General features: G+C 43.6%; 91 protein-coding genes and 6 tRNA genes (2 of these 97 running past the window's edge). 64 read left to right on the top strand and 33 right to left on the bottom strand.

Translation table 11 applies throughout. The features are described 5' to 3' along the window. The coding region annotated (locus L3V30_RS07990) for a VCBS domain-containing protein (protein ID WP_267136920.1) crosses the window boundary (this coding region is incomplete at its 5' end): on the top strand, positions 1–4246 show 4246 of its 5167 nt. 921 nt of the annotated region lie to the left of the window's left edge. A 161-nt stretch (positions 4247–4407) separates the two neighbouring features. On the opposite strand, the gene L3V30_RS07975 is transcribed toward L3V30_RS07990, so the two are convergent. Beyond that, the gene (locus L3V30_RS07975) at positions 4408–6069 is read right to left on the bottom strand and encodes an electron transfer flavoprotein-ubiquinone oxidoreductase (RefSeq protein ID WP_237308659.1); all 1662 of its coding nucleotides are present in this window, start codon (positions 6067–6069) and stop codon (positions 4408–4410) included. Positions 6070–6207: 138 nt separating this feature from the next. On the opposite strand from L3V30_RS07975, the gene L3V30_RS07970 reads away from it, so the two are divergent. Then, positions 6208–7173 (top strand): FAD-binding protein, encoded by a 966-nt coding sequence (locus L3V30_RS07970; RefSeq protein WP_237308658.1) that lies wholly within the window; start codon positions 6208–6210, stop codon positions 7171–7173. 66 nt (positions 7174–7239) lie between these two features. Here the strand turns inward: L3V30_RS07970 and L3V30_RS07965 are convergent, their stop codons facing one another. The 3 genes from L3V30_RS07965 to pdhA are packed head-to-tail and all read right to left on the bottom strand — an operon-like array spanning position 7240 to position 10455. Next, entirely contained in the window at positions 7240–8388 is a 1149-nt protein-coding gene (locus tag L3V30_RS07965; RefSeq protein ID WP_237308657.1) for a dihydrolipoamide acetyltransferase family protein, read from the bottom strand. Beyond that, positions 8385–9368, bottom strand: a complete 984-nt coding sequence (locus L3V30_RS07960) for an alpha-ketoacid dehydrogenase subunit beta (RefSeq protein WP_005395620.1) — start codon at positions 9366–9368, stop codon at positions 8385–8387. The genes L3V30_RS07965 and L3V30_RS07960 overlap by 4 nt, the downstream gene beginning before the upstream one ends. Then, entirely contained in the window at positions 9361–10455 is a 1095-nt protein-coding gene (pdhA, locus tag L3V30_RS07955; protein WP_012842500.1) for a pyruvate dehydrogenase (acetyl-transferring) E1 component subunit alpha, read from the bottom strand. The genes L3V30_RS07960 and pdhA overlap by 8 nt, the downstream gene beginning before the upstream one ends. A 656-nt stretch (positions 10456–11111) precedes the next feature. Between pdhA and L3V30_RS07950 the strand changes: the two genes are divergently transcribed. The 3 genes from L3V30_RS07950 to yegD all read left to right on the top strand — a co-directional run bounded on the left by L3V30_RS07950 (position 11112) and on the right by yegD (position 13846). Then, entirely contained in the window at positions 11112–11432 is a 321-nt protein-coding gene (locus L3V30_RS07950) for a DOPA 4,5-dioxygenase family protein (RefSeq protein ID WP_005375836.1), read from the top strand. A gap of 325 nt (positions 11433–11757) precedes the next feature. Continuing rightward, positions 11758–12381 carry a hypothetical protein gene (locus L3V30_RS07945; protein WP_237308656.1) on the top strand — a complete coding sequence of 208 codons (624 nt, stop codon included), beginning with the start codon at positions 11758–11760 and terminating at the stop codon, positions 12379–12381. A gap of 112 nt (positions 12382–12493) precedes the next feature. Next, complete coding sequence (gene yegD, locus L3V30_RS07940; protein WP_006742470.1) at positions 12494–13846, top strand: molecular chaperone; 1353 nt, start codon at positions 12494–12496, stop codon at positions 13844–13846. Positions 13847–14019: 173 nt separating this feature from the next. On the opposite strand, the gene L3V30_RS07935 is transcribed toward yegD, so the two are convergent. Next, the gene (locus tag L3V30_RS07935; RefSeq protein ID WP_237308655.1) at positions 14020–14493 is read right to left on the bottom strand and encodes a copper chaperone PCu(A)C; all 474 of its coding nucleotides are present in this window, start codon (positions 14491–14493) and stop codon (positions 14020–14022) included. Positions 14494–14586: 93 nt separating this feature from the next. Further along, positions 14587–15048 carry a hypothetical protein gene (locus L3V30_RS07930; protein WP_012842502.1) on the bottom strand — a complete coding sequence of 154 codons (462 nt, stop codon included), beginning with the start codon at positions 15046–15048 and terminating at the stop codon, positions 14587–14589. 485 nt (positions 15049–15533) lie between these two features. On the opposite strand from L3V30_RS07930, the gene L3V30_RS07925 reads away from it, so the two are divergent. Beyond that, positions 15534–16583, top strand: a complete 1050-nt coding sequence (locus tag L3V30_RS07925) for a Preprotein translocase subunit SecY (protein ID WP_182035689.1) — start codon at positions 15534–15536, stop codon at positions 16581–16583. A gap of 158 nt (positions 16584–16741) precedes the next feature. On the opposite strand, the gene L3V30_RS07920 is transcribed toward L3V30_RS07925, so the two are convergent. Continuing rightward, on the bottom strand, positions 16742–17941 hold the full coding sequence (locus tag L3V30_RS07920) for a DUF5666 domain-containing protein (protein ID WP_237308654.1): 1200 nt from the start codon (positions 17939–17941) through the stop codon (positions 16742–16744). 90 nt (positions 17942–18031) lie between these two features. Between L3V30_RS07920 and L3V30_RS07915 the strand changes: the two genes are divergently transcribed. The 3 genes from L3V30_RS07915 to L3V30_RS07905 all read left to right on the top strand — a co-directional run bounded on the left by L3V30_RS07915 (position 18032) and on the right by L3V30_RS07905 (position 20931). Next, positions 18032–18700: a response regulator transcription factor gene (locus L3V30_RS07915; protein WP_237308653.1), complete on the top strand. Its 669-nt coding sequence runs from the start codon at positions 18032–18034 to the stop codon at positions 18698–18700. Beyond that, on the top strand, positions 18672–19913 hold the full coding sequence (locus L3V30_RS07910; protein ID WP_170902570.1) for a HAMP domain-containing sensor histidine kinase: 1242 nt from the start codon (positions 18672–18674) through the stop codon (positions 19911–19913). The genes L3V30_RS07915 and L3V30_RS07910 overlap by 29 nt, the downstream gene beginning before the upstream one ends. 88 nt (positions 19914–20001) lie before the next feature. After that, positions 20002–20931 (top strand): SRPBCC family protein, encoded by a 930-nt coding sequence (locus tag L3V30_RS07905; protein WP_237308652.1) that lies wholly within the window; start codon positions 20002–20004, stop codon positions 20929–20931. A gap of 147 nt (positions 20932–21078) precedes the next feature. Here the strand turns inward: L3V30_RS07905 and L3V30_RS07900 are convergent, their stop codons facing one another. The 5 genes from L3V30_RS07900 to L3V30_RS07880 form a co-directional block, all read right to left on the bottom strand. Further along, positions 21079–21534, bottom strand: a complete 456-nt coding sequence (locus L3V30_RS07900; protein WP_237308651.1) for a hypothetical protein — start codon at positions 21532–21534, stop codon at positions 21079–21081. 12 nt (positions 21535–21546) lie between these two features. Continuing rightward, positions 21547–23325, bottom strand: a complete 1779-nt coding sequence (locus tag L3V30_RS07895) for a S8 family peptidase (protein ID WP_046875333.1) — start codon at positions 23323–23325, stop codon at positions 21547–21549. 249 nt (positions 23326–23574) lie between these two features. Continuing rightward, a complete protein-coding gene (locus tag L3V30_RS07890; protein ID WP_237308650.1) occupies positions 23575–23916 on the bottom strand; it encodes a hypothetical protein in 342 nt (113 codons plus the stop codon). A 7-nt stretch (positions 23917–23923) separates the two neighbouring features. Then, a complete protein-coding gene (locus L3V30_RS07885; protein WP_237308649.1) occupies positions 23924–25837 on the bottom strand; it encodes a tetratricopeptide repeat-containing diguanylate cyclase in 1914 nt (637 codons plus the stop codon). A 616-nt stretch (positions 25838–26453) separates the two neighbouring features. Continuing rightward, positions 26454–27710: an aromatic amino acid transport family protein gene (locus L3V30_RS07880; protein WP_046875334.1), complete on the bottom strand. Its 1257-nt coding sequence runs from the start codon at positions 27708–27710 to the stop codon at positions 26454–26456. Between the two features lie 381 nt (positions 27711–28091). On the opposite strand from L3V30_RS07880, the gene L3V30_RS07875 reads away from it, so the two are divergent. From L3V30_RS07875 to nirD (L3V30_RS07825), 11 genes are all read left to right on the top strand, one after another. Further along, complete coding sequence (locus tag L3V30_RS07875) at positions 28092–28526, top strand: N-acetyltransferase (RefSeq protein ID WP_046875335.1); 435 nt, start codon at positions 28092–28094, stop codon at positions 28524–28526. A 292-nt stretch (positions 28527–28818) separates the two neighbouring features. Beyond that, complete coding sequence (locus L3V30_RS07870; RefSeq protein WP_237308648.1) at positions 28819–31464, top strand: nitrate reductase; 2646 nt, start codon at positions 28819–28821, stop codon at positions 31462–31464. Between the two features lie 20 nt (positions 31465–31484). After that, positions 31485–32390: a uroporphyrinogen-III C-methyltransferase gene (gene cobA / locus L3V30_RS07865; RefSeq protein ID WP_237308647.1), complete on the top strand. Its 906-nt coding sequence runs from the start codon at positions 31485–31487 to the stop codon at positions 32388–32390. Then, entirely contained in the window at positions 32387–33340 is a 954-nt protein-coding gene (locus tag L3V30_RS07860; RefSeq protein ID WP_048625126.1) for a glycosyl transferase family protein, read from the top strand. Before cobA ends, L3V30_RS07860 begins: the two co-directional genes overlap by 4 nt. A gap of 170 nt (positions 33341–33510) precedes the next feature. Next, complete coding sequence (locus L3V30_RS07855) at positions 33511–34428, top strand: dienelactone hydrolase family protein (RefSeq protein ID WP_237308646.1); 918 nt, start codon at positions 33511–33513, stop codon at positions 34426–34428. Positions 34429–34501: 73 nt separating this feature from the next. After that, a complete protein-coding gene (locus L3V30_RS07850; RefSeq protein ID WP_237308645.1) occupies positions 34502–35083 on the top strand; it encodes an ANTAR domain-containing protein in 582 nt (193 codons plus the stop codon). Positions 35084–35348: 265 nt separating this feature from the next. Continuing rightward, the gene (locus L3V30_RS07845; RefSeq protein WP_237308644.1) at positions 35349–36713 is read left to right on the top strand and encodes a CmpA/NrtA family ABC transporter substrate-binding protein; all 1365 of its coding nucleotides are present in this window, start codon (positions 35349–35351) and stop codon (positions 36711–36713) included. 72 nt (positions 36714–36785) lie between these two features. Beyond that, entirely contained in the window at positions 36786–37751 is a 966-nt protein-coding gene (locus tag L3V30_RS07840; protein WP_145535229.1) for an ABC transporter permease, read from the top strand. 11 nt (positions 37752–37762) lie between these two features. Continuing rightward, a complete protein-coding gene (locus L3V30_RS07835) occupies positions 37763–38599 on the top strand; it encodes an ABC transporter ATP-binding protein (protein WP_237308643.1) in 837 nt (278 codons plus the stop codon). 10 nt (positions 38600–38609) lie between these two features. Continuing rightward, a complete protein-coding gene (gene nirB / locus L3V30_RS07830) occupies positions 38610–41129 on the top strand; it encodes a nitrite reductase large subunit NirB (protein ID WP_237308642.1) in 2520 nt (839 codons plus the stop codon). Next, positions 41130–41465 (top strand): nitrite reductase small subunit NirD, encoded by a 336-nt coding sequence (gene nirD / locus L3V30_RS07825; protein WP_237308641.1) that lies wholly within the window; start codon positions 41130–41132, stop codon positions 41463–41465. Between the two features lie 98 nt (positions 41466–41563). Here nirD (L3V30_RS07825) and L3V30_RS07820 read toward each other — a convergent pair whose 3' ends face one another. Together L3V30_RS07820 and L3V30_RS07815 are read right to left on the bottom strand one after the other, a co-directional pair. Continuing rightward, positions 41564–41968: a PPC domain-containing DNA-binding protein gene (locus tag L3V30_RS07820; protein ID WP_145535222.1), complete on the bottom strand. Its 405-nt coding sequence runs from the start codon at positions 41966–41968 to the stop codon at positions 41564–41566. A 1-nt stretch (position 41969) separates the two neighbouring features. After that, entirely contained in the window at positions 41970–42545 is a 576-nt protein-coding gene (locus L3V30_RS07815; RefSeq protein WP_005395660.1) for a TetR/AcrR family transcriptional regulator, read from the bottom strand. Positions 42546–42690: 145 nt separating this feature from the next. Between L3V30_RS07815 and L3V30_RS07810 the strand changes: the two genes are divergently transcribed. From L3V30_RS07810 to L3V30_RS07795, 4 genes are all read left to right on the top strand, one after another. Next, entirely contained in the window at positions 42691–43305 is a 615-nt protein-coding gene (locus L3V30_RS07810; RefSeq protein WP_047009249.1) for a glutathione S-transferase, read from the top strand. Between the two features lie 213 nt (positions 43306–43518). Next, positions 43519–43779: a hypothetical protein gene (locus tag L3V30_RS07805; RefSeq protein WP_237308640.1), complete on the top strand. Its 261-nt coding sequence runs from the start codon at positions 43519–43521 to the stop codon at positions 43777–43779. An 18-nt stretch (positions 43780–43797) separates the two neighbouring features. Continuing rightward, positions 43798–44991, top strand: a complete 1194-nt coding sequence (locus L3V30_RS07800) for a SpoIIE family protein phosphatase (RefSeq protein ID WP_237308639.1) — start codon at positions 43798–43800, stop codon at positions 44989–44991. 23 nt (positions 44992–45014) lie between these two features. Further along, a complete protein-coding gene (locus tag L3V30_RS07795) occupies positions 45015–45512 on the top strand; it encodes an ATP-binding protein (RefSeq protein WP_237308638.1) in 498 nt (165 codons plus the stop codon). Between the two features lie 32 nt (positions 45513–45544). Here L3V30_RS07795 and L3V30_RS07790 read toward each other — a convergent pair whose 3' ends face one another. The 3 genes from L3V30_RS07790 to L3V30_RS07780 form a co-directional block, all read right to left on the bottom strand. Further along, positions 45545–45736, bottom strand: coding sequence for a hypothetical protein (locus tag L3V30_RS07790; protein ID WP_012842175.1), 192 nt, complete (start codon positions 45734–45736; stop codon positions 45545–45547). A gap of 34 nt (positions 45737–45770) precedes the next feature. After that, the gene (locus L3V30_RS07785; protein WP_005395669.1) at positions 45771–46106 is read right to left on the bottom strand and encodes an Hpt domain-containing protein; all 336 of its coding nucleotides are present in this window, start codon (positions 46104–46106) and stop codon (positions 45771–45773) included. A gap of 429 nt (positions 46107–46535) precedes the next feature. Further along, entirely contained in the window at positions 46536–48686 is a 2151-nt protein-coding gene (locus L3V30_RS07780) for a serine/threonine-protein kinase (protein WP_237308637.1), read from the bottom strand. 312 nt (positions 48687–48998) lie between these two features. Between L3V30_RS07780 and tagH the strand changes: the two genes are divergently transcribed. The 22 genes from tagH (at position 48999) to L3V30_RS07670 (ending at position 77915) form a co-directional block, all read left to right on the top strand. Continuing rightward, on the top strand, positions 48999–50192 hold the full coding sequence (gene tagH, locus L3V30_RS07775) for a type VI secretion system-associated FHA domain protein TagH (protein ID WP_237308636.1): 1194 nt from the start codon (positions 48999–49001) through the stop codon (positions 50190–50192). 11 nt (positions 50193–50203) lie between these two features. Next, positions 50204–50659, top strand: coding sequence for a type VI secretion system lipoprotein TssJ (tssJ, locus tag L3V30_RS07770; RefSeq protein ID WP_005395676.1), 456 nt, complete (start codon positions 50204–50206; stop codon positions 50657–50659). Between the two features lie 21 nt (positions 50660–50680). Continuing rightward, positions 50681–52006 carry a type VI secretion system baseplate subunit TssK gene (gene tssK, locus L3V30_RS07765; protein WP_081441242.1) on the top strand — a complete coding sequence of 442 codons (1326 nt, stop codon included), beginning with the start codon at positions 50681–50683 and terminating at the stop codon, positions 52004–52006. Between the two features lie 11 nt (positions 52007–52017). Then, on the top strand, positions 52018–53310 hold the full coding sequence (gene tssL, locus L3V30_RS07760) for a type VI secretion system protein TssL, long form (RefSeq protein WP_237308635.1): 1293 nt from the start codon (positions 52018–52020) through the stop codon (positions 53308–53310). 16 nt (positions 53311–53326) lie between these two features. Further along, positions 53327–56845, top strand: a complete 3519-nt coding sequence (gene tssM / locus L3V30_RS07755) for a type VI secretion system membrane subunit TssM (protein WP_237308634.1) — start codon at positions 53327–53329, stop codon at positions 56843–56845. Beyond that, positions 56827–57522 carry a type VI secretion system-associated protein TagF gene (gene tagF, locus L3V30_RS07750; protein WP_237308633.1) on the top strand — a complete coding sequence of 232 codons (696 nt, stop codon included), beginning with the start codon at positions 56827–56829 and terminating at the stop codon, positions 57520–57522. Before tssM ends, tagF begins: the two co-directional genes overlap by 19 nt. A gap of 9 nt (positions 57523–57531) precedes the next feature. Next, on the top strand, positions 57532–58326 hold the full coding sequence (locus tag L3V30_RS07745; RefSeq protein WP_237308632.1) for a protein phosphatase 2C domain-containing protein: 795 nt from the start codon (positions 57532–57534) through the stop codon (positions 58324–58326). Beyond that, positions 58319–59437, top strand: coding sequence for a type VI secretion system protein TssA (gene tssA, locus L3V30_RS07740; protein WP_237308631.1), 1119 nt, complete (start codon positions 58319–58321; stop codon positions 59435–59437). Before L3V30_RS07745 ends, tssA begins: the two co-directional genes overlap by 8 nt. Positions 59438–59452: 15 nt before the next feature. Further along, entirely contained in the window at positions 59453–59983 is a 531-nt protein-coding gene (gene tssB / locus L3V30_RS07735; RefSeq protein ID WP_053808353.1) for a type VI secretion system contractile sheath small subunit, read from the top strand. Further along, positions 59983–61476 carry a type VI secretion system contractile sheath large subunit gene (gene tssC, locus L3V30_RS07730; protein ID WP_005396386.1) on the top strand — a complete coding sequence of 498 codons (1494 nt, stop codon included), beginning with the start codon at positions 59983–59985 and terminating at the stop codon, positions 61474–61476. Before tssB ends, tssC (L3V30_RS07730) begins: the two co-directional genes overlap by 1 nt. Before the next feature lie 52 nt (positions 61477–61528). Further along, entirely contained in the window at positions 61529–63040 is a 1512-nt protein-coding gene (tssC, locus tag L3V30_RS07725; protein WP_048625110.1) for a type VI secretion system contractile sheath large subunit, read from the top strand. 10 nt (positions 63041–63050) lie between these two features. Further along, positions 63051–63845, top strand: a complete 795-nt coding sequence (locus L3V30_RS07720; RefSeq protein WP_047009239.1) for a type VI secretion system accessory protein TagJ — start codon at positions 63051–63053, stop codon at positions 63843–63845. A 7-nt stretch (positions 63846–63852) separates the two neighbouring features. Beyond that, positions 63853–64317, top strand: coding sequence for a type VI secretion system baseplate subunit TssE (gene tssE / locus L3V30_RS07715; protein ID WP_012842186.1), 465 nt, complete (start codon positions 63853–63855; stop codon positions 64315–64317). After that, a complete protein-coding gene (gene tssF / locus L3V30_RS07710; RefSeq protein WP_047009238.1) occupies positions 64314–66137 on the top strand; it encodes a type VI secretion system baseplate subunit TssF in 1824 nt (607 codons plus the stop codon). Before tssE ends, tssF begins: the two co-directional genes overlap by 4 nt. Beyond that, complete coding sequence (gene tssG, locus L3V30_RS07705; protein WP_046875360.1) at positions 66134–67099, top strand: type VI secretion system baseplate subunit TssG; 966 nt, start codon at positions 66134–66136, stop codon at positions 67097–67099. Before tssF ends, tssG begins: the two co-directional genes overlap by 4 nt. Before the next feature lie 10 nt (positions 67100–67109). Next, the gene (tssH, locus tag L3V30_RS07700) at positions 67110–69677 is read left to right on the top strand and encodes a type VI secretion system ATPase TssH (protein ID WP_237308630.1); all 2568 of its coding nucleotides are present in this window, start codon (positions 67110–67112) and stop codon (positions 69675–69677) included. Positions 69678–69885: 208 nt separating this feature from the next. After that, positions 69886–70365, top strand: coding sequence for a type VI secretion system tube protein Hcp (locus L3V30_RS07695; protein ID WP_005375967.1), 480 nt, complete (start codon positions 69886–69888; stop codon positions 70363–70365). A gap of 48 nt (positions 70366–70413) precedes the next feature. Then, positions 70414–72249, top strand: a complete 1836-nt coding sequence (gene tssI / locus L3V30_RS07690) for a type VI secretion system tip protein TssI/VgrG (RefSeq protein ID WP_237308629.1) — start codon at positions 70414–70416, stop codon at positions 72247–72249. Between the two features lie 11 nt (positions 72250–72260). Next, a complete protein-coding gene (locus L3V30_RS07685; protein WP_005375969.1) occupies positions 72261–72551 on the top strand; it encodes a PAAR domain-containing protein in 291 nt (96 codons plus the stop codon). Beyond that, positions 72552–73391, top strand: coding sequence for an NAD/NADP transhydrogenase subunit beta (locus L3V30_RS07680; protein ID WP_167427554.1), 840 nt, complete (start codon positions 72552–72554; stop codon positions 73389–73391). 324 nt (positions 73392–73715) lie between these two features. After that, the gene (locus L3V30_RS07675) at positions 73716–74849 is read left to right on the top strand and encodes an exonuclease SbcCD subunit D (RefSeq protein WP_012842192.1); all 1134 of its coding nucleotides are present in this window, start codon (positions 73716–73718) and stop codon (positions 74847–74849) included. 9 nt (positions 74850–74858) lie between these two features. After that, the gene (locus L3V30_RS07670) at positions 74859–77915 is read left to right on the top strand and encodes an SMC family ATPase (protein ID WP_237308628.1); all 3057 of its coding nucleotides are present in this window, start codon (positions 74859–74861) and stop codon (positions 77913–77915) included. A gap of 56 nt (positions 77916–77971) precedes the next feature. Here the strand turns inward: L3V30_RS07670 and L3V30_RS07665 are convergent, their stop codons facing one another. Further along, positions 77972–78352 (bottom strand): cystatin domain-containing protein, encoded by a 381-nt coding sequence (locus L3V30_RS07665; RefSeq protein WP_005396397.1) that lies wholly within the window; start codon positions 78350–78352, stop codon positions 77972–77974. Positions 78353–78666: 314 nt separating this feature from the next. Between L3V30_RS07665 and L3V30_RS07660 the strand changes: the two genes are divergently transcribed. Continuing rightward, the gene (locus tag L3V30_RS07660; RefSeq protein ID WP_104970757.1) at positions 78667–79200 is read left to right on the top strand and encodes a lipocalin family protein; all 534 of its coding nucleotides are present in this window, start codon (positions 78667–78669) and stop codon (positions 79198–79200) included. A gap of 198 nt (positions 79201–79398) precedes the next feature. On the opposite strand, the gene L3V30_RS07655 is transcribed toward L3V30_RS07660, so the two are convergent. From L3V30_RS07655 to L3V30_RS07635, 5 genes are all read right to left on the bottom strand, one after another. After that, the gene (locus L3V30_RS07655; RefSeq protein ID WP_124007977.1) at positions 79399–80394 is read right to left on the bottom strand and encodes a succinylglutamate desuccinylase/aspartoacylase family protein; all 996 of its coding nucleotides are present in this window, start codon (positions 80392–80394) and stop codon (positions 79399–79401) included. Between the two features lie 109 nt (positions 80395–80503). Next, positions 80504–82036 (bottom strand): putative basic amino acid antiporter YfcC, encoded by a 1533-nt coding sequence (yfcC, locus tag L3V30_RS07650; protein ID WP_237308627.1) that lies wholly within the window; start codon positions 82034–82036, stop codon positions 80504–80506. Between the two features lie 203 nt (positions 82037–82239). Further along, positions 82240–82560, bottom strand: a complete 321-nt coding sequence (locus tag L3V30_RS07645; protein WP_005396401.1) for a cytochrome c — start codon at positions 82558–82560, stop codon at positions 82240–82242. Between the two features lie 79 nt (positions 82561–82639). Then, a complete protein-coding gene (ltaE, locus tag L3V30_RS07640) occupies positions 82640–83644 on the bottom strand; it encodes a low-specificity L-threonine aldolase (protein WP_237308626.1) in 1005 nt (334 codons plus the stop codon). Positions 83645–83666: 22 nt separating this feature from the next. Continuing rightward, a complete protein-coding gene (locus tag L3V30_RS07635; RefSeq protein WP_047009230.1) occupies positions 83667–84182 on the bottom strand; it encodes an NUDIX hydrolase in 516 nt (171 codons plus the stop codon). 268 nt (positions 84183–84450) lie between these two features. Here L3V30_RS07635 and L3V30_RS07630 point away from each other — a divergent pair, with 268 nt between their 5' ends. The 6 genes from L3V30_RS07630 to dld all read left to right on the top strand — a co-directional run bounded on the left by L3V30_RS07630 (position 84451) and on the right by dld (position 91199). Next, positions 84451–86112 carry an ATPase RavA domain-containing protein gene (locus tag L3V30_RS07630; RefSeq protein ID WP_237308625.1) on the top strand — a complete coding sequence of 554 codons (1662 nt, stop codon included), beginning with the start codon at positions 84451–84453 and terminating at the stop codon, positions 86110–86112. A 9-nt stretch (positions 86113–86121) separates the two neighbouring features. Next, positions 86122–87576, top strand: coding sequence for an ATPase RavA stimulator ViaA (gene viaA, locus L3V30_RS07625; RefSeq protein ID WP_012842207.1), 1455 nt, complete (start codon positions 86122–86124; stop codon positions 87574–87576). A gap of 206 nt (positions 87577–87782) precedes the next feature. Then, positions 87783–87856 (top strand) — tRNA-Cys (locus L3V30_RS07620). A gap of 37 nt (positions 87857–87893) precedes the next feature. Next, positions 87894–87969: transfer RNA gene (locus L3V30_RS07615), tRNA-Gly, on the top strand. A gap of 236 nt (positions 87970–88205) precedes the next feature. Then, on the top strand, positions 88206–89108 hold the full coding sequence (locus L3V30_RS07610) for a LysR family transcriptional regulator (RefSeq protein WP_237308624.1): 903 nt from the start codon (positions 88206–88208) through the stop codon (positions 89106–89108). Positions 89109–89492: 384 nt separating this feature from the next. Continuing rightward, on the top strand, positions 89493–91199 hold the full coding sequence (gene dld / locus L3V30_RS07605; RefSeq protein ID WP_046875379.1) for a D-lactate dehydrogenase: 1707 nt from the start codon (positions 89493–89495) through the stop codon (positions 91197–91199). 140 nt (positions 91200–91339) lie between these two features. On the opposite strand, the gene L3V30_RS07600 is transcribed toward dld, so the two are convergent. The 4 genes from L3V30_RS07600 to L3V30_RS07585 all read right to left on the bottom strand — a co-directional run bounded on the left by L3V30_RS07600 (position 91340) and on the right by L3V30_RS07585 (position 95753). Next, complete coding sequence (locus L3V30_RS07600; RefSeq protein ID WP_074189653.1) at positions 91340–91648, bottom strand: AzlD domain-containing protein; 309 nt, start codon at positions 91646–91648, stop codon at positions 91340–91342. Further along, on the bottom strand, positions 91645–92376 hold the full coding sequence (locus L3V30_RS07595; RefSeq protein ID WP_031780544.1) for an AzlC family ABC transporter permease: 732 nt from the start codon (positions 92374–92376) through the stop codon (positions 91645–91647). Before L3V30_RS07595 ends, L3V30_RS07600 begins: the two co-directional genes overlap by 4 nt. A gap of 316 nt (positions 92377–92692) precedes the next feature. Then, positions 92693–93922 carry an alanine racemase gene (gene alr / locus L3V30_RS07590; RefSeq protein WP_134645707.1) on the bottom strand — a complete coding sequence of 410 codons (1230 nt, stop codon included), beginning with the start codon at positions 93920–93922 and terminating at the stop codon, positions 92693–92695. Between the two features lie 199 nt (positions 93923–94121). After that, positions 94122–95753: a methyl-accepting chemotaxis protein gene (locus L3V30_RS07585; RefSeq protein ID WP_012842212.1), complete on the bottom strand. Its 1632-nt coding sequence runs from the start codon at positions 95751–95753 to the stop codon at positions 94122–94124. A gap of 552 nt (positions 95754–96305) precedes the next feature. On the opposite strand from L3V30_RS07585, the gene L3V30_RS07580 reads away from it, so the two are divergent. From L3V30_RS07580 to L3V30_RS07565, 4 genes are all read left to right on the top strand, one after another. After that, positions 96306–96392 (top strand) — tRNA-Leu (locus tag L3V30_RS07580). Between the two features lie 37 nt (positions 96393–96429). Beyond that, positions 96430–96503 (top strand) — tRNA-Cys (locus L3V30_RS07575). Between the two features lie 308 nt (positions 96504–96811). Then, positions 96812–98335 (top strand): alpha-amylase, encoded by a 1524-nt coding sequence (gene amyS, locus L3V30_RS07570; RefSeq protein ID WP_225461126.1) that lies wholly within the window; start codon positions 96812–96814, stop codon positions 98333–98335. Positions 98336–98465: 130 nt separating this feature from the next. Next, on the top strand, positions 98466–98720 hold the full coding sequence (locus tag L3V30_RS07565; RefSeq protein WP_012842214.1) for a hypothetical protein: 255 nt from the start codon (positions 98466–98468) through the stop codon (positions 98718–98720). A gap of 74 nt (positions 98721–98794) precedes the next feature. Here L3V30_RS07565 and L3V30_RS07560 read toward each other — a convergent pair whose 3' ends face one another. Both L3V30_RS07560 and L3V30_RS07555 read right to left on the bottom strand, forming a co-directional pair. Next, positions 98795–99583 (bottom strand): lipase, encoded by a 789-nt coding sequence (locus tag L3V30_RS07560; protein WP_237308623.1) that lies wholly within the window; start codon positions 99581–99583, stop codon positions 98795–98797. Between the two features lie 68 nt (positions 99584–99651). Continuing rightward, complete coding sequence (locus L3V30_RS07555; RefSeq protein ID WP_237308622.1) at positions 99652–100581, bottom strand: CHAD domain-containing protein; 930 nt, start codon at positions 100579–100581, stop codon at positions 99652–99654. 300 nt (positions 100582–100881) lie between these two features. Between L3V30_RS07555 and L3V30_RS07550 the strand changes: the two genes are divergently transcribed. From L3V30_RS07550 to L3V30_RS07540, 3 genes are all read left to right on the top strand, one after another. Then, positions 100882–100968 (top strand) — tRNA-Leu (locus L3V30_RS07550). Positions 100969–101005: 37 nt separating this feature from the next. Next, a tRNA-Cys gene (locus tag L3V30_RS07545) sits at positions 101006–101079 on the top strand. 983 nt (positions 101080–102062) lie between these two features. Continuing rightward, the gene (locus L3V30_RS07540; protein WP_237308697.1) at positions 102063–103745 is read left to right on the top strand and encodes an Ig-like domain-containing protein; all 1683 of its coding nucleotides are present in this window, start codon (positions 102063–102065) and stop codon (positions 103743–103745) included. A gap of 77 nt (positions 103746–103822) precedes the next feature. On the opposite strand, the gene L3V30_RS07535 is transcribed toward L3V30_RS07540, so the two are convergent. Continuing rightward, complete coding sequence (locus L3V30_RS07535; protein ID WP_041853064.1) at positions 103823–105109, bottom strand: hypothetical protein; 1287 nt, start codon at positions 105107–105109, stop codon at positions 103823–103825. Positions 105110–105789: 680 nt separating this feature from the next. Here L3V30_RS07535 and L3V30_RS07530 point away from each other — a divergent pair. Then, the gene (locus tag L3V30_RS07530; RefSeq protein ID WP_012842220.1) at positions 105790–107385 is read left to right on the top strand and encodes a hypothetical protein; all 1596 of its coding nucleotides are present in this window, start codon (positions 105790–105792) and stop codon (positions 107383–107385) included. 63 nt (positions 107386–107448) lie between these two features. Here the strand turns inward: L3V30_RS07530 and L3V30_RS07525 are convergent, their stop codons facing one another. The 3 genes from L3V30_RS07525 to rnk form a co-directional block, all read right to left on the bottom strand. Then, the gene (locus L3V30_RS07525; protein WP_237308621.1) at positions 107449–109233 is read right to left on the bottom strand and encodes an Ig-like domain-containing protein; all 1785 of its coding nucleotides are present in this window, start codon (positions 109231–109233) and stop codon (positions 107449–107451) included. A gap of 481 nt (positions 109234–109714) precedes the next feature. Then, a complete protein-coding gene (locus L3V30_RS07520; RefSeq protein ID WP_237308696.1) occupies positions 109715–110668 on the bottom strand; it encodes a sensor domain-containing diguanylate cyclase in 954 nt (317 codons plus the stop codon). A gap of 239 nt (positions 110669–110907) precedes the next feature. Then, entirely contained in the window at positions 110908–111315 is a 408-nt protein-coding gene (rnk, locus tag L3V30_RS07515) for a nucleoside diphosphate kinase regulator (RefSeq protein WP_005394604.1), read from the bottom strand. Between the two features lie 529 nt (positions 111316–111844). On the opposite strand from rnk, the gene nirB (L3V30_RS07510) reads away from it, so the two are divergent. From nirB (L3V30_RS07510) to L3V30_RS07500, 3 genes are all read left to right on the top strand, one after another. Next, positions 111845–114409: a nitrite reductase large subunit NirB gene (gene nirB / locus L3V30_RS07510; RefSeq protein WP_237308620.1), complete on the top strand. Its 2565-nt coding sequence runs from the start codon at positions 111845–111847 to the stop codon at positions 114407–114409. 13 nt (positions 114410–114422) lie between these two features. Then, positions 114423–114746: a nitrite reductase small subunit NirD gene (nirD, locus tag L3V30_RS07505; protein WP_046875391.1), complete on the top strand. Its 324-nt coding sequence runs from the start codon at positions 114423–114425 to the stop codon at positions 114744–114746. A gap of 196 nt (positions 114747–114942) precedes the next feature. Then, a protein-coding gene (locus tag L3V30_RS07500) for a formate/nitrite transporter family protein (protein ID WP_046875392.1) crosses the window boundary here: on the top strand, positions 114943–115343 show its 5' portion. The gene runs 448 nt beyond the window's last position; 401 of the gene's 849 nt are visible here — the first part of the coding sequence; it begins with the start codon at positions 114943–114945; its stop codon lies beyond the right edge, outside the window.

Here is a 115343-nt window from a genome sequence, read left to right as displayed (position 1 = left end):
AGCTGATTATGTTGGTGACGGCGACCACAAATATGGCGTTAGTTCTGCGCTAGACAGCGGCTCTGACCGGGTTCAAGATGGTCAGATTCGATATGATGATGCAACTGGACAAAGTGAAGCAATGCGCTTCTCCTTCGCTAATGGTCAGGTTGCCGATCATGCTGAAGTTGAAGTGAAAAACCTATGGACAGACACTTCGAACGGTAGCTGGGAGCCTGGTATTGAGCGCGGTGTTTGGAAGGCTTACTACAAAGGTGACTTGGTTGCGACAGGTGTGTTTGAAGGTACTCGTGGTGGTAATCAAGTAGTCAACATCAATGCAGATGGGCGTTTCTTCGATAGTATTGAAATGTCTACTACCAGCTATAAAGACGGTGTCATTGATCCTAAAGGCTCAGAGTACTTTATTACTCAGGTATCAGCGGACCTCACGACCTTTGATGAAGCTTACCAGACCAACGGCTCAGGCACTTTAGAGCTGGATGTTCTAGCGAATGACAGCGACCCGGATGGTGACGCTCTGACTATTATCGACTATCCATCAGAAAGCTTCCTTAGTCTGCAAGATGGTAAATTGGTCTTTGATGCGGCCAAGTACCTAGAGTCACTGCCCGCTGATCAACAAACCCTGAAAACGGGTGAAGTGAAAGATTATACCTTCGAATACACCATCCGTGATGACGACGGCCTGACTGATAAAGCAGAAGTTACCGTTAGTGTGATGGGTGAGCCTATGTCGCTCAGTGATGCACACGCAGCATTGGATGAATCTCAAGTTGGTACGGATACTGGCGTACATGCTGAAGGCAACTTTATCGCAAACCTCGGGTCTGCAACGGAGGCTGAATATCACTTCAACGCCGAGCAAAACCTAGGTGGTTTCACCAGCGATGGTAAAGAGGTCGTGTTTGAAGTGAGTGCAGATCAGAGCACTCTAACTGGTTATACAGGAACAGGTGCCGACCGCATCAAAGTGGTTCAAGCCAACATAGATAGCAAAACGGGTCATTTCACAGTTGATCAACATATGCCTCTTGATCATGCGGAGCAGGGGGCGGACATGCTGGATATCCGCGCCAGCGTCGAGGTGAATGCCGGAGGTCAGTCTGAGAGTGCCACCTTGCATCTGAATGTAACGGATTCATTACCGTCATCGTCTTCAGCTCACTACGAAATAAATGATGCTGATTCACAAAGTAATAGTGTTGTGATTGCACTTGATGCGTCAGAATCAATGCTCGACTGGGTAACAGATGCAGACGGACAATATGTTACTCGCTGGCAACTTGCTCAAGACTCTATTAAGTCAATGTTTGAGCAATACCAAGATTTGGGTCCAGTAAGTTTTAGAATTGCAACTTACAGCGGACAACCATCTGGCCAGATTTCTGAGTGGCTAGATTCTGCCGAGGCCATTGATGCCTTTATCTCTGGTATACATCCATATGCATCGACGCCATATAACCAGGCCGTTGACCAAATAAATGAAATACTTAGTGATCCAGAAGATGATGCATTGCTTAGTAATACCGATACCCAGCTTTACTTTATCTCAGATGGTCGACCTTCCGATTTTACCTATTGGACAAATCAAACGAACGTGGGAGAAATTCAAACCCGTGAAAACTTGATTAAGTGGTCAACATCAGATGATTTTGAAAGTGAACAGCGTTATCAGGACATAGTGAATGGTCGGGTTCAGCCTACTTCTGAAGAAGAGGGCATCATTCTGCAAAATGCGATGGAAAATGGCATCAGCAGTAGCGGTCAGGATGTTGAAAATATCTGGTCTGTCGGTATCGGTAATGGTGCGTCTCTGGAACACCTGGAGTCGATCGCGACAGATAAAGGCAGTGCTATTGTCGTTGTAGATGATTCTCAGATTGGGGATTTGCTTAGCAAAACGGTCTCAGGCCAGTTGCAAGGTAACCTTCTGGATGACAATGGCGGTGATGCTCAGTGGGTAGATCACATCACTATCGATGGCGAGATATATTACTACAACAAAATAAACGGTGATGTCACTACCAGCGATGGCACGAAAATATCGGATCATTCTCTGGCGCAAATTGATACCAACCACGGCAAGCTGACCATTAACTTTGAAAATGGTCACTACGACTATCAAGCGAGCAATGTTGTAGGTCATCAACAAGAGAAGCTTGACGTTACGGTTATCGATGCTGACGGTGATACTACAAATAGTGAAGTTACCATTGATATCCGAGATCGCGCACCAGAATTCATCAGTGTCGGTGATACAGACCAAACCCATGGCACCGATGCCAACGGTATGCCAACAGAAGATACAGCAAGCTTTGACGTCGCTGAGCAAGAAGTTGGGGTATTAGTCGGCCAGGTGGAAGCGTTTGATCCGGATGGCAGTGACACCATAAAGTATGAATTGAGTGGTGGTGATGCTGATCTATTCCGTGTTGACTCTAATAGTGGTGAGATTTGGCTGAAAGATGGTGTAAAACTGGATCACTCGACTCAGCAAACGTATCAGTTGGAAGTGTCTGCAAGCGATGGTGTGGATACCGATACAACTCAGGTTATCCTGAATGTCACTGAGAACCATGCCCCAACCTCATCTCCAGTTCAGGGCTTTGCTCAGATGGAAGACTTACCGATCAATAAAGTGACGGTAGTGTTCGACCACTCGAACAGCATGACCCGCACCTTTGACGGTGAAAATACCGTGGGTCGTGAGGCAACCGCACCGAAAACTGAATCGAGAGCTTACAAAGCAGCAGCAGCGTTACATTCCATGGTTGAAAACATGATTGCCGATGGAGGAGAATCAAATACCTATATCCGCCTGGTACGTTTCGACGGAGATACATCCACACATAGCTGGCTGACCTTGAGTGAAGTTGAGTTGATGACACGCCCACCAGAGATGAATGGCCGTGATCCAAACGATTTAAGTTTCCAAAATGAAGTGTCAGAATATGTGCGCAACTGGTGTGACGTAGAATACGGTACCAATACGGATTACGATAAAGCTTTAGAGGCTGTAATGGAGCCTGGTGAGGCAAGTAATGCCGTTTACCCTTGGCAGGATGGTTGGGACTATTTCGGTCCAGAAAAACCGTCTGAGAGTAAGGACACCATATTCTTTATCTCAGATGGCGAACCCAACCCTAGCGAGGGCGCTGTTACTTCTCCTGATCTAGCCGAGCGCTGGGAAGATTACAAACAGACTCATGACGCCAAGGTATATGGGATTGGTATTGCTCTCTCTGATAATGTCAAAGCAGCAGAGGCTCTAGATGAGCTTAGCGACAAAGTGGTGTTTATCGACTCAGGTGAAGACTTGGGGCAGTACCTAAACCACTTCTCTCCCGATCCAATTGCCGGTGAGTTACTGGCGGGAAGCCAGGACGCTGATGGTGATAGCATGACCGTTTCTTTGGCAGAAGGCGATTTCACTCTGCTGGGCGCAGATCTGCACGGTGTAACTGTAAATCAGCCGTTAGTTTCTTCATCCAGTGACGTAGATGGTCAGCTTCATATCCAGACAGCGTTCGGCACTTTGGAAGTGTCATCCAATGGCAGTTATAGCTTTACTCAAAGCGATGAGCTTACTCTACAGGGAGACCAGCAGGCGGATTTGCATTTCTTGTTTAAAGTGTCTGATGGTAAAGGTGGCATAAGTGAAAACGTCTTTACACTTACATTGAACGATTCTGGCACCGATATTGTGCAAACTGAGCGCCATGCGTCGGTGGGAGATGAGTTTGCGAATAGCATCACTGGTGGCGAAAGCATTGATATTTTGCTAGGTCAAGCAGGTGAAGATACGTTGAATGGTGGCGCAGGCGATGACATTCTGGTTGGTGGGCTTGGAAACGATATCCTGATGGGAGGCCTAGGCAGTGACATCTTGACAGGTGGAGAGGGTCTTGACACCTTCACCTTTACTCAAGAATCACTGGACATGACGCCATCAAGAGATGTGATTAAAGACTTTAGGCTGGATGAAGACAAGTTGGATTTGAGTGACATTCTTGAGTTTGTCGGTGACGACACAACGGATATGGATAACTTGTTGGAACACGTAAGTGCAGACTACGATAGTGCCCTAGATACTCTGAATTTGACGATTACTGGAGAAGGCAGCAACACAATGTCCGTGGCATTAGAGAACTTTGATTTATCAGGGTTGGAGCTAGGGTCGTCAGCGACATCTCATGAAATCGTTGATCAGCTGTTCCATCACCAAGTTTTTAGCGTGGATTAATATTACCTGAAGATAAAGTTATTTTAGTAAACAGCACCTGATTGAATCATCAGGTGCTGTTTTTCTTTATCTGCCGCTGTTAGCTACCGACTTTTTGCTTAACCACTTTACAAATTAGCAGTAGTAAATGCACTGCTTCTGCACTTTAAGTGGTTCTTTGGTTACATGTTTTGATAGCTTGGTCCGCCACCGCCTTCTGGCGCTTTCCATGTGATGTTTTGTGAAGGGTCTTTGATATCACAGGTTTTGCAATGCACGCAGTTGGCGGCATTTATCTGAAACTTCAACTTATTGTCCACTTCCACCACTTCGTAAACCCCAGCGGGGCAATAGCGCTGACTCGGCTCGTCATACATACCTAAATTCACATCAATTGGAATGTGAGGATAAGTCAGAACAAGGTGGCAAGGTTGGTTCTCTTCGTGCTGTGTTCCCGATAAAAATACCGACGAAGGCTTATCAAAACTGATTTCACCATCTGGATTTGGGTATGCAATTGGTCGGCACTCTTGTTTAGGTTTTAACTGCTCATGATCGTACGAATAGTCCTTGATAGTCCAAGGTAACGGCTTCTTAACCAGTGGTTGCCATAGATTATGCTCAAAGGTCGAAAGTGCACCGCCCAGTATGCTGCCAAACTTGTGGATGTTCGCACCAAAGTTACGTGTTTCGGTGAGCTCGTCATACAACCATGATGATTCAAATAATGACTGGTAGTCTGGCTCAGAAGCCCCAGTTTGTAGGGCAGTATGTACCGCTTCTGCAGCAATGATTCCGGACTTCATGGCTGTGTGGCTGCCTTTAATTTTAGCGACATTCAAAGTGCCTGCATCACAACCAATCAATAAACCGCCGGGGAATTGCTGTTTCGGCAGAGAAGAAAGTCCACCTTTTGCAATGGCTCTTGCACCATATGCGATACGTTGGGCACCTTTTAGGTGTTGCTCGATAGCTGGATGATGCTTAAAGCGTTGAAACTCGTCAAACGGGCTTAAGTAAGGGTTGCTGTAGTTTAAATCTACGATCAAACCGACCGCGATTTGGTTGTTTTCCATATGATATAGAAAACCGCCGCCAGTGGTATTTGTCTCGCTCAAAGGCCAGCCAGCGGAGTGGATAACACTGCCAGATACATCCTTGCTGTCAGAGGGTAATTCCCATATCTCTTTTAAGCCAAGCGCGTAGTGCTGAGGTTGCTTGCCTGCGTCTAGGTCGAACCTTTGAATAAGTTTTTTACCCAGATGTCCGCGACAACCTTCAGCAAAAAGGGTGTATTTTGCCTTTAGCTCGATACCTGGCTCAAAGTTAGATTTGGCTTGGCCGTTCTTATCTAGTCCCATATCGCTCGTATTAATGCCTGTCACGACGCCACTCTGATCATAATTGATGTTTGCAGCGGCAAAGCCAGGAAAAACTTCCACCCCAAGACTTTCTGCTTGGTTAGCGAGCCAACGGCAAAGGTTGGCAAGGCTAATTACATAATTATTTTCGCCATTTATCATTGGACGTGGCGTAAGGAAATGAGGGACGCGAATATGGTTTTGCTCAGTAGTAAGATAAAGGAAATGGTCTTGCTGAACTGAGGCTGATAGCGGGGCATCCATTTCTTTCCAATCGGGGAAAAGTTCATCCAAGGCATTGGTTTCAAAAACAGCGCCAGATAAAATATGTGCGCCCACTTCTGACCCTTTTTCTACAACGCAAATTGAAAGTGCGTCACCTTCACTATCTTGGTTGAGTTGAGCTAGGCGACAAGCGGCACTTAAGCCCGCAGGTCCGGCTCCCACGATCACGACATCAAACTCCATGCATTCTCGTTCCATCTATCTGCTTCCTTTCTATTATCGTCATCTGCGTGACAGGTTTTTGGTTTCCATACAGAAAACTATAGCTCAGTTGACGTTAACGTGAAGTGAACTAAGCTCAAGTAATGGATCTGACGTGTTATACGAGGCATGACCATGGACGACCGACCATTAGCAACACTTGTCATTGCGGAACATGACAACCAGTCGTTGGCTGTAGGGACGCTGTGTGCAATTAAAGCGGCATTTGATATCAAGGATGGTGATAAATCGCTTCCTGTTTCTGTATTGCTTGTTGGTTATCAGTGCCAATCGGTTTTGGATGAGTTGAAGTGTGTTAAGGGCGTTGCAGAAATTATCTGGGTTGACGCAAAGGAATACGAGCATGGGTTAGCGGAAAACATTGCGCCTTTGATTTCACGAGTAGCCAGAGATTACTCGCACATTCTTGCTCCTGCTAGTACGTTTGGTAAGAATGTAATGCCTCGCGTGGCGGCGTTGCTCGATGTAGGGCAACTTTCGGATGTGATGACCATCGAGTCTATCGATACGGTGATTCGTCCAATATATGCCGGGAATGCATTGGCGAGAGTCACGTCGAACGACCTCTATAAAGTTATGACCATACGAAGTACGGCTTTTGATGCCGTAGAGCTGTTAGACACGCCAGTTGTCCCTAAGGTTACTCAAGTCGATACAGTGATTATCAACAAACTGAGTGAGTTTATTTCGCAGCAAACGCCAGAAAGTGAGCGACCAGAATTGCCAGCGGCTAGAGTGGTGGTATCGGGTGGTCGTGCATTCGGGAGTAAAGAGAAGTTTGCTTTAGTCGAACAATTGGCTGACAAGCTAGGTGGAGCGGTAGGAGCGTCCCGAGCGGCGGTCGATGCGGGGTATGTGTCTAATGACCATCAAGTCGGGCAAACCGGTAAAATTGTTGCACCTGAATTATACATTGCCGTCGGAATTTCTGGTGCTATTCAACATTTAGCGGGAATGAAAGACTCAAAGGTGATTGTCGCAATTAACAGCGATCCCGATGCGCCTATTTTTGACATCGCTGACTATGGGTTGGTCGGCGATTTATTTGAGGTGATGCCGGAGTTGCTAGAGAAGCTGTAGATATAATATGTTCTCTCAAACAAAAGGCTTCCGAACTGGAAGCCTTTATCATTTGGTTTTTACCAGTTACTTTTCGCTCGGGCGTTGCAGGTGTTCTGCAAGCACTTTAGTAAACCTTGCTGCTTCGCCACCAGTACAAGCGCGATGATCAAACGTTACGGATAGCGGCATTGCTTTCACCGAAATTGCTTGACCATTTCTTATCACCACTCGGTCGAGTATTCGACCAGCACCAACAATAGCGACTTGCGGAGGTGTGACGACAGGTGTCGCGTAAATGCCGGCAATCGCTCCGAAGTTGGAAAGCGTAATCGTCGCGTGCTGTAATTGCTCTCGACCGACTTTTCTCTCTCTGATCCCTTCAACAGTTTGATCGAGCCAACGACGAACATCTTGTGGCTCGTATTCATCTGCGTGGCGCAATACGGGGACGTACAAGCCATGACGGCTATCTACAGCAATACCAAGGTTAACTGTATTGTGCACGCAACGCGTCATGGTTTCTGCATCAAACCAAGCATTTAAAGCAGGCTCTTCCTGACACGCATGAACAATCGCTTGAACTAGACGGATACTGATGTCTTCGTTCGGCAGCCAGTCTTCCAACAACGCTTCTTCTGTAATGGTCACGGCAGCAACGTGCTCGTGTGACTCAGTCATCGACGACACCATGGTGCGTCGAGCGCCTTTCAATACTTCTGTGCCCGGACGCTGTTTTCCGGCTTCGTCGTAAATGTCGGCATCAACGATAAGACCGTTTGGACCACTGCCTGACACGAGATTAAGATCTACTCCAAGTTTTTGTGCCAATAGACGAGCCGACGGTAGAGCAGTAACTAGATTACTCTCAGTCGTGTTGTGATTGCCTCCAATCCAGAAGTCATCGACGTTAACGTGATGCGCTTGATGAGAAACATTGCCGACAACGGTTGCGGCGTCAGCGGTCTCTTTTTTCTCTACCGTTGCCCCGCGCTCTGCGCCAGTTTCGTCAATTTCGAGTAGCAATGCGCCAATATTGACGATATCACCTTCTTCCCCATGGCGGCTGACTACACGGCCCGAGTAGGGGGCGGGAACGTCGACCGTCGCTTTTGCTGTCTCGACAGTTAAGATCACTTGATCCAACTTAACCATGTCACCGACATTAACGTGCCATTTTACAATTTCTGATTCAGCAAGGCCTTCGCCGAGATCGGGTAAGTTAAACGTCTTCATTTCCAATCCTCCACGAGTTCGCGCGCTGCGGTCACAATGTCTTCTTCCTGAACCATGAAATAATCTTCGTTACGGTAATAAGGCATAATGGTGTCCATTCCAGTTACTCGTTTAGGTGGGGCTTTTAGTAAGCACATGGCGTGTTCGGCTGTTCGAGCTAAAAGCTCAGAGCCCACACCACAAGTTTTACTCGCTTCATGAACAACGAGTAAACGTCCGGTTTTTTCTAGTGAGCTGAAAATCGTTGCGGTATCAATTGGCTTAATGCTCGCCAAATCAATCACCTCGACTTCAATTCCTTGACTAGATAAGGTCTGTGCGGCTTGAAGTGACTCTACGACGCATGCGCCCCAAGTAACAAGCGTGATATCTCGCCCCTTACGTAAGGTGAAGCAGGTGTCGAGTGGAAGTGCTTCGCCATTATCAACGACTTCAGATTTTACGGTTCGATAAATGCGTTTCGGTTCGAAGAACATGACAGGATCATTACTTCGAATCGCGGCGAGAAGCAGGCCGTATGCGCGTTGAGGTGAAGAAGGAATCACTACTTTAAAGCCAGCAGTGTGCGCAAATAGCGCCTCTACACTTTCTGAGTGGTGCTCTGGAGCGTGAATACCGCCACCAAATGGCGCACGAAAAACCGCGGGGCAAGTGAGGCGACCGCGAGTTCGGTTACGCATGCGTGCCGCGTGGCACATTAAGTGCTCCATTGCCGGAAAAACAAAACCTTGAAATTGAAATTCGGCGACAGGTCGTAATCCTTGCGTTGCCATGCCGACCGCAACACCGCCGATTAACGCTTCAGCGAGGGGCGTATCGATCACTCGTTTGAGACCAAACTCTTGTTTGAGCCCTACGGTGGCACGGAATACGCCGCCATTATCACCTACGTCCTCACCTAACACGACAACATTTTGGTCTTGTTGCATTTCGTGGTGCAGAGCGAGGTTTACTGCTTCAACTAACGTTAGCTCAGCCATGTTTGCCTCCCTGCATTCGCATTGCTTTGTTGATGAGTTCATCTCTTTGAGCGTGAAGCTCTTGGGGAAGCGATTCATACAAATAATCGAACCCAGTTTCTGGTGCTTGTGACGGTAAGCTGAGGTAGCGTTCAACTGCCAGTTCCACTTGTTCCTTGCAGTATTCTAGCCATTGTTGCTCTTGTTCATCGCTCCAAGCACCTTGATTAAGGAGATACGTTTTAAGACGTGCTATAGGTTCGTATTGCCATGCGGTTTGAACATCGTCCTCTTTACGATAACGAGTCGCATCATCGGCAGTAGTGTGGTCACTTAATCGGTAACTGACCGCTTCGATGAGTGTTGCGCCTTTCCCTTTTCTCGCTCTCTCAAGTGCGGTCTTGGTTGCATCATAAACGGCGACGACATCGTTACCATCTACCGTAATGCCCGGTATACCAGCGCCTTGCGCTTTTTCTGATAAGAAATCGGCAGCACATTGAAGGCTACGAGGCACTGAAATTGCCCACTGGTTGTTATTCACGACGAAAACAAGTGGAATATTCCAAGCACCCGCACAGTTTATTGACTCTAGAAAATCCCCTTTGGATGTACCGCCATCGCCACACATGACTAGCGCAGCTTCATGGTTACCTTGAATTTTCAATGCGGAAGCCACCCCGACAGCGTGCGTACATTGCGTCGCAATGGGGACACAGAATGGAAGATCTCGGCTAGGAATTGGGCTGCCCTCTGGAGCAAAATCACTACCGCGCTCATCACCGCCCCAGTATTGAAGATTCTTCTCCATGCCAATACCACGACACCACATTGCAGGCATATCGCGATAATAAGGGACAAATACATCATCGGCTTTCAGCGCTCTGCCGACCGCAATACCGATGGCTTCAGCACCTAGGTGCGAAGGGTAGGTCCCTAACTTGCCGGTGCGTTGCAACGCAACGGCTTTGTTGTCGTAAGTGCGAGTTAATACCATGTCTCGGTAAAACCCGACCAAAGTTTCAGTGTCAGCCCAGTTGGGTAGTTGGCCGACTAGGTCCCCATGATGGTCGATAAACCGATGCATGGGTAATGCCTGAACGTTCATCTCAAGCTCCTTTTGACGCTGCGTGTCTTTTGGACTGCAGCTGTTCATATCAAACCAGAGTTTGTATGGGTACTCAAACTCTGATATCAGCGCAAAGGCCATACCTAAGGTTGCTTGTGTTTTCTATAGCTGTAGGCATCTGTACGTCCTTTAAACTATTTTTCGATAACACCGCTGCGGCTATTTCATCGCAAGACACAGAGAAACATTTTTCTGCATCTAACCCTCTAACTAAATCGTGGTATAGCCAGATACAATAAGTGTAAACAAATTGTTAAATTGTGCTTCATTTTGACTTTTGATCAGTAGTAAAGTTTTGCTTACACCCTGATTTTGTAGAGTAATATGCTGATTTTTAATTGCTGGCATTTTTAAACTCGAATTTAATTGCTATTGAATGAAACATATTTGCAACAAAATTTGGCTGTAAAATTTGACAAAGTGAGTCATTATTAATGAATCAACTCAAGTAGTTGTTATGTGTTGTATTGAGATTTTTTGTTGTGCCCGAAACTCCGGCCTTATGAGAATACATAACTTCTTCCCAACAGAGTGGAATCAGGGTAGGGTGACGGCATTACAAATGTATACCCTCGGCGGTCCTTGAGCTTATCAGCAGTAGATGGCGCTCAAGTCGAAGTGATTATGGAGAAATTATGTATCACGCTCATGTTTATTTTCCTTTAAGAGAACAAGATAAAGCGCAAGCCTTGAACGAGATCATCCGTCAAGAGCGTCAAGATGTGCTGCGTGTGTTTCCTTTGGTTGGAAGATTGGTTGGCCCACATAAAATGCCGATGTTTGAAATTCACCTAGAGTCATTGAGTGAAGAGTTTTTGGCTTGGCTCGATACGATTCGAGGTGATTTTTCTGTGCTTATCCATCCTGTGAGTGAAGAAGAGTTGCTCGATCATACGGAACGCGCGATTTGGCTGGGTAGAGAGATTGGTGTATTTGAAGAGAAGCTAGAGAAATAGTTGTTCCTCCCGCATGTATGACCGCTTTGAATGCTTCTCCCCTCATCGCGGTCACCGTAGCAAGTTAGCGTCTTCATGTTCGTTAATAAGTCGCGGTTTCCTTTTCTCCATTCTGCAGGCCCTGTTTTTGTGTGCTAAACCTACAAGTAGGCTTTTGAGCTTAAACATCAAGTGAGACCATGTTTCTGTTTAGCATGTCGTTAAATAAGTTTTGGCAGCAATAAAATAATAAGTTCAGATAAATGAAATAGATATCGCAGGGAAGTGCAGTTTACGACCCCAACGCCATTGGCAGTGGAGCCGATAATTTCTGAGGGGGAAGGGTATGTTTTCGATACTCTTGGTCATACTTTCACTGTATATATTTTGGTTGTTGTTTCGCAACGGACCTGCATTCGCCGAACGCGTCGCTCATCAAAAACGTAACTGGGTTGGACCTACAGCCAACAAAGAAGAATGGCGAGGATATTGTACGGATGTATTTCAGCCGTTCAGCTCTCAAACGACTTTTTACGCCATCGCTTATTTTGCGAATTATATTGCAGCAGCAAATGCGATATCTTGGTCAACAGTATATGAAGGGGATTACCCGATCATCATAAGCCGATTTGGTAGCTACTTTATTTTAAATACTCACGATTCACTAGTGGTTGCAGGGTTTATTGCGCTTGCTTTCTTTATCATCAATTGGCAGCTTGCCATGCACTGTTCTGGTATTCTTAGTCAGTATCTAGTGCGGATTCTTATTATCAGTCGAACGCGCTTTGTTGCGATTAGCTTAGTGTTTTGCAGTTACTTTGCGTATCTCTTGACTGTTGGTATTTTCTGGTTGTTCCATGACGGTTATTCGATCTGGCACGGGTTAACGCTTACTCCTGTATTCTTGTTATTGGCGTTATTGGTTGCGGTTGTTTTGCCATCTATGAAAAAAGAGAGCAATAAACCTTAGATAGACTTGCCACGTTAAATTACACACGATTTTAGGATAGTAATTCCTATGCCATTAAGTTAGCATTGCCGGCTTTTTAACGGTCTACAGGCCCTTATTAGTGGGAGGAACTATGTTTATCGGCTTTGACTATGGCACTGCAAACTGTTCAGTGGCAAAAATGGAATCGGGTGAGCCAGTAATGCTTAACCTAGAAGGGAGCAGTCCATTTATTCCTTCCACCCTTGCTGCACCGACTCGTGAATCGGTATCCGAGCACTTATTTCGCCATAGAGACATTAAACCATTAGATCAAGTTGGTGAGCAGGTTTTACGCCGGGCAATCAATTTAAACCGAGAAGAAAGTATTGATCTCGAATCTGACGACATTGCATTTGGTCAGGCGGCGCTTAATCTCTATTTGGAAGATCCTCGTGATATCTATTACGTAAAGTCGCCGAAGTCTTTTCTTGGCGCTTCTGGCTTGCGTGACGTGCAATTGGCTTTCTTCGAAGATCTTGTCTGCGCGATGATGGACAATATTAAGTCGCAAGCCGAAAACGATGCGCAGCAAAGTATTACCGATGCTGTTATCGGCCGGCCAATTAACTTCCATGGGCGTGGCGGTGAAACGGCTAACATTCAGGCTGAACGTATTTTGTTACGGGCAGCGAAACGTGCTGGCTTCCAAAATGTGGAGTTTCAGTTTGAGCCTGTCGCGGCGGGCCTAGAGTATGAAGCGACACTCAGCGAAGACAAAACCATTCTAGTGGTCGATATTGGCGGTGGTACAACGGACTGCTCGTTGATTCAAATGGGTCCGTCTTGGCGTGGCAAAGCGGATAGGACAGCGAGCTTGTTAGCTCATAGTGGCCAGCGCGTCGGCGGGAATGATCTTGATATCGCGTTAGCATTTAAGCAGCTCATGTTCCCGTTTGGCATGGAAAGCAAAATGGAGTCAGGTATTGTGATGCCGACCACCCAATTCTGGAACCCGATAGCAATCAACAATGTAGAAGCGCAGAGTGATTTCTATTCGCGAGAGAATCTATCCGCGTTGAAGTTGCTTCAAAAGCAGGCTCAAGAGCCAGAAAAGCTTGCTCGTTTGCTAGAGGTGTATCATGAGTCTTTAGGCTACAACATTGTTCGCCGTGCCGAAGAAGCGAAAGTGGCGCTTTCAGAGCAAGCATCTTACCGAACTGGCATCAACTTACTGTCAGAACTGATTGAAGTCGATGTGCAACGAGACGAAATGATCGAAGCGATTCAGTCGCCGAAGAATAAAATGACGGCGTTGGTGACAGAAGCGGTAGAGCAAGCTGGGGTGAAACCCGATGCTATCTTTATGACTGGTGGTTCGGCACGCTCGCCAATCTTGCGCGATGCGGTACAAACCGTACTGCCAAATATTCCGGTTGTCAGTGGAAATTATTTTGGCTCGGTAACTGCTGGCCTAGCTCGTTGGGCTGAGGTCTGTTTCAAGTAGAAAGAAAACTAATTGCGCTATGGGCATTGTTACCAAATTTATGACTTCGTCTCGCTAAGCGCTACTCGCTGCCATTATTCTGAAGAATCGGGTTATGATCTATCGGAATAATGATTTTTACTAAGCTGAAATAAAAATGCCCGCTAAATCAGCGGGCATTTTTGTTTACGTCATTAATGGTGCATGTGTTTTTCCATGTGTCCTTGTTTTTCCACCGCCATTTCTACTTCCACCTTACCCGCGTTTTTGAATGTTAACGTCATAGGGAAGCGGTCACCTTCTTTGAGCGCTTGTGTTGGATTGAAAATCATTAAATGGAAGCTGCCTGGCTTAAACAACACTGAGTCATTGGCGGGAACGCGCACTTCGTCAATCTTAATCATTTTCATCACACCATCTTCTTTCTTATGCGTGTGAATTTCGACATGTCCTGCGATTGGGCTTTCTGCTGCGATCAATGCATCTTCACTGTCACCGTGGTTGGTTAATTGAAAAAAAACACCGATAACAGGTGCGTTTGGTGGCGCTTCGCGGCTCCATGGATGGTCGATATGAATTTTTCCTGCTTCATAATCGTGCGCTAAACTCAGTGGGCTAGCGATGACAGCAATAAGCGCGATAGCGGCGGTTTTTAATGATTTAAGCATGTGTTTTTCCTTTTGAATGAATAGCTTCTCTGAATGGACAACAAACAGAGTCATCGTTATTTTTGAATAAAGTTGTTAATGATTAGATGCCTGTTAGGCAGGAAAAACACTCGGCGGAGAGTGCTTAGGCGCGATGTGTTTGTAAACGAGCTTATCGCATTTTGAAAATCGGTAAGGCGTCAGGGCATTCTTGACTCGGCGCAGCCAATGGATGGTAGTCAGGTATAGCCCAATCGCAACCAAAAGAAAGAATTGAACCGCTTGTAGAAGCGGACATTCAAACTGAAAGCCTTCATGTAAATTAAGATCTTGAATGAGCGTAGAAGAAGGTTGAGCATTAGCTTCAATCAGCGTATTGATATCCACCCATTTGAAACCATCTGCGGTACACAGTAAGACCTTTTCACTTTGAACTTTGTTAAGCCAGGTTGTGCTGTGAACTTGTGTTGGGTTAAGAGTCGCTGTGGACGCTAAATACAACTGAAACAACACCGCGATAATAACCGCAATAGCGTGCAAGCGATGGTGTTTATGCTGTATTAGAGTGTTTTCCATACAATTGAGTGCTTATCTTCTTCGGCGCGGGATACTAACAAATTAACCAAACAATGTAATTATCAGTTTACTAAAAGGTGATGCAAGTGTGCATTATTTGTTTTATTGCCTATTTTTAACGCTTTAATAGCTTGGCTCTTTACGATTTAAAGCAACGTGTTACGGCAGATGGCATGTCTTGATTCGGCTTGCATTCATAACCTCCAATTCAGCTTGTCTGTCTTGCCTAGTCGCTTTTGAAGATACTGAATTAATTTCTCTTATATGTCACTGAAACTTCGGTTAGTGGGTGCCGAAGTGGTGTTTTTACGTGCTAGATTTGGCTGATATCGATTCAAAATGCACACCGAATCTTCACTTGTTTTCCATTAACGGAATTATGACAGTAATTTAATAAAGGATACGGTATTCTGCGCTCCTTTGTACATGCCAGAACGTCCGTCCTACTTAGTCGGAGGGGCGATTAATCTTAAGAAATTTCTCAAATGAAATACGAACAACAGATTGGATATCGATACCCTAAAGGTCGATTTGCCATGGTGAGTGTATACGCATTCACTGGTGCTGCGATTTTAGCATCGACTATTTTTTCTCTATTGCTGTTTTTGTCGATCGACGAAAACCCGATGATGCAAACCTTATTTGGTGGTTTAGCGATTATTTTTGAAGCGGGTAAGTTCTACGCTTGGTATGAATACGGTGAGCGCCGAGCCCATCGCAACTATACAGGGGCGGCAACCGCTCTCGTGTTTTATTTAGTCTTAGCTGCGATCTCCATCGGCGGTAGTATTGGTGGCATTAACAGTGCAACAAACAGCGCACAAAGTCATATTTCGGTAGAGCAGGCGAAAGTGGAAGCGTTTAATCGCCAAATTGCGGCAATCGATAAACAGATTGAGCTCAACAATATGGCAGCGCAGAAATACATCGAGATGGAGCGTATCGCGACTGGTGTAACTCGCATTCAGGAGCAAAACAAAACCTTACGCGAAGAGCAGCAACGCTTGGCTATGGAACGTGATAGTTTGCCACCAGTCACGCAAGGCTCAGTGATTGGTTTGATTGATAGCCTAGCCAACGCATTTGGTACCACCTCTCAGCAAGCTCAGCTTGGCTTGGTTGTATTTCTTTCGATTCTGTTGGATTTCTTTGCTGCATTTTTTGTCGGCCTGATTGGTGAAGAGCAACGGTTCAGACATTTCTACCGCCGAAATGAGGGCATGATACTGAAAACGGTTCGCGATATCGATCCAGAGCCAGCGGGGTATCTTCCTCATATTAAAGAGGAAGAAGAGCAAGAAATACCAGTGGTGCCGGAACCTGAAGAACCAAAGGAACCGAAAACTTTGTTAGAGCAAGTGAGCGATGCACTTAAAACGCATCAAATTACGTGCACTAAAAAAGCCGTTGCCAAACAATTTAGGCTATCTGCGGAAGAGGTAGACAAGGTGTTTGAGGAATTGGCAGAGCTCGGTTTAGTGGGTAAAAAAGCCAACCACCATTATCATTGGATAGGTCAGACAGAGGCCGCATAATTGGTTATCAATTAGAGATCGGAAAGAGCGTCAATCGGCGCTCTTTTTTTACTGTAAGGTTTCGCTACTAAAGTGAGCCAAAAGAAGAGAGAGGATTTAAAAATAGAAAAACAAAAAAGTGCCACCGAAGTGACACTTTTTCTTTAGTGTAGAAGGGATCAGTTGTCGTAAACGTCCAACTCCACTTCACGGGCAATATTTTGGTCGTTGATGATTACACCATCGACTTCGACACGAGCACCATTTAGGTTAAGTTCTTCGATACCTTGGAAGCGTGTGTGTGCATCAATTACAACGGTCGTGTTGTTTAGCAATTGATCTGCGTCGTTTTCGCAACGCTCGATGTCAAATGTTCTTGCTTCAGCATCGTAGTTTGATACGTATCCTTCACATTCAAATTCTTTACCGCGCCATTGGTTGTTATCGTCAAAGTCTGGTTGCTCAAACTCAATAACGGTAGCGATGCGTTTGCCATTTTTCATGACAGACGTTACTTCCACTTCTTGGCCTTGTTTTAGGTTCGCTTTGCTGCCATCTTCAAATCGTGTTGCGTTATCGATGAAGAATGCACCTCGGTAGTTTAATGAAAACTCACTGTAATCATTTGCAACCCAAGTCACGATGCCTTCCACATCGCTGTCATTGCTTATGACGTCGTAGCCTTCAACTTCTACCTCATTTGCCATGAAGACGCCGTTTTGCATTTCACCTTCTACTTCCACCCATTGGCCGGTGCTAAGTTGGCTAATGTTGTCGTAAGATACGGTTATATTTGTACCAAGCTCAAACGTGCCAGCATTTTCATCGATACTAGTAATGCGACCTTCCAGTTCGTAGTAGCTTCCAAGGGCTGGGTAATCGTTATCTACGTCGATCTCGACCACAGACAACACTCGATAACCCGCATCAGCAGTCGGCAAGGATGACACCATCACCCAGTCGTTGATCTCTATATCATCACTTAAACCGTCAAACTGCAGATCTACGCCGTTTACCGTAAATGTTTTCTTCACATAATCAATTGCTGTAACACGTCCGGTAATGGTTGGCTCAAGTGTTACTAAGAAGCCATCGTCAGACGCTTTACGAACATCTGTTCCTACTTGAACCATCATTTTGGGTTCTACATCGGCCAATTGCATTGATGTATCGCTATAAACCACCCCAGACACATGGTATGTATATCCATTGACGGTTAACGTGTTTTCTTCAGCGTTGACCGCTTCAACAGAGCCAATCGCTACACTTGGTTTCACTACTGGTTGAGTTGGTGTGCTATCGCTATTGCTGCCACCACCTGAACCACCACAACCAGACAATGCCAAACCTACTACAGAAATAAGAGCGAGTTTTTTCATTGTATTAACCTCAATTTACGAGCTAGTTTAGGAAATTGCCTGTATCTTATTGGGCATATCGTGAAGAGATCGTGAAGAAATGTGATTTTTATGAAAATTTTAATTGTAGATGACAACCACAATGTCTCGGAGACGATTGCGGACTATCTTGAGCTTGAAGGCATGATTATCGATTGTGCGTATCATGGTGAGGCCGCACTGAAGCTAATCGAGGATAATCATTACGATGTAATCATCATGGATATCATGATGCCTAAGCTCGATGGCATTAGTGCGGTACAGAAACTTCGACAAGATCAGCTCTGTGGAACGCCAATCCTCTTCCTAACCGCAAAAGATACGTTAGATGACAAAATCGCGGCATTTAAAGCGGGAGGCGATGACTATTTAATGAAGCCATTTGCGATGGAAGAGCTTAGTTTGCGTGTTCATGCTTTGGCTAATCGCGGTCCAAGGCAAGATATTGGCACGCTCAAGTTTGCGGACATTTGTTTAGATGCGCGCACAGGCAAAGTGACGAGAAAAGACAAAGAAATTAAGCTGAGCCGAATTCAAACCAAGATTTTAAAGTTACTTCTCCAACGTGCTCCAGCATCGGTTTCGCGCACAGAAGTGATCGATAGTGTGTGGGGAGACGAACCACCCGGAAGTGATGCACTTCGTAGCCATATTTATGGTTTAAGAACCGCGTTAGACAAAGGTTTTGAAGAATCACGATTAGAGACTATTCATGGACAAGGTTACCGACTTAAAGCATAACGAATATCCAAGTATTTATCGCAAGATCCGTTGGGGTTTTGGGGTGATGACGCTTGTGATGTTTACTCTTTTTTGGTCGCTGATTTATGTGGCAGAAAACAAACTTGAAGTGCTGAGTTTACATCACTGGCTTGATACTGAAGCTGCGCTTTATAGTGAGAATTTCGAGAAACAGGGCTGGGATGCGCCATTGCCAAACGTATTGGAGTTCAACTCATATTGGAGTGAAGCACCGACACCGGATTGGTTGCTCTCTTTTACTTCGCCCGGTTTTTACGAATATCTGCTTGGTGAAGAAGACAAACACTTTGTTGTATTGAAACACCCCTCAGGGAAGGGGCTTATGTACATTGTGTTTCAAGATGACTCCGATGATTACCTCGACGAATACGAAAGTTCGCTGCATCAGTTTACGCTACTGCTCGGTGGCTTATTTTCATTTGTTATGGTCGGGTATGGCATTTATATGGTGCGAATATTGTCTCGACCACTAGCGCAAATCGAAGACAAAATCAGCCAAATGTCACCGGATCAACCCGCTTTCCAAGTTGAAACTAAGTTCAGCGAGACACGCCAAATAGAGCAAACTTTGCTGGATAATAAAAACGATATCGCGGGCTATTTCAAACGAGAACAAGAATTTAGTCGTTTTGCATCGCATGAGTTGAGAACGCCAATCATGGTGATCAAAGGCTCAACAGACATTCTAACGCGTATTCCAGAACAACCTCGAGTCGCGCAAAAAGCCATCGCGAGGATGCAGTCAGCTTGTGAAGACATGCGCGTACTGACAGAAGCGTTTCTCTTGCTCGGTAAAGAGAAAATAGAGCCTCAGCATTACGGAGAGCATCAGCTTCTTACTTGTTTACAAAAACAACTGGAAGAGCTGGCCCCTTTATTTGCCAAGCAAGATTCGAATTACGCTTTGCACGAACAACATAGTGGTGTAGTGACGGCTCCAGAGAGTTTTGTGACCATTGTAATCAACAATCTGATTAAAAATGCCTTTAGCTATAGTGTGGGAGATATTGAGATTGAGTTGGATGGTCATGCTCTTAAGATCCTGAATCGTCACGATGGTAACGAGACGTACAACGCCGGCTACGGTTGTGGGCTTGTTATCGTACAACGCATATGTGAACGGATGGGATGGGCGTTAATACTGGACGATGATGGTGTTCGATTTAGTGCGAAAGTGGAATTCCGTTCCTAGCTTTGTGCGTCTAACCCACAGTCAAACAAGAAAAAACTGGAATTTGAATTAGACTGAAGTTAGTGACGCGGAAACTTGAGGAACCGTTATGCTTTCTTATCAGGTCAGCAGAAGTATTGAAATTAATAAGAATCAAAGCGAGATTATTGGCTATCTCAAGGATTTTAATAACTGGCCTGATTGGTCACCTTGGATCATTCTTGAACCAAGCTGCGAGCTGACATTCAGCGATAATCAAGGTCACGTTGGAGCCGGTTACCAATGGAATGGTCAGCGTATTGGAACTGGTGCCATTGTATTGGAAAGCACTCAAGAACATCGGTTAGATATGGAGCTTCATTTCTTTCGCCCAATCAAGAGTCACGGAAAGGTGACTTTAATAGTGACGCCGTCACAAGGTGGTTGTTTAGTCGAATGGCAAATGCAATCACGCGTTCCTTGGTATCTGTTCTTTTTGAAAAGTATGTTTAAGTCGATGATAGAAATGGATTATCAACGTGGGCTACGCATGCTCAAAAGCAAACTTGAAACCGGACAAGTGCTCTCAGACTTGGTTGAAATTGGTAATCGAACCCAGCCTCAGGTTCACTACATCGGAATAAAAGGCGAGGCCACCATTTCAGAATTAGGTCCGGTAATAGAAGAACAAGTTCAACAGTTAAAGCAGATAGTTGATGACAAGGGCTTATCTGTGAACGGTGAGTTATTTTGTTATTACCAGTCGATGGATATGCAGAAAGGCACGTTTGAGTTTATCACTTGCTTGCCACTTGATAACGCAGTAACTGCGCCAGAGGGAGCGGTTTCCGGTACCATACCTGAGAGTGAAACATTTGTCGTCGAGCACCGTGGGGAATATCAGTTTTTGGGAAATGCATGGGCTTTAGCGATGAACTTGGTTCGCCAGAGTGGTATGAAAGCCAAAATCAGTCCATTAGGGATTGAGCGCTACTTAGATAATCCGCAAGAAACCACGCAGGATAAACTAAGAACCGAAGTTATTTTATTTAAGAAATGACAGGCGCAGCCGGACACGCTCCCCTAAATATCATGCTAGTTCCGTCGTAATCTACAAAAGAAAAAGAGGGTCTCTATACCCACCTATAAAAATGCCTCAGCAATCGCTGAGGCATGGTTTTATCAGCCAACTTCTCTTGCTAGAGAATTATTGTGCACGGTACTTACCGCTGTTTAGTTCAATTTTAGATGCTTTTACCCGGCTGTCTGCGTTTAGATAGTCGCTAATGCTCAGTAGATCTTGATCTTGAGATGCTTTTAACACCGCAGACTCTCCCTCTGCGAAGACAACTTCCAGCTTTAGCTCTTTGGCGACCGCTTTCGCTTCGTTAGGGTTGTTTACCGTGATGTAAACCAGTCCAGTGGCCTTGGATACATTGCTAAACGCATTCTTAAACACTTCATCACCGGCTTGAAGTTTTACTTCTTCGGATAGGATCCTAGCTGTACCCGTTTGCACCTTGCGATAATCTTGGCCATTAATCTCAACCGCTTCTGAAGGCACGAACAGTTCAGGTGCGGGTTGTTGAGAGAGTTGTTGCTCAGCGTATGCGCTAGCCGTCATCATAGAAAGAGCCAGCATAGAAAATGATATGTATTTCATGTAATTGACTCCTTAGTGTCCAAAGATGCGCATCGACCAGTTCTTAATAACACCTGGCTGAGTGTTGTTTGCCATCGGAACATCATAGATGGTTGAAGAGTTAAAATATGCAATGTAAGAAAAGACTTCGTCGCCATTCGTATCGATTGCTCGTAATGTCCATTCGCCTTTTGCATCTTCGCCATAGAACTGGTTAGACAACATTAGTTGGTCTTTGTAGCCAGTAATCGTTGGGTCAAGAGATTGACCAACAAGACCATTACGCGGTGTTTGCAAAACGGAACGAGTCCCTGATGGCGAAACGAGCTCGATAGCTAAGTCGGGCAGGCGAGAGTGGTCTAATGTCAATTTCACTTGAACGGATTCTACCTTCAGATCATCGGCAATAGCGATACTTGATGAACCGCCAGCCAGACTCGCATCGGGTACACTGACTTCTTTAGCATTATTAACCCAAGGCGTAATAACTTGAGGCGGTAAAACACGATTCGTCATGCGAGCACGTTGCATTGCTTCATCCAAATCGACAGCGCCGAAGCCATAAAAAGTATGGAAATCTACGCCTGCGGCGTTTTTCTGCCAAGGAGAAATGGCCTCGTAGCTAACCTGTTCACCTTTGTGGTTAGTAAATTCAAGTTGTACGCCTGGATGCGTTTTATCCGTTACTTTTGCTGTTTCTGCTAGTAAAGCACGTACATCACGAGCAGAAAGTGCATGATTTGTGGACATGATTGCCGCGATGGCACCGGACGTGTTTGGCGCAGCCGACGAGGTTCCGTTCATTGTACTGGTATAGTTACAGTTCGGGTCTAGCTCCGTACCGCCGTGTAAGCCATTGATACCAAGGCCGTCGCTGGTATTTTGCCCTTCTTCACAACCCATCAAATCGGTGGTGACCATGGCAGGGAAGTCTTGCCCATATTCACCTGCTGGTGCGGCAACCCATACGTTAGATCCCACCGATGAGTAACTCGCTCGCGTGCCATCCGCACGTAGTGCACTGGTGATTAAATTAAAGTAGTTGGCGTTGTCATAAGACTGAGCGGAGTTGTGCATCGGCAAGCCTTGGTTGTCTCCACCAGCAAAGAAGTTACTTGGCAACACGAAGAATCTTCCCGCATTGAAATAGCGATAACCATTGCCGGCTGACTTAACAAATACAGCACCGCGTCCCCATGAGTTACTCTCGCTGACATTTTTTATCACGTCCATTTCAAGTTTAAGTTGAGGATCGCTTTCATCAAAAGTTATTGGGTTGATCGGGCTGAAACCGTAGCTTTGGTTAAATACACGAACATCGCGTGTGGCAGGGTCCATGCCGTGAGAGATTAGCCAGCCTTCTAATGTCTGGTTGGCTAACCAGTTAAAACCAATAAGAGAAGAGTGAGAAGCAACACCGCGTCCACCTTCACCATTGTTGCCGACTGCGCTGATCAAACCGGCTACAGCAGTGCCGTGACCATTGGTATCAACCGGATAACTTAATGGGAAAGAAGAGTCTTCGACGAAATTTCTGCTACCTGTAACTATATTACCTGCAAGATCTGGGTGATCGATCTGCACTCCAGAATCAATGACCGCGACTTTTACACCAATACCCGCAATACCCATTGCTTGAGTGAGCTTGGTGTTTAGGTCGTTCCCAGCAACAGCTGGGTTAGCTGCAAAAGCAGTTTGCCCTGTGTTGTCTAAGTGCCATTGTTCAGAATAGAGTGGATCAAACGCCGAGACGGCAGGTGCAATGCCTACTGCCAACATAGCAGCAAATAGGCGGTTAATGCGTATTTCCATTTTTGACCTCATGTCTTTGTTTGGAATTTTTTAGCTCCTGTTTCATATTCCTCTAACAGGAATAAACAAAGCTAACGACAAAGAATAAGGACGAAAACCATTTACAACTTGTTTACATCAAAAGTTCGACGAACAACATGAGTCAGTGTTAATTCACTGAAATTATAGGGTTTTTTAATGTCGAATAGCGCACGCATGAAAAGTAAAAAGCAGAAAATACGGTCGTACTGTCTGCTTTGAGAGGAAGGATTATTTAGTTGAAGCGGGTTGAATTGTCGCCATTGGTTTCTTCGGTTTGGCCTTTTCTTTGGGTAACACGTTATCAATCCACTTTTTGATGTATAGCTTATTGAACTCACTATCACACCACTTCTTGTTTAAACCACGTCGGTTAAACTCAGCGCCAATCGCAACTTTGGTTTGGTTGGTTGCACGGCTGTAGTAGAGGGTCTCGCACAACTGAGTGTTACTCATTTGTTGGGCATATACGTTAACACTGCTGCTGCGCATTCCCAGTTGAGAGGCTTGATGGTTACTACACGCAGTGAGAAGTGCTGGCGCAAAAATAGCGATGGTTAGGATTTTTTTCATTTTGCTCTTATGACGTCGGGTGAATAACGAAGCGATTTCTTCCTGCTTGCTTTGCGTCATACAAAGCTTGATCTGCGAAGAAAAACCATTGATCCCATTCTTGTTGAATAGTTTTTACGGACAGTCTGTCGACAGCTCCGAGAGAAATTGTCGCGTTTAATGACTTAGAGTCAACCACTAGTGGCGTGTTTTCCACGATATATCTCAATCGATCCAAGAATTTAGCGCAATCTTCAGTTCTGTTTACTTCAAATAATAAGACAAACTCCTCTCCACCCCAACGGATGAGTAGGTCCCCAGAGCGAGTCGATTCATTAAATAACCTGGCAATATGCATTAACATCTTGTCGCCAATATCATGCCCATATTCATCGTTAAACCTTTTAAAATGATCGATATCTAATACGGCTAAGGCAAACGTTCTATCTGGGCTTCTACGAGCCATTTTATCCAGCCAAATGGGAAGGTAGCGACGGTTGTGCAGTTGAGTTAATGGATCGGTAGTATTTTCTTGAGTGAGTGCCTTATTAATACGCCTAACGCGCAGTACGTAACGAAAGCCAACGACACCAATCGCTGCGATAGCGATAAAGTAGAACATTTCTCTATAGCGTTGTGAGCGCAGCTCTGAGGCTTGCAACGCATTTTTCGTTTCTAGTAGCTTGAGTTCTTTCTGAGCTAACTTAGCTTCGAGGTCAAACTTAATGTTAATCATCTCTTCGCCGTGAATATGATGAGAAAATTCAGCTTCTAGCTCTCTTAATTGAGTTAAGTAACGAAAAGCCGCTTCAAAATTATTAAGGGTTTGATTCGCGTTTACTAGGACCGACAGCATATCAATGCGCTGTCGTATTTCTAGCTCATCGGTTGATTTAGTTTGCTCAAGTACGTTGATAGCTGTCGAAATGGCTTTATCGTATTGTTCATCTGCGAGGTATGCTTCTGCATATGCTTCATAACAAGGCATTTTCTTCGCCTCTAAGTTTCCCGTGATAGGGAGAGCTACGCAACGCTGTGCAACCATCAACGCTTCATCAATTTTCCCTATCGAACTTAACATTTGTGAGAAGCTGGATAATGAATAGTGTTTGATGACGTCTGACCCCGTTTGCATTGAGAGTCGGATTGCTTCATTAAAATAGTATTCTGCCTTTTCGCTATCTCCACTGCTTAAGTGAACAATACTTAAGTTTGCGTAGATAACCCCAATGAAAAGGCTGTTGTCATATTGATATTTGCTGTTTAAATAGGTGTCGAGTGCTTGCGTCAGGTAGCTACTGGCGCGAGCCCAATCGGATGCATCGATATAGACGGTACCGATGTTATTCAGCGTCATGGCAACTTGCATTTCAAATACGGTTCTCTCTAACAACTCATAGGCGGTTCGGTAATACTTGAGTCCGCTACGTAGTTGATTCCGTGAAACCTCTAAGTTCCCTAGCCAGCGATATGCTCTTCCTTCTAGCGCTAAATAGCCGAGATCACGGGCTTCGGCGATGATGTCATGTAGTACAAGTTCTGCATTCCAATTGTCGTCTAGTTCAATCATGGTTACCGCTTTATTAAGCTGTGCTTCAGCGACTACCCACGGTAAATTATGCTCTGTCCCAAACTCAATTAAATCAGGCATATCTTTGGGCAGCGGAACGCCTTCGTAGCGCTTTAGGTATAGGCGCGCAAAGTAATAAAGCGCAAGAGATTCCGCTGACGCATTCTGTGGCGCAACTAATTCATCTTCTTCAATTGAGCGCGGCTTACCCATTGAACGAAAATAGAGATTGAGCATGGAGCTGCTTTGAGGAGAAATGTGTTCTTCCAGGTAGCTCTGTTTTTCTGTGTTGGCAAGTACATGGGTTGGATGGAAGAAGAATCCAAGTACTGAGAACAGCGCGCAAGTTAGCGTTTTAATCGGAAAGTGCATGAGCTTATTAATAAAATGTGATCTCGTTTAACCCTAATACTAGGTAAGTCTATCACTTCTTATTGGCTAAGTGCGGATGGATTCCGAGTTACAAACGGCTTGTGAAGAAAGTTTCGCGAAAGGTGAGGCTAATATTATGATTTATAATGATAAATCTGTTCAAAAGTGGAAAGATTGATTTAACGACAAGATAAACAGTACGACGAATCTAGTGTGTCGAACATTGTTAGTGGTGTAAGTTTCATCATTTAGTCGGTGCGATTCGCATCTCGAAAGATGGCTGGTTCGCTAAAAAATTATCTTTCTGTCATAAATATTTAATGTTTGTATGGGTTGTTAAAAAACTCGATATTAGACATAGTGTTATTAAGCCAATAAAAAATGGCTTTTATAATAAACAGGAGATTAACTATGCATAATGAAATGATTCAACCTTCACACTTCGGTATTATTGGCCGCACTTGTATCGCTTCAGTACTTATGATTGCGGGCGTTTTTGCTCTTATTTAAGAGTCAATGGTAACGATGGTTACCCGCTTAAGAGTAAGAAAATTCAGGGAATCACCTTAATCTCGTATAAGGTATTCCCCTGAAAATCCAACCTAATAACTACTTTTTAGCTGAAGAAGCTAAAAATCAATGCACTTACCGCTACAATGCCCGCAGTTAAAACAAAGTAAGTTGAGCCATTTCCACGATATTGTTTCAATGCATCGATTTTGTATACCGCTAACATTGGCATAATAAATAAGATCATCGCGATAACAGGCCCTGACAACGCTTCCATCATACCAAGAATGCTTGGGTTCATGATCGCTGCTGCCCAGATTGAAAAGAAAAGTACTGCAACGCTGATACGATCAACCCGCTTTTCAGACAGTTTAGAGTGTTTGGTAATTAAACCATTTAAGCTTTCGCGTGCACCTAAAAAGTGCCCAAGAAAAGAGGAAGTGATAGCAACAAAAGCCACCAAAGGACCAAGCGTTGCGATAAATGGGTTGTCTGTTGCATTGGCTAAATAAGACAGCACCGACACGTTTTGTTCTTTAGCTTGAGCCAATTGCTCTGGTGACAGCGCTAATACACACGAAAAGACAAAAATAAGCACAAACGCAATTAACATGATGCTAGTGCGTCGAAGAATTATTTCGGATTTCGCATCCGCTTGATCGCCATAATGGCGACGTTGCACATTTGCAAAGCTTGAAATCGCAGCCGCGTGACTAAACGAGAAAATAACCACAGGAACCGCTAACCACATAGTGCTAGCAAAAGCAGACGCTTCAGGGGCGTCCATGATTGGCATGGTCCAGTTTGGTATCAAGTAAAATGAAAGAAAGGCAAGAATAGCCACTAATGGGTAAACCATAATGGCAAAAGCCCGTAGCATGACTTTTTCGCCCGCCATCATAATGGCAATTAATGCAAACACTAGTGCACCTGAAAGCAGAGGGCGAGGCAAAGAAGCCATATCAGCTTGGTTAACCATAAAACTGTCTACGGTATTGGTAATACCGACACCGTAAATTAACAGGATCGGGAAGATCGAAAGAAAATACAGCAGTGAAATAGAGCGACCCGCTTTTGCGCCAAAGTGCTCTTCTACTACATCAGTAAAGTCTGCATTTTTGATCTTGGAAGACAGTACAAAGCGAGCTAAACCACGGTGGGCAAGATAAGTCATTGGGAAAGCAAGCACAGCCATTGCGACTAACGGCCAAAACCCGCCAATACCAAGGTTGATCGGCAGAAATAGAATGCCTGCACCAACGGCTGTTCCAAACAGACTAAGGACCCAATGTGTATCGTGTTTTGACCAAGATGTTGTTGTGTTTAATTCACTGGAATTTAACGCATTTCGAGATTCTTTCACTTAAAACTCGCTTTTATAAAAATAATAATGCGGAGAATGGTATAGGTTTTGGTGTTTGTTATCACATCGGAAGTGTGGTGAATCATGCTGAAGATAAGGGGTGGTTGTAACTTATCAAACTATGAATTTTTTTAAAAACTAGAATTTTAATCTAAATCTTAAATAATAAATTGGTGTTATATTTCAAATTTTTACTAATGGGTGGTTTTTGATTTCGTGGTTAAAACTTAATCATGGATGTATATGCTAAAGAAGCTTGCTCTTACTTAATGAGCCATGGTGCATATTGGAGGGCTAGCAAGTGGCAGGTCTATGAGTCCTGCATTTAGATGAGTTTTAGGTATATACTGCCGCCACAAATGTTAAAGGAGGAATCATTGAATGGACATTCTGTCTGCACATAAAGACGACTTATTGGCTGTGTATACGCTTGAAAATACTTTATTTGGAGAACATGCCTATCCTCAATTTTTCTTTCGGCAAGCTTTTGATTGTTGGGGGGAAAGCTTACTAGTGGCGAAAGAGGGGGAGCAAGTCGCAGGGTATATTTTGCTGACGACAAGCACAAATGCACAGCAATATTGGATCATGTCACTGGCTGTCGATACTCAACATCGTGGTAAGGGTATTGCGCGTTCTCTGATTGAAAGTGTCATCGCGCCGTTGAAGTTGGGCTCAAGTGTGAAGTTGACGGTCGATCCGAATAATCAGCCTGCATTGTCTTTGTACCTGTCCCTTGGCTTCAAAGTCTTAAAAGAAGAAGCGCATTATTTCGGTGACGAAGAGTCTAGATTGGTCATGGAATTAGTAAAGTAACCCTGCACGATAATGAACGAAACTTGCACCCAATCAGTGCGCGGTATTACTTTGCAATAGTTGTTTACATTCTAACGTTTTGTAAATTAAAGATTTTCAATCTTGGCACCTCGTTTGCTTTGAGATAAATGTTCATCGTTAACTCGATGCGCCGCTCTCTATAGCAGGCGAGAGCGGGATAGGGTATTACTTTTGAAAATGTACTAACAGCGTTAAAGGCATTGCTGCCTCTCTCGATTCGGGAGAGGCTTTTTTTTGCCTGTAATTTAGGATTAGTCGCGCAGGAGGCGTTATGTCACAAGGGTGTAGAAAGACAACTTGTCCGTATTGCGGAGTAGGCTGCGGAATTGAAATCAGCAATAACAAGATTATTGGAGATGCGCTTCATCCGGCCAATTCCGGTTCACTGTGTGTAAAGGGTGTCGCATTAGCAGAAAGCTTACAAATGCCTTCAAGATTGCTCTACCCCAAGCTAAGGGAAAAAGAAGTGTCATGGCAGTCGGTCACAGACTTAATTGCACAAGAGATCCATCAAGCAAAAGCGGAGTTTGGACCTGATTCTGTCGCGATGTATGTTTCTGGTCAGTTGTTGACGGAAGACTATTACGTCGCCAACAAACTCATGAAAGGCTATGTTGGCAGCGCAAACATCGATACTAACTCCCGTTTGTGTATGTCTTCGGCGGTTGCGGCTCATGTACGAGCATTTGGTGAAGATGTCGTTCCCGTCAATTACGATGACATTGATAAGACTGAGCTATTGATCATTTGTGGTGCCAATACCGCTTGGACGCACCCTGTTCTATTTCGACGTATTCAACAAGCGAGAGAAAACAATCCTAACCTCAAGCTGGTGGTCATTGACCCGCGTGAAACGGTCACAGCGCAGCAAGCGGATTTGCATCTACCGATTAAAAACGATGGGGATGTGTCACTTTTTAATGGGCTTCTCAAGTTTCTTATCGAGCAGCAATGTATTGATTCTGAATATATAAATTCCCATACCGAAGGGTTTGCTGCGCTTGCAGAAGAAGCTACTGATTTTCGTTACGATGTCACTAATCTAACGTCTTCCATTGGCATTTCAGAAGAAAAGCTGACCACCTTCTTCCAATGGTTTGCACAAAGCCCAAGCGCAATCACGCTGTTTTGCCAAGGGGTTAACCAAGCCGAAAATGGTGTTGATAAAGGCAATGCCATTATTAATGCACATTTGGCGTCAGGTAAAATTGCCAAGTCAGGTTGTGGGCCGTTTTCTATTACAGGTCAGCCGAATGCGATGGGTGGGCGAGAAGTCGGTGGTTTGGCAAACCAACTAGCGGTTCATCGCGCTTTTGACGCAGATTCTATCAAGCAAGTGCAGGCGTTTTGGGATTCACCAGAAATTGCCACTCAGCCCGGTTTAAAAGCCGTTGAACTGTTTGAGGCGGTAGAACGTGGGGAGATTAAAGTTCTGTGGATCATGGCAACCAATCCCGTGGTTTCTTTGCCTGATAATCAGATGGTTAAGCGCGCGTTAGAGGCTTGTCCTTTTGTGATTGTGTCTGATATTACTGCGGAGTCGGACGTTGCTAAATATGCAGATGTTCTACTGCCAGCAGCTGGTTGGGGTGAAAAGCAAGGGATGGTGACTAACTCTGAACGTAGAATGTCTCGTCAACGTCAGTTTCAAATACCACCTGGTGAAGCAAAACCAGATTGGTGGGCGATAAGCCAAGTCGGACAAGCTCTGTGTACATTGGAAAAAATACAAAATGGCTTTGCGTTTACTTCTGAGCGGGCGGTATTCAGGGAATATGCGGCGATGACAGGCATGAATACTGATTCGCCATTGAAGCTCGACCTGTCTCAACACGCAAACTTAACCGAGCAAGAATACGAGGAGTGGGTGCCGACACAATGGGGAGGAGAGCGCCCTTTTACTGATGGAATCTATTCGCACCCAGATGGTAAAGCGCGTTTTGTCGTGACCAGTGAATTGCTTCAACGCTTAGAGAGAACAAAAGGCTGGTGGCTCAATACGGGCAGACAACGCGACCAATGGCATACCATGACGCGTACAGGGCATATCGCACACCTTGCCGCCTCTGAGTTAGAGCCAACCGTGTACATGAACACACTCTCCGCCACTCAAAATCGCTTAAAAGCAGGACAACTCACCAAGCTGTTCCAGCCTACTTCAAACACCAGTATTTATGCCAAAGTGGCCATTGATGAAGGTTTGGGTTTTCAGGAGCTGTTTATGTCAATGCACTGGGCGGGCCGATATGGGGGTGAAAGCAGTGTTAACGCGATAATAAACAGCGCAAAAGACCCTATTTCTGGGCAACCTGCGTTTAAGTCGTCTTATGTTGAAGTGCAAGACGCAGCGGTAAAAACCTACGGTATGTTCATCGGGACACAGTTTGATTCCGGCAAGTTTCTCTACAGCGCATTTCAAGCAGAAAGTAATTTGGGCATCTGGCGCTTCGCACACGATAAACGACCAAAGAAGCAGAGTTTTTGTCGAACCGAAAAGAGTCGCAGGATCACGATTGATATTGCCCAAGGTTGGTTAGCGGTAGATTACGATCTTGTTGGAGACGTTCGTATCATTCGTTCTGTTTTGGTGGTGTCTAGTGAGCCGATTCAAACCGACTACACCAACTTTACGCACTTGATTGGTAAGCCGATGGAGTTATCGCAACTGCTTACCATCACTCAATCGCAAAGCATTGCCAAACTGGTTTGTAGTTGTTTCCGTGTTACTGATAAACAAATACATGACGCGATAGAGAAACGAGATTGCACTTCACTGACCCAACTTCAAAACAAACTCAAATGCGGTACCAACTGTGGCTCATGCGTCTCTCAAATCAAACAAATGGTCGACAGCCATCAGCATCAAAAGGGCAAACAGCAAGCGAGCCAGCAAAGTCTGGCGATGCAAATAAAGTAAATCAGAAAGAGGATAAGCACATGGAAGCGCCTTATCAAAAGTCTTGGTTTAAGAAAGGACAAGCGAGTCAGAATCAAGAACGCTCGTCTCGCTTTTCTAAGCATGACCAAGCAAGCAAACTGAACCAACTTTTAGAAAATCACTCCGCAGATCTAGATGCGAATCAAAAAGGTTTTGTTTCGATTGTCGGAGCAGGACCGCACGATCCAGACTTGTTAACCGTGAAGGCAGTGAAAGCGATTATGTCGGCAGAGGTACTGTTGTACGACCGTCTGGTTAGCAAAGATATTTTGGAGTTGACTTCGCCACAAGCCGATTGGATTTACGTGGGCAAACGATGCGGACAACCTAGTATTGGTCAGGAGGAAATCTGTGATTTGATGGTGTCGCTCGCTCAGCAAGGAAAGCGAGTTGTGCGCTTAAAAGGGGGAGATCCTTTTGTATTTGGTCGTGGAGGCGAAGAGGCGTTAGCGCTTGTCAAACACTCTATCGCTTACGAAGTCATCCCCGGTATTACTGCTGCGATTGGATGTTCCGCAAACAGCTTGATTCCGCTGACTCATCGCGGCGTTGCTCGCAGCGTTACCTTAGTGACGGGGCAAGTGGTAACAGGCGCATTTGAGGCTTGGAGCCAATTGATGCAAAGCGGACAAACATTGGTGTTCTACATGGGATTAGAAAAATCGGCAGACATACAAATCGGTTTAATCGACGCTGGTTTGAGAGAAGATTTCCCTGTCGCGATCATCACTCATGGTTGCAGCCCTCAGCAACAAGTTCATGTTACCCAACTCAATCAGCTCAATGAGTTATCGATTACACTTAAAGGCATCAGCCCAGCATTGATTGTGATGGGAGAAGTTGTCAAACTGCGCGAACAACTAATAGAAACCGTACAGTCAGTGACGGAATACGAGGGAATATGAGCAGCATTTTGGAGTGTATCAGAACAGTCGGTCGTGGCGAACGTGGTAGAAAACCACTGAACTTTGACCAAGCGTTTCGAGTTATGGATGAATACCTAAACGGAGAGTGCGATGATGATCAAATGGCAATGCTGCTGATGCTGATCCGCGTACAAAACGAGACTCAACAAGAAATCGCTGGCTTTGTGAAAGCATTCCAATCCCGCATGCCTGCTATTGGTGCAGACATCGACTGGCCATGTTACGCAGGCAAACGTGAAGCGGCAGGTCAGCCTTGGCACCTGTTAGCAGCGAAGATCCTTGCCGATAATGGTCATAAAGTGCTGATGCATGGCTATCACGACCGTCAATCTGGACGTTTACACGCAGAAGATTACCTCGACAAGTTTGCTATCGAGAAAGCGGAATCAGCAGAAGAAGCAAAGCGTGTCTTAGAAACACAAAACATCGTGTATCTACCGCTCAGCGCATTTGCTCCACAAGCAGAAACCATGATCGGTTGGAAGAATCGTTATGGGCTTAGAACGCCGATTAATACCGTGGTTCGTGCATTGAATCCGGGGCAGGCGACGGTTGGTATTCGTGGTAGCTTCCATCCTGGATTCCAACAACTTCATGCTGAAGTTGAATATGAAATCGGTCAAACCGCTCACGCCGTTGTGTCATTCAAAGGACAATCGGGTGAGTCAGAATACAACCCGAAAGTAAGTCAAACTGTTTGGCTAAGCCAAACAAGCGGCGTGACATCGCACTACTGGACGGAGCAAATGCTGTCTGAGGTGCCAATGCCTACGAACTGTCCGTTTGGGACGTCAGAAGATGACATGAACCAAATGGCAAATACGGTTTTGGCAACGATGACAGTTGTGCTCTTTGCTCAAGTGCACGATAGGGAACAGGCCTTTGAACGTGCGTTTGCTTATTGGGAAAACTATTGTTGTGGCAGTTAATCCTGTGACGAGCTAACCGCGAAACGTTGTTGGATCGGAATCCTTTATCTATTGTTTGTGTAAGCTTGTCAGTGATGTATTTATCACTTGAAGTGTCTCACAACTGGTTGGGGCAAACATCAGTGAGGCCTGATGAGTTTACTTTTCGATAAGAAATGAGGACAAGGATAATGATTCTAAAGCACTCAAATTCTAACAACAAGGCGTCACATCCCATTCCACAAGAAGCTTTCGATTGGTATGACGAATACGCACATGGCAAAATCTCTCGTCGAGAGTTTCTCAACCGTCTTGGTGGCCTCGCTGTTTTAGGTTTTAGTATGACGGCCCTGGTTGATGCTCTGACTCCAAATTATGCACTCGCAGAGCAAGTTTCCTTTAATGATCCTGAGATCAAAGCAACCTATGAAACCTTTGCCTCGCCCAATGGACATGGGGAAGGTAGCGGCTATTTGGTTGTGCCACAAAAGAAGACCTTAAAATCGCCGACAGTGTTGGTGATTCATGAAAATCGAGGTCTAAACCCATACATCAAAGATGTCGCCAGACGACTCGCGAAAGACGGCTTTATTGCTTTCGCTCCTGACGCGCTTTATCCACTCGGTGGCTATCCGGGGAACGATGATGAAGGTCGCGCCATGCAGAAAGAGATGGACAGAGCCAAGATCGAACAAGATTTTATTGCTGCTGCTAATTTCATTAAACACTACGAGGGTGGGAACGGTAAATTAGGCGCTGTTGGGTTCTGTTTCGGTGGATACATCGTTAATATGCTTGCAGCGGTAATGCCAGAAGAGCTGGATGCAGGTGTGCCTTTCTACGGAACACCGGCGGCGCAAGAGATTCAAAAGCAGGTCAAAGGGCCGTTGATGATTCACTTCGCAGGGCTCGATAAGCGCGTCAACGACACATGGCCTGCCTATGAGCAGCAATTGATCGCGAACGATGCGCAGTATCAGGCGTTAATGTATGAAAACGTCAACCATGGCTTCCATAACGACTCAACGGCTCGCTACGCACCAGAAGAAGCGGCGCTCGCGTGGGAACGCACACTAGGTTTCTTCAAAGAACATCTCGCCTCTAGTTAAAACGCTTCAACTTTAATTGGCACATTCCTTGTTATGTCTCTCTTAGTGAGTGAGATATAAACAAGGAATGTGCATGACTCAATCAACGTCAAAAATACCCATCATAGTATGCTGTGATAGCCTCCAAGAGCAGGCTCGACTATCCGGCTTGTTGAGCAAAGATTACGACAACATAGTTGGCTGCCAATTGGCACAACTAGAAACTTTGATGCAGCGAGAACCATCGGCACGCGTTGTTGTTGGATGGCAGCAGCCGACGGCGGAACTGCGTTTGATTGTCGATTTCTGTCGCAGAAAATCGGCACCACTCCTTATCGTGCTGAAGCAACTATCATCCAATGATATCAATCGGTTATCAGAAAAAATGGATTATGTTCTCATGCCACATGATAGTGAGTTTGCACTTCAACCCTGGATTGAACATGCGACATTAGTGAGAGCGAAATTCGAAAGTATGCAATCGGAAATTGAATCGCTGACCCATAAGATTGAAGAGCGCAAGCTGGTGGAAAAAGCCAAAGGTCTGCTGATGAAGATGCACAGTGTTGATGAAGATCAGGCTTATAAAGCGCTTAGAAATTCAGCCATGCAATCGAGCCAAACGCTCTCACAAGTGGCGAAGAATCTGATTACGGCATTGCAGTTAATGGATTAACTTCTCTACTACTTTGGGGTTATGGCAGAAATTCTACCGTGGTGCGTGTTGCACTAACAGCAAGCAAAAACAGTTGCTTGGTTACGAGGGTAGACTCTAATGTGCTGTATTTAAAGTAGAAAATAAGTTGGCACAGTACTTGGATTAGTTAAAACGGGTTTATTGTTGAATCGCTTATCTCAATTATCAACGGCGGTAATTGTAGACTTAGCAACGGCGCTACTGCTCTTCGGAGTAGTGGCGCTTTTTTTATGGGAGCAAACCAATGAAATGGAGTTCGATGCTGAAAGTGTCAGCAATTTCGTTATCGGTATTCACCACGGTCAGCGTAAAGGCAAAGTTGGGTGAGCCAGAAATTGAAGACCTGAAGTTTGGTTTTATTAAGTTAACCGATATGGCACCGCTGGCGGTTGCTTATGAGAAAGGCTTTTTTGAAGACGAAGGCTTGTACGTCACTTTAGAAGCGCAAGCAAACTGGAAGGTGCTCTTAGACCGAGTCATCGATGGTGAGCTTGCTGGCGCGCACATGCTTGCTGGTCAGCCATTGGGCGCAACGATTGGTGTCGGCACAAAAGCAGAAGTGATTACCGCGTTCAGTATGGATTTGAACGGCAACGCAATCACGGTTTCCAATGATACTTGGGAACAGATGAAGCAGTACATTCCAAAACAACCAGATGGCAAACCTGTTCACCCAATCAAAGCTGATGCACTGAAGCCTGTGGTCGACAGCTATCTGGATAAAGGCAAACCGTTCAACATGGGTATGGTGTTCCCAGTATCGACGCACAACTACGAGTTGCGATACTGGTTAGCGGCAGGTGGGATTCATCCAGGCTTTTATGCACCAGAATCCGGTGACAACAGTGGCCAGTTGGACGCTGACGTTCTTTTGAGTGTTACACCGCCACCACAAATGCCAGCGACAATGGAAGCGGGCACGATCAAAGGGTACTGCGTAGGCGAACCATGGAACCAACAAGCCGTATTCAAAGGCATTGGTACGCCCGTCGTGACCGACTACGAAATCTGGAAGAACAACCCAGAGAAAGTATTTGGTGTTTCCAAAGCTTGGGCTGAGAAGTATCCAAACACGCACATTCGCGTAGTGAAAGCCTTGATTCGAGCTGCACATTGGTTGGATGAAAACGACAATGCCAACCGCCAAGAAGCAGTGAAGATGCTATCAAAAAGCGAGTATGTGGGAGCCGATGCCGAAGTTATCGCTAACTCAATGACCGGCACATTTGAATACGAGAAAGGTGATAAACGCGACGTGCCAGACTTCAATGTGTTCTTCCGTCATAACGCTACTTATCCGTATTACAGCGATGCGATTTGGTACCTAACCCAAATGCGTCGCTGGGGACAGATCTCAAGCGAGAAATCCGATGATTGGTACATGGATGTCGCAAAAGAGGTTTACCGTCCAGATATCTACCAACAAGCGGCTCAAGCGCTAATTGAAGATGGTGTGTTGAGCAAAAAAGACTTCCCAGATTTTAGTGCTGAAGATGGTTTCCGTGCGCCACAAACACACTTTATCGACAACATCGTTTATGACGGTCGTGAGCCAAATAAATATCTAGAGAAGTTCTCTATCGGGCTTAAAGGAAAAGACAAGGTTTAACCATAGCGATAAACGCCACAGGCGAGGGGATTCGCTTGTGGTAACAAGGATGTAAATTTCTTAGGAGTGAGTATGTCTAGTAATGTCATTTCCCTTTTTCCTGCTAAGCAGGTAGTGAACCGAAGTCGGTTGGTGCTTTTGCCCGTCATTGGCTTGCTGATCTTTTTGGCAATGTGGCACTTAGCGGCGAGAGAAGTGCAAACCTCATTAGGTACACTACCGGGACCTGTGCAAACTTTTCAGCAGTTCAGCAACCTTGTCGATGACCATTGGCAAGAGCGAGAAAAAGAACAAGCGTTTATCGAGCGTCAGGAAAAGCGCAATGCTGCGAAGTTAGCCAAGAATCCAGACGCGGAAGTGAAGATTCGTCCTTACACAGGTAAGCCGACGTTCTTCGACCAAATCGTGACGAGCTTAGTGACTGTGACAGCGGGCTTTCTGCTGGCGACGGTTATCGCGATTCCACTTGGCATCGTGCTTGGTCTGAATCAAGGACTGTATCAAGCGTTCAACCCAATCATTCAATTGCTCAAGCCTGTATCACCTTTGGCATGGCTGCCTATCGTAACCATGGTGGTGAGTGCCACTTACGTGAGTGATGACCCGATGTTTGCTAAGTCGTTCATTAACTCTCTGATCACCGTGGCGCTGTGTAGCTTATGGCCGACGCTGATTAACACCGCAGTGGGTGTGACGAGCGTTGATAAAGACTTAGTTAACGTGAGTAAAGTGCTCCAACTTTCGTGGTGGCAGCACATCCGCACCATCGTTTTACCTTCTGCCATACCAATGATCTTCACCGGTTTACGTCTCTCTTTAGGTATCGCTTGGATGGTGTTGATTGCGGCAGAAATGCTCGCGCAAAACCCTGGGTTAGGCAAGTTTGTTTGGGATGAGTTCCAAAACGGCAGTTCGGCATCATTGGGTCGCATCATGGTGGCGGTCATCACTATCGGCTTTATTGGTTTGATGCTCGATAGAGGCATGCTGCAACTTCAAAAGTGGCTGTCTTGGAATAAACAACAAGCGTTGAGATAAGGGAAAAGATCATGGAAAAAGCATTATTAGATCTAACGCGTTTAGGGATGCGATTCCCAACGCCAGATGGCGAATTCATCGCGCTTAAGAACGTCGATTTACAAATCAATAAAGGTGAGTTTGTATCGCTGATTGGCCACTCTGGTTGCGGAAAATCAACGGTATTGAACTTAGTTGCGGGTCTGCACATGCCAACAGACGGCGGCGTGATCGTCGATGGGCGAGAGGTGGCAGGGCCGGGGCCTGACCGTGCGGTTGTGTTCCAAAACCATTCATTATTGCCTTGGCTCTCCGTATATGAAAACGTTGAGCTCGCAGTAAAGCAAATTGCTGGTAAAAAGGGCAAAGCGTGGATTCAGGAGCAAGTGAATCACTATTTAGAGTTGATTCAAATGCAGCATGCCGCGCACAAAAAGCCGGATGAAATCTCTGGGGGTATGAAGCAGCGAGTCGGCATTGCGAGAGCACTGGCACTTCAACCAAAGGTTTTATTGATGGATGAACCATTTGGTGCGTTGGATGCACTAACTCGTGCGCATTTGCAGGATGCACTGATGAAGATTCAAGCCGAGCTAAACAATACCGTGATCATGATTACCCACGACGTGGATGAAGCGGTGCTGCTATCCGACAAAATCGTGATGATGACTAACGGACCGGCAGCAACCATAGGTGAAGTGTTAGAAGTGAATCTACCGCGCCCTCGTGAGCGTGTAGCACTGGCGGATGATGCGCAGTACCAGAAGTGTCGACAAGCGGTGCTGAAGTTCCTTTACGAGAAGCAATCCAAAGTCGAGATTCCTGCTTCGAAAGAAGACAAACCCAAAACCGCAGCGCAAACGGCATAAGGAGGCAGCGATGAACAGTCCTTTAACGATCCCAGTAAAGAACGCATTGAGCCACATCGTTGTGGTAGGCAACGGTATGGTCGGGCAACACCTCGTCGAGCAATTAGTGCAGAAAAACGCGCATTTGGAGCACCGAATTACCGTGATTGGTGCAGAGCGTTTTATCGCGTATGACCGTGTACAGTTGTCTTCTTTGTTTGCGGGTAAGTCTCATGATGATTTGATGCTGAGTAACCAAGAATGGTACGACATGCATGGCATCCAACTCGTACTTGGCAGCCAAGTAACAGGCATCGACAGAGAGCAAAAGCGCATTCTGCTTGATGGTGAAGATGTGCTGGGTTACGACCAACTCGTGCTCGCGACCGGTTCGTATCCATTTGTGCCGCCAATTGAAGGTAAAGACCGCGACAACGTGTTTGTCTACCGCACGCTTGATGACCTTTCACAAATCAAGAAGGCATGTGAAGGCGCAAGAACAGGCGCAGTGATTGGTGGTGGCTTGTTGGGTTTAGAAGCGGCAAACGCACTCAAACTATTGGGGTTAGAAACTCACGTTATTGAATTTGCACCCCGCCTGATGCCCGTGCAGTTAGACGATGGTGCTGGCTTAGTGCTAAAAGAGAAGATTGAAGCGCTAGGGCTAACCGTACATACCTCGACGGGGACGGAGCGAATCTGCGATGGTGAAACGGCTAAGCATCGTATGGTGTTTAAAGACAAAGATCCTCTCGAAGTGGATGTGATTGTCTTTTCCGCAGGGATTCGCCCTCAAGATGAGTTGGCAAGGTTGGCTGAGCTAGAAGTTGGCGAGCGAGGCGGCATTGTGATTAATAACCAATGCCAAACCAGCGATGAGAATATTTACGCGATTGGCGAATGTGCGTTGTGGGAGCAGAAGATCTTTGGTTTGGTCGCTCCCGGTTACACCATGGCGAGAACCACTGCCGATGTCTTGACTGGAATGCCGAGTGAAGGTTTTAAAGGTGCGGACATGAGCACCAAGCTCAAACTACTTGGGGTGGATGTGGCGTCTATCGGCGATGCACAAATGCAAACCGAAGGCGCACAAGAAATGGTATTGCAAGATGCGGTTGCAGGCATCTACAAAAAGCTGGTGGTTGATGCGAGCGGCACCCAATTGCTCGGTGCGATTCTCGTTGGTGACAACAGCGACTACGATGCGATCTTACAGTGTTATTTGAACAAAACGGTCCTGCCAGACCACGCGGCGAACCTGCTGTTTGATACCGGAATGCTGGACGGAGAGATGCCAGACAGTGCCATCATCTGTTCTTGTCACAACGTCACAAAAGGCGACTTAGTTGCCGAGATTCAAGCTGGCACTACCAACCTGACGGACCTTAAAGCCAACACCAAAGCCGGTACTGGCTGTGGTGGCTGTAGCAATATGGTCAAATCGGTATTGGATACTCAACTGGCAGCCATGGGGGTAGAGGTTAACAACCACCTGTGTGAGCACTTTGAGTTAAGTCGCCAAGAGGTGTTCCATATTTGCCAAGTGGAACAGATCAAAGACTTCGACACCTTAATTGCACTGCATGGCAAAGGGCATGGGTGTGACATTTGTAAGCCGACAGCAGCATCTGTGTTTGCTTCTTTGTGGAATGAACACATCATGGAGCCACAGCATCAATCTCTACAAGATTCTAACGATGCCTTTATGGCAAACCTGCAAAAAGACGGCTCTTACTCGATTGTACCTCGTGTTCCGGGGGGCGAAATTACACCAGACAAACTCATCGTACTAGGCGAAGTTGCGCAGCAATATGATTTGTACACCAAGATCACTGGCGGTCAGCGCGTGGATTTATTTGGCGCGCAGTTAGAACAGCTTCCTGAAATCTGGCAAACCTTAATTGATGCTGGTTTTGAAACAGGGCACGCCTACGGCAAATCGGTGCGCACCGTGAAATCTTGCGTGGGTTCTACTTGGTGTCGCTATGGTGTTGATGACTCGGTCGGATTAGCCATTGAGTTAGAGAACCGCTACAAAGGATTGCGAGCGCCCCATAAGCTTAAGTTTGCCGTATCGGGCTGTACTCGTGAGTGTGCAGAAGCGCAAAGTAAAGACATTGGGGTGATCGCCACCGAAAACGGCTGGAATCTATACGTTTGTGGTAATGGCGGCATGAGACCAAGACACGCTGATTTGTTTGCATCCGACTTATCCAAATCAGAGTTGATCACCATGATTGACCGAGTATTGATGTTCTACGTCAGCACCGCTGATCGCTTGCAGCGTACGTCAGTGTGGATGGAGAACATGGAAGGGGGCTTAAATTACCTTAAACAAGTTATTCTGGATGACTCTCTCAACCTATGTGATTCTTTGGATGAACAAATGGCACGAGTCGTAGATACCTATCAATGTGAGTGGAAGAGTACGTTGGATAATCCTCAAAAATTGCAACGCTTCCGTCCTTTCTTGAACAGCACGTCGGGCAGCAAAGTCTTGCCGTACCAACGTGTGCGCGGTCAGCGTATTCCAGTGAAACAGGAGGTGTAAATGGCAGCTTTAACCAAAGTGAAATTGTGTCAGCTTGATGACCTAATGCCGTTCATCGGTGCCACTGTGTTAATTGAAGGCGAGCATGTCGCGTTATTCTGCATTCCTGATAGCGGTGTTTACGCCGTTCAAGATTGGGACCCAATTGGTAAGGCTTATGTGATGAGTCGAGGGATTGTCGGTGATATTGATGGTGAGATGTGTGTTGCATCGCCGCTATACAAACAACACTTCAGTTTAAAGAATGGGCAATGTTTGGAAGACGAAGCGCACTGTCTAAAAACGTGGCAAGTAACGGTCGACGATAATCAGGTTTGTTACTTAGTCGAAGAATGATCCTCGAAATTAGCTTGCTCGATATGAGTAAATTCTTAGCGTAAGCGATAAGCGAATAAAGCTCCAGAGACAGCACAGTATGGCTCTGGAGCTTTTTACTATTTGGAAGGATTCACTTGTAGTTCGGTATAGCCAGTCGAGTCGTCCATCGCTCTAGTGAACTCAAGTTCTGAGTAAGAATGGATGATCAACTCTGCGGTGGTGTCTATAACCGTGCCTTCCATTAAATGTCCGCCCCAGACTCGTCCTTCACGATCAGACACCGAGATATGAACGTGTTGATGTGCAGGCGTTAGGGTTCCCAGTACTGAGACGATTTCAAATGGCTCTTGTTTGGTTAACGTACTCTCTGCACCTGCCAAACGAAGGTTGAGGTCAGAGATACAGCCAACGCATGAAGCAATCGAGCCAGCTCTAATGCCGTGCTGCTCGACCAATTTCGCTAGGCTCAGCTTTAAGTCCATGCCTTTGGTAAGACGTACTGCTATCACTTCAATCGACATGTTATTTCCTAATCAAAACCAGCAAGCAGGAAAGCGCCGTATCCAAGTCGGCATAACGTTTGGCTTTGCCAAGTACGCGCATACCTTGCATGTTGTTGAGAACGAAACGAGCGAGCTCTTCTGGTTTCAGCGTTTTCGGCACTAAGGTTTCTTTTTGCGCGTTGGTCAGCGCGTCCGCAATGATGTCGATAAGATGGTCAAACAAAAAATGCCCTTTGCGCAGCACGTCATCGTCTTCGCCAGCGTGCTCAATCAACGCATTTTGAATAAAACACCCACAGTTGCGTTTGCGTTGCAGCTCAGCAAAAGATTTGAGGAACGATTCCAACTCGGGTAAAGACGCGTCGTCTTTTTCCAAATCATTCAGTGACGGTAGTGAAACCTTTTTTAAGTAAGTATCAAGCGCTTCGTAGTAGAGCTGTTGCTTGTCACCATAGGTGTTGTAAAGACTGAAGCGGTTGATGTTCAACTCGTCGGTGAGATCCGAGATGGATGTATTAGCGAAACCTTTGCGCCAAAAAACGTCCATAGCGACTAATAGTTTTTCTTCTCGATCGAAGTTGGCTTTTCTTGCCATATGCGTACCTACCTGAGCGGTTTTTCTCAAACCACTCCTAAACTTATTGAACAACTTTTGGGAAATGAAGTTCTTGACTGATCGTTTATAAACTGGCTACAGTATATCCTAACCAATCGGTTAGAAAAAGAAAAAAGGATATAAAATGAAGCTCTACGAAACCGCGATAACTCCGAGTTGTAAGCGAGTTAGCATTTTTTTAAAGGAAATTGGTGGCGATGTTGAACGCATCGCTTTAAATGTGCGTGACGGCGAAAATCTAGCGGAAGATTTCAAGCAAAAAAGCGTCAATGGAAAAGTGCCATTGCTTGAGCTTGAAGATGGCACGACGATTTGTGAGAGCGTCGCAATTTGTCGTTATCTGGATGAAGCGTTTGAAAATAATTTAGCTCTGTTTGGGGCAAACCAACTTGAGCGCGCGCAAGTGGAAATGTGGCATCGCGTGGTGGAGTTTCAAGGTCTGTATGCTGCTTTTCAAGCATTTAGAAACATCACAGCTATCTATGAAGATAGAGAGCGTTGTGTTAAAGAGTGGGGCGAAGAGTCCAAGCAACGCGTGCAAGAGTTTTTACCGTTGTTAGATAAGCGACTTGGTGAAAGCGAGTTCATTGCCGCTGACCATTTTACTATCGTCGATATTACAGGCTTTATTTTGATTGGTTTTGCAATTAAAGGCCTAGAAATCGATGTGTTTACTACTGCACCAAACATTGCGCGTTGGTATGAGCAAGTTTCAGCTCGGCCTGCATTTCTAAGTTGATGTACCAGCAGCGAGTAGATCATTGCTCGCTGCTATTGCCTTTCGAATTCACAAGGATATTCAAATTCTTCAGCTTTTTTCTTATTTTGTCTCCTATCGCCTATAATTGGAAAAACAACCTCAATGGGCTTCAATGCGTTTTAGAGCCTAGCGCTCTTAGTCTGTAGACGTTCTTTTCATAGTGGGAAGTCTATTAATAGACAAGGAGAGGTCATGAGTATTCAAGTTAAAACTATCAATAATGTTCTTATTGCTCTTTTAATGGTTTCGGTCTTTGGTCTCGTCTCGCTGTACCTCAATAACACACAGCAGAATGAACAGATTGAAAAACTGCAAAGTCAGTTAATAGAGAAAGAGCATCAGATATTAATCTCCAATGAGGCGCTGTCTTACACTCGATATCAACACCAGTTATTAGCTGAAGATTATAGTCGTTTTAGAAATGAGCAGTCAGTGACTAGTGTTCTGCGTTAGCGTGCCTTAAGGAGGCGAATGAAATCCATTCTTTTGGTCGATGACAGTAAAACAGTACTACTTTATATCAGTAGTGCATTAGAAAAGCAGGGCTATGAAGTTATTGCTGTTGAAGACGGACAATCCGCACTTGAAGTGCTGACTTATCGCAAAGATATTCAGTTTGTACTTAGTGACTTAATGATGCCTGGCATTAATGGTATTGAGCTGTGTCGGCAATTAAAATCGCAAGTTAGCGAACGTTACATTTTCTTTGTTTTATTGTCCTCTAGAAATGACCAAAGCTCGATCGTGAAAGGCATCGATGCTGGCGCAGATGACTTTGTGGATAAGAAAACGTCTGTCGAAGAACTTCAAGCGAGAATTCGAGCGGGTTTCCGAACTCTGCAGCTGCACAACAAACTCGTTGATAGAAATAAAGAGTTAGATGCAGCCTATCGAATGATCCATCAAGATTTACAGTCTGCTAGTCACCTGATGGAGCAACTACTCCCAGCAGAGTCGTCTATCCAGAACATGCAATTTAGTTACGCCTACAAACCGTGCTCCCAGATTGGTGGTGACATGCTGGGGTATTTTGAGCTTGATGAACGACATGTCGCATTTTATGTTTTCGATGTTTCAGGTCATGGTGTTTCGTCTGCTTTGATGGCTTTTTCTATCCAACAGACGTTATCTCAAAATCTGGGACCTGATTCGATAACCATGGAGCTAAGAGATGGCGACTACTGTATCAGTGAACCAGCAGCCGTTATTGATCGGCTAAACCGACGTTATCAGCAAACTAGGAACAGTCAGCTTTATTTCACCATGGTTTATGCCATTCTTAATACAGAATCAAGACAACTTCGCTATTGTACTGCTGGTCATCCTAAGTTCCTTGTTTGGCGAGCGAGCACCGAAACTACAGAGCTGGCGGGTGAAGACAACTTTATGATTGGCGCTTTGCAGCCGATGGAGTACGTTGGTAATCAAATTATTCTGAGTGAGGGGGATGTAGTATGGCTTTATTCGGATGGTTTGATAGAAGCGAGGCGAGGTGACGAGATGTTTTCAGTACAAAGGTTGGCATCAAGTATAAAAGCTGTTTGTACTTCGCAATTAGAAGTAGAAGTGCAGGCTAGATGTGTCTTTGAACAAGTACAATCTTGGCAGAACAAAGATGAGTTTGATGATGATGCGAGTCTTTTACAAGTAAGGTGGCGTGGCTGATAGCCTAGGGATAAAGGAAAAGAATGTTCCAGAGCGAGTTTAAACGAACTTACGGTGGATCCCTTACTCGCTCTCGAAGTGCGAGCAAAGAGGTTGCTAAGTTTTTAATGGATAATCAAGTATCGTTAAGTACGGCTCAGTCGTTAGAGCTTTGTGTTGTTGAGCTTATGAACAATGCTTACATCCATTCTTACAGTGAAATTGAAGGCAAGCCGATAGACGTGGAGTGTAGGATTAGATGTGACCAAATGTCAGATTTCATTGAACTTAGGGTTTCTGACTACGGAGCGTCAATCAATGAAATGACATTCAACCAACATAAAAATAAACAGATTGAGGCTCCTAACTTAATGGATGATGATAGTTGGTTTGCTTCAGGTCGTGGACTGATGTTAGTCGCTCAATTATCTGACCAGTTCAAGTTAGAAAAAGAGATTGGAAAAAACACGTTTGTTTTAGTGAAGAGGAACGGCGAAAAACTAACAACCAAGCAAGATCTATTCATCCCACCTGGTCCCTAGCGTTAATCTGACGGTTACGTTGTATGTTATTGTTATTTTGTATTTGTGGTTGGTGCAGGCGACAATAATGCTTCCAACTCTTCTGGTGTCAGTATATCACTGATGTTTAGCATATTGCTCTCATCATCTAACGCCATCTTTGTACGACTAAGCAAGTACCTCTTTTGAGTTGGCGTTAAGTCTTTGAGAGACTCAATCAGCTCCTTGAAATTGCTATTGTTCATTGCCATATTTCCCCCAGTTAAGCCTTAATTTGTTTTATTGCATATTCTTCAAGTAAGCAAAGATTTGTTGATTAATGGCAGCTAGCTCTTTAGTAACTATAGCTATATCTGAGCTATCTGGCTCGTTATCGTTTCTTGTTTCTGCTTCTATTTTGGTGAAAACAATGACAGCGGTTTCTTCACCAAAGCTCTCTAGAATGCCCTTTAGACTGTGAGCCAATAAGTAGAGTTCCGGCCAACATTTGTTTGCGTACAACTCATTGATACGCTGTATGTCATTGGCGTGGTCTTCTAAGTATGTGGAAAAAACGGTGACGATAAGATCTACGTCGTTCTCCATGTATTTATTGAGAACATCAAAATTAATCATGTTTACCTCTGACTAACCGCGAGGTAGAAAAATGTATCGGATAGGAAGGTTGAAGTGGGGGGAGTTGAGCGCTGAACAGTGTGCTTATCACTTGAGCTAGACTCATAAAAACAAAGTTATTGTTCGGTACACTTTGCCTTATATACAAGTGTCTATGATCTAATCTTTTGTGCAAAGCATTTTGCACTGGTGTCGTGGCAACACAAGTTACGTGATAGTGGGTTCCAAATAAAATGCTGGGTTGGGAACAGTCTTGTCTACCTAGTTTAAAGCAATCATCAAACAAGTAAGCCAAGCGCTCGCCAACTTTGACTATTCCTTCAGTCAAGGTCAACTCTCCTAATCGAGTACAAATACAAGCTAGCAACCTAGTTGCATAATGGCAAGTAGCTTGACGCAAAAAAGGGGCCTTGCGCCCCTTTTGTACAATTAGCTTTGCTTGGAGTCCTGTTCTACCTGCCTCATTAACTCGTTCGCTTTCTTCATTGCGCGCCTTGCGCTTGTGGTCCTTCTCTTATTGAGCAGTATGTCGGAGAAGCGCAGGTATTTATCTGCAGTTTTGAATCTCAAATCGTTAATATCTTGAAAACCGATAGGAAAGTTCTTCGAAAACTGATCAACATCTTTCACTAAGTTATCGAGGTGAGTTGTTGTTCTTGCCTTTTCTAGGCGGTAATAGAAGTTTTCAAATTCCTCTTGGAACAAAATTCGAGCAGCCTCGTCCGGAAATGGTAGAGGATCGTTAGAGTCTAGCGCGGTCTCATACAGTTTCATCTCGAGGACTGCATCTTTCATCGCGTTGCTTATTTTTAAGTTGTTTTGATGCTCTTCAACGTTTGAGAAGAAAGTATTCCCAACCTTAATTAGCGCAACAAGTGCTGCAGCATCTTTATTTTTGAGTGCTTCAGTTAGGTGTTTACCAAAAACATCGCTAGATAATGAGCTTGGTGTAAATGGGTAATCCTGATGAATTTGATTTAACTCATCTTTCAGTTCATAGATGGACTTACTGTCTTCTTCTTTACTGTATCGAGACTTTTCCAGTTGGCTATTGATTTGTCTGGCTATCGAAAGCAATGTGGAGTGCTTGCTTGATTGAATATCTAACGCCAGAACTTCAATTTTATGTGAGTCAGGGTAGTAGGCTTTTGCTTTGTTTAGTACAGACTCGATTTCATCATAATTTGGATAGTTGTTAGCATCAGAATTCAGAACCTGATCAATCTCAGATTCAAACTCACTTAGAAGGTAGCTCTTGTGCTGTCGTAGTATGCCAGCTTTAATCACCGGGTGTAAGTTTTTCTCACTATTAATCAGTGACAAGCTTTTTTCTGGCGGTGTATCAAGCAACCATTCCTGCCCATTAATCTGATCATTTTGCTTGTTAATCGCTATTTCTAAATCAGAGATGGTTTCTTGTTGTTGTTGATAGCCAAATACGATTCCGGTAACCAATAGTACGCTTGCAGCTACACCGCTAACGATAGGCCAATATCGCATGTTCAACTTTTGTTTTAACTGATCTGGGGTAAGGTCTTTGGGGATGATGCCAGTTGAAAACACGCGTGCAAAGATAGGCCACTTAGATGCTGGCATATTAGCAGGTTTCGAGACCTTCATTTTCTTTTTGAGAGCTTCATTAACAGGAGTTCTTGAATAAGGATGCTTGCAACTCAATAACTCGTAAGCAATACAAAATAGCGCAAACATATCGTCGCTTAAGTTTGGCTCTTTACCCGACAACAAGTTGAGCGATGCGTAGTTTGGAGTATAACCAAGAGTCTCCACATTTTCGGATTTACGTTTAGCTGCGTATTGATCTTGCTTTAATTGATGAGTTTTAGATACACCAAAGTCGAGTAATTTAACATTACCTTCAGACGTTAAAATGACGTTAGCGGGCTTTAAATCGGCATGCACGACACCAAGTGAATGGGCGTAAGACAGGGCGTCAAGTACCTGATTTAGAATCGATAAAGTTGCATTAAACTTCAGCCCATGCGGCCTAGATCGTTGTATTAAATTCTCTAATGTTTCCCCATTAATATATTCCATCACTAAGAAATATATTTCGCCATCGACACCAAAATCAAAAACCCTAATAATATTAGGGTGACTTAATCTTTGTGTTTGCTGAGCTTCACGTATCAACATGCGTGCAGTCTCTGGTTGAGATGCAAACTCTTTTTGTAAAATTTTTAATGCTACGTAAGGGGCTTCTGAACCTGAAGATTCTAATATCTTATCTTTTGCCAAATAAACATCACAAAGTCCGCCATGGCCAAGAACCGACTCGATTTCATATCGATTTTTGACAGTTGTACCTATTAAATTCTCATTAATAACATCTTTGTCATTATTTGATGTGTTATTTTTATTGTTTATTTTCTTATTAACTAACGGAGTGTTTTCTTTTTGAGACAGTTTTGTATTTGTTTCATTTTTATTTTGAACGGAGCCTTCATTGCTAGCAACTTTATTTGATTGAATTGCATTGTCTCGTTTTTGAGTCTTTACAATTTTAGTTTTGTCTCCGCTATCTTTATTATTTATAGAATTGTTTTTATTGCTGTCTTCCATCACAAGAACTCCGTATAAATGATGGGGGAATATATACCTTTCTGCTCAATGAAAAGTCATTATGTTAGAATTTCGCGGCCAAACTAACATTCGTTTTTTTATTGATGAAAGTCTAAGTGTCAAAAATTTGAACTTGGTTGGATAATTAAAATTGTTGAACATTACGTGATTGCTTTGATAAAAAAATGATTCATTATTCCGTGCATGATTTTCAATGGCAGGTTTAAGGTTTTTATTAATCTTCCTGTTAATAAGAAAGTGGCTAATAATAAAATTAAAAATAATATTTAGCAGGTCTTTGGCGAGGTTTACATGAAGTTGGTTTTAACCATAACAAGTTTTCACAAATTTACTCCAGAGATTGAGAGTGAGTTTGTGTTTGAATCAAGTGATGAGCATGCCAAAGTTACATTTGGTCGCTCTGAGCAATGTGATTGGACACTGCCAGACCCTGAAAGAGTAGTATCTGGAACTCACGGAGAGCTCATCAAGTTTGGTGATAAATACTTGATAAAAGACTTATCAACTAATGGCACGTTTGTTAATAACGCTGTGACACCTGTGGGCCAAGGAAATGAGATTGCACTAAGCGACGGCGATACGGTTAGTTTAGGGGATTACCAAATTTCAGTAAGTATTCAAACGAGCACTGAGGCATTCAATAATCAGGAAAGTAACTTTCGTTCCAGTTCAGAACCTGAAGCATTCTCGAGTTCATCTGAAGCAGAGTTTGTAGACCTCGGCCTTAGTGCCAGTGAGCTTTTGAATGAGAGTGTTCCTTCTGACTTTCAATTAGATATTGGCTTAGTCGATGATTTTATTGATATCCCCAAACCAGAAAAACAGAGTGTAGATCCTACACCTGTACCGGAACCCCCACGACAGCTAGAACGTCAACCAACTCCCAAATTTGATAGTAAAGGGAGCGAGCTTACGGCGTTCATTAAAGGAGCTGGTATTGATCCAACGATGATTCCCAGCGACAACAGAGAACAATGGTTTGAACAGCTGGGGGAATCATTTTCTTTGATGTTAGTTGGTTTAATGGAAACGCTGCACAATCGCGCGGTATTTAAACAAACAAATCGACTTAGTCATACTGCGTTTCGGAAGTCAGAAAATAATCCTCTGAAGTTCTCTGCGAATTTAGAAGATGCAATTCATAACTTATATAACCGTCAAACTGCAAGTTTCCTAAAGCCAAGTGCAGCCATTAAAGAAGCGTTTAGTGATATAGAAAGTCATGAACAAGCGTTAATGAAAGGTGTTGAGGGTACGGTTTCAAGTGTTATGTCGCTTGTTGAACCTACGTCGATATACTCAGAAGCTTTAGCTAAAGACACGGTTATTAATAAGGTTATTCCAGCAAGGAAATATGCTCAAAGTTGGAAGCGGTTTGAGGATATTCATGAAAAGCTATCCGATGACATTATCAATAAAGAATCTCCATTTTATTTAGAAGATTTCGCTAAACACTATGAGTTAGCATTAAAAAATAAAAGCTAGGAAATAGGGTGATGAAAAGAGTTTATCAGTACATTTTGTTATTAATTTCAATGGTTTTATTTGGATGCTCAGCAGCCAATTTAGTTGTTGATCCATATTCAGATTTAGAAATAACAGCAAATCACAATATTAACCCTGACTCCAATGGTAGGCCATCCCCTGTAGTCGTGTATGTTTTTGAATTAACATCAAATACCCTTTTTGAAAGTCAGGATTTTTTTTCAATTTATGAAGAAAGTGAAAAAGTCTTAGGCCCTGATTTAGTGAATAAATATGAAATATCATTAACTCCAGGTCAGAAAGAAACATATCAGGCAAGTATGTCTCCAAAGACTGAATACTTAGGCATTGTCGCAGCGTTTCGAGATATTGAAAATTCAAATTGGCGACAAGTCATTGAAGTGGATAAGACCGGTTACAACACCTATCAAATTCTGTTAGAAGATCTGTCTTTGGTCGTAAAATAACGTTTAGTTGGCTAATTATAAATGACGCAATACTCCAAGACGGCTTGGTGCGAAGGGATGTTTTTACGTCCCCAGCACTTTCAACAACATGAACGCGCAACCTCTCAAGAATTCAAAGGCTTACATCAGTTTGGTGGGGCTTATAATTGGGGGGTTTGGAAATGTCGAGTAAAAGAACATGCATTAAAAGATGGTCTGATTGAATTAGATCACTTTGAGGCAGTTTTGCCAGATATGACTCTGGTTAATACCTTAACAGCCAGCGATTCGGTTGTGCCTTTATTTATTGATAAAGACGTAGAAAATACGTTAGTAAAAATCACTCTTCCCCTTTCAAATGTCAAAGGTAAAAATGTTTCTGATGTAAGTGAGGCGATCGTTTCTCGTTATGTACTTAAAGACGTTGACGTTATAGATAATCTCACTGGGCAGGATGAAGAAACGATTCAAGTCGCAGCCTTAAACCTAGAACTGAAAGCCAGCAATGACAAATTAGCGGGTTATGTTGAGTTACCGATTTTGAAAATAAAAGAGGTAACGGCAGAAGGCGAAGTAATACTAGACGATTCGTATGTTCCACCGCTTATCAATTTACTTAGCGACAAAGTTATGTCGGCTTACTTGCGTAACGTTATTGCGATGACAAAGATGCGTGCCGACGTTATTGCGCAGCGATTGATTAAGGGCAAAGCCGCATCTGCATCTGCTGTTGATTTCATCATGCTACAAATGTTGAACAGGTATGAGGCGATGTTAAAGCACTTTAGTGACCTAGACAGGCTACATCCATTGGAATTAGCTACGACCCTGAAAGGTTATATTGGTGAATTAGCTACGTTTTCTGACAAAACCAAGAGGATGCCAAGCTTACTTACATACGATCACTTAGATGTATCAAGTGTTTATAGCGAATTGAATCAAGTTCTGAGTCAATATCTGAGCGTTGTCCTTGATCAAACAGCAAGCAAACTTCCTTTGGAGCCACGACAATATGGAATTCAAGTGACGCCACTTCCAGATAAGCGTTTACTTGAATCATGCCAGTTTGTGCTTGCGGTCAAAGCTGATACGACAACAGATGAAATCAGACGTTTAGTCCCGGCGCAGCTCAAGTTTGGACCAGCGGAGCAGATTCGTGATCTGATCAACAATCAGATTAATGGCATAAACGTAGCGCCATTGAGTGTAGTACCGAGGCAGATCCCTTACCAAACGGGTTATGTCTACTTCGAAGTAGTCAAGAAAGGCCCGTTTTGGATGAGGCTGAAAGACAGTGGTGGTATTGCGCTGCATTTATCGGGGCATTTTCCGAATGCTGACCTTGAGCTGTGGAGTATTAGTCAATAGGTGTGCTCAGTATGGAACAAACGATCGTAAAACCAACACCGGGTGGAAGAGCGCCCGCACCGAAACCACCATCAGAAAAGTCAGCGGATAATACGGTAGTTATCTCAAAAAGTCCTGAATTGGTGAATAACGATTCAGTGGTTGCTTATGGGAACAACCCTTTATTGGCAGAAGCGAATGGTCTTTTATCCATTATTGGTCAAATTCGAGCGACAGCGACTCATTCTGACCCGTTGTTTCTAAAAGAGACGTTGGCACAAAAACTTAGAGATTATGAGAACCGACTACGCCACCACGACGTTGATTTGGACACTATTGATACGGCTCGTTACTGTTTGTGTTGCTCGTTAGATGAAGCGGTGCTCAATACTAATTGGGGGGGGCATTCATTTTGGAGCCATGACTCATTGCTTAGTTCTTTCTATGCCAGCAGCCAGGGTGGGGAGGCGTTTTTTAAGTACCTTGATAAGTGCATGGCGCAACCAGATACAAATTTAGATTTGCTTGAATTGATGTACGTGTGCCTATCGCTTGGGTTTCTCGGCCAATATCGTTTGGAAAAAAACGGACTGGAGTCTCACCGAAAACTGAGAAGGCAGATTATCGCTATTCTTAAGTCTTACGGAAGAGGGATACCTCAAGAGCTAAGCAATAGTATCGAACAACACATTTTGAATGGCTCTAAGGCTTCCGACAGAGCTCCTCTCTGGGTTGTGTGCTCCGTAACGGCTGCATTATTGGTTTGTATATTTATGTATTTTAGCTATGAGCTAAACAGGGCTTCCAACCGCACCTTTTCTCAATTAGTTAATTTGGTTCAACCGCAACAGCTTAACCAAGATACAACGTCAGAATCAAAATCAGCGCCAATTGCAGAAAGGATCTCTATGTATCTGGCAACTGAGATCGGGAAGGGGCTAATTAACGTCGAGCCGTTGCAAGACAGGGTAAGAATTTCGTTAAAGTCGCAAGATCTATTTGAATCAGGTAGTGCTGATGTTGTTGCGTATATCCAACCCGTAATTTCTAAACTCGCTAGAACGTTGGAGTCGACCCAAGGCAAGATCATTGTGACAGGTCATACCGATGATAGGCCAATTTTCACGAGTAAATATCCTTCGAACTGGCATCTATCACTAGCTCGAGCTACTGCTATGTCTGAACAACTTATCTCGAATAGCGCACTAGAAGGTCGAGTCATACCAGAAGGGCTGGGTGATGCAAGACCATTGGTTGAAAACAATAGTGACGAAAACCGAGCTATTAACCGTCGAATTGAAATCGACCTCCTTGTCGCGAATTAATAACAGGTAGATAGAGATGCGTATTAAAGAAATTGGCAGAATATTTACTCAAAGGTGGTTTCTCGGTCTTATCGGTGTCGCTGCTTGTTCAATTTTTATTTGGGTTGTTGGTCCACTTATCACGATAGCGGGATATGAGCCACTAAAGAGCGACTTCCAACGACTCGTCACGATTTTGGTGCTGGTGTTTGTGTGGGCTTTATTCAACGTGACTAAGCAGCACAAGCAAAAAGTTAAAGAAGACGAAAGTATTCAAACGTTACTTGAGGTTGATAGTCAGTCAGATAAAGAAGCGGCGAGTGAAATTGACTTAATGCGCGAGCGTATTGAGCAAGCTGTCAAAGTAGTAACGAAAACACATAAAGGAAAGCGAAGCTTATATGACTTGCCTTGGTATGTGTTGATCGGCCCTCCAGGGACAGGGAAAACAACAGTGCTAAAGCAGTCAGGGCTGGAGTTTCCGTTAGCGGATAGCCTTGGTTCTGACTCTATCGCTGGTGTCGGTGGAACTCGTCATTGTGATTGGTGGTTTGCAAATAAAGCCGTTCTGATTGATACGGCCGGTCGGTACACGACACAAGACAGTCAAGAAAAAGTCGACTCTAAAGCATGGCACGGCTTCTTAGGGTTGTTGAAAAAATATAGAACGCAAAGGCCAATTAATGGTGCAATTGTCACGATCAGTTTAGCCAGTGTGATGTCGCAGACAAGAACCGAGCGAAGCCTTCATGCTCGAGCTATCAAGTCGCGCCTTCAAGAACTGAAGAATCAGTTAGGGATGCAATTTCCTATTTACGTACTACTGACCAAAATGGATTTAGTTGCGGGTTTCAATGAGTTCTTCTCTGATCTAAGTAAGGAAGAGCGTGAGGAATTGTTCGGTTTCATGTTTCCGCGTGAAGTGGCTGATGAAAGAGGGGTTATTTCTTTATTCAATAAAGAATTTCATGGCATGTTAGAGCGCCTTGATGCTCGAATGCTGAGAATCCTTGAAACTGAAGATGATTTAGAGAAGCGAGCACTTATTTTTGAATTTCCTAAACAGCTAAGGGTATTGCAAGCTAACCTCGATGAATTTTTAGCGGAAATATTTGCACAAAATAGTTTTGAAGAGCCAGCCTTGATTCGTGGTGTGTTTATGTTGAGCTCGGTCCAAGAAGGCTTACCAGTCGATAAGTTAATGAATGAATCGACCAATGGACTTGGACTAAATCGCCTCGCTCTAACAAAGAGCCAAACAGGGTCTCATAGTTATTTCGTGAAGAACTTGTTTGATAAGGTTATTTTCAAGGAACAACTGTTAGGAACGGTTAATCGTCACTATCAAAAGCAGTCAGGGTGGATGCGCCGAGGTGTTTACATTGGCTGTGCTTCTCTACTGCTAGGTGCGTCTGCACTTTGGCTTATGAGCTACAAGTGGAATTCTCAGTTGATTGTCGATACCAATGAGCAAGCCGGCCATATTGAAGCAATGATTGGTGCTGAGAGCCTAGATTTTGAGGCGGATATTATCTCAGCCGTAGAGACATTAAATCGATTGATGACGCTTCCTCTAGGAAAGCAAAGCAACTACGGCGATGCTGATTCCGTAAAAAGGTTTGGTCTTTATCAAGGAGATAAAGTCTCACAGGCGGCAAACAATGCATATTCTGATGCGTTGACCCAATATTACGCTCCCTTGCTTCTTGATAGCTTGGTGACGGAAATGGAAAGTAATAAACAGCATCGAGAGTATTTGTATGAAACGTTGAAAACTTATTTGATGTTATTTAATCCAGACAAATACCAACAAGATGAAGTGTTGGCTTGGTTTAACTTCTATTTTGAACGTCAATATCCGGGTGAACTAAATATAGACTTAAGAAAAGGTCTGTTACAGCACACTCAAAATTTATTAGAGAATGATGGACAAGGCTTTTCTTATAATACTGCTGCCGTGACTAATGCTCGCGAGGTTTTGACACAAATGTCTCTACCAGAACGTGCTTACCAGCGAATGAAGATACAATTTTCGAAGAGTCATGTTCCTTCATTTCGTTTGACTGATGTCTTGGGGCCTAAAGGGCTTGAGCAGTTTGAACGAGCGAGTGGAAAGCCCTTATCACAAGGCATTTCGGGCTTTTATACATACAATGGTTTTCATAGCATTTTTCAGATTCAGATTAACCGTACAGTAAAAAGTCTAATGGAAGAGAACTGGGTTTATGGTGACGATCTTAAGGCTCATGAAATTGATCAAGATAGCGCTATTCAAGGAGTCCAATCTCGATACTATCAAGATTATGTGAATGAATGGAAAACTCTGATCGAAGATATTCAACTTAAGCAGGCTCCGAGCCTAGAGCTTGCAACAGAACAAGCTAGAGTTCTATCTGGAGTTGAAAGGCCAATCGAATCGTTGTTGAGGGCAATCCAAAAAGAAGTTGGTTTGTCGAAAGTATCATTGTCAGAAAATCAGAAGGCCGCTTCTGAAGTCGCTGGTAAGGTTGCCAAAGTTAAATTTTCGAATACGGCAGATAGACTAGACATGTACTTGCCTGAAGAAAATGGTTTCAATGTTGCACTGCCAGGTAAAGAAGTCGAATCTCATTTTTCGGAGATCTTACGTCTCGGCGAACAAGACTTTGATGATATTCAACAAGCTATGGTTAACTTGCGCTCGTACTTAAGCGATTTATCAAGCTCAGGTAATAATCAGAAAATTGCTTACAAAAGTATTTTAGATGGGACCGTTACACAAGATGTGGCTGCTTCCTTTGCTCGCGCTAAAGAACTTTTGCCTAGGCCATTTAATCAATGGCTAGGTGAACTTTCTCAAGAGTCAGTTAAGTTTGCGGAGAGCGGGTCGAAAGATCATCTAAATCAGCTTTGGGTAACGCAAGTGGTGCGCCCTTATCAGCGGACGATTGCGGGTAGATACCCATTCGAGCCAAATGCGAGCAGAGAAGTAAGGCTGAAGGACTTCAAACGTTTCTTTGGTTATGGAGGTACGCTTGACTCATTCTTCCAAGAGTATCTTGAACCGTTTGTCGATACGTCGAAAAGTCGTTGGCGATTAGAAAAGGAAATTGGAGTTCGTCCAGAAACGCTGATGGTCTTTCAAAGAGCGAAGCGTATCAGGCAGTCTTTCTTTGAATCTGATAATTCATTGCGCGTAGAGTTCGGTATGAAACCAGTGTATCTGGATCAGCACATTACTCGGTTTGTTCTAGAGTTAGGTAAGCAAGATTTGGTTTATAAGCATGGACCAGCACGAGCTAAATCCTTGAGCTGGCCTGCGGGTCAAGACCAGACTCGAATAGTGTTCACACCACCTGAATCTAAACGTGAGATTGCCCATACTTATGAAGGTGAGTGGGGCATATTCAAACTGCTAGATCAATCACTTAAAGCAAGACCAGAATCACGTAAAGACAACATAGTTATGATTGATTTAAAGGGAAATAAGGTGCAACTAGAGCTTATTCCGTCTAGTGCTATTAATCCGTTTTGGTCAAATGAAATGGAGAGGTTCAGATGTCCACGAACCTTGTAACATCAGCCTGGGGTTATATCGGTAAAATGCCTGCAAAAGGCGACTTTGTGAAAGATGGCTTATCACAAGACTTTTCAGAGCGCTGGCATGACTGGCTGCAGGCTGTTATTGCAGTCAGCAGAGAACAATTGGGTGAAAGTTGGAATGAGCACTTTTTAACCGCGCCTGTGTGGCACTTTGCTCTGGATGTTAGTTACTTAGAAGACTCGACATACATTGGTAGCATGATTCCTAGTGTAGATGCATGCGGTAGATACTTTTTCTTTACTATAGCTCGTGCCGTAAAAGGTGAAGCTGCGCAATATTGGGAGGACAAAGCTTGGACCGAGGACAGTGCATCTCTTGCCCTAGCAGTACTTGAGGACGACTTTGTACTTGATGTTTGGCATAAGAGCATGCAAGAAAAAAACGATTTAGTGGCGAATGTAAAAAGTGAAGTGCGGCCTCTTAAGTTTCTTTATCAAAGCCAAATATCTACGATTTTTCATGATCAAGGTAGAGCAGATCAAAGCGCACTTTTGAATTACCTCATTAAAGAAAAATTGAGTAAGCCATGCTTTTGGTGGACTGAAGGCTCTACTCTAGTTGAACCATGTATGTTTATGACCAGCGGTTTCCCTTCTATTGGTCAATTTTCTGCCATGCTTGATGGCGGTTGGAAAAAGTGGAATTGGTAGGATAGAAGAATGAATTGGAACTATTTTACCTTTGCTAAATCGCACGCAGGAAAAGTACGCCCTTATAACGAGGATGCTCTTTTAGATATGACAGAGCAGCATATTTGGGTTGTAGCCGATGGAATGGGTGGGCATAGTGCTGGCGACATAGCAAGCCAGATGCTAGTGGATAGAGTCGCGCGCCATATGCAGGATGTCCCAAATACCAATATCGATGATATCCGGAGTGTGGTTCAAGCCGCGAATTTAGAAATTTATCAATACGCACAAAATCACTTAGACGGTAAAACGATGGGAACAACTCTCGTTTTGTTGTTTATCCAGGACGGGTATTACCACTGTCTTTGGGTCGGTGATAGCCGAATTTACCAGCTTAGAAATGGTCATTTTTCTCAAAAAACACGCGATCATAGTCAAGTTATGGATTTAGTCGATCAAGGGTTATTGGCATTTGAAGATGCTGAGTCACATCCTCTCGCAAATGTTATTACCAGAGCTGTTGGGGTAGATGAGAGTATCACTATTGATCAAGTTTCAGGGCAGTTGGCTGATGGAGACCAATTTCTTCTGTGTAGTGATGGGCTTTCTAAAGAATTAACGAGTGATGAAATTCACCGGACATTGTATGCGGACTCAGTAAATCAAGCAGGATTAGCACTCATGCATTCGGCGTTAGTGAGAGGTGCAAGTGATAACGTTACTTGTGCGTTAGTCAAAGTTCGCCAAGCGCAGACGGAATTTGAAGCAGTAACGAGAGAAGACGCGACGATCCCCGTTTTTCTTAGAGGGAGGTCTTATGAATAGTGAGATGTTCGATTGGTATGAACAAGCGTTGGCTCCTATATCTCAAGAGAATCCCACAGGTGTTGATCCTAGAGAAGATGTATCGCCACAGTCCGCTTATTACCGGTTAAAAGATCAGCGTATGGCTGCGCGAAATGCAGAGCGCAATGCGCTTATAGAAGAAGAAAGTATTTATACCCACAGTAACTTATGGCGGGTATTTATAGAAGAAGTACCAGAGATACTTACGAATCAATCTAAAGATTTAGAGTTTGTTGCTTGGCTTATAGAGGCTCTAACTCGATTGTATGGTTTTCGCGGTATGGGCGTTGGGTACAAACTCGCTACTGAGTTCATCGAGAAATTTTGGGGTGATCTCTATCCAATGCCTGATGAGGATGGCATTGAAACAAGAATATCGGCGATTACTGGCCTCAATGGTATCGATAGCGAAGGAACACTTATTTTCCCTATTGCTTGTATCCCGCTTACTGACGTAGGCGTTGAGCAAGCGTATGCCTACTGGGAATATCAGCAAGCTATTGAGTTGGAGCGTTTAGATGAAGATAAGCGCCGAAATCGAGTCGATCTTGGCGCTACAGAGCTATCTGATATTACAACTACAGTTAAATCTACCTCTGATTCCTTTTATCGTGAGCTAATCGCTGATCTGGAGTTCGCCACAGAGTCATTTAATGAATTCAGTCAGCGATTAGATGAAGCGGTAGGTGATGTTACTCCTAGCTCTTATATATCAAAAAGGCTTGAATCAATACACTCGGCATTAAAGCATCTCCTTGGAGAGCGTTTTAATCAACCACAAGCTGTGTTTGAAGAACTGGAGGAGGTGGATGAATCTACTTCTTCGGAACAACAAGTGAGTTCACAAAGTTCTGATGCACTATTAGCGACAAACATGAAATCACGAGAGCAGGCGATTAGACAATTGCAGCAAGTGGCTGATTTCTTCAGAGAGAGTGAGCCTCACTCACCAGTTTCTTACTCCATCGAACAGATCATTCGTTGGTGTGGAATGCCTCTGCCGGAGTTACTGGCGGAACTTATCTCCGACGGAGATGCAAAGAAAAGCTACTTCCGTTTGGTTGGCATAGCAGAACAAAATGAAAATTAATAAAGGGAGAATGGTATGACGAGTATCCACTCGAAACTGTCACGAGTACGGAAGCCTCGTGTCCACATTACCTATGATGTTGAAACTGAAGGTACAACTCTTAAGAAAGAGCTACCTTTTGTTGTAGGTGTAATGGGTGACTTCGCTGGTCAAAACACTGAAGCGTTGAAGCCATTGAAAGACCGCCGTTTTATTCAGATCGATCGAGACAACTTCGATGATGTGCTCAAAAAGATGAACCCATCGGTTAAGTTCAAAGTTGCGAACAAGCTTGCGAACGACGATTCACAGTTTGAGGTGGATTTGAACTTTAAATCAATGCAAGACTTTGAGCCCGCTGCGATCGTAAATCAAGTTGATCCACTGCGCCAACTGATGGAAACGCGTAATAAACTGCGTGATTTGATGACAAAAGTTGACCGTTCTGAAGAGCTTGAAAACATCTTAGAGGATGTTTTGAACAACACAGACAATCTGGCAAAACTTGCGGGCGAGTTAGATCTTGGCAAGCAAGCGAAGTCAGACAGTACTGAAGGAGCGGAATAATGACGACTGAAGCTGAAAAGCAGTTAGATCCAACTGTTAATGAACAAACAACTTCATTTTTAGATCAAGCTATTGGTGCAACTAAGCAGACAGAAGCCTCTCGTGCTGAAGAGCTAATTAAAACGCTCACTGAAGAAGCAATGAAAGGGACGGTTACTTGGAACAAAAACCTAACGGTAACTTTTCGTGAAGCGATTAATTTACTTGATAAACAGATTTCTGATCAGTTGTCTGAAGTAATGCATCATCCTGAATTACAGAAACTTGAAGGTTCTTGGCGTGGTTTAAATTATCTAGTGATGAACTCAGAGACGAGCTCTACTCTGAAAATTCGCATGATGAGTATGACCAAGAAAGAGTTACATAAAGACTTGAGTAAAGCGGTTGAATTTGACCAAAGCCAGATCTTTAAGAAAGTTTACGAGTCTGAGTTTGGCAGTGCAGGTGGTGAACCTTATGGTGCATTAATTGGTGACTATGAGTTTACCAACCACCCAGAGGATATTGAGTCGCTGCGCCTAATGTCAAATGTAGCCGCTTCAGGCTTCTCCCCATTCTTGTCCGCGGCCTCACCAGCACTATTTGGTTTTGATGAGTGGACTGAACTGTCAAAACCACGCGATCTAGACAAGGTCTTTGAGTCGTTAGAATACGCTCAATGGCGTTCGTTCCGTGAGAGTGCTGATTCACGTTTTGTTAGCCTGACTATGCCGAAAGTTCTGGCTCGTTTGCCATACGGACAAGCCACTGCTCCAGTTGAGGAATTTGGATTTGAAGAGTTCGAAGTAGACCCAGTGTCAGGTATTGCTGTCAATGCTGAGCATAATGACTACTGTTGGATGAACTCTTCGTATGTTCTTGGTGTTAAGTTAACAGACGCCTTCTCAAAATATGGATTCTGTACAGCTATCCGTGGTGCAGAAGGTGGTGGTCGAGTGGATAATTTGCCAACACATTTCTTCATGAGTGATGATGGCGATCCTGATATGAAGTGTCCAACAGAGATTGGTATTACCGACCGACGTGAGGCAGAGCTGGGTAAACTTGGTTTCTTACCGCTTTGTCACTACAAAAACACCAACTATGCGGTTTTCTTTGGTGCGCAAACCTGTCAAAAACCGGCGAACCACGAATCTCCAGAAGCAACGGCTAATGCGGCGATTTCAGCACGTCTACCTTACATGATGGCGACATCTCGTTTTGCGCATTATTTGAAGGTAATGGCTCGAGATAAAATCGGTAGCTTTATGGAAGCAGAAGACGTTGAGTCTTGGTTGAACCGCTGGATTCTAGGCTATGTAAATGCTTCAGAGGGTGGTGGTCAAGAGATCCGAGCGAAATACCCTCTAGCAGATGCTCGTGTCCAGGTTAAGGAAATCCCTGGCGCACCAGGTTCTTACAATGCTGTAGCATGGCTTAAGCCTTGGCTGCAAATGGAAGAATTGACGACATCTTTGCGACTTGTTGCAAAGATCCCTCAGTCGGGTGGATAAGAAATGAATTGGCTGGTCGTAAGGCCAGCCATACCAAATCGTTATGTTCTAGATGGAAATAGCAGTGTCACTTAACTTTCGCGATCCCAGTAAGCTAAAGCATGAATTCAGCACAGGAGGCCATGCTGAGCTTGATAGCCCGTGGTTGACTCGATTCAATGAATCTTCTGATCTTGTAGAGGCAGCTCGAATTTGGCTAGAAGGTACGCGTTCAAGAGATTTGGACAGTTTTCGTCATAGTGTGATGAACACGATAAACCGAATTGATGAGCTATTAGAATCTCAATTAAACGAAATAATACATCATCCTGAGTTTCAACAACTCGAAAGAGGTTGGATCGGCGTGAGGTATTTATGCGAACAGGTCGACACTCGATCATCAGACTCCGTCAAAGTCAAGGTGTTGGCGGCAACATGGAATGAAGTCAGTAAAGATGCACTAAAAGCCATCGAGTTTGACCAATCAGCACTATTTAAGCTGCTCTATCAAAATGAATATGGCATGGCCGGGGGAGAACCCTTTGGCGTGGTAGTTGGCGATTATCAACTTCGTTGTGATGCGAGTAAAAATTATTTTGATAGAGATCTGTCTGTGCTCAGCAAGATCTCTCAGTCTGCAGCGGCAGCATTCAGCCCGTTCATTATGTCAGCATCGCCGGAGATGTTTGGTGTTGACAGTTTTTCACAGCTCTCTGCGATAAGAGATATTGCGGCCCAATTTGAACAGGCAGATTACGCAAAATGGCGCAGTCTGAGAGACAACGATGATACCAAATTTATTGGCCTGACTGCGCCGAATGTTTTATTCCGTCAGCCATATAAAAGTGATGGTTCGCGCAACGATCAGTTCGACTTTCAAGAGCATGTCTACGACTCTAATCGTGATTTGCTATGGGGGAGTAGCGCGTATTGTTTTGCGGCCGTATCAATTAGAGCGTTTCAGGAGCATGGGTGGTTTACGCACATGCGAGGCATTAAGCAAGGGGATTATAGTCAGGGTATTATCGTCGCTCCTACTAGGAACAAAATGCGCGTTAATGGCAAGAATGACCGTGAAAGATGCCCTTTAAACTTAAAGATCTCTGAGAGAAAAGAACAAGAGTTGTCTGAATGCGGTTTCATTTCTATTTCTCCTGTACCTGAAACCGATATGGTAGGGATGACCTCGAATGTATCTCTCTACAAGCCTAAGCAATATGCAGAAAAACACATTTCAACGAATGCAAAGCTCACGTCGATGTTGCAATACACGTTGTGTGTGTCGCGAGTCGCACATTATCTCAAGGTTATGGGGCGTGACAAGATTGGTGGATATCAAGATGCAGAAAGCCTAGAGCGAGACTTTCAACGATGGTTGCACCAGTACACTACCGCGTCGGATGAAGCATCTGATGAACTTAGGGCGAAGTACCCCTTAAATGAAGCGAAAATTACGGTTCGAGAGAAAAGAGAAACTCCAGGACACTATTACTCTGTTATCCATTTGCGACCGCACTTCCAGCTCGATCAAATGGTATCTAGCATTAAATTAATTACTGAATTATCACCAGAGCACTTGGTGTAAGGAAATAACAATGACCCAATGGAAAAATGCTTTGTCCCAAGGCCAATTGCAACAAGCTCTAGAGCTATTAATTGATGAAATTAAAGCGGCGCCTAAAGATGCAAGCTTGAGAAGCTCGTTCATTGAGCTGCTTTGCATTGATGGAGACTTCGAGCGTGCGGATGAGCAACTTATGCAATCGATCAAATTGTTTCCTGAGTATCTACCTGGTGCAAGTCAGTTGCGACATTTAGTGAAAGCGGCCCAGGCTAGAAAAGATTTTATCGACGGTGCGGCTAGTGCCAAGGTATTAGGTGACGAGGAATTCACTAAAAAGCTTGTTCGCTTTAACCTCGCTCTCAAAAATCAAGACTATGCAGAAGCGTCACACCTAGCGCATAGCATTGAAGAGCAGCGTACTATTAAAGGCTTTAACATAAACGGTACAAACTATGAAGATGCTAGGGATATTGATGATCGTTTAGGTGGTTACATTGAACTGTTTTCCACCGCGGGTAACTATTTTCTTGTTCCAATTTCTAGCATTCAAGCGCTAGAAATAAAAGCGCCCACCTCTTTATTAGAAAGTATTTGGCGACCTGTAGAGTTTGATATTGACGGACTTGGCGAAGGAGAAGGCCATATGCCATTGACCTATGTTGACTCAGAAACTGACGCACAAAAGCTAGGTCGAGAAACAGATTGGAAACAGCTTGGTGAGCAAGAATCCTTCGTGGGTTTAGGCCAAAAATGTTGGCTAGTTGGTGATTCAGCCCTCCCAATCTGTGACTTGACTACATTGTTAGAGTCGAAACAAATAGCGTAACAATAACATGTCTTTAACCGTTTCTCTGCTCGACAAATTGATGGATAGTGATCCTTCAACTAGAGATGAAAAAGACTTCCCTACGAGCCAACAACAGATGTTGAACAGCTTGCTTAGAGATCTGGAGTCTATGTTAAATAGTCGTATCGGATGGAAAAACATTCCTGATGACCTTTTAGAGGTTCGCTATTCAATATTGAATTATGGTCTGCCAGATTTTTCCTCGATGCCTTATAGCAGCCAAGAGGGGCAGAATCAGCTTTGTGACATTGTTCATGATGCAATTAAAGAGTTCGAGCCTAGGTTAAGGAATCCTTATGTCCAGATTTCGGACGAGAAAAACGCTATTGATAGGGTGTTGAGGTTACAAATTAGCGCCACTTGCTTAATCGATAACAGCATTCATGAAGTGCGATTCAATTCTGAAGTAGAGCCGGTAAATTTAGGTATGAAACTGAGTAGAGCGAAATGAGTGAAGAGTTTCTCAAATACTATAATCGCGAGTTAGCTTATTTACGTCACAAAGGACAAGAGTTTGGGGAGCAGTATCCTAAGATCGCTGCGAGACTCCGTATCAGTGAGGAGCAGGTTGACGATCCACATGTAGAAAGATTGCTAGAAGGCTGTGCATTTCTAACGGCAAGGATTAGACAAAGTTTAGACAATAGTTATCCTCAGTTCACTGAATCTTTGATGGGGCAGTTATATCCGGATTTTCACGCACCAATTCCATCAATGTCCGTCATTAAGATGAACTGCTCTAGCTCCACTTCCTCTTTTTTTGATGTAGAAGAAGGTGAGCGAGTCGTTATCGGTGCTCCTGGATACCACGAATGCGAGTTTAGAACCTGTTATCCGGTCAGAATGTACCCTGTTGATGTGACCTCTGGCGCTTTCAAAAACGCACCGCTTAAATCGGTGGGCTCCCAATGGGAAAGCCATGCTCATTCAGTTCTGAAAATCCAGCTCACCGCCCAAGATGAAGAGACATCTCTGAGTGAAATGGGATTAGAACGGTTGCGCTTTTATTTAAACGGGCAATCTCAGTTGACGTTTAAACTTTACCAAATGCTATTTCAAAATCTAATTGGTTTATCTGTCGTTGCGGGTGGCAAAGAAGTCCGTTCTTTAACGAAAAGGCATCTTATTGAAGTGGGATTTTCAGAAGATGAGAAGGTTGTTCCATACAGTAAGAGAAGCTTTTCGGGAGCAAGATTACTTGTTGAGTATCTGCACTTTCCTGAGAAGTTCATGTTCTTTGATATCACTGAACTCGGATTATCAGAACTAGCTCTTGGAGAGCAAGTTGAGCTGTATTTTTACTTTGATACCAATGATGATTGGCTTCCTAAGCAAGTGGATGAAGAGAGCTTGATGGTTGGTTGTGTGCCAGTCGTAAACTTATTTAAAAGTGTTATGGAGCCAAAGCGTATTCTACCAACCGAGTACGATTACCACTTATCACCGCAATACCAGGAAGCCGAGAGTAACGAGGTTGTCTCTATTTCTGACGTAACATTGAGAAACTGGAACAAAACGTATCACAACCTGCCATGTTATCACGCTGGTGAGCACACGCATTATATGAACGCCAGTGAAATTTATTGGTTGATGAGACGTGAGGATAAAAACTGGGCTGGTGGATACGATGAGCCGGGTAGGGAAACGTACATTTCTTTTGTTGATAAAAGGCATCAATTGTTCAGTCCAGAGAGCCGAGAAAACTGGTTAATGTACGTTGAAGCTGAGTGCTGCAATCGTAATTTAGCGCAGAAGCTTCCATTTGGAGGCGGTCTTCCAAAAGTCTCTTTGCCGGAAGTAAATGACAACTTCGAGTCAGTTCGTTGTTTAGTTTCTATATCAGAAACCCTCCGGCCAGAAATGGATGAAAGTACACGATGGCAGCTAACTAAGCTTCTAACTTTAAACCACTTTACCGAAGAAGATGGATTAACAACTTTGAAGCAAACTCTGAATCTCTATGCATTTTCTGGGACCGCAGAAACGAAAGCGGTAATTGATGCTTTAGCGAAGTTAGAGTTCGAGCCGACTACAGGCAGAGTAAGTCAGAAAGGTAAAGTTGGTTTTGCGCACGGTATAAAAATCATTTTGACGGTTTCTGATCAAATTTTACCTAAAGAGCAAATCTTCCTCCTAGGTAGTGTTTTATCCGTTTACTTTGCACAATATGCTGAAATTAACATTTTTACGCAGCTAGAAATAAGACTTAAGTCAACGGGAAAACCCTTCCACTTATGGCCTGCATTAACTGGCGATAAGGTGTTGCTATGATCGCGGAGCAATTTTATCGAGATCTAAAGCAACATCCGTTGTTTGAAGCAATTCACCTTATCGAACACGAGATCTTGCAAGCCGAGGCACAAATAGGGACAGATGCTCTACCTAAGCATGAAAAACTAAACCTAAAGGTCAACCCATCGTTAGGTTTTGAAAATGCGCAGCTTTGCGATCTGAAACATATTGATAGCCACAAGCTAGCACTAGAAACTAATCTGATAGGCCTAACGGGTGAGCAGGGGGTGCTTCCTCAGCACTACAGCGAGTTAGCTTTGCATCGTCAAAAAGAAGGCGATACGGCAATGGTGGACTTCTACGATATTTTTAACCATCGTTTACTGTCTCTTTACTATCGATGCTGGCAACTAAGTCAATTGACCGTTCAGTCTCGTGCTCATGCACAGGGATTACGTTCACCTTTAGAAGATTGTAAATCGGCATTAACTGGGCAGGGTAGTTCTTTGTCCCTGCACTATGGTGGTGTTTTTGCTTCACCGACGAGAAGTAAAGCTGGACTAAAAAGTGTTCTTGAATGTTTATCTGGATGCCAAGTAAAGATTCATGAGTTTCAAGGGCAGTGGCTACATCTTGCAAAAGAAGAGCAAACACGTCTTTCATCTCGAACTATGCCAGAAGGGCAGTTTGCTCAACTTGGTTCCGGAGCATCCTTAGGCTCGAAAGCTTGGAATATAAACGCAGGAACAACGATCGAGTTTCTGCCAAAGCACAAAGATCTGGTTAGTAAATTACTGCCTAACCATCCAAATGTAGAAATTATTAAACGTGCGGCTTATGAATTTATTGGTAAGCATAAGCAAGTGAAATGGCAGCTCACCACCAAACATAGTTTATTACCTCAAGTTTGTTTATCAAAAAAACATGGTCAGTTAGGTGTTGGTTCTGTACTTAAAAAACATAAACGCACAAAAGATCGAACCATAACAATTACTATTTAAAGGAAACATAATGGCTTCACTCTCACTTTCAGCGTTGGTCGAAAGATTGTCTCCTCAGGCTAAGGAAACACTTGAACAAGCAGCTGCGATGGCAAGCTCTCGAACCCATCACAGTATTGAAATGTCTCACTGGTTAATGACGATTATTCAACATCCTGCCGATATTTATTCAGAAGTTTTCGACGAATTTGATGTCGATAAAATCAAGGTTGAAACTGATCTTCAAAAGACACTTGAAAAATACAAAACGGGATGTCAATCGGTCCCAGGTCTTTCAGCTCACACAGTGACTGTGATGCAAAATGCTTTGCTATCGGCAACGATTGAGTTCAATCAGGAGCAGTTGGATTGCATTCATCTTTTATTTGCCTACTTGTCTGATGATACGTTAGTCAACATGGCTGGTTCGATTAGCCCTGAGTTAAACAAGATAGAACCATCTCGGTTATTGAACTTTAAAGAAAGTAATACGCGTCAATCAGGATCGAATGACCTAGGGAAATCAAACGCGAATTCTGCGCTGAATCAATTTACAACAGATCTTACTGAGCAGGCTAGGGAAGGTAAGATAGATCCGGTTATTGGTAGAGACAATGAAATCCGTTTAATGATCGACATCTTATTAAGACGTCGACAAAACAACCCGATTCTAACTGGTGAAGCTGGCGTTGGAAAAACAGCCGTTGTTGAAGGTTTGGCGCAAAAGATTATTGATGGCGATGTACCTCCTGCTCTACAAAATGTAGCGATTAAGTCTTTGGATCTGGCGTTATTGCAAGCTGGTGCTGGCATGAAAGGTGAGTTTGAAAACAGACTTAAAAACCTTGTGAAAGAAGTTAACGACGCACCACAACCCATTATTTTGTTTATCGATGAAGCACATGGTCTGATTGGTGGTGGGGGACAAGCAGGACAAGGTGATGCAGCGAATATTCTAAAGCCAGCGTTAGCGAGAGGTGAACTCAGAACGATCGCAGCAACAACTTGGGCAGAATATAAAAAGTATTTTGAAAAAGACGCGGCTCTTACCAGACGCTTTCAAGTAGTGAAGGTCGACGAGCCAGCGCCTGAGCTTGCGGTCGAGATGTTACGTGGTTTACTTGATGTAATGGCACAACACCATGACGTCCACATCACTAGCCAGGCTCTCAATGCTGCCGTTCAACTCTCAGCTCGATACATTAATGGCCGACAACTGCCAGATAAGGCTGTGTCTGTTTTAGACACAGCCTGCTCGCGAGTCGCGTTAAGTCAATCGTCTACACCGGGAGGTCTAGATGCGAAAAGGAATAAACTAAAAGCTAAGCAAGCTGAGTATGAGCACCTAAGCCAAGAAAGTCAGCTAGGTGCACCTCTTGATATGCAGTTGCAAGATGTCAGAAAAGAGATTGATGTTCTATCTAGTGAAATAGTTGAACTAGAGATGCTGTGGGAGAAAGAAAAAGAGTGGGTAAGTGAAGCTAAGTCACTTAGAGCTCAAATAATCAAGGAGGGTTCTGAGACTGCTAGGGACAAGTTACAAGAGCTCGAAAGTAGCCTCTCCGCTAACTCGCAGCCATTAGTATTTTCGCATGTCAATGAAGCGCTTGTTGCAGAAGTAATTTCAGATTGGACCGGGATACCACTGGGCAAACTTCAGGATGATGAAATCCAAGCTGTACTGAGTTTGAAAGAGAGTTTGTGTAAACGAGTTGTCGGACAGGATCACGCTTTGGAAGTCATGTCTGAAGTGATAAAAACTGCCAGTGCACAGCTCACGGATGAGACACGACCAAATGGTGTATTTCTTCTCACGGGACCAAGTGGAGTGGGTAAAACTGAATCTGCTTTAGCTATTGCAGAGAAAGTGTACGGCAGTGAAGAGAATGTCACAACTATCAATATGTCCGAGTTTAAAGAAGAGCACAAAGTTTCCTTATTATTAGGCTCGCCTCCAGGTTATGTTGGGTATGGCGAAGGTGGTGTACTTACTGAAGCCGTCAGACGCAAACCTTATAGTGTGATTCTCTTGGATGAAATGGAAAAAGCACACCCTGGAGTTCAAGATATTTTTTATCAGGTATTCGATAAAGGCTCAATTAAAGATGGTGAAGGTCGCGATATAGATTTTAAAAACACTATTATTATTATGACCGCGAATACAGGGACCGAAACGACGATGTCTTTGTATTCTGATCCTGATTTATCTCCAGAACCTTCAGCACTAAAAGATGCTTTGCGTGACGATTTGTTGGTTGACTTTAAACCTGCATTTTTAGGACGTGTTAATGTATTACCTTATTTGCCTCTATCAAGAGAAGTATTGATAGAAATAACAAAATTAAAATTAGCCAAAGTTACGAATCGCATTCGTAAAAATTACGGCGCTGACCTATTTTTTGATGAAGAACTAATTAATGATATTGTAGACAATAGTAATGAGTCGGGGAGCGGTGCACGTGTGGTACAGACAACCATAGAAAACACATTACTTCCTAAGATTTCTCATGAAATATTGCATGCAATTCTTAATGATAAGACGTTTGATGAAATTATTGTTAAAGGTACAACTAGTGGACTTGATGTCTCAATAGTTTAACATCCTTTACACTCTCAATAATAATTGGGAGTTGGTTCATATTAACTATTATTTTTTATAAAAAACGCTTAAATTAAGTCTTATTTAAAGATATAACAGGGCGTATTTAAAATGAAGTTTTTGATACATTAATCACTAATTATCATCAAACGTCAGATAATTAAATTACTACGATATATGTCAATTAATAATGCTATAGGAGATTAGCATGCAGTCTAATACGTATCTTAAATACGCAGATATTAAGGGTGAGGCAACTGCCGAGCAATATAAGGATTTGATTACACTACTATCTGTAGATTGGAGTGTAGGTCGTGAGATCTCATCATACACTGGTACAGCGATGGACCGTGAAGCGAGCGCTACTCGTCTATATGATTTGACTATCACTAAACTTCAAGACCGTTCTTCTCCTGACTTATTTAAAGAAGCGACAATTGGTAAAGGTAAACCTGCGGTTTTCCATATTACTAAGCAAGGTGAGAAAGTTGAAGAAATCATGAAGATCGAACTGACTGATGCGATGATTTCTAACTACTCAGTTTCTATCCAGGATGATCGTCCAGTTGAAACCATCACTATTTCTTACACTGAAATGATGATGACAGTGACTCCTACTGACGATAAAAACAACACTTCTGCGCCATTGGTATACGGCTACAGCGGTGTTAAAGGTCAACAAATGTAATTTTTATGCGGGGGAATATTCCCCCGCATTTTTTGAAAGAAGTATTTAATGAAAAGAGCAACTCAAGATAACAATTTCATCCGAATTTCCTCTCCATTCGGAAAAGATGCCATCATACTAAACTCATTTGAGTATAGAGAAGAGATCTCAGAACTTTTTTCATTGCGTGCTAAAGCTTACTTTAATGATCAACGAAGTGAGTTAAACGAAATAATTGGTAAAGAAGTAACAATTACCCTTGAAAATAGTGAGGATGTTTCTTCAAAACCTCGTTATATACATGGTTATGTATCTGCTGCAAGATTAGAAGGGCAACGAGTTTCTAATACTCATAATGGTGAGAATTATAAAAATATAGAGTTATTAATAGAGCCTAAATTACGTTTCGCCGATTATAGAAAAAATTGCAGAATATTTCAGCATAAAGATATAAAAGAAATTATCTCCGAAGTACTCTCGGAGCATAGTGTCGCCTTTAGTTTTGAGTTAACTAAGTCGTACCCTAAATACACATACAAAGTGCAATATGAAGAGTCAGACCTTGAATTTGTCCGACGCTTATTGTCAGAAGAAGGGCTATCGTTCTGTTTCACACACACTAAGTCTGTCCACACGCTTAAGATTTTTGATGACATCAGTTTCTATAAGCCGGGTACAGAGTTTTTAGTCGATTTTGATACAGGTACGGCTAAGTCTAGCCATATTTCTTCTTGGCATGAAACCCAAGTTTTGACGACTAAAGCAAGCCAAAAGTCTGGCTATAACATGCTTAAGCCTTCGTCTAATCCTAAAAATACTGCCAAGGGTGAAAGTGATTTTTTTACCGTGCCTGAAAGCGAGTATTTTGAATACATGGGTGAAACGGAAAGTGATGATCAATACGCACTTAGAAACACGCACGCTATAGAAGCACTACAGCAAAACGCATATCTGTGTCGTGGCGAGGCAACGTGTCGAACGTTCAGTGTGGGAAAGTGCTTTAAGTTTAAAAAGCATGAAGATAAGTCTCGAGTCGGCAAAGAATACGTACTGTCCGCCGTTTTTTTATCTGCGGCTGTTTATAATCAGACTGGTCAAGGTGGCACTGCTGCGCAAGGTGTTAAAGTATCATTTAGTTGTGTTGACTCAAAAACAATCCTTCGCCCTTCTGTGAACTATCCGAAACCTCAGATGAAAGGTTTGCAAACCGCAGTGGTAACGGGAAACAAAGATGGCGAAATTTACATAGACAAACACGGTCGTATTAAAGTTCAGTTTCACTGGGATCGTGCTGGCAAATACGATGTAAACAGTTCATGTTGGATTCGTGTTGCGCAAAATATCGCGGGTAACGGATGGGGCTCGGTGTTTCATCCTAGAGTAGGACAAGAGGTCATCGTCGAGTTTGTCAATGGCGATCCTGACCAGCCAATTGTTACGGGGTCACTGTACAATGGTAGTCAACTCCCTCCCTACACGTTACCAGAGCAAAGCTCTCAAAGTGGTTATAAATCGCGTTCTGTACAAAAAGGCACATCTAATTTTAATGAGTTGCGCTTTGATGACAAACCCGGTGAAGAACACATCTATCTTCATGCCGAAAAACTTTTCCAAATGCTAGTTGAAGACTGTGTTGATATTGCCGTTGAAAACAGTAAAACCGAAAAAGTGACGAATGATGTCAATCAAGAGGTTGGCAAGAATGCGACCTTGAAAGTAGGTAAAAACTTTTCTAATGAAACGGGTGAAGTGTTGTCTTTTAATGCAGGAAAGAGTATCGAGATCAAAGTCGGTGGCGCTTCGATTCAGATGTCTAGTTCCGGAGAAATCAACATCAAAGGCAATAAAATATCTATTAACGGCTCTGCTATCGCTCTTAAAGCTGGGCAAATTTCATTGAACTAAGGTGATTTAAAGTGGGTAAACCAGCCGCAATATTGGGCAGCTTTCATCTTTGTCCTAAAAAAACAGGAAAAATTCCTCATGTAGGTGGCCCGGTCGTAGTTGGCTCGCCAAACGTGACAATTGGCGGCATTCCAGCGGCTAGGCAGGGAGATAAGCTTATCTGTATAGGTCCTCCGGATAGCATCTCAGCAGGCTCTTCTAGCGTTACAATCAACGGTAAGCCAGCGGCAAGGGTCGGGGATTCAACGTCTCATGGTGGTAAAATTCTGTCTGGCATGCCTACGGTTTTAATCGGAGGCTAGATGCCACTCGCATTTCAAACTCATCTTCTTGCCATTAATGGCAGGCCATACACTGTTCGTGATATAGCTAACGAATGTTTTAGATTGCCCGCAGAAACACCAAGATCCTATCCTGATCAATCACTGTATGAGCAGATATTAAATCTTGTGCGCTCTAAGCGCGAGATACTGGAGCAAAGTGATATCAAAGGGAATATCTGTGTTCTTTTACCGTCTTCGGTAGATAAAAGCTTGCTTAAGGCATTGATAAACGAGTTTTCTCTTATCCTTGGTAACTCTGCCAATAGAGAAATTTATTTTTATCCTTATGGTCAAGCGGCGTTCTTGATGGCGCTAAATCGGATAAACCGTGAAGTTAACGAAACACAAGCAACTTGGATACTGGCTATAGAAATTGCTCGCGATGCAGAAGAGCATGCCAAATCTCAAAACTCGATCATTTTGACGAAGTGCTTTTTTCAACAGTCCGGCCTTGTTACTGATGATGTTCGAATTGATTTAGATACCAAACAACAAAGCATTGCTGTCGATAAAGTGTTCAAACAACTTGGAGTAGGGTGTGATCACTCACTTAGTGAGTTGCATTTATCCATTGATGGAGATGAGCCTCGATGGTTAAATGCTATGCAACTCTTGTCTCCCTGGGTGACCGATCAAACTCAGTATCAATTTATTGATGTTAAACTAGGAGGGCTGGGCGCATGCGGAGGTGTTTTAAAAGTGTTAATGATTGAGGAGCATCAAAGAAGTAGCCTCAACTCAGACTTCCACGTTTTACAAGCTGATATCGAGCCAGATGGTTATACGGTGGGAGTTCTATACAATTGGCATAACGAGTAGTTCTGGATCTAGTTTGTCCCTTCTAAACGTTGGCTTTTAATGGTTTAAATGTGACGGTTATGTTTACTCGAGACCATCACTTAATGTTGCTTAAAAGGTGTTTATACAACGTTCTTCTCGCTTTCTGGTGAAATAGTGAACCATAGAACATAAACTACATGAAAAGCTGTTCGACTCAAGATATCCTAACCCAAATTAAATAAATTGAGCTTTGGTTTGTGCCAGATTCAGCCAGTCACGTAATACTCTGATGTTTACACGGCTGAAATTCGGATTCTTGCAGGAGCAAACCTTGCTTAAAGATTTGGCGGAAAGTGAATTCGAATGAAGTTTATCCACACCTCAGATTGGCATCTTGGTCGACAATTCCACAATGTATCACTACTCGAAGATCAACAAGCAGTACTCGAACAACTGATTAACTATATTGAACACAACCCCGTCGATGCCGTTGTAGTGGCGGGAGATATTTATGACCGTTCGGTGCCACCAACGGTTGCAATAGAACTGCTAAATCGAGTCGTGAAGCGTATTTGTACTGAACTGAAAACACCGATGATATTGATATCTGGCAACCATGATGGTGCAGAACGATTAGGTTTTGGCTCAGAGCAAATGAAAAATGCAGGCCTTCATATTGTTAGTAACTTTGAAGATATGCTAACTCCCATCATCATAAAAACGGACTCTGCGGGTGAGGTAGCGTTTTATGGCATGCCTTATAACGACCCTGAACAGGTCAGATTTGCCTACAAAACCTCGGTATCAACTCATGATGAGGCACATCAACTGCTTGTAGAGCAAATAAGAGAGCATTTCATTTCAGAGCAAAGGCGTGTTCTCGTTAGCCACTGTTTTGTTGATGGTGCTATTGAGTCTGACTCTGAACGACCACTATCTATTGGTGGCTCTGATCGCGTAAGTCATGAGCATTTCTTAGATTTCGACTACGTCGCACTTGGTCATTTACATCAGCCTCAGAAGAAAGGCGCAGAGCATATCCGTTATTCTGGTTCACTTATGAAGTATAGTTTTGGTGAACAGAACCAGAAGAAAGGCTTCACGTTAGTCGAACTAGACAAGAAAGGATTTGTCTCTGCTAAACATATTGAGCTAATTGCCCCTCATGAAATGCGCATTGTTGAGGGAGAGCTAGATAAAGTCATAGAGCAGGGCAAGACTGACCCTAAAAATGAAGATTATTTGTTAGTTCGTTTGATGGATAAACATGCGATTTTAAATCCAATGGAAAAGCTTCGTTCGGTGTATCCAAACGTTTTACATCTTGAGAAACCGGGTATGTTAATTGGGGTAGAGCAGGAAATGGCGCAAGCAAAGTTGGCCCGAAGCGAAATTGATATGTTCCGAGACTTTTTTATTGAGGCACAAGATAGTCAATTATCCCAAGAGCAAGAACAAGCCGTTACTGACATTATTAAGCAATTATCACAGCAATAGGGACCAAAGATGAAACCAATTAAACTTACCATGCAAGCCTTTGGTCCGTTTGCAAAAACCGAAGTCATTGACTTTGAAAAGCTTGGCCGTAACCCTCTGTTTTTGATTAATGGTCCTACAGGCTCAGGTAAAACGTCGATCTTAGATGCCATTTGCTTTGCCCTTTACGGTGAAACTACCGGTAATGAGCGGCAAGGCATCCAGATGCGATGTGACTTATCGGCGCAAGACTTACCAACCGAAGTCGTTCTAGAATTTTCGTTACATGGCAAACAATACCGAGTTGTGCGATCTCCAGAGCAGGAAGCGCCCAAAGCGCGTGGTGAAGGGATAACGGTAAAAAAGCACACTGCGGCTCTTTATGAACTCGGCGAGACCGAAAAGCTCATCACTAGCAAGACGACTCAAGTTAAAACAGAAGTGAGCAATATTATTGGTTTGAATGAAACGCAATTTCGCCAAGTAATGGTATTGCCTCAAGGAAAATTCCGGGAGCTGTTGCTTGCTAGTTCTAAAGAGCGCGAAGAAATTTTTGGTCAGCTCTTTCAAACGGACATATATAAAAAAATTGAGTACGCGCTCAAAGATAAAGCGAGCGCAATCAGTAAAGCGAAAGATGAATTTGATAATCAAATTCGAGGCGCTTTACAAGTTGCAGGAGTGAGTTCAGAGCAGGAATTATTACACCAGCTCGAACAAGCAACTGAGCAGCTAGAGGTCGATAGAAAGAAAGAACAAGCTTCGTTAGATAAGCTAAATGTTGCTAAATCTGAATTGCAAAAAGCGGAAACTATTAATGGAGAGTTTTCGAAACGAGAGCAAGCAGAAAACGCACTCAAGCTGCATCTAGAACACTCAGACTCGATAAAAGTTCGTCAACAGCAATTAGAAAATGCTAAAAATGCCAATAAGATAGAATTACCCTACGTCTCATTACAAAATGCAAAAACTCAAACTCAAGAGCTCAGACAAAAAATCGTAGCTTTGAAAGAGAGCCTTGATAAAGCCAATGCTGTTACGAAAGAAAAAGAAAACTTGCAGCAAAGTGCAAAAGAAGCCGCGGCAAAAGTCCCACAGTTAACGCAACTGCAGTATCAACTTGAAAGCATGAAAGACAAGTTGCTTGAAAAAGCCAACTTGGAAAGAAAAATAACGGCAGGTCATCAACAAAAGCAACAATTTGAAGCAACGTTAAAACAGTACATAGAGCTGAAAGACAAGTTGGCGTTTCAGGCGCAACAGGGCCAGAAAGATCTAGAGCAAGCCCGAGTAGATGTTGCGCTTGTTGGCAGCATCGATGCGGAAATAAAACAAAAACAACGACTACTACAGGATCTACAAAAGCTGCATGGTCTTACTTTGGAGCTCTCTAAACTCACGGCGTTAACCGTAAGCAAGCAGCAGTCATTACAGGAGGCCAGTCAGCGCTATATGCAGTGTCAACAAGCCGCTGATACGATAGAGCTTAAGTGGCACAACGCTCAAGCGGCAGTATTAGCGCAGCGACTAAAGGCAGGTGAAGCATGTCCGGTATGTGGCAGCCAAGCGCATCCTAACCCTGCGACGTTTGTTGAAGAAGTCGTTACAAAAGAGCAAGTTCAGGCTGCCAGAGTGAAAGAAAGAGAAGCTCAAACCTCACTGAACCAGCTAAGTAATCAGCAAGAACAACATAACGTTGTCATTATTCAGCATCAGAATCAAATCGACCAGTTGAAAGAAGAGCTTGGTGAGCATGCAGCATCTGAGATCTCGACGGTTCAAACTGAGTTGCAGGCGCTTAATGATCAACTTCTACGTCTACAATCTATTGATATTGAAAAGCTAGAAAAGAACGTTGAACAGCTTAATCAACGCTGCTTAGTGGGTGAAAATAAAATTCATGAGTTGCAGAATCAAATGGCGGCAAATGAATCAACCGTTCAAGCAAACCAAGAACAATTGACTCAATTACAAGCTTCCATTGATCCGAAATACAGTTCCGTTGATGCGCTTGAGCGTGACATTTTGCTCACAAAAGAGCAAATTCTGACCTTGAATACAGGTTTAGAAAAGGCGCAAAACGCTTTGCAGCAAGCGGTATTAGCGCAATCGAATGCTGAAAGTCAGTTAGTGACGAACAAGCAGTGGCTATCTGAGTCAGAACAAAAGCTTAGCCAAGCAGAATTAGCGTGGAATGAGGCATTACAGGCGAGTAAATTTGAGGATGAAAGCAGTTATCTAAATAGCAGAGTGACAGATGATGAGCTTCAAGCGTGGCAGAAAGAAATAGACAACTTCAAACAGACACAAACCAAGCTTGAACAAACACTACATGATTTAAACCATGCATTGAAAGCGCTTGAAAGACCGGACTTGGATTCGCTTAACGACAGCTTAACCACTCTGCAGGCGCAGTATATTGAAGTAAGGAATCAGCTCGATACCACGCGCTCAACCTTTGAGCGAATTGAAAAAGTTCGTAAAGATATTGATACGCTGCATGAGAAAAATAGTAAGTTAGAAGAAGAGTACAAAGTGTTTGGTACGTTATACGACGTTGCCAGCGGTAAAACAGGCAGCAGGGTTAGCCTGCATCGCTTTGTTCTTGGTGTACTGTTGGATGATGTGTTGATTCAGGCCTCTCAACGTTTAAGCCTCATGAGTAAAGGGCGCTATATTCTTGCTCGAAAAACAGAGGGCTTCAAAGGCGCTGCGGGTCGCGGCTTAGATTTAATGGTTGAAGATGGTTACACAGGAAAAACACGTGATGTTGCGACACTTTCCGGTGGTGAATCGTTTATGGCAGCGCTTGCTTTGGCGCTTGGCTTGTCGGATGTTGTACAATCCTATAGTGGTGGTATCCGTTTAGACACTTTATTCATTGATGAGGGGTTCGGTAGTTTAGACCCAGAATCTTTGGATCTCGCGATTCAAACGCTAGTGGATTTACAACAGACTGGACGCATGATCGGTGTTATTTCTCACGTTTCTGAGTTAAAAGAACAAATGGCGCAGAGGATTGATGTTGAACCATCAAGAGTCGGTTCGACAGTATCGGTCAAATCTCAATGTAGCTTCGCTGTCTAATTCAGTTGCTATCACAAAACCCAAAGCCCCTATCTAGGGGCTTTCTTACTTAATCGCTACTGTTCGCAAAAGTGGCCTTCTTTTGGCGACTGGGTAATCGCATACTCACCATCTAGGTTGCGATAAACAACTGTATTCCAAATAGAGCCATCATCCAATTCAAACTCAATGGCATAGTTGACGCCGCTAACGATTTGCGCGTGAACGTTCAGTATTTGTTTGAACGACGCTATTGTGTCCATTCTTTTCAAAACAAAAGCCATTGCCTTTTGTGCATCAGGGGTAGCATTAAACTCATTCCACCCACCTGGCATGTTTCCTTGTGTATTACATACATCTGCCGAGGTTGTTAATTGTGTCGCTTGGCTTGGGTTTTCCTGCTGGCAACCCGCAAGTAATACCAAAAGTGCACAAACTGACACTGTTTTTAATTTCATAACAATAACCTCTGTCTATATCGCGACGTATTATAGGAGGGTGATATGACAGCGTATGTCTATATTGTGCAAAGTTTCTATATGCATACGGTTAAATGCTGACAAAATAGACAAGTATGACCAACTTGTAAGTAAAACATAAAACAATATTGTTAGGGAATTGCTGACATAACGAGGTTTTGGTGTTCAGCATACTATTGACAATGAAGAACTGTGATGTCTAGCTACGTACATTTGGGACAGTGGTGCGACTTAGTGATCGATTTGCTACCTTCTACAGTAAAATCAATCACTAAATCAAATTTAGGTGTTGTATGAAATCGCTAAAAACATTATTACTTTTATCACTTGTTACTTTATTTGGCTGTACCTCTAAACCTGATGGGGTGGAGCCAGTTAACAATTTTGATTTAGAGCCTTATCTAGGCAAGTGGTATGAAATCGCACGGCTCGATCATTCGTTTGAGCGTGGTCTATCCAACGTTACGGCCGATTATCGGCTTCGCGAGGATGGTGGGGTTAAGGTGACAAACCGCGGATATTCAGAAGAAGATCAACAGTGGTCCGAAGCTGAAGGTAAAGCTTATTTTGTTGAAGACGAAACGGTTGCGCACTTAAAAGTCTCCTTTTTTGGGCCAATCTATTCTTCTTACATTGTGTTTGAGCTAGGTGAAAACTATGACTATGCGTTTGTCTCTGGTTACAACCACGATTACTTGTGGCTATTGTCTAGAACACCCAACGTTGATGAGAAAATCCTGGAGCGTTTTAAGCAGGTTGCTAAAGAGAAAGGTTTCGCGTTAGATGAGCTAATTCTCGTTGATCAAGAGAGTGGACGACAGTTTTAAGTTCATCAATGTGACTTCTAAAATCAACAGAAGCGAAGTTTCTGTCTCGCGGTTTTGAGTTTTGCTTGGAATATTTTTATTACCTTGTAACCTCATGTGGTCAAAAATATAGCCCCATCATTTGTGATTACTCGTGATGGGGCTTATATAAATTTGAGTGAGCGTCGAAAGGTAGATCTATCGACAAACGGTTATGGTTTACTTAATCAAACGAACGATCAGAGAGCCAGGCGCCCGAATAGATTCCACATTGTGGCTGAGCACTGTACCACTTGTAGGGGCGGTGTAGCGCTCAACTTCAGTGCCAAAGCTGTCGTATTGAATCGCAACCAGTTGGCCTTGCTCGACAAAATCCATCAAACCGACATGAGGTAGTACAAAGCCGCCATGTGTCGCTTTCACACTGACGATCTCGTTTCCTTCCAAGCATGAAGTGATAGGCTCTATCTCACCTTCTACGACGTTATGCTGCTTCAACACATTTAAAATGCCTGATACGGTTCGACTAATGAGTTTTTGCTCTGTGTAGCGCCCCATACCCACTTCAACCGTAATGCTTGGGACACCATGGTTATTCCAAACTGTTTCAAGGACGCCAGCATCTCCAGGATCATTTAAAATCGCATCAGGATTAATGAGACGAGCCATTTCTAATGATTGCTCAATTCGGAAGTCTGCAAACACGTATAGTGGATAGGCCGCACCACTGGTTTGAGTGTGAAGGTCAATGGCTAAATCAGCATTTGGCTTGAGCAGATCATTCCACAATGCATATAAGTAGCGTTGTGCCTCATTGCCATTTTGGTCACCAGGGAAAAAACGGTTTAAGTTTGCAGGAGACGCATCCGGGTCTGCGGAATAGAAATCGCGGCTGTGGTTTAGCATACCTGGCATGTTAATGGTTGGAACAATAGTGACAGTACCAGCGACTTCAGTGCCAATGAGTTCTCTAGCGGTCTTCTGCGCTGCTAACACACCATTATATTCATCACCATGAACCCCTGCGGTGATCATGATTTTCTTGCCAGGTTTTTCACCTTTGAATACCAAAACAGGAAGATGTTGCCACTGAGAGAGCGCGTTGGTCGCGATGCGGAACCAAAACTTATGCTCACCCGGACCTAGGTCTGCTACATTGAGAGATTGAATCACTTGATGACCTTGAATCATGTCATCGAGAAGTTGTGTTGCCATTAAAGTTACCACTCCAAAACCATAAGCCAATCTAAAACCTTAACGTCGCCATACGAAGAGTATTAATAAGGCGAGAACGTGTCTCGCCTTAGTGCCAATTGATTTCGTTTTACGCAAACCCCATTATGTGAGCTGCGATAACGACGACACTCGACAGGGTAAAGAGTAATAGGATAAATCGCCAGCAGAATTTTGCCCAATCACCCCAGTCGATGCGGCAGACACCAAGCGTTGCCATCAAGGATGCTGAAGTAGGGACGATAACGTTGGTAAAGCCATCTCCAAGTTGGAATGACAAAACGGCAACTTGGCGCGTGACACCTGCAATATCCGCCAATGGTGCTAATAAAGGCATCGTCAGTGCCGCTTGTCCAGATCCGGAAGTAACGAAGAAGTTGAAGATAGATTGGAATACATACATTAACCATGCCGCAGCTACGTCAGGAAGCCCACTGATCACGCCGCCAGCACTGTTCAGAATAGAATTCAGTACACTCGCTTCATCAGTCGTACCGCCACCTAGGATAAGTAACACACCTTTCGCACAACCAACCAATAGAGCAGGAGCAAGCATAATAGCCGCCCCCTCCTTAAACGCATCGGCTGCGCAGTTGAGCGTCATACCGTTTAAGCGAAAAATCGTACCGATGATCGCGACAACAAAGCCCATAGTGAAGAATTGAGAAGCGATTTCTGGGATGTACCATGCGTTAGCGACCACGCCCCAAACAACCCATACTGTGGTTGCAATAACCGTAAGAATAACGAGTGTATCGCCGATATTCCAACGAGAATCTTGATTGCCAAGCTCTTGCTGACGGAAATATTTGTCTGTGCGGTGACTGTAAGAAAGTTCTGGGTTTGACTTCACGCGAGCGGCGTAGATCATGGTGAAGGCGATACCGATTAACGTAAAGCCAGCCCATAACCCCATGCGCACTGTCATGCCGGATAAAACAGGTACTCCCGCAATACCTTGTGCAATAGCAACAGAGAAAGGGTTCATCCAAGATGTTGCGAAACCAATTTGAGTCGCCACGTAGGTCACCATTACCGTAGTGATACCATCGTAACCAAGGCGAACCATAAGCGGAGCGATAATAATCGCAAATGCTACGGCTTCTTCACCCATACCAAATACCGCACCGCCCAGAGAGAACAGCAAAAATAGCACTGGAATGAATAGCGCTTCGTTACCTTTGGTCTTATCGATAAGGCGCAAGATACCGTTGTCGATGGTGCCTGTTCGCATTACAACGCCGAAAGCACCACCGATAACCAACATGAACATAATCACGCCGATCGCGCTGCCCCATTTAGAGCCTGAAACTAGCCCTTCGAATGGGAAGTTCATTAAACCAATGCCACCACCAGAAGTAAACAGGCCAACCTTGTTGTAAACCAATTCACCGTTTTCGTCGGTTGCATAAGAGAAAGAAGATGGATCGATAACCGTGCGAGTTTTTTCTGCACCATCGACCATATAAGTCACTTGCTGACTGTCAAAATGGCCAGCAGGAATTAAGTAGGTAAGAATCGCAGCGAGAATACCAACAATGAAGATCAAAATGAGGGTATCTGGCATCTGCCATGATTTGGGTGTAGCAACCGAGTCCGTTGGTTGCGCATGTGTGTGAGACATAACTTACTTCACGTTAAATTCAATGAAGCATGAAATATCAATAAAACAGAATAAAAAGTCAACATTAATGGAAATATTGAACTATAAATTCATCAAATATTTGAAGTGAAGTCATTGTGATTATTTTACAAGCAAAGTTTGGTTAAATGTTTTGGTTCGGGTCGAGGGCTCACAAGCTCTTGTTGTGAGCCGAGATAAACAAATCATTTGTCTTGCGTCTGTTCTGCATAAAATGCAGCGACATCACGAAGATCCTCATCATTTAACATTCTTAATTGTGCGCCCATCATTTCGGCAAGCGGCCCTTTACGTTCGCCTGCTTGGTAAGACTTCATCGCATCGTATAGATACTGGGCATTTTGACCTGCAAGATTTGGATAGGCATCATTACCTGCGACGCCTGTTGCACCATGACAATAGACGCAGCTAGGGGATTTGATTTTACCTTTATCAGCATCACCAAAAGGCGCGGCATGGCTAGCGGAAGAGAAAATAAGAGAGGTTAGAAGTACAAATCTGAACATGAAGATTGTCTATTCGCTAAAAAGTCATATCGATACAATAAAGCTTCCCCTTAGGGGAAGCTCAATGATCAAAATCAAACTAAAGCAGAGATTTAATGCTTGATAAGAAATTGTCGATATCTTGCGCTGAAATGTCTTTATGAGTCACGAAACGAATGGGGTTTCCAGGTGTTATCGTGATATTTTGTTCCTTTAGTTTCGCAGCGATATTTACTATGTCCACTTGAGGATCAAGCTTCGCGAATACGATATTCGTTTGAACAAATTCAGGGTTGACTGAAAAACCAGGCAGTTCAGCTAAACCTTCCGCTAAGGTTTTTGCGTTGGTATGATCTTGTTTTAGCTGTTCCACTTGTTCGGTAAGGGCGAGTTTGCCTGCTGCGGCAAGAATACCCGCTTGACGCATACCACCGCCGACCATCTTTCTTAAGCGACGTGCTTTTGCGATGTACTCTTTGCTACCAAGCAGTAACGAACCAACAGGGGCAGCCAAACCTTTCGACAGACAAATCGTCATTGAATCAAAATACTGACCGATTTCTTTTACCGAAACATCTAAAGCAACCGCTGCATTGAATACTCTTGCGCCGTCGAGATGCATCTTCAAATTGTTCTTATTCACGAAGTCACGAGCTTCTGCTAAGTAAGACAGAGGCAGCACTTTGCCATTAATCGTGTTTTCTAAGCTGAGCAGCTTGGTACGAGCAAAGTGACAATCATCTGGCTTAATCGCCGCTGCCAGTTTATCAAATGGGAGTGTGCCATCTGGGTTATTTTCGACTGGTTGAGGTTGAATTGACCCAAGTACTGCTGCGCCGCCAGCTTCGTACTTGTAGTTATGTGCTTGCTGCCCACACAGATATTCATCTCCGCGTTCACAATGCGCCATTAGGCCGAGCAGATTGGCTTGCGTGCCTGAAGTGGTAAACAAAGCCGCTTCGAATCCTGCAAGCTCTGCGGCAAACTCCTCAAGCTCATTGACCGTAGGGTCATCACCATAAACATCATCCCCAACGGGGGCCTTAAACATGGCCTCTCGCATTGCTTGGGTAGGCTGTGTAACGGTATCTGATCGAAAATCCATGAATGTCTCCTTGGTCAAAGTCCTAAATATATCCGCAAAGGCGCGCTTTGCTTAAACAAGCGATCGTTTTGGCATCGGTAATTGTGCCATCAATAATCTTGTCTTCGAGTTGTTGGAGTGACAAGGTAACAACCTCAATCACTTCATCTTCATCACATTCGTAACGGTTGGTTTGGCTGAGCTTCTCAGCAACAAATAGGTACTGTATCTCATCACAAAATCCGGCAAGGGGAGTGACTTGGCCGAGAGAAGTGAATTTTTCTGCACTATAGCCCGTTTCTTCTTCTAGCTCTCTTTTTGCGCAGCAGAGAGGGTCTTCATTGCCTTCTCTTGTACCAGCAGGGAGCTCCAGAAGCCATTTATTAAGTGAAGGGCGAAATTGATGGACTAGGACTACCTCTCCTTCCGTTGTAATCGGGAGAATCACCGCAGCGCCCGGATGATGGATTGTGGTGTGCGTAATTGCCTGTCCTGTAGGAAGCATAACCTCTTCTTCAATCAGAGAAATTTGCTTCCATTTATGAATTATTTTGCTCATGCAGTTATTAACCCTAGCTGTTACCGCATTTTGACGTTTTTCGACATTAACCACAAATGGTGGGAAACAAAAGCAAAAAATGTTGCAACACTACGAAAGCGTTTGCACTTTCAGTGAGCTGTATCTCATAAATGGAAACTTTGATTGCTGGCTAAAGAAGGGGGTAAGCATCTGCTATAAGGGGAATTCAACAAAATACATTTGTAACAAAGTTATAACAAGTGTATAAAAATGTTAACGCAATACCAGTTCAGCAGCCGGAGAACGTATGACACAAACCTTATTTGCCTCAAATGCCGAAAAAGCGCTTCTCTCAGAACGCATCAACAAGTTGGCTAAAGCGTTAACGGATGGCGTTTATGAACGCGAACATACCATCAAGCTCTGCCTCCTTGCGGCACTTGCTGGTGAAAGTGTTTTTCTTTTAGGCCCACCTGGCATTGCAAAAAGCTTAATTGCCAAGCGACTTATCCAAGCGTTCGATAATAGCAGTTACTTTGAATACCTGATGACTCGATTCTCAACACCTGAAGAAGTTTTTGGGCCACTGAGTATTCAAGAACTCAAAGATAACGGTCGTTATGTTCGCTTAACTAAAGGGTATTTGCCAACCGCACAAGTCGTATTTTTAGATGAAATCTGGAAGGCGGGCCCCGCCATTCTGAATACATTGCTGACAGTGGTCAATGAGAAAACGTTCAAAAATGGCAGCGATATTGAGCGTGTGCCAATGCGTTTGTTGGTATCGGCGTCCAATGAACTGCCAGATGAAGACAGTGGTTTGGATGCACTCTATGACCGCATGTTGGTGCGCGTGTTTGTGAATCGAATTCAGAATAAACAAAACTTTAAGTCGATGTTGACGGTAGGCACGTCACAAGAGGCACAAGTGCCAGAAGGGCTAGCAATAACAGATGAAGAATATCATCAATGGCAACAGCAGCTCGACAAGCTGACGTTAACCGATAATGCATTCGAGAAGCTTTTCCAGCTTAAAACGATGTTAGAAAGCAAAGTCGAAGCTCAGTTTGGCGATGTCGCTAATACCGACATGTATGTGTCTGACCGCCGCTGGAAGAAAGCCGTGAAGTTGTTAAAAGCGAGCGCGTTTTTTAATGGTCGCGATGAAATCAATCCGCTTGACCTTCTGCTGCTGCAAGATTGTTTATGGAACAGCCCTGAATCGCGAGACGTGGTACGCGAAGTGGTACAAGAGTTCGCCCTAAAACATGCATTTGACCAACAAGACGCCGAACAGGAAATTGAATACTGTCGCGAGTCTTTGGTCGATGTTCAGCATGAGCTTGAAGATGCCTATCGCATGACGTTAACGTCTGAAGCGGCAACGGGTATTCTGCGCAAAGAAACCATGCGCTTTGATACCTCTAAAGCCAAGATGTACAAAGTTGGCGCAGCCGTTAACTTAGTTAAATTGGTTGTCTTGCAAAGCAACATGTCGGTTTCAGAATCAGAGAAAGGCGATAGCCGCTGGGTTTACGTGCCAAAAGATGAACTAGACCGAGTCATCAAAGAAGGACACGGTGATGTGTATGGCTACGTCAATCAAAACACCAACATGTGTCGTTTACGATTTGATGTTGATGCCGCAAATAACCTAGTTATTCGTGATATCGCAAACCGAGGCATTCTGGTGAGCTTAGTGACTCAAGAGGGTTTGGATGTAGAGCTTTACCAAAAGTGGTTAACGCAGAGTGAAAAAGCCGTAAATCAACTCAGTGAAGCAGAGCACCATATGCGCAAGGTAAAAGCGAATTTCCATGATGCGCTTCCGCATAGCTTTGTTGATCCTGAGCTACCACGCCTAATGGAGTCGAGTCTTCAGCAGGTCAGTCAGAGACTTGAGTCTATCCAAGCTGAAAGCGAGAAAGTTATCCAACGCTTTAAAAACTTACATCAGTTTTTCTCATAAGGAGACGACATGCTAGGTGCAGACGGACTTAACCTCGCGCTGATGGTAGCCGACTCTGGCATCATCGATAGTGCAGTTAATGATTTAATGGCGCGTTCACAAGTCATGATGATGGCAGAAAACCGAGGCGTTAAATCTTCAGTCAAAGGCCACTTATTAAAGTGGAGGGGCAGTGTTAAAAAACGGATTACCAAGGTATGTGAGACAGAGCGTTTCCAACAAGAGCTGTCTTTATATCAAGAGGTCATTCACTGGGATGAAGAGGCGTTTTTCGAAAACATCGAAGATGTGATTAAAAAGCTTGAGTGGCACTCCGCTTTTTATATGCAGGCTCGCCGAATGATGGAGAAGAACAAGGGGATGAATAATCCCATGTTCCCACATTACTTCTGTGATCAATGGTACCAAAGTCTAGCCGATGCGATTAAGCAAGCGCAAGTAAGCGAGCTTGAGGCCAATAAAGAGAAAGTGCTGAATGACCTGTATCAGCGTATGGAGACCATGCGTAATATGGATAAGGTCACGGAGTCGGGTGATGCTGAAAGTGTAGGGCGCTTATGGGATATGGCATCTGCCAAGTTGAGCAAAACTGACTTAACAGTGATGAAACGCCATGCGGAGTTTCTGAAGAAGCACCAAGGCTTGCAAGAAATAGCCGAGCAACTTGGCCGTATGGCGGGGCAAGTGAATGATCCCGAACTTAACCGCGCGCCTACTGAAGAGCTACAAATGATCGAAGAGAAGAGTGATGAAGCGACAGATGATATTGTCGGCATTCACGAAAGCGATGATTTAAATAAGCTACTTCCCAACGAAACGATGTTTTTGGCGTATCCTGAACTCGAGGTCGTGTTCTATAAACACTTAGTCGATAAACGACTTATGAACTACCGTACACAGGGCAAATCGCGCACGTTACGTAAAGTTAAAGCTCACCGACCTGACAACAAAGCGGTAGATATCGAAAAAGGACCGTTTATTGTGTGTGTGGACGCGTCCGGCTCAATGAGCGGGTTTCCTGAACAATGCGCCAAAGCCATGGCTTATGCTCTGATGCAAATCGCATTAGCGGAGCAACGTGACTGCTATGTCATTATTTTTTCGACGGAACACATTACGTACGAGCTAACCAAACAAGATGGTCTGCGCGAGGCGGCGGACTTTTTAACTTATAGCTTCCATGGTGGTACAGACTTAGAGCCAACTTTGATCAAATCTATCGACTTGATGAGCGGTGATAAGTACAAAAATGCCGATATGGTGGTCATTTCCGACTTTATCGCGCCAAAACAACAAGACGAGTTGCTTGCCAAAGTGGATGCGCTTAAAGCGAAGAAAAACCGTTTTCACGCGATCAGCCTATCTAAATACGGAAACCCGGCATTGATGTCGATGTTTGATCACACGTGGTCTTATCATCCTAATGTTGTGGGCAGGTTGCTTAAACGGGTCGGTAATTACTAAGTGACATTGAAATTCTATTGAGTAAAACGTACAGGAAGCTAGATTTATATTGCTTCGTTTTAAGCCGATAAGATCGAACTTTGGTCTAATTGGCTTAAAAGAAATCAAACAAACAGAAAATGAAAGATTTTTGTTTGACTATCTTCTCTCAATCCGTAAAGTAGCCACCAACGCAACGGGGAAGAGCCCTGAAGCGAAGTAAAAAAGGCGCCTTGGCAGAGTGGCTATGCAGCGGATTGCAAATCCGTGGACCTCGGTTCGACTCCGGGAGGCGCCTCCATTATTCTTTTGAGAGTTAATGGCTTTCGAGAATCAATGCGACACTAGCTCAGTTGGTAGAGCGCAACCTTGCCAAGGTTGAGGTCACGAGTTCGAACCTCGTGTGTCGCTCCAAATTATTCAGATATGGCAATTGCGGTATCTCGATGCCAAGTGCATCAACTTAAAACCAGCGAAAGCTGGTTTTTTTGTATCTGAATATTGATAAATTTACGCCATCTCAATTTCTTGAACTGTGGGTATAACCCTTGTTTCTTTCGCGAGTTATGCTGTTAAGTGTGCCCCTATGTTTCGCAGATTGACCAATATCCGTTTACAATGTCGGTCTCCAAAGGATTTGACGAAGACGCATGAGAAATACCGACGATTACATCATTTTCTATCACCTGATCGAGCAAGGCTCATTTAGCGCTGCAGCAAGACACATGTCATTGACCAAATCGGTTGTCAGTAAACGCATCGCCAAGCTTGAGCAAGAGCTTGGTGTACAGCTTCTTTACCGAACAACGCGAACGTTAACGTTGACGGAGGCAGGGCGAGCGTTCTTTACTCATGCAAAAGCCGTTTATCAGGCGGTGGCAACGGCAGAAGAATCCATTGTGGGGTTAGGTAAGAATTTATCTGGAAACATTAAAGTTTCTGTACCCACTATCTCTGGTGAGTTAATTCTTCCTCAAGTGATCAATGAGTTTAATCAGAAATACCCTGACATCAATATCGATATGGATCTAGATAATCGTTTCGTCGATATCGTGAATGAACGTTTTGATCTGGCAATTAGAACGGGTGTGTTGCCAGATTCTAGCCTGATCGCAAGAAAGCTGGTGGATGCCAATTGGATTGTTTGTGCGTCACCTCAATACCTTGCTAAACATGGCATTCCTAAGCAACCTCAAGCCTTGGATAAGCACAATTGTTTGGTTTATTCCTACCAAGAAAACGGGGCGTGTGAGTGGGCGTTTAAAGAGGGAGACGAGGTGTATCAAGTTACAGTCGACGGTAACCTCTGTACCAACAACTCTTCGGTATTGAGAAACGTCGCACTGTTGGGGCAGGGAATCATCTATGTGCCACGTGTCTTGGTTTATGAAGACTTAAAGCAAGGCCGCCTGATTCAATTGTTCAAAGACGAAACCGCCAAATGTTTGGGTATTTATGCAGTGTATCCTTACACTCGTCAACAGCCAGAAAAAATTAAGATCTTCATTGATCATCTATACACCAGCTTTCAAAGTCAAAATCATCGATTTTAAGACAATAACTCAACACCAATCGTTATGTTGGTGTTGAGTTATTGTTTCCATCTTCATTTCTAATAATTCTTATAAATTTAGAAGCTTAAGCCTTCTCCTTGTTTTATCACTAATATTGATAACAAGATGCTGCGCACAACTGTTAACAAATGGTTTTGCTATTGTTTCTTTTAAGAAACGGTCTGTTTCTTGCGTTAAATTTTCCGAATGTGAAAGATAAGTGACAGAAAAATAAAAGAATTATTTTGTTTGTTGTCTGTTGGTTAAGTATTGCTCGCCTGCCTGACATAGACGCCGAGAAATGGACTGCTTATAGTGGCTCAAACGCCCATTACCGTCACTAAACGGTGATGTGAGCGAAGTACAATAACTAGAGATACGGATATGAAACAAAAGCAGCTGATTGACGAATTTAAAACTATCGTTGGGGAAGAAAATGTCCTAACCGACGAGGTTAAAACAAAATACTACCGTTCGGGTTTTCGCTCAGGTAGTGGCACTGCGCTTGCTATCGTGTTTCCTAATACTCTTGTAGAACAATGGAAGATCATTAAACAGTGCGTTGAAGCAAACTGCATTATTATTATGCAGGCTGCCAAAACAGGTTTAACAGAAGGCTCAGCTCCAAGTGGTAATGATTATGACCGTGATGTGGTCGTGATCAATATTACCAAAATCAAGAAGATTCACTTATTAGATGGCGGTAAGCAGGCAGTATGCTTGCCTGGTGCAAGTTTGCACTCATTGGAAAAAGAATTGAAGGCGGTGAACCGAGCGCCGCACTCTATCATCGGTTCTTCATCATTAGGTGCCACTGTGGTTGGGGGTATCGCCAATAACTCAGGCGGTGCGTTAGTCAAGCGTGGTCCTGCTTACACGGAGTTGGCGATTTATGCGCAGGTCGATAAGCAAGGCCAGTTACACCTGGTTAATCACCTTGGTATTGAAGGTTTAGGTGAAACGCCAGAAGAAATTCTGACAAACCTGCAAGAAGGAAATTTTGACCCAGCGAAGATCATTCATGACGAGCGAATGGCATCAGACAAAGAATACGATGAACGTGTTCGAGACGTGACTTCTGACATTCCTTCTCGCTTTAATGCCGATGAACGTCGTTTATTTGAAGCCAGTGGCTGCGCTGGTAAATTGGGTGTTTTCGCCGTTCGAGTTGATAGCTACCCAGTACCCGAAAAAGAGCAGGTTTTTTACCTTGGCACCAATGATCCTGCGAAACTGACGAAGCTGCGAAAAGATTTCTTATCTACGTTTGAGAACTTGCCTGAGATGGGAGAATACTTGCATCGAGATATCTTCAACATGGCAGAGAAGTACGGCAAAGACGTCTTTTTATCCATCGACTTGCTAGGCACAGATAAGCTGCCAAAAATGTTTGCACTTAAAGCTAAAGTAGAAAATGTCTTAGAGCGCGTCCCGTTTGTTAGTAAATACCTGCCAGACACCATTTTGTACTACGCGAGTAAGTTGTTCCCACAACATTTACCAGAACGAATGCTGGATTTCCGCGACAAGTATGAGCATCACCTGGTATTAAAAATGAGTGATAGTGGTATTGCTGAGGCGCAAAAATACCTCAATGAAGTTTGGGCTGTTGAAGATGACTGTGATTTCTTCGAGTGTACGCCGGAAGAGGGTAAAAAAGCTTATTTACATCGCTTTGCAGCAGCAGGTGCAGCAATTCGTTACGAGACGATTCACCGAAAAGACGTAGAAGACATCGTTGCACTTGATATCGCTTTGCGACGTAATGATGAAGAGTGGCTAGAAACTTTACCGGAAGAGGTGAGTAAGAACCTTGTTCAAGCGCTCTATTATGGTCACTTTATGTGTTATGTATTCCATCAAGATTACATTTTCAAAAAAGGGACCGACACGAAGTTGATGAAAAAGCTGATGTTAGAACACCTCAATAGCCGTGGTGCTAAATACCCAGCAGAACATAATGTGGGTCACTTGTACGAAGCTGAAAATTCGCTGCAGAAGTTTTACCACGAGCTAGATCCAACCAACACCTTTAACCCTGGTATTGGCAAAATGGACAAATATAAGCGCAATTGTAACTGCTGTGCATAATGTTCTATCTCACCGTGATTAATATCGTTGATCATCGTTAAAATGATGAGCATAAGATAAGCCCTGATGGCACTCGTGACATCAGGGCTTCGTGTTTTGGGGCTTTTTATTGATGACTGGTATCGGCGTTGAAACAACGGTTAAATAGCGCGTACCGCGGCGGCTGCGATGATGCCAGTTGCAATCGCGGGCAGAGGCTTTTTCACGATGAACATGACGACAGCAGTAGAAAAAAGTGCTGCTCTAGCACCGTAATCCCCCTCAACCGCTAGTGGGGCTAAAAGGGCAACCAATACGGAACCTGACATCGCAGTGATGAAACGTTGAACCCGCTCGCTAATTGGAATAAATGACATAACATACACTCCGCCCCAGCGGGTTATGAGCGTGACTAACGCCATGGCGATGATGATAAGCAGTGTGCCACCTACGCTCGTTTCGATGTTCATGCTTTTTTCTCCTTCCAACAAGCACCTAAGACTCCACCAGTAATAGCGCCAACCACTACGTGGCTATTCTCTGGTAAATACCAGTACGCCAACATAGAAGAGGCTGCTGCTGTGGCCCAAATCGCAAAGATTCTTAAGTCTTTCGGCCCTGCCACCACCATAGACAGCAGGAAGCATCCCATAACCATATCGAGTCCGAGGCTCACCGGGTCTTTGATTGCGTTACCAAAATAAATGCCGATCCAGGTGCCAACAATCCAAAACGACCACATCGCTAAGCCGCCGCCAACAAGCAAACCAAAACCTGGTTCTTTTCTACCAAATGCATTGAGTGCCATTGCCCAGTTTGCGTCTGATGCTACCAGCATTACACCGTAACGTTTTGTCGGTGGGAGTTGTCGTAACCATGGATAAAGCGTAGCGCCCATCAAGAGGTGACGAGCATTAATAGCAAATACAGTAATAAGCACTGGAATCAGAGGTACTTCTGCTCCCCACATTTCTAGCGTGGCAAATTGTGAAGCACCGGCGAAGACCAGTGTGCTCATCAGCATAGTGGGAAATACATCTAGTCCAGTTTGTACGGCGGCAACACCGAATGCGAGGCCAAATATGACCACAAACATGGACAGAGGTAAAAGTTGGGTGAAACCGTTCCACACGTCGACCCGAGTAAATTCGTGCAACTCTGATGAGGAACGCTGAAGATGTTGAGTATTTTCTGTCATAGAGATACCTAGCCAGCAGGCAAAAAGGGCAGTGCCATATGAATGCGTTTGTTATTCTTTTGTAAACTTCATGTTTAACATCAATTGAAAGGGCTTTCAAACACTAAGTGCTATATAAAAAACAAGTATACCTGAACGATTTTAAGATGAAGGGTTTAGAGGGTTTGTCATTTGCTAGGGCTCAAGGAAAGTAACGCAACGCAAATAGCAAGCTCTGTTCAATTGAGAAGAGCACGGATTGTTACAGATTAGTATATGAGTAGGAAAGCGAGCACGAGGCTCGCTTTTTCGTTCTGTTACGAACAACTGAAAGGGTTTATTTTACGTAGACACGAGGGTTCGCAGCACCCCAAACCGTGTATAGTTCTGGGAAGATGACCTCTGCATGTTTTTCCATTTCTGCTGCCGAAATCGTTTTGCCTTGCTGAGAGCCAAACAGTACAACTTCAGAACCAGGCTCAACATCTTTGATACCTGTAATATCAACCATAGTGGTGTTCATTGAAGCAACACCCGCCACTTTTGCTCGTTGGCCATTGATCAGTACTTCTGCCGTATTGCCCATTTTTCGTGGGTAGCCATCAGAGTAACCAACAGGAATGTTCGCCATTAGGCTTTCTTTGCTCGTTTTGTAGCTGCTGTCGTAACCGACAGTGCTATTTTTTGGCAGATGGTGAACGGATGCCACGCGTGTTTTGAAAGACACGATAGAAGGGTACTCAGGGTTGGTTGGCAGATCACCGTATAAAACGCCACCAGGACGAACCATATCAAGCTGTGCTTCAGGAACATTAAGTGCAGTGTAAGAGTTGGCCACGTGCAGCAAAATATCTTCGCGTTTTAGGCCCGCTTCTTTAATCAGCCATGCAGAGCTGTCTTTGAACGAAGATAACTTTTGACGAACTTCGTCTGCATTGTAGTTAGGGAAATGAGTCATGATGCCAACAATATTAACGCCAGCTTGTTGAGCGATTTCTAGCGCTTCTTGCTTGCCCGCTTTTGTCGTCATATCAACGCCATTACGTCCCATACCACCGTCGTTAAGAGCAAGGTGAACTTTGATTTCTTTACCCGCTTTCTCTGCTAGCTTAGACAGTACTTTGGCTTGCTCTGCAGTGCCAATCAGCTCTTCAATATTTAAGTCGATTGCAGCTTCGATCTCGCCAATATCCGCCGAGCGTACACGCATAAGTTGACCTTTAAAGCCACTGTCGCGAACGGTCTGTGCTTCGGCGTTACTTGCAACGGCAACGCAAGGGATTTGTTGTTCGATAATAGTCGGCATCAGGCCCGCGATGCCATTACCGTATGCGTCGGCTTTCATCACGGCGCAGATTTTCGTTTTGCCATCCATGTGCGACTTGAACTGCTCAATATTATCGCGGAATTGACCTAAGTTTATTTCCAGCCAAGCGTTAGCGCCTTGAACTTGCTCTGCTTTTACTACAGTGTTGCTAATTTGAAGAGGGGCAGCAGTAGCTTGCATCGCAGGAGCAACGGTTGCAGCAGCGATAGTCAGTGATAGTAAGGTTTTATTTAAGCGCATAAAGTCTCCGTACGCGTTTTTTGTATTGGTTATGTTATTGAGTACTTGGGGAAAGTACCTGACGAAGTAAAACGCTCCAAGTAGTGCTTTGGAGCGTTTTTGAAGATCATGATTCAATATACCTAAATATATCTCAGTGATTGCACTCAATTTGCGCAAATCGAGGTTGATTCAATATCAACTAAGGTATCCACTGAGTTTAACTCAGTTTAAAGCGGCTCATTACATCTTTAAGAGAAATTGACAGCTGGCTTAGCTCACGACAAGCCTGTGCGGTTTGCTCTGAGCCCTGTGATACTTCTTGAGATGCCAAGTGTATGTTTTCAATGCTGCGGTTAAGCTCTTCTGCAACAGAGTCTTGCTGGTTACAAGCCGTGGCGATTTGGGTGCCCATGTCTGAGATATCAGAAATCGAGTGTTCAATGTCGCTCATCAGCTGTTTTGATTGAATGCCTTGCTCTGCACATTCTGAGATACTGGTTCTAGAAAGTTCTGTCGCAGATTTCGCGTCTTTTGCAAGCGATTGTAGCTGTTCAATGATCGACGTAATTTCGCTGGTTGAATCTTGCGTACGGCCTGCAAGCGTTCGAACCTCGTCCGCAACCACGGCAAAACCGCGACCAGACTCACCAGCACGCGCAGCTTCAATGGCTGCATTAAGCGCAAGTAGGTTGGTTTGATCGGCAATGTCACGGATAACATCAACAATAACGTTAATTTTATTCGATTGCTGTTCAAGCTCTGCCACAGTATCGCCCGCAGCACCAATTACGTTTGAAACTTCATGAATCGCGTCAACCATGCCTTGCGTTTCACGAACACCATGTTGTGTACGACGGTTTGCTTCGTTAGCTTGGTTCGCTGAATCTTCAGTATTACGTGCAACATCGGCTACTGCTGCTTTCATTTCTGTCATTGCCGTAGCAATGTGTGTGATTTGCAGTTGTTGATCTTTCATACCAGACGCAGAAATATCAGAGATTTGATTCATCTCTTCTACTGCACTGCTTAACTGTGTGACCGCAGCAATCACGTTGTCGATAACTTGGCGCAAATCATCTTGCATCTTAGTGGTCGCATCTGCCAGCTCACCTAGCTCGTCATTGCCGATGGCTTTACGATCGATGTCGTTTGATAGGTCACCTGTTGCGATGGCATTTGCTTGCTCGACAACAAGTTTTAGTGGGCCACAAATAAGGCGTGTCAGCACGTACGTCATGCCTACCATGATAAGCAGAATAATCACGTTGCTTGCAATTGACGAGTTACTCAATCCATTTACAGAAGAAAGAATATGAGTTTTGTTACTGTCCATAGCATTTTTAAGTAGACGGATCAGTTCACCGAGCTCAGAGTCAACCGCTTCGAAAGCAGGTAAAGAGTTCGCCAAAATAGGGTGGGCCTTGCTTTTGTCGTTGGCTAGCATCGCTTCGTTGTACTGATCCATAGTGACCAGGTACTTTTTCCACTGACGCATAAGGCGCTGGTAAGTTTGTTGCTCTTCACCAGGCCAAATCGTTTCACCGTAAGAATCGAGCTCTTTGCTGATCTTTTCACGTTCGCGAATGTTGCTGGCAATTTTGTTTCTGATTTGGTCTGCGTCTTCATAAGTGTATGTCGCAAACTGAGCACGGCGCCAGCGAGACAAGTGATCTCGGATCGAATCTACTCTTTCCATAGCAGGAAGCGTATCATCGGTATAGTTTAAAAGCTCAGATTTAATGCTTTTGAGCTCTGTAGATAAAAATACGCCAAACGCAATGTTGACGATGGCAATGAGTAAAAACGATAGCGATATCTTTTTCGCTATAGAAAGATTCTTGATAGACATTAGTGATATACCTTGTTTTTCTTATGGTGTGTCGCCAAAGTAAACCACGTCCTTATATGTGATATATGTCCATTAAATTACTGCAACGAGTGTAAGCTATCATTATTTATTGATATTTTCGATAATGAATTGAGCTTTTTTTGAAAATAAAAAATGTCAATGATTTTATAAAGGTACGACCACATTCGATGCAAAGTTATCGGTAACAAAATATGATATTTCGTGTGAAACAGTGCCAAGAGTAGGTGCTCCAATTGTTACAGATGTTACAGAGCTAAAGAGAGTGGTGACTACGATCCGCGTTAGTCAGGCGTTTACAAGCTAAGCAGTTACGGGCATCAACATGTGTGTGACTTAGAGTTGATGAAAGCTAACGAGTGTTTCTTGGCCTAATTGAATGCCAATTGTACCGTCTGGATCGCTTTTTAAGCACTTAAATCAAAAAGATAAAATTTATTGTTGACCAGATAAATTAATCCGTTAAAGTACGCCTCGTTCTCACGGCAAAGGTCGCTGAGACAGATGGTGTCTAACCCATCGCATGATTGCGTTGCCCTGGTGGTGGAATTGGTAGACACAAGGGATTTAAAATCCCTCGGCGTTCGCGCTGTGCCGGTTCAAGTCCGGCCCGGGGCACCATCAAAATCTTTGGTAACAGAGATATAAAAATCAGAAAGGCGCCTTGGCAGAGTGGCTATGCAGCGGATTGCAAATCCGTGGACCTCGGTTCGACTCCGGGAGGCGCCTCCACTATTTCGAAAGCCAGTCTTAAATGATTGGCTTTCTTCGTTTTAAATCCATCAATCTATACTCGTTCACGCTTCTCTAAATTCCTCCCATGTTTTGATCACCATTCAATATTTTCAATGCACTAGTCATTGATTTTATAAATGTTAAATAACTCAATAATTGTATAGGGTGATTGGTGCTAATTTCTCTTCGATTGTAATCCGAACTTTTTGTATCACAGGCAGCAACTTGGCTAGCGTGACCGTTGGCAATGCTTGGTGTGTATGAGCAGAAAGGAGGATTTTAGTCCTTAACGTGAGAGAAAAATAATGAAAACATTTAAATTAAAACGCACTATTTTATCTTTAACCTTGCTGCTAAGTTCATCTGCATTGGCTGCTGAGAATGGCACAATGATGCAGTATTTCCATTGGTATGTGCCTAACGATGGCACACTGTGGACTCAAGTGGAAAATAACGCTCCAACGCTAGCAGAAAACGGATTCACAGCGCTCTGGCTACCACCTGCATACAAAGGAGCGGGTGGCAGTAATGATGTCGGCTACGGCGTTTATGACATGTACGACTTGGGAGAGTTTGATCAAAAAGGATCAGTGCGCACCAAATACGGCACGAAAGATCAGTATCTTAGTGCTATCAATGCCGCTCACAATAACAATATCCAGGTTTATGGTGACGTGGTGTTTAACCACCGTGGTGGTGCAGATGGGAAATCTTGGGTTGATACTAAGCGGGTAGATTGGAACAACCGCAACATTGAACTTGGTGATAAATGGATTGAAGCGTGGGTGGAGTTTGATTTCCCTGGACGCAACGACAAGTACTCTAACTTCCATTGGACTTGGTACCATTTTGATGGCGTGGACTGGGACGATGCAGGTAAAGAAAAAGCCATTTTTAAATTCAAAGGTGAAGGTAAGGCATGGGATTGGGAAGTCAGTTCTGAAAAGGGGAATTACGACTACCTTATGTATGCTGACTTAGACATGGATCATCCTGAAGTTAAACAAGAACTGAAAGATTGGGGTGAGTGGTACATCAACATGACTGGTGTTGATGGCTTTAGAATGGATGCGGTGAAGCACATCAAATACCAATATCTTCAAGAATGGATTGATCACCTACGTTGGAAAACAGGGAAAGAACTCTTCACGGTCGGAGAGTACTGGAACTACGATGTGAATCAGCTGCATAACTTTATCACCAAAACTTCTGGCAGCATGTCTCTGTTCGACGCACCGCTACATATGAACTTCTACAATGCGTCTAAATCGGGTGGTAGTTACGATATGCGTAAAATCATGGATGGTACGCTGATGAAGGACAATCCAGTCAAAGCGGTAACCTTAGTAGAAAATCATGATACTCAACCTTTGCAGGCGTTGGAGTCGACGGTTGATTGGTGGTTTAAGCCGCTCGCTTACGCGTTTATCTTATTGCGTGAAGAAGGTTATCCATCCGTGTTTTATGCAGATTACTACGGTGCGCAGTACAGTGATAAAGGGCATGACATCAATATGGTCAAAGTGCCTTACATCGAAGAGCTCGTAACACTGCGTAAAGACTATGCGTATGGCAAACAACATTCTTATCTCGACCATTGGGATGTAATTGGCTGGACTAGAGAGGGCGATGCAGAACATCCACATTCAATGGCAGTGATCATGAGCGATGGACCAGGTGGCTCGAAGTGGATGTATACGGGTAAGCCAAGTACACGCTATGTCGACAAGTTGGGCATCCGAACTGAAGACATTTGGACAGATGCGAACGGGTGGGCTGAGTTCCCTGTAAATGGTGGATCTGTCTCGGTTTGGGTTAGCGTTGAGTAATCCATTCTTGTGATTTTGATACAGAACAGGCAAATTTTGATGAAACTTTGCAGTGAATCAATACGTTATTTGATATTCATATAACAAATGAGTAACTTATATTTGAGCATTATCTAGAGGAAGGTGAAGAATGGAATCTATTGCTGATGTATTGGTTGTGGCTATTGTGTTCGGTGCCATATTTGGGGGCGGGATAATTAAGTTAATCTTGAATCATCGTAAAGAAGTAAGAGCTTTGGAGATATCTGAACGTAATACGATGAGCCAAGAAGAACAAGATAACCTTAACAAGCAAATTGGTGATTTGAAGCGACGCGTTGAAGTGTTAGAGCGCATAGTCACAGATAGCAAATATCAACTTGAAAAAGAAATTGCCTCTCTGTAATTCACCACAAAAACGTAAAGCCGGCTGAGTCCGGCTTTTTAGTGCCTGTACATCATAGTTTTAGGGTACTTAGCTCAGCGTTCGTCAAAGAAGTCTTTATCGCGGATGTATTTACTCATAAAGTGATAAGAGAATGGTCGCATCAACCAACTAAATAGAGAACGTCCAAGTCGAATGAACGTTGGCGTATTCTCGTATATTCTCCCGTTATACAACCATAACATTTTGCCTACATGCCAATAGAGAAAAGGCACTGGCGGCATGAATGTCACGATGTCGATGTCGCAACAAATCCGGTAAGTTTTGTGCCCCAAACGGTAGCGTTTTTTAAAGGTCCAATCTCCAACTGCGGGCTGACCGAAAGTCACGACGCGTTTAATGCTCTTTGGGTATTTTTTCTCAATATAGTCGGCAAAAACACTGCCAATCGCGCCACCTGAAGAGTGACCAGTAATGGTGATTCTTTTTCCCCTAAGAATGAGCGGTACAACGATACCTTCGAGGCGCTCGACCACGGTCAACCCCAACCGATCTTCATTTCGGCTCGGTAAACTTTCTTGAAACAGAAGATGATAGAAACCCGCGTGAATGCGGTAATTCAGTCCCAACCGTCGACAGCTTCTCGTCCACATCGCGAAGTTTAACAACCAATCACTGATACTGTGTGAGCCTTTAATTACTACGACCACTTCACTCTGTTTTTTACTCCAGAGCACGCGAATCATAATCTTACCGTGTTCATTTCTAATGACTCGTTGCCCATTAGGATCGAATCCGTATTGAGTTTGTCTGAAGACGCGAGGATAGGCGAGATTACAGAGTACGGCATAGCGCTCATATTGGTATCGTTTTAATGGTTTCACGTTATCTTTCTTTATGGAGCCTAACGACTGACTGTAATTAATGAATATTAAAAATACGTGAACCTAGGTTAGTGCTGGTAGAGACTTTGTGTGTTGGTATCGTGGATGAAAGCCTCAAATTGGTCTAAGTGCGTTAAGATGGTCTGGCGCGAGATATCGTGATGTTCACTAAGCACGTTAAGCAGCTTTTTCAAGGTCTTACGATCTTTTTTATTTAGGTTTACTGCCTCTTTGATCTGTGTGAAAAATTCAATTTGACTTGAAGTGTCGTTAAAATCACCGAGCTTGTCTTGCAATAGTTTTAATTGTTTCACGTTGTTTTTGCGCTGTGGGGAAGGGTAGAGTGCGGAAAACCCTTCTAGCAAATAACGCAGCGCTTTGCACTTTATCCTCATTGAGTGGATCACGCTGTCACGACTTTTGTCCGAAATCTTGCGCCGTGCTTTGTCGACCTTTTTAAATTGTTCGGAGACTTTTTGGCTTGCGAAGAGTAACGCTGGTACGTTGTTATCCACTCGTTCGTGTTGTGTACTTCGCAGCAGACTATTCCTGACCAAAGTGCAGTGTATAGTGTATTCTTTTGTCGCTAGCCAACGCGCAACTTTTGCCTGTTCGTAAGCACGTTCGGATTCTATAAAGCCAAAAAGCGGCTCAAGAGAGGGTTTGTGGTTTGGGAGCATTTCAATGTATTGGCTTTTGTCCAAGATAAATACGTCCAAATCACGCAGCTTATTTGTTTTCTTCATCATTATTTTTAAATGAGGTTTCAAAATACGCTGTTCAAAAGGAGGTATCAGTTCGCGAAGTAGCAAGCATAGTGAGCGTATGCGCCTCAGTGTGACGCGATACTGGTGTGTATATTCAGGATCCAAGTCTTGGACGATCCCCTGTTCCAGAGAGCGTGCATAATCAAATTCAGTAAGTAAGAAGTGGGGCACTACGAAGTCGAGTTCGGAATCAGTATGTAGCGGTAATTGAAATGATGACTTTCGAAACATGATGAGCGCTTATTTGTCCCTGCAGTACGAATTAAGTTTATACCCATACTGTCAATTTGTGCGACTTGTCGATTCCTCGTTGACATGAAGTGATGAAGCAAAGTAAACGAGAGTAAAGCATGCTGATGTTCTTGTGAGCAAAATGATCGCCCTTTGTTCGTTTGAGTTGACTTTTTAACCATTTGAATAAAAAAGACTAATTTTTTGTTGACCAGATAAATTAATCCGTTAAAGTACGCCTCGTTCTCACGGCAAAGGCCGCTGAGACAGATGGTGTCTAACCCATCGCATGATTGCGTTGCCCTGGTGGTGGAATTGGTAGACACAAGGGATTTAAAATCCCTCGGCGTTCGCGCTGTGCCGGTTCAAGTCCGGCCCGGGGCACCATCAAAATCTTTGGTAACAGAGATATCAAAATCAGAAAGGCGCCTTGGCAGAGTGGCTATGCAGCGGATTGCAAATCCGTGGACCTCGGTTCGACTCCGGGAGGCGCCTCCACTATTTCTAAAAACCGGCCTTGTGCCGGTTTTTTACTATCTGGCATTGTCAAACTATTCTAATACACAATTTTTTATTGAATAATTAATTTTTGTACAAATACCAACCTCAATTATCAGTTAATCACCCTTTAACTGGTTTTCCTGAATTGCTATCTATAGCGTTATATTATCAATGTGATTTTAGTTCAATATTGAAAATAAAGTTGCGCATATATCCTGCTTGTTTCTCTATATGTATCTAGTTGATATTGCACTGTATCGCTCAGTCTGTCTTGTAATCGAGTATAAAACTAGGTGAGCAAAAAATTTTTCACCACTTTAATTTAACGTAAATTTAACAATTCAGGATGGGTAATATTACTCAAGAATTGTTGAGGTATATTATTCGAATGACTCGTTATTAAGTTAATGAATTTAAAGGTTATAATTTTATGCGATGAAATTGAGGTTGTTTTAGTTCAATTTCTACTTGTTTGATTTTTAATGATTTAAATTGGCTGTAGTGCAAGTGATTTATTAAAGTCATTGTTGAATACAAAGATTGTTCATATAAAACAATCATAAGGTTATTTTAAGTAACTGACAAAAATGGACAAATTTATTATTACACAAACTTAACCTAAATTACTTATCGCTCTGGTTGAATTTTGACCGGTTGCTTTGCTATGATTCCGGCTCTTATATTTTTGGTGGTTATCCTTTTATAACCATGTTGATGTATATAGGAACATATTTGGCTTTATAGGCTAGGGCATTTTATTGCCTAAAATTTATATTATTTTACCCTACCATTTCTGCTTATATTGGCGGGAAGGTGAACTAGTTATTAATTTAAAATTAGGTGAAGCAGTGATAAAAAATATTAAAATAAATAGAACAATCCTAAATAAAGGGTTGTCATTTTTATTAGTAATATTCGCTTGTTTACAGAGCATCCATTACGCCAGTGCAGCAGGAAGTACGACGGGACAGCAAAATACATTGGTTATCCTGCTGAACTTCAAAGAAAACCCAAATGAGCAGCCATTAACTTTGTCAGAGGCAAATAATCTAATCTTTGGCACAGTAAATGACTTCTACCGTGAAAGCTCTTTTGAGCAAATGTGGCTATCTGGGAAAGTCGTGGGTTGGTTTAATCTACCGTTGTCTAATCAGGTTTGTGATTTTACCGCTGTTCAAGATGCAGCGGATCAAGAAGCCATCTCTGCGGGAGTGAAGCTTGAAGAGTACGATCGTATTGTTTACTTGATGACAAAAACGGCATGTGGTGTCGCTGGATCGGCAACTATTGATGGCATGCCTTCACGCGCGCACATCAATGGTGATTTTTCTCCGATGAACATCGCTCATGAGCTTGGACATAACTTTGGTTTGCATCACTCTCGTGCACTTGATTGCGGCGAACATACGCTTTCAGACAACTGTACGTTGCGTGAATACGGTGATACCTATGATGTAATGGGTGGTCCAGACATCGGCTATTTGAATACTTTCCAGCGCGAGCGACTAGGATGGCTAGAGGGAGAGCACGCTTCAAAGACACTGGAAGTTACTCAAAATGGTACTTACTCCATCGCGAATTACGAGACGACTAGTGATCAGCCAGTTACGATAAAAGTACCTCGTGGTACAGATCCCTCTACAGGTGCAAAAAAATGGTTTTACATTGAATACCGCCAGTCTATTGGGTTTGACGACTTTTTAGATGCTCGTTCTTACTCGTTCTATCGTGGGGACGTTACGGATGGCATCATCATTCGAAGCGCTGTAGAAGGCGATGGGCGCAGCAGTAATCTGCTTCACTTTAAAACTGATTCTGAATATCGTGCGGTTTTTGGCCGAAATGACTGGTTTGACCCATCTATGCCGGTCGGTGGTAGCTATACTGACCCAGACTCAGGTGTAACATTGAGTTTGGTGAGTGCAGCGAACGGCATCGCCGAAGTAAGCGTTGTCTTTGACGGCTCTGACAACGGTAATATCGGGACTTGTACTGTTAATGCTCCATCAGTGACTGCGAAAGCTGCAACAAACAACTCGGTTGCAGCCGGCGATGAGGTTCAATATCAGGTCACTATTACTAACAAAGATAGTGCAGATTGTTCAGCGAGCAGTTTTTCTGTGAACGCGTCAGTGCCAATTGGTTGGAAAGCAAGCAGCAATGCAATCACGCTAGCAGCAGGTGAAACCGGACAAGTAATGATATCAGTCGTATCTTCGGTTGACGCTAGTGATAAAGACTATGCTTTGAAGATGATCGTGACGCACGGAGAAGACTCAAGTCTGCAAACCGCAGCATCCGTGAATTACTCTGTAACCAATGAAATCTCACCATCACCAGAGCTCGTTGCTGTTGATGATCAGGTGACTATGTCTTCGAAACAGTCGGTGACTATCGATGTGATGGCAAACGATGTTGTTGGAGAGCAAAACTCTGCAAGCGTGGTTTCTTTTACTAGACCAAGCAAGGGGCGACTAGAGCTGTTATCAGATGGCACCCTGCGTTACACACCTGAGAAGAAATTCAAAAATAACGACAGCTTTACCTATACCATAGGTGATGGTCAAAGCAGCTCGACCGCTCAGGTCTCAGTGAAGTTAGAGTCCTCGTCCGGTGGCGATTCTGGCAACTCTGGTAACAATGGGAAAGGTAAGAATAAATAGAACGATAACGATATAGTTCGAAAGAAAACGCCTGGCGAGTTAACGTCAGGCGTTGTTTTATTAAGTTGTAAGAGACTTTATTCAGGGCAGCTAACTGGCTCTGGACAAGTTGGACATAGCGTACATTCTGCAGACGCTGTTATCGCTTCTACGACAACATTACCGAAGATAGTTTCACCACTCGCATCCACAGTATCTGTAAACGCTCTGACTTCTTCACCCGGTAATGGAAGGCCTTCACCATCTCCTGGGATTGGCTCGTAGTTACCAGTAAAGTCGTAACACTCAGCAGGCGCAAGCATACCAACCTGGATTGGATTCGAGTCTTTGTTGTCGATTACGACAATGCCGTCAATGGTGACATTGGAGGTATTACATACACTACCACTGTAATTGACTTGAAGACCGTATTCATTAATACCAGTATCTTCAAATCGATTCACGACGACGACACTACAGTCTTTCTCTAGAGACAATGAACCAGGGATGTTTTGGCTTGGGCATTCCCAATCTGCGTTGTCAGAAACCGCAACACCACCACCAGTTTCAAGTGCTGCGCTTACTTCTGCGTAGTTAGTGATACCGTTTTGGTCAATAATAAACGAACCATTAAACTCTTGCGTTTGTCCGACGGCGAGCATCGCTAAATTGAACACATGGTCACCGGCAGCCATATCGTTGTCAACGGCTGTAGTGTCTGTTGCCACAACATCATACAATGCAAAGTCACCGGTGTTTTCTACAGTGAGTTTATAGTTGTATTTCAAAGTGTTACCATTGACAACATCACCAAATGTACAAGTTTTAGTGATTTTAATGTCTGGTACGCCTGGTGTGTAACAGAATGAAATATGACTTAAGCCATAGTATCTACCATTGTTACCCACAGGTGCATGTAGTAAGGCATCATCTTGATACAATAATCCATCTGTAAAGTAGTTATATAGGTTTCCGTCAGGACCACCTTTTACGAAGATAGCTTGCATAATCACAGGGCTATCACCTTGATCCCAACTGAAGGTTTTTGCCCCAGGTTGTTGATCAATAACCACTTCAAGCATGCCATCACCGAAAGTGCCGTCTGTAACTGGCTCAAGCTTGTATTCTATCAAACCATCGATCCCTGGAAGTAATTGTTGACAGGTGTTATTCCCTTCAACAAATATTGGTTGCACGCCTCGGCTTGAAGGGTCGCCAGCGGATGCGTAAACAATTTGAGAGCTCAGCACTAAGCTAACCGCTATGACCCAAGTAAACAGCTTAAACATGCTACTGATATTGATCGCTGTAAGTATATTCTGGCTACATAAAGTGGAACAACGGTAACTCTTATTGCCCCACCAAGAGTTAAATATGGTTTTCATAAAACCTCCTTGTGTAAGTGGGCTCGCTACGTCCTTGAGCCCACATACGTGATAGTTTTCTCACAGAGTTAAACTGCGCCAGTTGACTAGCATAGAGTGTTCCATGTTTAACCTTTTGTATTTGTTGATTATTTTTTATTTTTGTACAGATGGGTGAACAGTTTGTTTATATTTTCATAAATGGTTGAGCTAAAACTTATTCGCTAAACGACTGAATATGTTTTAGTTAAATGAGTATTCAATTAGATGTGTAAAGGATGTAACACTATGCAAACAGGTGTTACACATCACCTTCACATTAGTTGGAGCAAGTGAGTAAGCGTCTATTTCATATTCATAGTGGACAGTTTCAATACCGCCGCTTTTGCGCATCTGTCACAGGTGTAAACAATAAAGTGTCAATCTGTAACATTATCCTAGAACACGTATATATCTTTGTTATCGTAGGTTTTTTTGTCTCTTTTGTTTTCTTTCTCTTTCTTTAAAATTGAACACTCTGTTCATTCTCTTCGCTGTTGAAAATATTTAGTTTAATAAAATCATAACCTTAAGTAGTGGCATGCTCTATGCGTTATACGAGCTCGAAACGAAAGTTGTATCTCGCTTTCACTCTTTCTTAAAAGGCAATTAATGACATAGGGACCTTCGTCTAGCTTTAGAAGCGTTCTAAGGAGTAGGTTATGAATTCTTGTAAGTCAGGTATCTGGCATACGATGAAGAGCTTTCTTTATGCAATATTTACAAGTTTGCTAATAGGTAGCTCTGCATTTGCAACACCAACAGATGGCGTATTTGAGTTAGAAGCAAATGCTAATGCGATAGATGACTCTGGAGTAGGTGCTCCAGATGACTGGTCAACGCCGCCAAACAGTGGTGGAGCATTAGTATTTAGCTTTGAGAATGACACGGCAACACCGGATACAATATTTACTGGTGGTAATAAAGACATCAAAGACATACCGGAACTTGGTTGGAAGACTGGTACGGTACTTGATAAAGGGGACATTCTTCATGCGTATGCAGCAGCATACAACATTAATAATGATCTTGTACTCACCTTTGGTGCAGACCGTTTTGGTAACAGCGGTGATGCCTTCTTAGGTTTTTGGTTTTATCAAGACTCAGTCAGCACAAACCCAGACGGTACATTCACTGGTCAACATATTGCTGGCGACCTTTTGATTCAGGTGAATTATTTGCAAGGGGCAAATGAGGGGCCAGAAATTTTGGTTCTTGAATGGGACACAACTTGTGCGAAAGCTGATAACAATAATCCACAAGATGGTCAGTGTGCTGCGACAAACTTACGTTTGAAAGTTAAGACAAATGCACTGTGTTCACCAGGCGCGCAAGATGTGTGTGCTTCAACCAATACAACTGACTCACCTGCACCATGGGCGTATACGCCAAAAAGTGGTGTCGAAAATGTCTTCCCTCCAGAAACCTTCTTTGAAGGTGGTGTAAACCTTACTGAACTTCTACAAACAGACACCTGTTTTAGCTCGTTTGCAGCCGAAACAAGAGCATCAAGCAGTATTACCGCTCAGTTGAAAGACTTTGTGGTTGGTGACTTTGAGTTGTGTAGTGTTGATATCACTAAAACATGTAATCAAGCGGTCGTGAATGAAACAGAAGATGGTTACGTTTACTCATACAGCGGCGACGTGATTAATGATGGTGTCGGTACGCTCTACGATGTTGTTGTAGAGGATTTAGAAGCAGGTACTACACATAGCTTAGGTGCCATTGCTTCAGGTGATAGTGCTTCATACAGCGGCAGTTTTGAAAGTACAAGCAATGGTCTAACTAATACGGTGAAAGTCACAGCAGCTGCGACTCCGGGTGGCCAAGCGACCATTACTGATACCGCAAGTGATCCATGTGAGTCATTGAGCTTGTCTCCAATGATTAGTGTAACGAAGTCATGTGAAAGCGGCTTCAAGCTTACTGAAAATGGTATCATTGCTGAAGTGAGCTTCTCGGGAATGGTATGTAACACAACGCCTGGACTTACTTTAGTGAATGTTTCTGTTGTGGATGACTCAGGTACGCCTGAGGATGCTTCTGATGACGTGACAGTAGTGAATAATATCGAACTCGCTTCGGATCAATGTCAGTCTTATACTGGTAGTTATATCCCAACGGCATTTAGCAATGCAGAAACACAATCTTTCCGTGATACTGTGACGGCGGTTGGTTTCTTGAAAATCGATAATACTCAAGCGACGAATACAGCTTCTGCAGACTGTGATATTTGTCCTGCACCAAGTAACTAATTGACGTCTTTTGAATAAAAAGCCTGGAGTATTCTCCAGGCTTTTTTGTATGAATTGCGTGATTTAGTTCGGTTTCCCTTTACCGTTTCCACCACCATTCCCACCAGAAGTCGATTGTAAGGTGATGCTAATCGTCGCGGTTGAAGAAGATTGACCGTCACTGATCGTATAAGTAAATGAATCATTATTCTTAAACTTCTTCGAAGGTGTGTATTCAATGGAGCCATCGCTCAGTACACGGGCGCTGCCTTTGTTTGGCTTAGCGACCGTAATTGCAAGAGAGGTCGATTGTTCAAACGAGTCATTATTTAACTGTTGGATGCGAACGACGGATTTATCACTGATCGTTACGCTATCATTCACCGCCTCAAGTGGTGACGTCGACTCAGACAACACTGTGTAAGATAGCTCGGTTTTGGCTGATTGTTCATTTTCAGCATCTATAACGTCAACGGTTATGCTGTAAGAGTTCGGCTGAGCATCGCTGTTTGACGTAACCATGACCGTCGTTTCTGCACTCATGCCGGAAGGAACCGTCAAGGCGCTTGCGTCATAATTCCATCCGTCAGGAACGCTTAAAGCCGTTGTATAAGTCGCGTCTGCACATTCTGTATTGTTCTGGTTCGTCACTTTAAGATTATACGCTAACGTTTCTCCAGCATTTGCATCAGAACCTGATAGTGGGGTTAGAGAGAGTAGAGGCGATGTCGCAACACATTGCCCGGATTCACCACCAAATATGACACTGATCTGTGCGTTTTGACCATTAGCACTTTCCAAAGTAATCGACACACCTGTTTTGGGATCGGTGAACGTTCCACCAATTGGAAGAGCAGGGTCTTCCCAGTCATTACTCCCAAATAATTGTTTGAAAGTGGAGTCAGGCTTCATGTGTAGCAAGCGGCTACTTTTAAGATCACCGTCTGTCGCTAGGCGCACAACCACACCTTCTGTCACATCTTGGCGGTATACGATGTACGAACGGTCACGTAAAAAGCTGTCGTAGCCAAGAGCTTGTCGATATTCAACGTAAAACCATTGGCGCTGACCTGTAATTGGATCGGTACCTCTTGGGATTTTTAAAACTTTTGATGAAGTACTTTCAAAGTCTTCATAGGCATCAATAGAGTAAACACCATCACTAGAAATGATTTGAGCAGGGGAGGTCTGCCACCCTAAGTTTTCCAATTGGAAGGCGCTAAAGTAACCCATATCGTAGTTACCCATTGTATCGTAGCTATCACCGTACTCTATGACACGGCAATCACCAGCTAACGTACCGTCTTTACAGTCGAGTGCGGAAGCGTGATGCAATCCAAAATTATGTCCTAATTCATGGGCGATAACTCGAGGCTCGAAAACCGCATTTATTGACGCTCTAGAGGGAGTTACTCCTTGACTACCAGAGCCTTCTGATGCACATCCAGTTTTGGTTGTTAAGTAGATAAAACGGTCATAGTTTGATAGTTGATATCCCGCAGTTTCAGCCATTTTGTTGGCTTCCGCTGCTACAGCATCATCATCGCAAATTTGGTTTGATATCGGTAAGGTGAATGTTCCAGCAACATCACCAGATAGCCAAAGTTGCCCCTGGGACATTTGCGAATAGAAGTCGCTAACGGTATTAAAAACAACATGATGGGCGTCTTCTTTAGAGATCGGGATCTCTTGAGGGTTTTCTTGGAAATTGACGAGTACAACTAATGTTTTTTGTTCACCACTAGCCACTTGCTCAGCATAAACCTCTGATGAAAAAGAATATGCTGACACGAGGGTTACAAAGCCAAGAGCTAGCAAGCGTAAATTTGACGCAACAAAGCCCAATTGAGGGAGGATGACCTTCTTCAATTTATATACCTACTTAATATTTTGATATTAAATGAAATTACAAATTCATAATGTTTTAAATAAAATAAATACCGAGCTCTACCCAAATAGAACCAGTAATTATCAAGTGTGCATTATGTTTTATAAAGTTTGTTTTATATTTGTGTGTGTTTATTACTTTTAAACACGAGGCGAGATATTAGCAGAAGGGGTGGTTAAAATTCAACCATGCATTTCGGTTTTTATAAGTTTATGAATTATAATGTTTAACTACTTTTTACTAGTGGTTTTTATAAAAATAATAAGAAATAATATTGTATGCAACAAAAGCAGTCACAAAGACAGTAATAATATTACACCGTGTAGTATGCAACACTCTTAATTGTTTGTTATTTCTTTTGTTTCCTATATAAATGACTTATTAAAAAATAAGACGCTATCAATTCCGTAGAGAAAATTGTCAAATTAAAGAAATATTAATTTCAAAAAAACAAGAGAATTATTATATCTGGATATAGGCAACGCCATTTTTGCCATTTTTCTTTATCTCATACATTGCATGATCGGCTTTTTGATAAACTTCATTAAACTGTTGTTTTCCTTTATCAAATAGACAAACACCGATGCTCATTCCAATCGTTACTTTATTTAAGTCCTGATTTATCGCAGGAATGATGGAACTTAAGAGTCGATCACAAAGTTGAGATATTTCTTCTTGATTTGAATAAGAGCTTAAAACGACAAACTCATCTCCTCCTATGCGTCCGACTTGAGACTTGCTTGGCGCAAGCTCTGTTAAGCTATTGGCGATATTAATGAGGAGAGTATCACCAGTATGATGGCCTAGCTGGTCGTTAACTGCTTTAAAATTATCTATATCAACAAACACTAAGGCAGACTGCTGAGACGGCTTGGTTTGAAGTTGATGATTAAAGTTTTCCTCAATTGCTTTTCTATTTAACAGTCCGGTCAATGGATCACTCGAAGCTAACTTAGCCAGTTGCTGCTCATATCGCTTTTCTTTTGTAATATCGATATGAGTGCCCATCATGCGTAGTGGTTCGCCATCAGAACCATACTCGACGATGCGCCCTCGATCGTAGACCCAACTATCACTGCCGTCTTTATGAATCATGCGATGAACTACCTCATAAAGGTCGGTTTTGCCAGCTAGGTGATCTTCAAATGCACCCACCGCAAGATCATAATCTTCAGGGTGGAGATTGTTTTTCCACGTTTCAACCGTCGCGGTTAACTCATGGGGCTGATAACCTAGCATTTTACCCCACTGCATATTGAATATCGTCAAAGTACCTGAAGGAATATGCTGCTCCCACAAACACAGTCCATTACTGTCGAGTGCAGCATTCAACTTTTCTTGTAGTCGCGCATTCTTCCGCTTCAGCTCTTCATTTTCTTTTTCTAAGCAGGCAATTCGAGTTAGATATTCTTCCATTTTGCGCATAATTTACGTCGTTTTCGGAGCGACAATATACGAAAAATACTTTGCAATTTCTATGATTGAGCTTGGAGATATAGGTATTGAATATGCGGTAAATAACAAAAGAATCGGTGATGTTACTTAAGAGCAGCAAAGTAAATGCTTGGAAAAACAAAGAAGGAAATAGGGGATAAGCGAGGGGCTCTCCTGGTGCAAAGTCATAAATGAGGCCTTTGCACCGGGACTACTGAGGGTTAGCGGTTTAGTGCACCACAACGCTCAGGCTGGTAGGTGATATCGACAATTTCAATTGTCTTCACTTGATTATTTGGCATTGGCCATTCAAGTTTTTGACCAACAGACAAGCCGATCAGTGCGCTGCCTACGGGCGCAAAAATGGAAATATCATCACTGCTTTTCAGCTCAGATGGGTAAACCAGTGTCTTTGTCATGGTTCTATCTTCACCTGCAAATTTAAACTCTACAGTTGAGTTCATCGTGACCACATTATCTGGCATTTGTTCTGGCTCAAGAACCGTCGCACGGTCTAGCTCTGCTTCTAGCTCAACAAGCTCCGCCGCGATGTTTGGCATTTTATCCAACAAAGCCGTGATTCGGTTCATATCTAAGCTTGAAATGTAGATAGAATTGTTTTCTGACATTTTATGACTCCCAAATAAAAGGCCGCCTCACAAACATGGGACGGCACTCTATATGTCAATTACGGTATCAATCATATGGATTTTATTCCATATGAACTAAATCAGATTCTAGTCTTTATAGTGCGACTTAGCTAGTAAAAGATTTTTGTTGTGAGACTTGATTTTTCTAAAACTTTCAGTCACTTCAGTTGTTCACCTTTAATAGCCTTGAAACGGCTAGGTTAAAACGAATGCTTTGTTTTTAAACAAAGCAGGGTTTATCGTTAGCGTGGTTTAACTCGACAATCATTGCCATTCTGTAAAAGCCAAAACTGTATAGCCCTTTGTGAGCATGACTGCGGTTATCTCATTTTGTAAAAACTACCAACATCCGTTAATAAATTACCTTTTATTCTTCAATATCAAGATAAAAACGTTCATCTACCCCTTTAGGGTAGTTTGAAATTGTAATTGATTTACATCATGTATTAATTTTCTTTCACAATTAACAATGAGCTCAGTGATAAGAACCTAACCCTTAGGAATTATAATGAGCAAGTTGAAGCTAGTAGTCATCGGTAACGGTATGGTAGGGCACCGTTATATTGAAGACTTAGTCGAGAAAGCTGATATCTCTAATATGGAGATTACCGTTTTCTGTGAAGAACCTCGTGTCGCATACGACCGTGTGCACCTTTCCTCTTACTTTTCTCACCATACTGCAGATGAACTTTCTTTAGTGAAAGAAGGCTTCTACGAGAAACACGGCATCAATATGTTGATCGGTGAACGTGCGATTAACATTAACCGTGAAAACCGCATTGTTTACTCCAGCACGGGCCGTGAAGTTCAATACGACAAGCTGATTCTTGCTACAGGCTCATTCCCATTTGTCCCGCCTATCAAAGGTCATGAAAGCAAAGACTGTTTTGTTTACCGCACGATCGAAGATCTAAAAGCGATTGAAGCGTGTGCGAAAAACAGCAAATCAGGCGTGGTTATCGGTGGTGGTCTTCTAGGTCTTGAAGCGGCAGGCGCACTAAAAGCATTGGGTGTAGAAACACACGTTGTTGAGTTCGCACCAAAGCTGATGGCTGAGCAACTTGACCTTGCTGGTGGTAATCAACTTCGTCAAAAGATCGAGCGTATGGGTGTGAACGTTCATACTAGCAAAAATACGCTTGAGATTGCGCCAGAAGGTAAAAGTGCTCGCAACGTTATGCGTTTTGCTGACGGCACTGAGTTAGAAACAGACTTCATTGTATTTTCAGCGGGTATTCGCCCACAAGACAAACTGGCACGCCAAATGGAGCTAGAACTTGGCCCTCGTGGCGGTGTTGCCATCAACGACCACTGCCAGACTTCTGATGAGAACATCTACGCGATTGGTGAGTGTGCGTCTTGGAATGAAATGTTCTACGGCCTTGTTGCTCCGGGTTACAAGATGGCGACCGTTGCGGTTGATCACCTACTAGGTAACACAGAAAGCAAATTCGAAGGCGCTGATATGTCTGCGAAGCTGAAACTTCTTGGTGTAAAAGTAGGTTCAATCGGTGACGCGAACGGTCGTACTGAAGGTTGTAAGAGTTACGTTTACCAAAACGAAGAGCAAGAAGTTTACAAACGTCTTATCGTTTCTGAAGACAACAAGAAACTGCTCGGTGCGGTATTGGTGGGTGATACATCTGACTACGGCGATCTGCTTCAATTGATGTTGAACGAAATCGACCTACCAGAGCATCCAGATGCCTTGATCCTTCCTGCACACGCAGGTGCTGAGAAACCAGCACTCGGTGCGGATGCACTACCAGAAAGCGCAGTGATCTGTTCATGTTTCGACGTAACCAAAGGCAAGATCGCTCAAGCGGTTGCTGATGGTCACCATACATTGGGCGACATCAAAGCAGTGACTGGCGCAGGTACAGGCTGTGGTGGTTGTATTCCTCTAGTGACCTCTGTTCTAAATGCAGAGCTTGCTAAATCTGGCATCGAAGTGAAGAACGACGTGTGTGAACACTTTGCATACTCACGCCAAGAGTTGTTCCACCTAATCCGCATTGAAGAGATCAAAACGTTTGATGAGCTTCTAGAGAAATATGGTAAAGGTTACGGTTGTGAAGTTTGTAAACCATTGGCTGGTTCTATCTTAGCTTCTTGCTGGGGTGAGCACATCCTTAAGCCACAACTGGTTAAGCTTCACGACACGAACGATAACTTCCTAGGTAACATCCAAAAAGACGGTACTTACTCTGTTATCCCACGTATGGCGGGTGGTGAAGTTACACCTCAAGCACTGGGTGCACTAGCGAACGTTGCTGCAGAATACAACCTATACACCAAAGTAACCGGTGCTCAACGTATTGGTCTGTTCGGTGCTCAAAAAGACGATCTTCCAGAGATCTGGCGCAAGCTTATCGACGCTGGTTTCGAAACAGGTCAAGCGTACGCAAAAGCACTTCGTATGGCGAAGACATGTGTTGGCTCAACTTGGTGTCGTTACGGTGTTCAAGATTCTGTTGGTCTAGGTTCTTACATCGAGAACCGTTACAAAGGCATTCGTACGCCTCATAAGATGAAGTTCGGTGTTTCTGGCTGTACTCGTGAGTGTGCGGAAGCACAAGGTAAAGACCTTGGTATTATCGCGACTGACGCAGGTTGGAATATGTACGTTTGTGGTAACGGCGGCATGAAACCTCGTCACGCAGACCTACTAGCCAGCGACCTAGATAAAGAAACGCTAATCAAGTACATCGATCGCTTCATGATGTTCTACATCCGCACAGCTGCGCCATTACAACGCACATCCGTTTGGATGGAAAACATGGAAGGTGGCGTTGACTACCTACGCGAAGTGATTGTTGAAGACAAACTTGGCATTAACGCTCAACTAGAAGCAGACGTAGCGAAGCTTGTAGATGAGTACGAATGTGAGTGGACTGCAACCATCAATGACGAATCACAACTGACTCGTTTCGCACACTTCATCAACTCTGACAAGCGCGATGACAATGTTGTGTTTGTTCAAGAGCGCGAACAGCACCGTCCAGCGACCTTCACGGAGAAACATCCTGAAGCGAAAGGCGACATCCTACACGTAGCGATCACTGAAGCATAAGGGAAGGTTGAACATGTCATTTGAAAAGATTTGCCAAATCAACGACATCGTACCGGGCACTGGCGTTTGTGCACTGGTTGATGGTCAGCAAGTTGCGGTATTCCGCCCAACACAAGCAGAAGAAGTGCTGGCGATCAGCAACACAGACCCGTTCTTCCAATCAAACGTGCTTTCTCGCGGTTTGATTTGTGAGCACCAAGGCGAACTTTGGGTAGCAAGCCCACTTAAGAAGCAACGCTTTAACCTGACAACAGGTGCTTGTATGGAAGACGAGCGTTTTAACGTGAAAGCGTACAAAACGCGTGTAACCAACGGTGAAGTAGAAATTTCTGCATAAGCTTGGTTCGCATTCCCTCCTCCTTAAGGGGAGGGAATGCACTGAGTACTTAGATTCAATAGACAAAGGCTTTCCAAGCGTCATCTTGGGGGAACAGGGAAGCGAGATGATGTCGACAGCAGTGGGTGTCAACGGGAAGCCTTTCTCTATTCAATCTTTAACTTTTTAACTTTCAATTTTGAATAAGGACACATTCATGTCTACAGACTTTAAACCTGCTGAATTCGTGCAAACCATGATCAACGTGGGTGAAGCGAAAATTAATACCAGCACTCGAGATCTTCTACTTCGTGGCACGATGGCAGGCGTTATTCTGTCTCTTGCAGTGGTGGTTGCTATTACCGCGATTGTACAAACGGGCATTGGCCTTGTGGGGGCGCTTGTTTTCCCTGTGGGCTTTGTGATTCTCAGTGTGATGGGTTACGACCTTGTCACAGGTGTTTTTGGTCTTGCGCCTTTGGCTAAGTTTGCTAACCGTCCGGGTATCACTTGGGGTCGTATCTTCCGTTGTTGGGGTCTTGTAGGCTTGGGTAACCTTATCGGTTCTCTAATTGTGGCTTACCTAGTGGCTATCTCACTAACCGGTAACTTCTCTCT

Source organism: Vibrio sp. A1-1 (assembly GCF_021728175.1).
Classification (GTDB): domain Bacteria; phylum Pseudomonadota; class Gammaproteobacteria; order Enterobacterales; family Vibrionaceae; genus Vibrio; species Vibrio diabolicus.
The sequence above is the reverse complement of the archived record's forward strand: the minus strand, read 5'-3'. Positions and strand labels throughout refer to the sequence as shown.

What these genes read in the sequence shown, in the direction of transcription:
- L3V30_RS07975 (WP_237308659.1), bottom strand. Translation starts at nt 6,069, where the DNA reads ATGGAACGAGAATGCATGGAGTTTGATGTCGTGATCGTGGGAGCCGGA.
- L3V30_RS07970 (WP_237308658.1), top strand. Translation starts at nt 6,208, where the DNA reads ATGGACGACCGACCATTAGCAACACTTGTCATTGCGGAACATGACAAC.
- L3V30_RS07965 (WP_237308657.1), bottom strand. Translation starts at nt 8,388, where the DNA reads ATGAAGACGTTTAACTTACCCGATCTCGGCGAAGGCCTTGCTGAATCA.
- L3V30_RS07960 (WP_005395620.1), bottom strand. Translation starts at nt 9,368, where the DNA reads ATGGCTGAGCTAACGTTAGTTGAAGCAGTAAACCTCGCTCTGCACCAC.
- pdhA (WP_012842500.1), bottom strand. Translation starts at nt 10,455, where the DNA reads ATGAACGTTCAGGCATTACCCATGCATCGGTTTATCGACCATCATGGG.
- L3V30_RS07950 (WP_005375836.1), top strand. Translation starts at nt 11,112, where the DNA reads ATGTATCACGCTCATGTTTATTTTCCTTTAAGAGAACAAGATAAAGCG.
- L3V30_RS07945 (WP_237308656.1), top strand. Translation starts at nt 11,758, where the DNA reads ATGTTTTCGATACTCTTGGTCATACTTTCACTGTATATATTTTGGTTG.
- yegD (WP_006742470.1), top strand. Translation starts at nt 12,494, where the DNA reads ATGTTTATCGGCTTTGACTATGGCACTGCAAACTGTTCAGTGGCAAAA.
- L3V30_RS07935 (WP_237308655.1), bottom strand. Translation starts at nt 14,493, where the DNA reads ATGCTTAAATCATTAAAAACCGCCGCTATCGCGCTTATTGCTGTCATC.
- L3V30_RS07930 (WP_012842502.1), bottom strand. Translation starts at nt 15,048, where the DNA reads ATGGAAAACACTCTAATACAGCATAAACACCATCGCTTGCACGCTATT.
- L3V30_RS07925 (WP_182035689.1), top strand. Translation starts at nt 15,534, where the DNA reads ATGAAATACGAACAACAGATTGGATATCGATACCCTAAAGGTCGATTT.
- L3V30_RS07920 (WP_237308654.1), bottom strand. Translation starts at nt 17,941, where the DNA reads ATGAAAAAACTCGCTCTTATTTCTGTAGTAGGTTTGGCATTGTCTGGT.
- L3V30_RS07915 (WP_237308653.1), top strand. Translation starts at nt 18,032, where the DNA reads ATGAAAATTTTAATTGTAGATGACAACCACAATGTCTCGGAGACGATT.
- L3V30_RS07910 (WP_170902570.1), top strand. Translation starts at nt 18,672, where the DNA reads ATGGACAAGGTTACCGACTTAAAGCATAACGAATATCCAAGTATTTAT.
- L3V30_RS07905 (WP_237308652.1), top strand. Translation starts at nt 20,002, where the DNA reads ATGCTTTCTTATCAGGTCAGCAGAAGTATTGAAATTAATAAGAATCAA.
- L3V30_RS07900 (WP_237308651.1), bottom strand. Translation starts at nt 21,534, where the DNA reads ATGAAATACATATCATTTTCTATGCTGGCTCTTTCTATGATGACGGCT.
- L3V30_RS07895 (WP_046875333.1), bottom strand. Translation starts at nt 23,325, where the DNA reads ATGGAAATACGCATTAACCGCCTATTTGCTGCTATGTTGGCAGTAGGC.
- L3V30_RS07890 (WP_237308650.1), bottom strand. Translation starts at nt 23,916, where the DNA reads ATGAAAAAAATCCTAACCATCGCTATTTTTGCGCCAGCACTTCTCACT.
- L3V30_RS07885 (WP_237308649.1), bottom strand. Translation starts at nt 25,837, where the DNA reads ATGCACTTTCCGATTAAAACGCTAACTTGCGCGCTGTTCTCAGTACTT.
- L3V30_RS07875 (WP_046875335.1), top strand. Translation starts at nt 28,092, where the DNA reads ATGGACATTCTGTCTGCACATAAAGACGACTTATTGGCTGTGTATACG.
- L3V30_RS07870 (WP_237308648.1), top strand. Translation starts at nt 28,819, where the DNA reads ATGTCACAAGGGTGTAGAAAGACAACTTGTCCGTATTGCGGAGTAGGC.
- cobA (WP_237308647.1), top strand. Translation starts at nt 31,485, where the DNA reads ATGGAAGCGCCTTATCAAAAGTCTTGGTTTAAGAAAGGACAAGCGAGT.
- L3V30_RS07860 (WP_048625126.1), top strand. Translation starts at nt 32,387, where the DNA reads ATGAGCAGCATTTTGGAGTGTATCAGAACAGTCGGTCGTGGCGAACGT.
- L3V30_RS07855 (WP_237308646.1), top strand. Translation starts at nt 33,511, where the DNA reads ATGATTCTAAAGCACTCAAATTCTAACAACAAGGCGTCACATCCCATT.
- L3V30_RS07850 (WP_237308645.1), top strand. Translation starts at nt 34,502, where the DNA reads ATGACTCAATCAACGTCAAAAATACCCATCATAGTATGCTGTGATAGC.
- L3V30_RS07845 (WP_237308644.1), top strand. Translation starts at nt 35,349, where the DNA reads ATGAAATGGAGTTCGATGCTGAAAGTGTCAGCAATTTCGTTATCGGTA.
- L3V30_RS07840 (WP_145535229.1), top strand. Translation starts at nt 36,786, where the DNA reads ATGTCTAGTAATGTCATTTCCCTTTTTCCTGCTAAGCAGGTAGTGAAC.
- L3V30_RS07835 (WP_237308643.1), top strand. Translation starts at nt 37,763, where the DNA reads ATGGAAAAAGCATTATTAGATCTAACGCGTTTAGGGATGCGATTCCCA.
- nirB (WP_237308642.1), top strand. Translation starts at nt 38,610, where the DNA reads ATGAACAGTCCTTTAACGATCCCAGTAAAGAACGCATTGAGCCACATC.
- nirD (WP_237308641.1), top strand. Translation starts at nt 41,130, where the DNA reads ATGGCAGCTTTAACCAAAGTGAAATTGTGTCAGCTTGATGACCTAATG.
- L3V30_RS07820 (WP_145535222.1), bottom strand. Translation starts at nt 41,968, where the DNA reads ATGTCGATTGAAGTGATAGCAGTACGTCTTACCAAAGGCATGGACTTA.
- L3V30_RS07815 (WP_005395660.1), bottom strand. Translation starts at nt 42,545, where the DNA reads ATGGCAAGAAAAGCCAACTTCGATCGAGAAGAAAAACTATTAGTCGCT.
- L3V30_RS07810 (WP_047009249.1), top strand. Translation starts at nt 42,691, where the DNA reads ATGAAGCTCTACGAAACCGCGATAACTCCGAGTTGTAAGCGAGTTAGC.
- L3V30_RS07805 (WP_237308640.1), top strand. Translation starts at nt 43,519, where the DNA reads ATGAGTATTCAAGTTAAAACTATCAATAATGTTCTTATTGCTCTTTTA.
- L3V30_RS07800 (WP_237308639.1), top strand. Translation starts at nt 43,798, where the DNA reads ATGAAATCCATTCTTTTGGTCGATGACAGTAAAACAGTACTACTTTAT.
- L3V30_RS07795 (WP_237308638.1), top strand. Translation starts at nt 45,015, where the DNA reads ATGTTCCAGAGCGAGTTTAAACGAACTTACGGTGGATCCCTTACTCGC.
- L3V30_RS07790 (WP_012842175.1), bottom strand. Translation starts at nt 45,736, where the DNA reads ATGAACAATAGCAATTTCAAGGAGCTGATTGAGTCTCTCAAAGACTTA.
- L3V30_RS07785 (WP_005395669.1), bottom strand. Translation starts at nt 46,106, where the DNA reads ATGATTAATTTTGATGTTCTCAATAAATACATGGAGAACGACGTAGAT.
- L3V30_RS07780 (WP_237308637.1), bottom strand. Translation starts at nt 48,686, where the DNA reads ATGGAAGACAGCAATAAAAACAATTCTATAAATAATAAAGATAGCGGA.
- tagH (WP_237308636.1), top strand. Translation starts at nt 48,999, where the DNA reads ATGAAGTTGGTTTTAACCATAACAAGTTTTCACAAATTTACTCCAGAG.
- tssJ (WP_005395676.1), top strand. Translation starts at nt 50,204, where the DNA reads ATGAAAAGAGTTTATCAGTACATTTTGTTATTAATTTCAATGGTTTTA.
- tssK (WP_081441242.1), top strand. Translation starts at nt 50,681, where the DNA reads ATGACGCAATACTCCAAGACGGCTTGGTGCGAAGGGATGTTTTTACGT.
- tssL (WP_237308635.1), top strand. Translation starts at nt 52,018, where the DNA reads ATGGAACAAACGATCGTAAAACCAACACCGGGTGGAAGAGCGCCCGCA.
- tssM (WP_237308634.1), top strand. Translation starts at nt 53,327, where the DNA reads ATGCGTATTAAAGAAATTGGCAGAATATTTACTCAAAGGTGGTTTCTC.
- tagF (WP_237308633.1), top strand. Translation starts at nt 56,827, where the DNA reads ATGTCCACGAACCTTGTAACATCAGCCTGGGGTTATATCGGTAAAATG.
- L3V30_RS07745 (WP_237308632.1), top strand. Translation starts at nt 57,532, where the DNA reads ATGAATTGGAACTATTTTACCTTTGCTAAATCGCACGCAGGAAAAGTA.
- tssA (WP_237308631.1), top strand. Translation starts at nt 58,319, where the DNA reads ATGAATAGTGAGATGTTCGATTGGTATGAACAAGCGTTGGCTCCTATA.
- tssB (WP_053808353.1), top strand. Translation starts at nt 59,453, where the DNA reads ATGACGAGTATCCACTCGAAACTGTCACGAGTACGGAAGCCTCGTGTC.
- tssC (WP_005396386.1), top strand. Translation starts at nt 59,983, where the DNA reads ATGACGACTGAAGCTGAAAAGCAGTTAGATCCAACTGTTAATGAACAA.
- tssC (WP_048625110.1), top strand. Translation starts at nt 61,529, where the DNA reads ATGGAAATAGCAGTGTCACTTAACTTTCGCGATCCCAGTAAGCTAAAG.
- L3V30_RS07720 (WP_047009239.1), top strand. Translation starts at nt 63,051, where the DNA reads ATGACCCAATGGAAAAATGCTTTGTCCCAAGGCCAATTGCAACAAGCT.
- tssE (WP_012842186.1), top strand. Translation starts at nt 63,853, where the DNA reads ATGTCTTTAACCGTTTCTCTGCTCGACAAATTGATGGATAGTGATCCT.
- tssF (WP_047009238.1), top strand. Translation starts at nt 64,314, where the DNA reads ATGAGTGAAGAGTTTCTCAAATACTATAATCGCGAGTTAGCTTATTTA.
- tssG (WP_046875360.1), top strand. Translation starts at nt 66,134, where the DNA reads ATGATCGCGGAGCAATTTTATCGAGATCTAAAGCAACATCCGTTGTTT.
- tssH (WP_237308630.1), top strand. Translation starts at nt 67,110, where the DNA reads ATGGCTTCACTCTCACTTTCAGCGTTGGTCGAAAGATTGTCTCCTCAG.
- L3V30_RS07695 (WP_005375967.1), top strand. Translation starts at nt 69,886, where the DNA reads ATGCAGTCTAATACGTATCTTAAATACGCAGATATTAAGGGTGAGGCA.
- tssI (WP_237308629.1), top strand. Translation starts at nt 70,414, where the DNA reads ATGAAAAGAGCAACTCAAGATAACAATTTCATCCGAATTTCCTCTCCA.
- L3V30_RS07680 (WP_167427554.1), top strand. Translation starts at nt 72,552, where the DNA reads ATGCCACTCGCATTTCAAACTCATCTTCTTGCCATTAATGGCAGGCCA.
- L3V30_RS07675 (WP_012842192.1), top strand. Translation starts at nt 73,716, where the DNA reads ATGAAGTTTATCCACACCTCAGATTGGCATCTTGGTCGACAATTCCAC.
- L3V30_RS07670 (WP_237308628.1), top strand. Translation starts at nt 74,859, where the DNA reads ATGAAACCAATTAAACTTACCATGCAAGCCTTTGGTCCGTTTGCAAAA.
- L3V30_RS07665 (WP_005396397.1), bottom strand. Translation starts at nt 78,352, where the DNA reads ATGAAATTAAAAACAGTGTCAGTTTGTGCACTTTTGGTATTACTTGCG.
- L3V30_RS07660 (WP_104970757.1), top strand. Translation starts at nt 78,667, where the DNA reads ATGAAATCGCTAAAAACATTATTACTTTTATCACTTGTTACTTTATTT.
- L3V30_RS07655 (WP_124007977.1), bottom strand. Translation starts at nt 80,394, where the DNA reads ATGGCAACACAACTTCTCGATGACATGATTCAAGGTCATCAAGTGATT.
- yfcC (WP_237308627.1), bottom strand. Translation starts at nt 82,036, where the DNA reads ATGTCTCACACACATGCGCAACCAACGGACTCGGTTGCTACACCCAAA.
- L3V30_RS07645 (WP_005396401.1), bottom strand. Translation starts at nt 82,560, where the DNA reads ATGTTCAGATTTGTACTTCTAACCTCTCTTATTTTCTCTTCCGCTAGC.
- ltaE (WP_237308626.1), bottom strand. Translation starts at nt 83,644, where the DNA reads ATGGATTTTCGATCAGATACCGTTACACAGCCTACCCAAGCAATGCGA.
- L3V30_RS07635 (WP_047009230.1), bottom strand. Translation starts at nt 84,182, where the DNA reads ATGAGCAAAATAATTCATAAATGGAAGCAAATTTCTCTGATTGAAGAA.
- L3V30_RS07630 (WP_237308625.1), top strand. Translation starts at nt 84,451, where the DNA reads ATGACACAAACCTTATTTGCCTCAAATGCCGAAAAAGCGCTTCTCTCA.
- viaA (WP_012842207.1), top strand. Translation starts at nt 86,122, where the DNA reads ATGCTAGGTGCAGACGGACTTAACCTCGCGCTGATGGTAGCCGACTCT.
- L3V30_RS07610 (WP_237308624.1), top strand. Translation starts at nt 88,206, where the DNA reads ATGAGAAATACCGACGATTACATCATTTTCTATCACCTGATCGAGCAA.
- dld (WP_046875379.1), top strand. Translation starts at nt 89,493, where the DNA reads ATGAAACAAAAGCAGCTGATTGACGAATTTAAAACTATCGTTGGGGAA.
- L3V30_RS07600 (WP_074189653.1), bottom strand. Translation starts at nt 91,648, where the DNA reads ATGAACATCGAAACGAGCGTAGGTGGCACACTGCTTATCATCATCGCC.
- L3V30_RS07595 (WP_031780544.1), bottom strand. Translation starts at nt 92,376, where the DNA reads ATGACAGAAAATACTCAACATCTTCAGCGTTCCTCATCAGAGTTGCAC.
- alr (WP_134645707.1), bottom strand. Translation starts at nt 93,922, where the DNA reads ATGCGCTTAAATAAAACCTTACTATCACTGACTATCGCTGCTGCAACC.
- L3V30_RS07585 (WP_012842212.1), bottom strand. Translation starts at nt 95,753, where the DNA reads ATGTCTATCAAGAATCTTTCTATAGCGAAAAAGATATCGCTATCGTTT.
- amyS (WP_225461126.1), top strand. Translation starts at nt 96,812, where the DNA reads ATGAAAACATTTAAATTAAAACGCACTATTTTATCTTTAACCTTGCTG.
- L3V30_RS07565 (WP_012842214.1), top strand. Translation starts at nt 98,466, where the DNA reads ATGGAATCTATTGCTGATGTATTGGTTGTGGCTATTGTGTTCGGTGCC.
- L3V30_RS07555 (WP_237308622.1), bottom strand. Translation starts at nt 100,581, where the DNA reads ATGTTTCGAAAGTCATCATTTCAATTACCGCTACATACTGATTCCGAA.
- L3V30_RS07535 (WP_041853064.1), bottom strand. Translation starts at nt 105,109, where the DNA reads ATGAAAACCATATTTAACTCTTGGTGGGGCAATAAGAGTTACCGTTGT.
- L3V30_RS07530 (WP_012842220.1), top strand. Translation starts at nt 105,790, where the DNA reads ATGAATTCTTGTAAGTCAGGTATCTGGCATACGATGAAGAGCTTTCTT.
- L3V30_RS07520 (WP_237308696.1), bottom strand. Translation starts at nt 110,668, where the DNA reads ATGGAAGAATATCTAACTCGAATTGCCTGCTTAGAAAAAGAAAATGAA.
- rnk (WP_005394604.1), bottom strand. Translation starts at nt 111,315, where the DNA reads ATGTCAGAAAACAATTCTATCTACATTTCAAGCTTAGATATGAACCGA.
- nirB (WP_237308620.1), top strand. Translation starts at nt 111,845, where the DNA reads ATGAGCAAGTTGAAGCTAGTAGTCATCGGTAACGGTATGGTAGGGCAC.
- nirD (WP_046875391.1), top strand. Translation starts at nt 114,423, where the DNA reads ATGTCATTTGAAAAGATTTGCCAAATCAACGACATCGTACCGGGCACT.